At 74.4% G+C, this 86,227-nt stretch carries 76 protein-coding genes and 1 pseudogene (1 of these 77 cut by a window edge); 37 read left to right on the top strand and 40 right to left on the bottom strand.

What is annotated here, in order from left to right; all coding sequences use genetic code 11:
* Both ACWEPF_RS05050 and ACWEPF_RS05045 read right to left on the bottom strand, forming a co-directional pair.
* The coding region (locus ACWEPF_RS05050; RefSeq protein ID WP_452171469.1) for a GDSL-type esterase/lipase family protein at nt 1–1,162 on the bottom strand (1,162 nt) is incomplete at its 3' end.
* Between the two features lie 165 nt (nt 1,163–1,327).
* Nucleotides 1,328–2,770: an MFS transporter gene (locus ACWEPF_RS05045; RefSeq protein WP_452171468.1), complete on the bottom strand. Its 1,443-nt coding sequence runs from the start codon at nt 2,768–2,770 to the stop codon at nt 1,328–1,330.
* Nucleotides 2,771–2,903: 133 nt separating this feature from the next.
* Between ACWEPF_RS05045 and ACWEPF_RS05040 the strand changes: the two genes are divergently transcribed.
* The gene (locus ACWEPF_RS05040) at nt 2,904–3,353 is read left to right on the top strand and encodes a MarR family winged helix-turn-helix transcriptional regulator (RefSeq protein WP_345286647.1); all 450 of its coding nucleotides are present in this window, start codon (nt 2,904–2,906) and stop codon (nt 3,351–3,353) included.
* A 54-nt stretch (nt 3,354–3,407) separates the two neighbouring features.
* Here the strand turns inward: ACWEPF_RS05040 and ACWEPF_RS05035 are convergent, their stop codons facing one another.
* The gene (locus ACWEPF_RS05035) at nt 3,408–4,967 is read right to left on the bottom strand and encodes a S8 family peptidase (RefSeq protein WP_452171467.1); all 1,560 of its coding nucleotides are present in this window, start codon (nt 4,965–4,967) and stop codon (nt 3,408–3,410) included.
* Between the two features lie 293 nt (nt 4,968–5,260).
* Between ACWEPF_RS05035 and ACWEPF_RS05030 the strand changes: the two genes are divergently transcribed.
* Nucleotides 5,261–5,821, top strand: a complete 561-nt coding sequence (locus ACWEPF_RS05030; protein WP_345286649.1) for a dihydrofolate reductase family protein — start codon at nt 5,261–5,263, stop codon at nt 5,819–5,821.
* Between the two features lie 34 nt (nt 5,822–5,855).
* On the opposite strand, the gene ACWEPF_RS05025 is transcribed toward ACWEPF_RS05030, so the two are convergent.
* The 4 genes from ACWEPF_RS05025 to ACWEPF_RS05010 all read right to left on the bottom strand — a co-directional run bounded on the left by ACWEPF_RS05025 (nt 5,856) and on the right by ACWEPF_RS05010 (nt 11,493).
* Nucleotides 5,856–7,049, bottom strand: coding sequence for an FAD-dependent monooxygenase (locus tag ACWEPF_RS05025; protein ID WP_452171466.1), 1,194 nt, complete (start codon nt 7,047–7,049; stop codon nt 5,856–5,858).
* Nucleotides 7,050–7,239: 190 nt separating this feature from the next.
* Nucleotides 7,240–7,830, bottom strand: a complete 591-nt coding sequence (locus ACWEPF_RS05020) for a PadR family transcriptional regulator (RefSeq protein WP_452171465.1) — start codon at nt 7,828–7,830, stop codon at nt 7,240–7,242.
* Nucleotides 7,831–7,891: 61 nt separating this feature from the next.
* Nucleotides 7,892–10,702, bottom strand: coding sequence for an AAA family ATPase (locus ACWEPF_RS05015; protein ID WP_452171464.1), 2,811 nt, complete (start codon nt 10,700–10,702; stop codon nt 7,892–7,894).
* A gap of 146 nt (nt 10,703–10,848) precedes the next feature.
* Nucleotides 10,849–11,493: a GntR family transcriptional regulator gene (locus tag ACWEPF_RS05010; protein ID WP_345286661.1), complete on the bottom strand. Its 645-nt coding sequence runs from the start codon at nt 11,491–11,493 to the stop codon at nt 10,849–10,851.
* Between the two features lie 107 nt (nt 11,494–11,600).
* On the opposite strand from ACWEPF_RS05010, the gene ACWEPF_RS05005 reads away from it, so the two are divergent.
* The 9 genes from ACWEPF_RS05005 to ACWEPF_RS04965 are packed head-to-tail and all read left to right on the top strand — an operon-like array spanning nt 11,601 to nt 23,070.
* Complete coding sequence (locus ACWEPF_RS05005; protein WP_452171463.1) at nt 11,601–13,559, top strand: beta-galactosidase; 1,959 nt, start codon at nt 11,601–11,603, stop codon at nt 13,557–13,559.
* A 20-nt stretch (nt 13,560–13,579) separates the two neighbouring features.
* On the top strand, nt 13,580–14,941 hold the full coding sequence (gene gcvPA / locus ACWEPF_RS05000; RefSeq protein ID WP_452171462.1) for an aminomethyl-transferring glycine dehydrogenase subunit GcvPA: 1,362 nt from the start codon (nt 13,580–13,582) through the stop codon (nt 14,939–14,941).
* Entirely contained in the window at nt 14,938–16,494 is a 1,557-nt protein-coding gene (gene gcvPB / locus ACWEPF_RS04995; protein ID WP_452171461.1) for an aminomethyl-transferring glycine dehydrogenase subunit GcvPB, read from the top strand. The genes gcvPA and gcvPB overlap by 4 nt, the downstream gene beginning before the upstream one ends.
* Nucleotides 16,491–17,588 carry an ATP-NAD kinase family protein gene (locus ACWEPF_RS04990; protein WP_452171460.1) on the top strand — a complete coding sequence of 366 codons (1,098 nt, stop codon included), beginning with the start codon at nt 16,491–16,493 and terminating at the stop codon, nt 17,586–17,588. The genes gcvPB and ACWEPF_RS04990 overlap by 4 nt, the downstream gene beginning before the upstream one ends.
* The gene (locus tag ACWEPF_RS04985; RefSeq protein WP_345286671.1) at nt 17,585–18,334 is read left to right on the top strand and encodes an SDR family NAD(P)-dependent oxidoreductase; all 750 of its coding nucleotides are present in this window, start codon (nt 17,585–17,587) and stop codon (nt 18,332–18,334) included. The genes ACWEPF_RS04990 and ACWEPF_RS04985 overlap by 4 nt, the downstream gene beginning before the upstream one ends.
* Before the next feature lie 54 nt (nt 18,335–18,388).
* Entirely contained in the window at nt 18,389–19,699 is a 1,311-nt protein-coding gene (locus ACWEPF_RS04980) for an ABC transporter substrate-binding protein (protein WP_452171459.1), read from the top strand.
* Complete coding sequence (locus ACWEPF_RS04975; RefSeq protein ID WP_452171458.1) at nt 19,696–20,646, top strand: carbohydrate ABC transporter permease; 951 nt, start codon at nt 19,696–19,698, stop codon at nt 20,644–20,646. Before ACWEPF_RS04980 ends, ACWEPF_RS04975 begins: the two co-directional genes overlap by 4 nt.
* 7 nt (nt 20,647–20,653) lie before the next feature.
* Nucleotides 20,654–21,487 (top strand): carbohydrate ABC transporter permease, encoded by an 834-nt coding sequence (locus ACWEPF_RS04970; RefSeq protein WP_345286679.1) that lies wholly within the window; start codon nt 20,654–20,656, stop codon nt 21,485–21,487.
* A 2-nt stretch (nt 21,488–21,489) separates the two neighbouring features.
* Nucleotides 21,490–23,070, top strand: coding sequence for an amylo-alpha-1,6-glucosidase (locus tag ACWEPF_RS04965; RefSeq protein ID WP_452171457.1), 1,581 nt, complete (start codon nt 21,490–21,492; stop codon nt 23,068–23,070).
* Here the strand turns inward: ACWEPF_RS04965 and ACWEPF_RS04960 are convergent.
* The 3 genes from ACWEPF_RS04960 to ACWEPF_RS04950 all read right to left on the bottom strand — a co-directional run bounded on the left by ACWEPF_RS04960 (nt 23,060) and on the right by ACWEPF_RS04950 (nt 25,912).
* Entirely contained in the window at nt 23,060–23,491 is a 432-nt protein-coding gene (locus ACWEPF_RS04960; protein ID WP_452171456.1) for a hypothetical protein, read from the bottom strand. The two genes, ACWEPF_RS04965 and ACWEPF_RS04960, sit on opposite strands and share 11 nt — an antisense overlap.
* A 178-nt stretch (nt 23,492–23,669) precedes the next feature.
* The gene (locus tag ACWEPF_RS04955; protein WP_452171455.1) at nt 23,670–25,349 is read right to left on the bottom strand and encodes a DUF885 domain-containing protein; all 1,680 of its coding nucleotides are present in this window, start codon (nt 25,347–25,349) and stop codon (nt 23,670–23,672) included.
* A 44-nt stretch (nt 25,350–25,393) separates the two neighbouring features.
* Nucleotides 25,394–25,912: a DinB family protein gene (locus tag ACWEPF_RS04950; protein ID WP_452171454.1), complete on the bottom strand. Its 519-nt coding sequence runs from the start codon at nt 25,910–25,912 to the stop codon at nt 25,394–25,396.
* A gap of 171 nt (nt 25,913–26,083) precedes the next feature.
* On the opposite strand from ACWEPF_RS04950, the gene ACWEPF_RS04945 reads away from it, so the two are divergent.
* The 3 genes from ACWEPF_RS04945 to ACWEPF_RS04935 all read left to right on the top strand — a co-directional run bounded on the left by ACWEPF_RS04945 (nt 26,084) and on the right by ACWEPF_RS04935 (nt 29,571).
* A complete protein-coding gene (locus tag ACWEPF_RS04945; protein ID WP_452171453.1) occupies nt 26,084–27,862 on the top strand; it encodes a hypothetical protein in 1,779 nt (592 codons plus the stop codon).
* A 38-nt stretch (nt 27,863–27,900) separates the two neighbouring features.
* On the top strand, nt 27,901–28,788 hold the full coding sequence (locus ACWEPF_RS04940) for a hypothetical protein (RefSeq protein ID WP_452171452.1): 888 nt from the start codon (nt 27,901–27,903) through the stop codon (nt 28,786–28,788).
* Nucleotides 28,789–28,896: 108 nt separating this feature from the next.
* A complete protein-coding gene (locus ACWEPF_RS04935; protein WP_452171451.1) occupies nt 28,897–29,571 on the top strand; it encodes a hypothetical protein in 675 nt (224 codons plus the stop codon).
* Between the two features lie 45 nt (nt 29,572–29,616).
* Here ACWEPF_RS04935 and ACWEPF_RS04930 read toward each other — a convergent pair whose 3' ends face one another.
* The 4 genes from ACWEPF_RS04930 to ACWEPF_RS04915 form a co-directional block, all read right to left on the bottom strand.
* Nucleotides 29,617–32,844 carry an error-prone DNA polymerase gene (locus tag ACWEPF_RS04930; RefSeq protein ID WP_452171450.1) on the bottom strand — a complete coding sequence of 1,076 codons (3,228 nt, stop codon included), beginning with the start codon at nt 32,842–32,844 and terminating at the stop codon, nt 29,617–29,619.
* A gap of 90 nt (nt 32,845–32,934) precedes the next feature.
* Nucleotides 32,935–34,509 (bottom strand): DNA polymerase Y family protein, encoded by a 1,575-nt coding sequence (locus ACWEPF_RS04925; protein WP_452171449.1) that lies wholly within the window; start codon nt 34,507–34,509, stop codon nt 32,935–32,937.
* Between the two features lies 1 nt (nt 34,510).
* On the bottom strand, nt 34,511–35,251 hold the full coding sequence (locus ACWEPF_RS04920) for a hypothetical protein (protein WP_452171448.1): 741 nt from the start codon (nt 35,249–35,251) through the stop codon (nt 34,511–34,513).
* A gap of 157 nt (nt 35,252–35,408) precedes the next feature.
* Entirely contained in the window at nt 35,409–36,032 is a 624-nt protein-coding gene (locus ACWEPF_RS04915; protein WP_452171447.1) for a LysE/ArgO family amino acid transporter, read from the bottom strand.
* A gap of 69 nt (nt 36,033–36,101) precedes the next feature.
* Between ACWEPF_RS04915 and ACWEPF_RS04910 the strand changes: the two genes are divergently transcribed.
* Nucleotides 36,102–36,998 carry a LysR family transcriptional regulator ArgP gene (locus ACWEPF_RS04910; protein WP_452171446.1) on the top strand — a complete coding sequence of 299 codons (897 nt, stop codon included), beginning with the start codon at nt 36,102–36,104 and terminating at the stop codon, nt 36,996–36,998.
* 33 nt (nt 36,999–37,031) lie between these two features.
* Here the strand turns inward: ACWEPF_RS04910 and ACWEPF_RS04905 are convergent, their stop codons facing one another.
* Entirely contained in the window at nt 37,032–37,958 is a 927-nt protein-coding gene (locus ACWEPF_RS04905) for an AraC family transcriptional regulator (protein ID WP_452171445.1), read from the bottom strand.
* Nucleotides 37,959–38,083: 125 nt separating this feature from the next.
* Here ACWEPF_RS04905 and ACWEPF_RS04900 point away from each other — a divergent pair, with 125 nt between their 5' ends.
* On the top strand, nt 38,084–38,584 hold the full coding sequence (locus ACWEPF_RS04900; protein ID WP_452171444.1) for an anthrone oxygenase family protein: 501 nt from the start codon (nt 38,084–38,086) through the stop codon (nt 38,582–38,584).
* Nucleotides 38,585–38,630: 46 nt separating this feature from the next.
* Here ACWEPF_RS04900 and ACWEPF_RS04895 read toward each other — a convergent pair whose 3' ends face one another.
* The 5 genes from ACWEPF_RS04895 to ACWEPF_RS04875 all read right to left on the bottom strand — a co-directional run bounded on the left by ACWEPF_RS04895 (nt 38,631) and on the right by ACWEPF_RS04875 (nt 42,835).
* Nucleotides 38,631–39,047: an SSI family serine proteinase inhibitor gene (locus ACWEPF_RS04895; protein ID WP_452171443.1), complete on the bottom strand. Its 417-nt coding sequence runs from the start codon at nt 39,045–39,047 to the stop codon at nt 38,631–38,633.
* Between the two features lie 154 nt (nt 39,048–39,201).
* The gene (locus ACWEPF_RS04890; RefSeq protein WP_452171442.1) at nt 39,202–39,645 is read right to left on the bottom strand and encodes a hypothetical protein; all 444 of its coding nucleotides are present in this window, start codon (nt 39,643–39,645) and stop codon (nt 39,202–39,204) included.
* Between the two features lie 64 nt (nt 39,646–39,709).
* On the bottom strand, nt 39,710–40,507 hold the full coding sequence (locus tag ACWEPF_RS04885) for a TIGR03084 family metal-binding protein (RefSeq protein ID WP_452171441.1): 798 nt from the start codon (nt 40,505–40,507) through the stop codon (nt 39,710–39,712).
* A 236-nt stretch (nt 40,508–40,743) separates the two neighbouring features.
* Entirely contained in the window at nt 40,744–42,294 is a 1,551-nt protein-coding gene (locus ACWEPF_RS04880; protein WP_452171440.1) for an AMP-binding protein, read from the bottom strand.
* 112 nt (nt 42,295–42,406) lie between these two features.
* The gene (locus tag ACWEPF_RS04875) at nt 42,407–42,835 is read right to left on the bottom strand and encodes an ester cyclase (RefSeq protein WP_345289023.1); all 429 of its coding nucleotides are present in this window, start codon (nt 42,833–42,835) and stop codon (nt 42,407–42,409) included.
* 185 nt (nt 42,836–43,020) lie between these two features.
* Between ACWEPF_RS04875 and ACWEPF_RS04870 the strand changes: the two genes are divergently transcribed.
* The 3 genes from ACWEPF_RS04870 to ACWEPF_RS04860 all read left to right on the top strand — a co-directional run bounded on the left by ACWEPF_RS04870 (nt 43,021) and on the right by ACWEPF_RS04860 (nt 46,179).
* The gene (locus ACWEPF_RS04870; protein WP_452171439.1) at nt 43,021–44,454 is read left to right on the top strand and encodes an FAD-binding oxidoreductase; all 1,434 of its coding nucleotides are present in this window, start codon (nt 43,021–43,023) and stop codon (nt 44,452–44,454) included.
* An 11-nt stretch (nt 44,455–44,465) separates the two neighbouring features.
* The gene (locus tag ACWEPF_RS04865) at nt 44,466–45,626 is read left to right on the top strand and encodes an ADP-ribosylglycohydrolase family protein (protein ID WP_452171438.1); all 1,161 of its coding nucleotides are present in this window, start codon (nt 44,466–44,468) and stop codon (nt 45,624–45,626) included.
* A 163-nt stretch (nt 45,627–45,789) separates the two neighbouring features.
* Nucleotides 45,790–46,179, top strand: coding sequence for a hypothetical protein (locus tag ACWEPF_RS04860; protein WP_452171437.1), 390 nt, complete (start codon nt 45,790–45,792; stop codon nt 46,177–46,179).
* 90 nt (nt 46,180–46,269) lie between these two features.
* Here the strand turns inward: ACWEPF_RS04860 and ACWEPF_RS04855 are convergent, their stop codons facing one another.
* Nucleotides 46,270–46,770 (bottom strand): VOC family protein, encoded by a 501-nt coding sequence (locus tag ACWEPF_RS04855; RefSeq protein ID WP_452171436.1) that lies wholly within the window; start codon nt 46,768–46,770, stop codon nt 46,270–46,272.
* Nucleotides 46,771–46,867: 97 nt separating this feature from the next.
* On the opposite strand from ACWEPF_RS04855, the gene ACWEPF_RS04850 reads away from it, so the two are divergent.
* Together ACWEPF_RS04850 and ACWEPF_RS04845 are read left to right on the top strand one after the other, a co-directional pair.
* Nucleotides 46,868–47,332 (top strand): MarR family winged helix-turn-helix transcriptional regulator, encoded by a 465-nt coding sequence (locus tag ACWEPF_RS04850; RefSeq protein WP_345289018.1) that lies wholly within the window; start codon nt 46,868–46,870, stop codon nt 47,330–47,332.
* A gap of 51 nt (nt 47,333–47,383) precedes the next feature.
* Entirely contained in the window at nt 47,384–48,085 is a 702-nt protein-coding gene (locus tag ACWEPF_RS04845; protein ID WP_449797682.1) for a hypothetical protein, read from the top strand.
* Between the two features lie 203 nt (nt 48,086–48,288).
* On the opposite strand, the gene ACWEPF_RS04840 is transcribed toward ACWEPF_RS04845, so the two are convergent.
* Nucleotides 48,289–49,377 (bottom strand): WD40/YVTN/BNR-like repeat-containing protein, encoded by a 1,089-nt coding sequence (locus ACWEPF_RS04840; protein WP_452171435.1) that lies wholly within the window; start codon nt 49,375–49,377, stop codon nt 48,289–48,291.
* Nucleotides 49,378–49,515: 138 nt separating this feature from the next.
* Here ACWEPF_RS04840 and ACWEPF_RS04835 point away from each other — a divergent pair, with 138 nt between their 5' ends.
* Nucleotides 49,516–50,277: a pirin family protein gene (locus ACWEPF_RS04835; protein ID WP_452171434.1), complete on the top strand. Its 762-nt coding sequence runs from the start codon at nt 49,516–49,518 to the stop codon at nt 50,275–50,277.
* 18 nt (nt 50,278–50,295) lie between these two features.
* Here the strand turns inward: ACWEPF_RS04835 and ACWEPF_RS04830 are convergent, their stop codons facing one another.
* Nucleotides 50,296–51,975, bottom strand: a complete 1,680-nt coding sequence (locus ACWEPF_RS04830; RefSeq protein WP_452171433.1) for a flavin monoamine oxidase family protein — start codon at nt 51,973–51,975, stop codon at nt 50,296–50,298.
* A gap of 137 nt (nt 51,976–52,112) precedes the next feature.
* The gene (locus ACWEPF_RS04825; RefSeq protein ID WP_452171432.1) at nt 52,113–53,549 is read right to left on the bottom strand and encodes a dihydrolipoyl dehydrogenase family protein; all 1,437 of its coding nucleotides are present in this window, start codon (nt 53,547–53,549) and stop codon (nt 52,113–52,115) included.
* A gap of 142 nt (nt 53,550–53,691) precedes the next feature.
* On the opposite strand from ACWEPF_RS04825, the gene ACWEPF_RS04820 reads away from it, so the two are divergent.
* From ACWEPF_RS04820 to ACWEPF_RS04810, 3 genes are all read left to right on the top strand, one after another.
* Nucleotides 53,692–54,990: a M48 family metallopeptidase gene (locus ACWEPF_RS04820; protein WP_452171431.1), complete on the top strand. Its 1,299-nt coding sequence runs from the start codon at nt 53,692–53,694 to the stop codon at nt 54,988–54,990.
* A gap of 106 nt (nt 54,991–55,096) precedes the next feature.
* Nucleotides 55,097–56,887 (top strand): ABC transporter transmembrane domain-containing protein, encoded by a 1,791-nt coding sequence (locus ACWEPF_RS04815; RefSeq protein ID WP_452171430.1) that lies wholly within the window; start codon nt 55,097–55,099, stop codon nt 56,885–56,887.
* Nucleotides 56,884–58,626 carry an ABC transporter ATP-binding protein gene (locus ACWEPF_RS04810; protein WP_452171429.1) on the top strand — a complete coding sequence of 581 codons (1,743 nt, stop codon included), beginning with the start codon at nt 56,884–56,886 and terminating at the stop codon, nt 58,624–58,626. The genes ACWEPF_RS04815 and ACWEPF_RS04810 overlap by 4 nt, the downstream gene beginning before the upstream one ends.
* A gap of 60 nt (nt 58,627–58,686) precedes the next feature.
* Here ACWEPF_RS04810 and ACWEPF_RS04805 read toward each other — a convergent pair whose 3' ends face one another.
* From ACWEPF_RS04805 to ACWEPF_RS04795, 3 genes are read right to left on the bottom strand one after another with little or no spacing between them, the layout of a single operon-like run.
* Nucleotides 58,687–59,763: a hypothetical protein gene (locus ACWEPF_RS04805; RefSeq protein WP_452171428.1), complete on the bottom strand. Its 1,077-nt coding sequence runs from the start codon at nt 59,761–59,763 to the stop codon at nt 58,687–58,689.
* Nucleotides 59,760–60,686 carry an ATP-binding cassette domain-containing protein gene (locus ACWEPF_RS04800; RefSeq protein WP_452171427.1) on the bottom strand — a complete coding sequence of 309 codons (927 nt, stop codon included), beginning with the start codon at nt 60,684–60,686 and terminating at the stop codon, nt 59,760–59,762. The genes ACWEPF_RS04805 and ACWEPF_RS04800 overlap by 4 nt, the downstream gene beginning before the upstream one ends.
* Nucleotides 60,687–60,742: 56 nt before the next feature.
* Nucleotides 60,743–61,159, bottom strand: a complete 417-nt coding sequence (locus ACWEPF_RS04795) for a GntR family transcriptional regulator (RefSeq protein WP_452171426.1) — start codon at nt 61,157–61,159, stop codon at nt 60,743–60,745.
* 135 nt (nt 61,160–61,294) lie between these two features.
* Here ACWEPF_RS04795 and ACWEPF_RS04790 point away from each other — a divergent pair, with 135 nt between their 5' ends.
* Entirely contained in the window at nt 61,295–62,743 is a 1,449-nt protein-coding gene (locus ACWEPF_RS04790; RefSeq protein WP_452171425.1) for a DUF2079 domain-containing protein, read from the top strand.
* Here the strand turns inward: ACWEPF_RS04790 and ACWEPF_RS04785 are convergent.
* Nucleotides 62,721–64,217 (bottom strand): APC family permease, encoded by a 1,497-nt coding sequence (locus tag ACWEPF_RS04785; RefSeq protein WP_452171424.1) that lies wholly within the window; start codon nt 64,215–64,217, stop codon nt 62,721–62,723. The two genes, ACWEPF_RS04790 and ACWEPF_RS04785, sit on opposite strands and share 23 nt — an antisense overlap.
* 130 nt (nt 64,218–64,347) lie before the next feature.
* Here ACWEPF_RS04785 and ACWEPF_RS04780 point away from each other — a divergent pair, with 130 nt between their 5' ends.
* Nucleotides 64,348–64,965 carry a TetR/AcrR family transcriptional regulator C-terminal domain-containing protein gene (locus ACWEPF_RS04780; RefSeq protein WP_345289005.1) on the top strand — a complete coding sequence of 206 codons (618 nt, stop codon included), beginning with the start codon at nt 64,348–64,350 and terminating at the stop codon, nt 64,963–64,965.
* Between the two features lie 160 nt (nt 64,966–65,125).
* On the opposite strand, the pseudogene ACWEPF_RS04775 reads toward ACWEPF_RS04780, so the two are convergent.
* The 3 genes and pseudogenes from ACWEPF_RS04775 to ACWEPF_RS04765 all read right to left on the bottom strand — a co-directional run.
* Nucleotides 65,126–65,518, bottom strand: a pseudogene (locus tag ACWEPF_RS04775) (thioredoxin family protein); the annotation flags it as partial.
* A gap of 71 nt (nt 65,519–65,589) precedes the next feature.
* Nucleotides 65,590–66,243 (bottom strand): hypothetical protein, encoded by a 654-nt coding sequence (locus ACWEPF_RS04770; protein WP_452171423.1) that lies wholly within the window; start codon nt 66,241–66,243, stop codon nt 65,590–65,592.
* Between the two features lie 21 nt (nt 66,244–66,264).
* On the bottom strand, nt 66,265–66,885 hold the full coding sequence (locus tag ACWEPF_RS04765) for a hypothetical protein (protein WP_452171422.1): 621 nt from the start codon (nt 66,883–66,885) through the stop codon (nt 66,265–66,267).
* A 356-nt stretch (nt 66,886–67,241) separates the two neighbouring features.
* Between ACWEPF_RS04765 and ACWEPF_RS04760 the strand changes: the two genes are divergently transcribed.
* Genes ACWEPF_RS04760 through ACWEPF_RS04750 form a run of 3 tightly spaced genes read left to right on the top strand, consistent with a single transcriptional unit; the run spans nt 67,242 to nt 71,781 of the window.
* Entirely contained in the window at nt 67,242–68,699 is a 1,458-nt protein-coding gene (locus tag ACWEPF_RS04760) for a DUF4331 domain-containing protein (RefSeq protein WP_452171421.1), read from the top strand.
* Nucleotides 68,696–69,979, top strand: a complete 1,284-nt coding sequence (locus ACWEPF_RS04755; protein WP_452171420.1) for a tetratricopeptide repeat protein — start codon at nt 68,696–68,698, stop codon at nt 69,977–69,979. Before ACWEPF_RS04760 ends, ACWEPF_RS04755 begins: the two co-directional genes overlap by 4 nt.
* A complete protein-coding gene (locus ACWEPF_RS04750) occupies nt 69,976–71,781 on the top strand; it encodes a nickel transporter (RefSeq protein WP_452171419.1) in 1,806 nt (601 codons plus the stop codon). Before ACWEPF_RS04755 ends, ACWEPF_RS04750 begins: the two co-directional genes overlap by 4 nt.
* Before the next feature lie 15 nt (nt 71,782–71,796).
* Here the strand turns inward: ACWEPF_RS04750 and ACWEPF_RS04745 are convergent, their stop codons facing one another.
* From ACWEPF_RS04745 to ACWEPF_RS04735, 3 genes are all read right to left on the bottom strand, one after another.
* Nucleotides 71,797–72,885 carry a DUF1990 family protein gene (locus ACWEPF_RS04745; RefSeq protein WP_452171418.1) on the bottom strand — a complete coding sequence of 363 codons (1,089 nt, stop codon included), beginning with the start codon at nt 72,883–72,885 and terminating at the stop codon, nt 71,797–71,799.
* Nucleotides 72,882–73,706 (bottom strand): YndJ family protein, encoded by an 825-nt coding sequence (locus ACWEPF_RS04740; RefSeq protein ID WP_452171417.1) that lies wholly within the window; start codon nt 73,704–73,706, stop codon nt 72,882–72,884. The genes ACWEPF_RS04745 and ACWEPF_RS04740 overlap by 4 nt, the downstream gene beginning before the upstream one ends.
* 164 nt (nt 73,707–73,870) lie before the next feature.
* On the bottom strand, nt 73,871–75,082 hold the full coding sequence (locus ACWEPF_RS04735) for an NAD(P)/FAD-dependent oxidoreductase (protein WP_345288996.1): 1,212 nt from the start codon (nt 75,080–75,082) through the stop codon (nt 73,871–73,873).
* Nucleotides 75,083–75,229: 147 nt separating this feature from the next.
* On the opposite strand from ACWEPF_RS04735, the gene ACWEPF_RS04730 reads away from it, so the two are divergent.
* A complete protein-coding gene (locus ACWEPF_RS04730; RefSeq protein ID WP_345288995.1) occupies nt 75,230–76,000 on the top strand; it encodes a VOC family protein in 771 nt (256 codons plus the stop codon).
* Between the two features lie 45 nt (nt 76,001–76,045).
* Nucleotides 76,046–77,395: a Fic family protein gene (locus ACWEPF_RS04725; RefSeq protein WP_452171416.1), complete on the top strand. Its 1,350-nt coding sequence runs from the start codon at nt 76,046–76,048 to the stop codon at nt 77,393–77,395.
* 22 nt (nt 77,396–77,417) lie between these two features.
* Here ACWEPF_RS04725 and ACWEPF_RS04720 read toward each other — a convergent pair whose 3' ends face one another.
* On the bottom strand, nt 77,418–78,185 hold the full coding sequence (locus ACWEPF_RS04720; RefSeq protein ID WP_452171415.1) for an alpha/beta fold hydrolase: 768 nt from the start codon (nt 78,183–78,185) through the stop codon (nt 77,418–77,420).
* 109 nt (nt 78,186–78,294) lie between these two features.
* Between ACWEPF_RS04720 and ACWEPF_RS04715 the strand changes: the two genes are divergently transcribed.
* On the top strand, nt 78,295–78,834 hold the full coding sequence (locus tag ACWEPF_RS04715; protein WP_452171414.1) for a PadR family transcriptional regulator: 540 nt from the start codon (nt 78,295–78,297) through the stop codon (nt 78,832–78,834).
* On the opposite strand, the gene ACWEPF_RS04710 is transcribed toward ACWEPF_RS04715, so the two are convergent.
* From ACWEPF_RS04710 to ACWEPF_RS04700, 3 genes are all read right to left on the bottom strand, one after another.
* Nucleotides 78,831–79,289 carry a TIGR03618 family F420-dependent PPOX class oxidoreductase gene (locus ACWEPF_RS04710; RefSeq protein WP_452171413.1) on the bottom strand — a complete coding sequence of 153 codons (459 nt, stop codon included), beginning with the start codon at nt 79,287–79,289 and terminating at the stop codon, nt 78,831–78,833. The genes ACWEPF_RS04715 and ACWEPF_RS04710 overlap by 4 nt on opposite strands.
* Nucleotides 79,290–79,344: 55 nt before the next feature.
* Complete coding sequence (locus ACWEPF_RS04705; RefSeq protein WP_452171412.1) at nt 79,345–80,160, bottom strand: hypothetical protein; 816 nt, start codon at nt 80,158–80,160, stop codon at nt 79,345–79,347.
* A 73-nt stretch (nt 80,161–80,233) separates the two neighbouring features.
* Entirely contained in the window at nt 80,234–80,857 is a 624-nt protein-coding gene (locus ACWEPF_RS04700; RefSeq protein ID WP_452171411.1) for a TetR/AcrR family transcriptional regulator, read from the bottom strand.
* A gap of 129 nt (nt 80,858–80,986) precedes the next feature.
* On the opposite strand from ACWEPF_RS04700, the gene ACWEPF_RS04695 reads away from it, so the two are divergent.
* Genes ACWEPF_RS04695 through ACWEPF_RS04685 form a run of 3 tightly spaced genes read left to right on the top strand, consistent with a single transcriptional unit; the run spans nt 80,987 to nt 83,474 of the window.
* Complete coding sequence (locus ACWEPF_RS04695) at nt 80,987–81,742, top strand: SDR family oxidoreductase (protein ID WP_452171410.1); 756 nt, start codon at nt 80,987–80,989, stop codon at nt 81,740–81,742.
* Entirely contained in the window at nt 81,739–82,503 is a 765-nt protein-coding gene (locus tag ACWEPF_RS04690) for an SDR family oxidoreductase (protein WP_452171409.1), read from the top strand. Before ACWEPF_RS04695 ends, ACWEPF_RS04690 begins: the two co-directional genes overlap by 4 nt.
* A gap of 5 nt (nt 82,504–82,508) precedes the next feature.
* A complete protein-coding gene (locus ACWEPF_RS04685) occupies nt 82,509–83,474 on the top strand; it encodes an NADPH:quinone oxidoreductase family protein (RefSeq protein WP_452171518.1) in 966 nt (321 codons plus the stop codon).
* Nucleotides 83,475–83,494: 20 nt separating this feature from the next.
* On the opposite strand, the gene ACWEPF_RS04680 is transcribed toward ACWEPF_RS04685, so the two are convergent.
* Nucleotides 83,495–83,995, bottom strand: coding sequence for a hypothetical protein (locus ACWEPF_RS04680; RefSeq protein WP_452171408.1), 501 nt, complete (start codon nt 83,993–83,995; stop codon nt 83,495–83,497).
* 137 nt (nt 83,996–84,132) lie between these two features.
* Here ACWEPF_RS04680 and ACWEPF_RS04675 point away from each other — a divergent pair, with 137 nt between their 5' ends.
* The gene (locus ACWEPF_RS04675) at nt 84,133–85,422 is read left to right on the top strand and encodes a phytase (RefSeq protein ID WP_452171407.1); all 1,290 of its coding nucleotides are present in this window, start codon (nt 84,133–84,135) and stop codon (nt 85,420–85,422) included.
* Between the two features lie 7 nt (nt 85,423–85,429).
* On the opposite strand, the gene ACWEPF_RS04670 is transcribed toward ACWEPF_RS04675, so the two are convergent.
* Nucleotides 85,430–86,227, bottom strand: the 3' portion of a protein-coding gene (locus ACWEPF_RS04670) for an acyl-CoA dehydrogenase family protein (protein ID WP_452171406.1). 273 nt of this gene lie beyond the right edge of the window; only the last 798 of its 1,071 coding nucleotides appear in the window; the start codon falls outside the window, past its right edge; its stop codon occupies nt 85,430–85,432.

The following is an 86,227-nucleotide window of genomic DNA, read 5'->3' as shown; positions in this document are numbered from 1 at the left end:
CGGCGAGGCGGACGCGGGTGCGGTCGGTGGTGGTGCCGGTGGCGATCTGGCCGAGGTTCTGCCAGCCGCCGTGGCCGTCGCCGCCTCGGTTGAGGTGGGCGGTGACGGCGCCGTTGTCGGTGAGGGTGAGGTAGTCGGTGCGGCCGTCGCCGTCGAGGTCGGCGAGGCGGACGCGGGTGCGGTCGGTGGTGGTGCCGGTGGCGATCTGGCCGAGGTTCTGCCAGCCGCCGTGGCCGTCGCCGCCTCGGTTGAGGAGTGCCCGGACCGCGCCGCCGTCGGCGATCACCAGGCGGTCGGCCCGGCCGTCGCCGTCGAAGTCGGCCCAGCGGTCCCGGCCCGCGCCGCCCGATTCGGTGCCCGCGCGGTGCGGTGCGGGGCGGACCGCCAGCCCGTCGGCGACCGCCTGGTCGAGCGCCCGGGCGTAGGCCTCGGCGAGCCTGGCGTAGCCGCGGTCGTTCGGGTGCAGGCCGTCGGGCAGTTCGGTGGCGGGGACGAGGGACGGCGGGGTGACGTAGCGGACCTTGGCGCCGCTCCGCTGCTTGGATGAAATGGCCTCCTGCATACGGGAGTTGAAGCTCTGTGCCGCGCTCTCGACCCCGTGGGTGGTGGGGATCAGGCCCAGGGTCAGGACGGTGGCGCCCGGCCGGGCGGCGGTGATCCGGTCGATCAGCGCGGAGAGGCGGTCCGGGGCGTGGGCGCGTTCGCCGCGCAGGAGGTCGTTGACGCCGAGGTGCAGCAGCACCACGTCGGGCTGGGCGGCGGCCAGCCAGCCGTCGACCCCCGGGGCGATCTGGTCGATCAGGGAGCCGCTGTGCCCCTCGTGGTCCGGGTCGGGCACCGCGCCGTACGCGCCGGAGCCGACGAAGTCGGTGCTGTAGCGCGGCCGTTCGGCCGGTGCCCGGTCGCCCGGTGCCTGGTCGGCCGGTGCCCGTTCGGAGAGCGTCCGGTACAGCGGGAGCCGGTAGCCCGCTCCGGTGGAGCTGCCGTCGCCGGCGGTGATCGAATCGCCCAGCGGCATCACCCGCAGGACCATCGGGGCGGGGGCGAGCCCCCGGGCGGAGGCGGCGTGGACGGGGCGGGCGGTGAGCCAGGCCCCGGCCGTGCAGAGCGCGGTGGTCAGGGTCAGGGTGACGGCGAGGTCGAGGGCGGGGGTGAGCTTCACGGCGGGTCCTTCCGCCGGGCGGTCGGGGGTCGGCCCGGGGAACGGATGATGGCAAGGGCCCGGCGGGTGCGGCGGGGCGGCTCGGGGTGGGGTGCCCGGCCGCCACCCGGTCGGGTGACGGACCGTCAGCCGCCCTCGGCCGTCCGGCCGAGCCCCTGCGGTGGGTCAGACCCGGGCCGGGGCGGGGTCGGGCGCGGCGGCGGCCCGGACGGGGCGGGCGGCCGGGATGGCGGTGGCCACCGCGGCGGCTGCCAGGGCGACACCCGAACCGATCAGCAGGGCGATCCGGAAGCCGTGCTCGGACGGCAGGGCACGGCCGTGGAAGTCGGTGGTCAGCTGGGCCAGCACCACGCCCATGACGGCGGCGGAGACGGAGCTGCCGATGGAGCGCATCAGGGTGTTGAAGCTGTTCGCCGAGGCGGTCTCCTGGGGCGGGACGGCGCCCATGATGAGCGCGGGCATCGCGCCGTACGCGAGGCCGACGCCGGTGTTGCAGACCAGGGAGGCCAGCAGCAGGCCCCAGGTGGAGCCGAGCAGCAGCTGCGCCGAGCCGTAGCCGAGGGCGATCACCAGGCTGCCGACGGCCAGCGTGACCTTGGGGCCCTTGGCCGCGGAGAGCTTGGCGCCGAGCGGGGCCAGCACCATCATGGCCAGCCCGGCCGGGGCCATCCACAGGCCCATCGCCATCATCGACTGGCCCAGCCCGTAGCCGGTGGCCTCGGGCAGCTGGAGCAGTTGGGGCACCACCAGGGACTGGGCGTACATGGCGAAGCCGACCAGGACGGAGGCCGCGTTGGTGATCAGTACCTGGGGGCGGGCGGTCACCCGCAGGTCGACCAGCGGGTCGGCGGTGCGCAGCTCCCGGACGCCCCAGAGCAGCAGCAGGGCGAGTGCGGTGCCGAACAGGCCGAGGGTGGTGGCGCTGCCCCAGCCCCAGTCCGAGCCCTTGGAGACGGCGAGCAGCAGCGAGACCAGGCCGGCGCCGAGGCCCAGCGCGCCGGGGAGGTCGAAGCGTCCGGCGGGGGAGCTGACGGAGCGTCCGGCCGGGACGGTGCGGGCGACCAGCACGGCCACCAGCGCACTGAGTCCGGCGGCCACCCAGAACAGCACCCGCCAGCTGGCGTGCTCCGCGACGGCGGCCGAGAACGGCAGGCCGAGCGCGCCGCCGACGCCCATCGAGGCGCTCATCACGGCGATCGCCGAGCCGAGCCGCTCGGGCGGCAGCAGGTCCCGCAGCAGGCTGATGCCGAGGGGGACGATGCCCATGCCGACGCCCTGGAGGCCGCGCCCGACGATCATCGGGAGCACCGAGGAGGAGAGTGCGCAGACCACCGAACCGGCGATCAGCGGCACGGTGGAGACCAGCAGCATCCGGCGCTTGCCGTACATGTCGCCGAGCCGCCCGGCGACGGGGGTGGCGACGGCGGCCGAGAGCAGGGTGGCGGTGATCACCCAGGAGGCGTTCGAGGCGCTGGTGGAGAGCAGCGCGGGCAGGTCGCCGATCAGCGGGACCACCAGGGTCTGCATGACGGCGGCGACGATGCCGGCGAGGGCGAGCACGCCGGTGACGGCTCGGGGGTGGGTGTTCGCGGGCGGGCTGTCCGGCACGGGGTCTCCTCGGGGCGGTGGCAGGTGCCTGTGCACCGTACATCTGATGTGCATGATGCACAACGCATGTATGGTGCACAGTGCCGTGGTATACCTGCTGGTGGGAGAGGTGCCGCAGGGAAGGAAGCGCGCGATGGAGAGGCCCACCCAGCAGGTCGAGTTCGAGACCATGCTGCTCGGCCGGCACAGCCACCTGAGCCCGCGCGGCAAGCGCGAGGGCGGGCTGGACCGCAGCGCCTACATCCTGCTCAGCCGCCTGGGGGTGGAGGGCCCGATGACGATCGGTCAGCTCAGCGAGGCCTTCGGGCTCGACGTCTCGACCCTCAACCGGCAGACGGCGGCGATGACCCGGGCCGGGCTGGTCGAGCGGATCCCCGACGAGGGCGGCGGCATCGCCCGCAAGTTCCGCGTCACGGCCGAGGGCGGGCGGGCGCTGGAGCGGGAGCGGGCGGAGATCGTCGCCGGGCTGGAGACGGTGCTCGACGACTGGAGCGAGGAGGACGTGGCCGCCTTCGCGGGCTACCTCCAGCGGTTCAACGGCTCGATCGAGCGGATCTCGGGACGGCCCTGGCCCCGGCCGTGAAACGCCGAGGGGGCCGGACACCGTGGTGGTGTCCGGCCCCCTGCTGGTGGTCCGTCAGAACTGCAGGGACCAGGCGTTGACGTAGCCGGTGTCGTTCACCGCGTTGTCGGTGACCCGGAGCTTCCAGGTGCCGTTGGCCACCTCGGAGGAGGCGTTGACGGTGTAGGTGGCCTGGACGTTGTCCGCGCTGTCGTTGGCGTTGTAGTCCTTCAGCAGGTAGGCGCTGCCGTCCGGGGCGATCAGCTGGACGCGCAGGTCACCGCGGAAGGTGTGCCGGATGTCCACCGCGACGGAGAGGGCGGACGGGGCGTTGCCGGTGACGCCGGTGACGGAGACCGGGGACTCCACGGTGGTGTTGTCGCCGATCGCGTAGTCGGCGGTGTTCTCGAACTTCTTGCCGGTGGGCGGGGTGGTGGTGCCGCCGCCGACCTTGAGCAGGCGGTTCGGCGAGCCGCTGCCCGCGTTGGTCACCTTGCCGGTGGTGGCGTCGGCGACCAGCTGGTCACGGACCTGCTGCGGCGTCCAGGACGGGTTGGCCGAGAGCAGCAGGGCCGCGGCGCCCGCGGTGTGCGGGGAGGCCATCGAGGTGCCGTTCATGCTGGTGCTCGCGGTGTCGCCGCTGTTGGAGGCGGAGACGATGGCCGAGCCCGGCGCGAAGAGGTCCAGGCAGGTGCCGTAGTTGGAGTACGAGGCCCGGGCGTCCGAGGAGTCGGTGGCGCCGACGGTGATCGCCGCGCCGAGGGAGGCGGGCGAGGAGGTGCAGGCGTCCTTGGAGCTGTTCCCGGCGGCGACGGCGTAGGTGACGCCCGAGGCGATCGACTTGGCCACCGCGTCGTTCAGGGTCTGGTCGGTGTCGCCGCCGATGCTCATGTTCGCGACGGCGGGCTTGGCGGCGTTGGCGGTCACCCAGTCCACGCCCTTGATGACGGTCGACCAGGGCGCCGAGCCGTTGCAGTCCAGCACCCGGACGGAGACCAGCTTCACGCCCTTGGCCACGCCGTAGGTCGAGCCGCCGACGGTGCCCGCGACGTGGGTGCCGTGGCCCTGGCAGTCCGAGGCGTTGGAGTCGTTGTCCACGAAGTCGTAGCCGCTGACGGCCCGTCCGCCGAAGTCCTGGTGGGTCAGCCGGACACCGGTGTCGATCACGTACGCGGTCACGTTGGAGGCGGTGTTGGGGTAGGTGTAGGACTTGTCGAGCGGGAGGGCCGTCTGGTCGATCCGGTCCAGGCCCCAGGACGGCGGGTTGGACTGGGTGCCGGTGACGTGCGCCAGGCCGTCCGCCTCGACGCGGCGCACGCCCGGCTCGGCGGCCAGCCGGCGGGCCGCCTCGGGCGAGAGGCGCACCGCGAAGCCGTTCAGCGCGGCGGTGTAGACCTGGCTGAGGCTGCCGCCGTGACGTCCCGCCAACTGCTGGGCCTTGGAGGCGACTTCGGTGCTGCGGACGCCGTCGGCGAAGGTGACGATGTACGAGCCCTCGATCACGCCGGCGCGGTCGGTACCGACCACGGTGCCCTCGGCGGGGCCGGCGGCGACGGCCGGAGCGGCGGCCAGGGCGGGGAGGCCGAGGGTGGCGAGCAGCAGGGCAGCGGCCGTGGCCGTGCTTCGGAGCTTCATGTGGGGGTCTCCTGGAGCGGGGTGTGAGGGGGACGGTGGGCGGCGGCGCCCGCACCGGGTACGTCGGGCGCCGCCCCCACCGGGCCGTGGCCGCACCGGATGTGTGGGGAGGGTGCGGGCCGCTCGGCCGTTGGGCAAGAGCATCGGTCCGCGCCGGGCACGGCAGCCAGGGGCGGGCGCACCCAGAGAAGGGCTCCCCGGCACCCAGAAAACCGGGGGCGGTGCGAGTGGCGGGTGAGGCTGTGTGGGTGGCCGGCCTTACTGTCGAAGTCCGTTGTGGAGGAGGGCTTCTGATGCGCAAGGTGACCTACTCGATGGGCGTCTCGCTGGACGGCTACGTCATCGGGCCGGACGGCACGTTCGACTGGGGGGACCCGGACGAGGAGGTGTTCCGCTTCTGCATCGAGGAGGTGCGGGGCGTGGACGTGCACCTGATGGGGCGTCGGCTCTACGAGACGATGCTCTACTGGGAGGACCCGGCGAACGTGACCGACCCGGCGGAGCGGGACTGGGTGGACGTGTGGTGCCCGCTGCCCAAGGTGGTCTTCTCCCGCACCCTCACCGAGGTCCGCGGCACCGCCACCCGGCTCGCGGGCGGCGGCCTCGCCGAGGAGATCGCCCGCCTGCGCGCCGAGCCCGGCGACGGGGACATCGCCATCGGCGGAGCGACGCTCGCGGCCGAGGCCGCCGCCCTGGACCTGATCGACGAGTACCGCGCCCGGGTCATCCCCGTCCTGGTCGGCGGCGGCGTCCCGTTCTTCCCGCAGGCGGAGCGGCACGTCGACCTGGACCTGGTGGAGACCCGGACCTTCGCGTCGAAGGTGGTCTACATGGCCTACCGCGTCGTGCGGTGACACCCGGCGCCGTTGCCGGCGCCGGGTGTCGGTGTCAGGCGGCAGGGCCGAACGGGCGGTCCCAGTCGATCTGGTGGCGGAGCGTCGGGCCGAAGGTGCGTTCGGGGTTCATGGCGACCCTCATGAGGAGGCGCATCAGGATCGGCATGGCGGCGGCCGTCAGGCGGCCGGGGGCCTTGACGTGGTTGACCCGCATGGCTTGGGCGGCGATCTTCTCGACCCGGGGGCGGCGGGTGGCGGTGTAGGCGGGCAGGGCCCGGTCGAGGGGGAGGTCCCGGAGGGCCCGGGCCAGTTCGACCGCGCTCTCGATCGCCAGCGAGGCGCCCTGGCCGGAGCTGTTGGACGGGGCGTGGACGGCGTCACCGACCAGGACCATCCGGCCGCGGTGCCAGTGCGGGACGGGCGGCATGATCCAGACCGATCCGTTGGCGTGCAGTTGGTCCGGTTCGAGTGCGTCGAGGAAGGCGCCGCCGGGGACGTCCTGTCCGTAGGTGTCGCGCAGGATCCGCAGCCACTGCTCGGCCGGGACCTCGCGGGCCTCGCTCAGGCGCATCGGGGCGGCGTGCGGCAGGTTGAAGCCGACGCGGGTGCGGCCGTCGGCCTCGCGCCAGTAGAGGTAGTACGCGTGCCGGCCGAAGGTGAAGTGGGTGAGGCCGGCCGGCCCGGGGGCGGGGTGCTCGACCGAGGCCTCGAAGCCGAGCACGCCGGTGAAGCGGGGGCCGGGCGCGGCCGGGTCGATCAGCGTGCGCACCGTGGAGTGGACGCCGTCGGCGCCGATCAGCAGGTCCGCCCGGGCGCTGCTGCCGTCCGCGAAGTGTGCGGTGACTCCGGCACCGTCCTGCTCGGCGGCGGCCAGGCGCTTGCCGTGCTCGACGCGGATGCCCTGTGCGGCGGCGGCCGTGGACAGGATGCGGTGCAGGTCGTTCCGGTGGACCTGGAGTGGCGGGGCGACGCCGTCCAGCTGCGGGATGTCGATCTTCTTGTGCCCGAAGGCCATCGCGGTGCCGACGATCGGCAGGCCGACCGCCCTCACCTCCTCGGCGAGGCCGAGGAGTTCGAGTGCGGCCTGGCCGTTGGGGGCCAGGGCCAGGGTGCCGCCGACGCCCTCGGTGGGGGTCGGGTAGGCCTCGTACACGGTCGCGTCGATGCCGGCCTTGCGCAGCGCCATCGCCGTCACCGGGCCGGCGATGCCGCCGCCGATGACCAGCGCGCTCCGTACCTTGCTCATGTCTGCCTTCTCTCCAAGCGGACGGCGCCCTCGGCGGTCGTGCGCGCCGGGGCGTGGTGTACCGCCCTGGTGGAGAGTCCGGCTAGTGTTGCCGTTGCCGTCTCGCGGCCGGTCTCTCCCACCCAGGTGGGCGGTCTCGGGATACGACGGGCTCGGCGCGGTGCTGCAACACCGCGCCGGGCCCACTTGCTCATCCGGTCTCCCAGGCCCTCCACTCGGCCAGGCCGGGGAACGAACCGGACGTCAACTCCTGGAGCAGTGCGCGGACCCACGCCTGCTCGGCCTCGCGCATGGCGATCTCGTACTCGTCCTCGACCAGGAACAGCCGCGGCACGAAGGCGGAGTGCTCGGCCAGGGCCGCGCGCAGCGCCTCGGTGCCCCGCTCCAGCGCCGTCAGGCGCTCCCGGAGCAGGTCCACCGCCTGGTCGGGGCCCAGCACCGCGAAGACCGACAGGCCGGCCTTGAAGCGCCGGGGCTCCGGCTCCGGGGTGGAGATCAACTCCCGTACCCAGTCGACCAGTTCATCGCGTCCGGCGCCGGTGATCCGGTAGACCGTCCGCTCGGGCAGGGCGCCCTCCCGGCCGGACGCCGCGGCCTCGATGAAGCCGTGCCGGGCGAGGTTGTTCACCACGGTGTAGAGGGAGCCGATCTTGATGTCCATGTCGGCCTCCTTCTCCCGCGAGCGCAGCACCGTGGCCACCTCGTAGGGGTGCATCGGCCGTTCGAGCAGCGTCGAGAGCACCGCCAGCCCCAGGAGGTTGGAAACCTTGCGCCGCTTCACCACAGCTCCATAGTCGTCTACGAGTACTCGTCTACGACTATAGGGTGCGGAAGGGCCCGCGTCACCCCTCGGCGGTGAGCGCCGGGGCCAGCGCGGCGCGGGAGGGGACCGAGAGCTTGCGCATGGCGTTGGCGACGTGGTGTTCGACGGTGCGGTGGGAGAGGACGAGGCGTTCGGCGATCTCGGCGTTGCGCAGGCCGGTGGCGGCGAGTTCGGCGATCTCGCGCTCACGGGGGGAGAGGGTGTCGCCGTAGGGTCGGCGGCCGCCGCGGGTCGGCGGGGTGATGCCGTGGTCGCGGAGCAGGGTGCGGATGAGGGTGGTGTCCCAGGTGGCGCCGAGGGCGGTGAAGCGGTCGAGGGCGGCGAGCAGGTCGGGGGCGGCGTCCTGACCGGTGGTCAGCGAGCGGCGGCCGCGGGCGAGGCGGGCGCGGGCCTGCTCGTAGGGGCGGTCGGCGGCGGCCCAGGCGTGCTCGGCCTCGGTCCAGGGGTCGGTGCCGGGCTCGGCGCCGGGCTCGGGCTCGGTGCCGTGGTCGGTGCCCGGCTCGGGGGAGGCGGGGAGCAGTGCGCGGCAGGTGGCGAGGGCGGCCCGGGCGCCGGGGGCGTCGCGGTCGGCGAGTCCGGCGGTGAACTCGGCGGTCAGGGCACGGGCGGCCGGGAGGTCGCCGAGGGCGGCGAGGGACTGGACGGCGGCGGGGACGAGCTCCGAGGCCCAGACCCAGGCCTCGATCCGGCGCAGCGCGTCGAGGGCGGGGCGGGTGTGCGCCCAGGCACGGGAGGGTCGGCCGGCGGCCAGTTCGAGGCGGGCCAGGGCTCCGGCGGAGGCGGCGGTGACCATGCCGGTGTCCTGACGGACGGTGTGCTGGGCCTGGGTCAGGTACTGCCGGGCGGTGCCGGTGCGGCCGGCGGCCAAGGCGTGCAGGCCGCGCAGCAGGGTGGCCTCGGCGGCCAGGTCGGGGAGGTCGGCGTAGTCCGCGGCCGCGGCGGCGGCCCGGGCGTCGAGGTCTTCCCAGCGGCCGCCGGTCCAGTCGAGGAGGAGCCGGGCGGTGTGGGCGAGACCGCGGTAGTAGGGGCTGTCGGCGCCCTCGGCGAGCAGCTCGTCGACCCGGGCCAGGAAGCGGGCGGCGGCGTGCGGATGGCCGAGAACCACGCAGGCGTGCGCCAGGTTGGCGTTGGCCCGGGTGAGGTGGAGGCGGGCGGCGGGGGAGGCCGCTTCGGCGGGCAGCTCCTGGACGGCGGTCCAGGCCGCCGGATCGGCGATGAACATCAGGGTGCTGACCCGGTTGGCCTGGACCGCGATCCGGGTGTCGGCGTCGCCGATGGCGGTGGCCAACTCCTGGGAGCGGTCGAGCCATTGGAGGTGGCGGCGGAACGGCCAGCCGCTCACCGAGGGGATCGCCAGCGCCGACATCGCCCGGGCGGCCAGCTCGGGCCGCCCGGTCAGGTCGGGGATCGCCTCGGCGATCTCCTCCCGCCCGGCGACCCCGGCCCCGGCCTGGTTGCGCAGCAGCATGCCGGTGTTGAGCCGCAGTTCGCCCCGGAGGGCGGTGGGCGCGGGCTGCTCGGCCAGCACCTCGTGCAGGAACGGGACCGTCCCCGGGCCCGGGCGCCCGGTGAGGGCGGCCCGGCTGAGCTTGAGGGCCAGCCGGGCCCGCCGCCCGCCGGTGGCGGCGCGGGCCGCCGCGTCGAGCAGTTCGACGGCCTCCGCTCCGCGCCCGGCCCTGGCGGCCTCGTCGGCCGCGGCTTCGGCGTACTGGGGCCACTGCGGGGAGGCGGCCAGCCGGTGGTGGCGGGCGAGTTCGGCCAGCGGGGCGCGGTCGGGGCCGGTGCGGAGCCGGCGGGCGGCGCGCAGGTGGAGCCGGCGGCGGTGCTCCGGGGCGGTGAGTTCGGCGGCGGCGGTCCGGGCCAGTGGGTGGGCGGGGGCGACGGTGCCGTCGGGGTGGTCGGCCAGCAGTCCGGCCTCGGTGGCGAGCGGCAGGGCGGCAGCGGACTCGGCGGGGGTGAGCCCGGCGACGGCGGCCAGCGTGGGGGCGGTGACGGGGGAGTCGAGGACGGCCGCCGCCCGTACCAACTGCTGCGCGGTAGGTGTCAGTTCGGAGAAGCGGCCGAGCAGCTCGCGGCGGGCGGCCGGGGGGAGCGAGTCGGGCAGTGCGGCTGGTGGACCGGCCAGCAGGGCGGTGGCCAGGCCGGGAAGTCCGGCGGTCCGGCGCAGCACCTCGGCGAGCGGGGCGCCGGAGTGGCCCGGCAGCAGGGCGAGTTGGGCGGGGGTGAGCGGCTCGACGGGCAGTTCGGTGACCGGGCAGCGGGCGTCGGCGAGGATGCCGGCCAGGATCAGTTCGGCGGCGGGGGAGCGGCGGCTGGTCAGCACCAGACGGGTGGTGGCGGGCGGGCGGGCCGCCAGGTGGCGGAGCAGACGGACCGTCAGGGGGTCGGCGGCGTGCAGGTCCTCGATCACCAGGACGGGTCGGAGCTCGGCCAGCAGGGCGGTCAACCCCCGGAACACCAGGTGGAGTTCGGCGGAGGGCGGGGGAGGGGGAAGCTGTCCGGAGAGCTCCGGCAGCAGGCCGTGCAGTGCCCCGGTCACCGGCGGCAGGGCGGCTCCGAGCAGCAGCTCGGCGGCGGGGGCGAGCGCGTCCACCACCGCCCCGAGCGGGAAGCCCCGACCGCCCCCGCCGCACCGGCCGGTCAGCACCGGCCGCCCGCCGGGCAGCGGCCGCCGGGCCAGCTCGCCCACCACCGCGCTCCGCCCGGCCCCGGCCGGTCCGGTCAGCACCACGATCCCGGGTGGATCGGCCAGCGCGGCGGTCAGCTCGGCGAACAGCTCCTCCCGTCCGACGAGTGGCGTGGGGGTCTCGACGGACTTGCCTGGGCGCACGGCATCCTCCCTGGTCCGGACCGCACCGGCACGGGCGCCCACCCTAGTGCGGCACCGTCTCCCCCAGGCGGCTCGGAGGAAAGTTCCGTGGCCCGCCGGAGTTTTCTGGGTGGCCGCGGCGCGGGGGCGGTGGGGCGGGGCGGCGGTCAGTCCTCGGGGATGTGGGCGAGCATGCGCTCCATGCCGTTGACCCAGTTGGCGCGCAGGGCGGTGGTGGCGGCGGGGAGGTCGCCGTCGAGGAGGCGGCGGGCGATCTCGCAGTGCTCCTCGGACTGGCGGGCGACGGGCTGGTCCTCGGGGATGACGAGGTTCTCGTAGCGGCGCATGCCGGCCTTGACGCGGGAGAGCAGGTCGAGCAGGCGGCCGTTGGGGCAGCCGCCGAGGAGCAGGCCGTGCCACTCGTCGTCGAGGCGGTCGACCACGGCGTGCTCGGCCATCGCGTCGGGGAAGCCCTGGGCGAGCTCCAGCAGGCGCGGGGCGGTCGCGGCGAGGTAGTCGGGGGCGGAGGACTCCAGTGCCAGGGACTCCAACGCGGCGACGATGGCGACCAGTTCGCGGAACTCGCGGCGGCTGACCGGGGCGAAGCGGAAGCCGCGGCCCTGGTTGCTCTCCAGTACGCCCTCACCGGCGAGGGTGATCAGGGCCTCCCGCAGCGGGGTCCGGCTCACCCCCAACTCGGCTGCCAGGACGGCCTCGTTGACGTCGGTGCCGGCGGCGAACTCACCACGGGTCAGCCGCTCCATCAGTTCGTCGCGGATCTGCTCGCGCAGCGGACGGCGTTCGATCGCCATCGTGCCTCCTGTCGGTCGGATCTCAGCATAGCCCTTGACCGAATGCAGAGTACTGAACTAAGTATTCTGAATACAAAATTCGGATGGCCGGAGGGGGAGTCGGATCCATGGGCCTGACGCGTGTCCCGGGGCTGCTCTACGGGGGCGACTACAACCCCGAGCAGTGGCCCGAGGAGGTCTGGGAGGAGGACGTCCGGCTGATGGCCGAGGCGGGGGTGAACGTGGCCACCGTCGCCGTCTTCTCCTGGTCGCGCCTCGAACCGGCGCCTGGCGTCTACGAGTTCGGCTGGCTGGACCGGGTGCTCGACCTGCTGCACGAGCACGGCGTCGCGGCCGACCTGGCCACCGCGACCGCCACCCCGCCGCCCTGGCTGGTCCGGCTCCATCCCGAGGTGCGGCCGCAGGACGCGGCCGGCACCCGCTTGGAGTTCGGGTCCCGGCAGGGGTACTGCCCCTCCTCGCCGGTCTTCCGGGCGGCCGCCGTCCGGCTGGCCCGGGCGGTGGCGGAGCGGTACGCGGACCACCCCGCGCTGGTGATGTGGCACGTCGGGAACGAGTACGCCGACCACACCGCCGAGTGCTTCTGCGAGGAGTCCGCCCGTGACTTCCGGAGCTGGCTGCGCGCCCGGTACACCACCCTGGACGGGCTCAACGCAGCCTGGGGTACGTCCTGTTGGGGACAGCACTACACCGACTGGGGTCAGCTGGAGCCGCCTCGCAAGGCGCCGGGCCCGGTCAACCCGGCCCAGCTGCTGGACTGGCGGCGGTTCTCCAGCGACGCGCTGCTGGCCTGCTTCGAGGCCGAGCGCGCGGTGCTCAAGGAGGTCACCCCGGACGTCCCGGTGACCACCAACTTCATGAGCGTGCTGCGCGACCTGGACTACTGGAAGTGGGCGGCGGCCGAGGACGTGGTCACCGACGACGCCTACCCGGACCCGGCCGACCCGAGGGCGCACGTCAAGGTCGCGCTCAGCTACGACCTGATGCGCTCGCTCAAGCGGCAGCCCTGGCTGCTGCTGGAGTCGGCGCCCGGCGCGGTGAGTTGGCGCGAGGTCAACGTGCCGAAGGCGCCGGGCGTGATGCGGCTGCACAGCCTGCAGGCGCTGGCGCACGGTTCGGACGGGGTGATGTTCTTCCAGTGGCGCCAGGCCAGGTACGGCCCGGAGAAGTTCCACTCGGCGATGCTGCCGCACGGCGGCACCGGTACCCGGCAGTGGCGGGAGACGGTGGCGCTCGGCGCGGACGTGCGGCGCCTCGCCGGGGTGGCCGGCACGGAGACCCGGGCCGAGGTCGCGCTGGTGCTGGACTGGGACAGCTGGTGGGGCCTGGAGGCCCCGGAGTCGCTGCCGTCGAACCGGCTGAAGCTGCATCAGCTGCTGCTGGCCTGGTACGCGCCGCTGCACGCCCGGGGCATCGCGGTGGACCTCACCCCGCCGGGGCGGGACCTGAACGGCTACCGGGTGGTCATCGCGCCCAACCTCTACCTCTGCACGGAGGAGCAGGCCGCCAACCTGGCGTCGTTCCGGGGCCAGTTGGTGATCGGCCCGTTCAGCGGCGTGGTGGACGCGGACGACCAGGTGCACCCGGGCGGGGCGCCCGGGCCGCTGCGGGAGCTGCTCGCGGTGCGGGTGGAGGAGTTCTGGCCGCTGCCGGACGGTGAGGTCCAGCGCGTCGAGACCGCCGACGGCCGAGGGCTCACCGCCTCGACCTGGACCGAGTGGCTGGAGACCGAGGGCGCCGAGGTGCTCGCCCACTACCGGGGCGGCCCGCTGGACGGCCGCCCGGCCGTCACCCGGAACGGCACCGCCACCTACCTGAGCTGCCTGCCGGAGGACCCGGCGCCCTTCCTCGACGCGGTGCTGGCCGCCGCCGGGGTCACCGGCACCGAGTTGCCCGAGGGCGTCGAACTCTGCCGCCGCGACGGCCACCTGTTCCTGCTCAACCACGGGGCCGAGCCGGCCACCGTGAGCCTGCCCACCGACGGCGTCGACCTGCTGACCGGGCGTCAGCTGAGCGGAACCGTCGTCATCGCGGCGCACGACGCCGTGGTGCTCAAGCACTCTTGAGGAGCGAGATGAGCCACCCCATGAGCCATCCCATGAGTCACCCCTACATACCCAACGCCGGGCCCGAGGCCCGGGCGGCGATGCTCGCCGAGATCGGCGCCGCCGACGTGGCCGAGTTCTACGGCGACATCCCCGCCGAGCTGCGGCTCGCCCGCCCGCTGGATCTGCCCGAGCCCTTCGCCGACGAGCAGGGCCTGGCGCGGCACGTCCGCGGCCTGCTGGCCCGCAACGCCGACACCACCGAGCTGCTGAGCTTCCTCGGCCACGGCTGCTACCCGCACCACGTCCCCGCGGTCTGCGACGAGGTGAACGGCCGCGGCGAGTTCCTCACCGCCTACGCGGGCGAGCCCTACGAGGACCACGGCCGCTTCCAGGCCCTCTTCGAGTACGTCTCGCTGATGGCCGAGCTGCTGGAGATGGACGTGGTCAACGTCCCCACCTACGACGGCTACCAGGCCGCCGGGACGGCGCTGCGGATGGCCGCGCGCTACACCGGGCGGCGCCGGGTGCTGGTCAGCGGTGCGGTGGCCGCCGACAAGCTGGCCAAGATCCGCGACTACCTGGCGCCCGACCTTGACGTGGTGCTCGCCCCGGTCGCCGACTCCGGCGAGCTCGGGGAGCTCACCCTCGACGAGAGCTTCGCGGCGCTCTACCTGGAGACCCCGAACGTCTACGGCGTGGTGGAGACCAAGGGCCGTCAACTCGCCGAGCAGGCCCACGCGGTGGGTGCGCTGCTGGTGGTCGGCACCGACCCGGTCTCGCTCGGTGTGCTGGCCCCGCCCGCGAGCTACGGGGCCGACCTGGTCTGCGGGGACATCCAGTCGCTGGGCATGCACCAGCAGTACGGCGGCGGCCAGGCCGGCTTCATCGCCAGCGGGGACGAGCAGCGGCTGGTGGCCGAGTACCCGTCCCGCCTGTTCGGCATCGCGCCGACGGCGGTGGAGGGCGAGTACGGCTTCGGCGACGTCTTCTACGACCGCACCTCCTTCGCGCTGCGCGAGGAGGGCAAGGAGTGGGTCGGCACCGCCGCCGCGCTCTGGGGCATCACCGCCGGGGTCTACCTGGCGCTGATGGGCCCGCAGGGGATGCGCGAGCTGGGCGAGACGGTGCTGGCCCGCACCCGGTACGCGATGACCGCGCTGGCCGGTGCCGGGGCCGTGGTGCGGCACCAGGAGGCCATCCACTTCCGGGAGTTCGCGATCGAGGTGCCGGACGCCGACGCGCTGCTGGCCGCGCTGCTGGAGCGGGGCGTCCTCGGCGGTGTCCGGCTCGGGCCGCGCGAGCTGCTGGTCTGCGTCACCGAGCGGCACGCCATCGCCGACATCGACATCCTCGCGGCGGCCGTCAAGGACGCCCTGGCCACCTCCGGAGGTACCCGGTGAGCTCGCACGGAGAGTCCTTCGCCTCCCTCCCGGTGGCGCCCAAGCCCGCACTGCGCCGCTTCCACCAGGCGCGCTGGGACGAGGAGATCGTCTTCGAGCTGTCCCGGCCCGGCCGGCGCGGCATCGGTGTGCCCGCACCCGGTGCGCCGCTGGTCGAACTCCCGGACGGCGTACGGCGCGAGACCCCGCCCGCGCTGCCGGAGCTCTCGCAGAACCAGGTGGTCCGGCACTGGTTCCGGCTCTCCCAGGAGACCCTGGGCGCCGACTTCAACATCGACGTGGGCCAGGGCACCTGCACCATGAAGTACAGCCCGAAGGTGAACGACACCTTCGTACGGGACCCGAAGGTGGCCGAACTGCACCCGCTCCAGCCGGAGTCCACGGTGCAGGGCGTGCTGGAGGTGTACTGGCGGCTGGAGCAGATCCTCAAGGAGGTCTCGGGCATGGCCCGGGTCTCGCTGCAGCCCGGGGCCGGATCGGCGGCGATCTACGCCAACATCGCGATGATCCGCGCCTACCACGCCTCCCGGGGCGAGGCGGGGCAGCGGGACCAGGTGATCACCACCATGTTCTCGCACCCCTCGAACGCGGCCTGCGCCAAGGTGGCCGGGTACGAGGTGATCACCCTGATGCCGGACGCCGACGGCTACCCGGACATCGAGTCGCTGCGCGCAGCCGTCGGCCCGCGCACCGCCGCGCTGCTGATCACCAACCCCGAGGACACCGGGATCTTCAACCCGAAGATCCGCGAGTTCGTCGAACTCGTGCACGCGGCAGGGGGGTTGGCCTGTTACGACCAGGCCAACGCCAACGGCATCCTGGGCATCACCCGGGCCCGGGAGGCCGGCTTCGACCTCTGCCACTTCAACCTGCACAAGACCTTCTCCACCCCGCACGCCTGCGGCGGCCCGGCGGCCGGTGCCTGCGGGGTGTCCGAGGCGCTGGTGCCCTTCCTCCCGGGACCGGTCGTCGACCGGGTCGGCGAGGAGTACCGGCTCACCACCCCGGAGAGCAGCGTCGGCAAGATCCGGCCCTTCCTCGGCGTGACGCCCAACGTGGTGCGGGCCTACGCCTGGGTGATGGCGCTGGGCGCCGAGGGCCTGCGCGAGGTGGCCGAGACCGCGGTGCTCAACAACAACTACCTTCTGCACAAGGTGAAGCAGATCCCCGGCGCCTCCGTCCCGTGGCCCGAGCGGCGCCGGGTCGAGCAGGTCCGCTACTCCTGGCAGGCGCTGGCGGAGGAGACCGGCGTGCACTCCGAGGAGATCGGCATCCGGGCCGCCGACTTCGGGCTGCACTACTGGACCAGCCACCACCCCTACGTGGTGCCCGAGCCGTTCACCCTGGAGCCCACCGAGTCGTACTCCCGGGAGGACCTGGACGAGTACGCCGCCGTGCTCGCCCACGTGGCCGAAGAGGCGCGCACCGACCCGGAGTTCGTCAAGGGGGCGCCCTACCGGCAGACCGTGCACCGGATCGACGGCAGCTGCCTGGACGACCCGGAGCAGTGGGCCCCGACCTGGCGCGCCTACCGGCGGAAGCACCGGCGGTGATCGTCGGCCTGGTGGTCAACCCGGTGGCCGGGCTCGGCGGCGCGGTCGCGCTCAAGGGCAGCGACGGCGCCGGGGTGCAGGCCAGGGCGCTGGCGCTGGGGGCGGTGCCCCGGGCCGGGGAGCGGGCGGCGGCCGCGCTGCGGGCGCTGCACGCGAGGCGGCCGGGCGTGCTGGTCCGCACGGCGGCCGGCGCGATGGGGGAGGAGAGTGCCCGGGCTGCCGGGGTTCCGTACGAAGTGGCGTTCGAGGTAGGCGAGTTGACCGGCGCGGCGGACACCCGAGCGGCGGTGGCCGCCCTGGCCGGGGCGGACCTGCTGCTCTTCGCGGGCGGGGACGGCACCGCCCGGGACGTGCTGGACGCCGGGCCCGTCGGGGCGGTGCTCGGCGTCCCGGCCGGGGTGAAGGTGTACTCCGGCTGCTTCGCCGTCAGCCCGTTCGCCGCCGGGGTAACGGCGGCCGGGTACGACGGGCGCACGCTGGAGGCCGAGGTGGTCGACCTGGACGAGGAGGCCCACCGGGCCGGCCGGGTCGGGGCCCGGCTGTACGGGACGCTCCGGGTGCCCGCCGCCCGGGCCAGGCTCAGCGGGCGCAAGACCGGCTCCTCCGCCGCGCCGCCCGGTTCGGTGGAGTCGGTGGCCCGGGCGGCGGTGGAGACGATGGCGCCGGGGGTCTCGTACGCCCTCGGGCCGGGCGCCACCACCCTGGAGGTGGGGCGTCAACTGGGCCTGGAGCTCACGCCCCTGGGCGTGGACCTGGTCCGGGACGGGGAGTTGCTCGCCCCGGACGTCACCGAGCAGACCTTGCTCACCCATGCCATGTCACAGGTCACGTACGCGGTGCTCTCCGTCATCGGGGGGCAGGGCTTCGTGATCGGGCGGGGCAACCAGCAGTTCAGCCCGCGGGTGCTGGAGCGGCTGGCCGGGATCACCGTGCTCGCCACCCAGCAGAAGCTCGCCGCGCTCGGCGGCCGCCCGCTGCTCGTCGACAGCGGGGACCCGCTGGCCGACGCCGCGCTCAGCGGCCCGGCCCGGGTGGTCACCGGACACCGCGAATCCGTGGTGTACCGCATCCAGTCAGCAAGTGAGGACCTATGAACACCCTGCAGAACAAGGTCGCGATCGTCACCGGTGGGGCCTCCGGGATCGGGCGGGCCACCGCCAAGCTGTTCGCCGCCGAGGGCGCCGCCGTGGTGATCGCCGACCTGGCGGACGCCACCGCGGTGGTCCGCGAGATCGAGGCGGCCGGCGGCCGGGCCACCGCGGTGCGGGCCGACGTCTCCTCGGAGACCGACTGCCGACGGGTCGTCACCATCGCGGTGGAGACCTACGGCGGGCTGCACGTGCTCTTCAACAACGCCGGGATCACCCGCCGCCAGACCGCGCTGGAGATCGGCGTGGACGACTGGGACCTGGTGATGGCGGTCAACGTCCGCTCGGTCTACCTGATGTGCCGCTTCGCCATCCCGGCCATGACCGAGGGCGGCTCCATCGTCAACACCGGCTCGGGCTGGGGCATGAAGGGCGGCGCCCAGGCGCTGGTCTACTGCGCCTCCAAGGCCGCCGTGGTCAACATGACGCGCGCTCTGGCGATCGACCACGCGGCGGCGGGCATCCGGGTCAACTCGGTCAACCCCGGCGACACCGAGACCCCGATGCTGCGCGAGGAGGCCCGCCAGCTCCAGGAGGAGTGGGCGGTGTTCGAGAAGGACGCGCACGACCGCCCGATGGGCCGGGCCGGGACGCCCGAGGAGATCGCCAACGCGGTGCTCTTCCTGGCCAGTGACGCCAGCAGCTACATGACCGGCTCCGCCCTCCTGGTGGACGGCGGCGGCCTCGCCTGAACCTCGCTCCACCCACCCTCAACACCCCCCCCACGATCGGGAGCACCGATGTCCGTGTTCAGCAGAAGAACCGCACTGCTCGCCATCGCCGTCACCACCGCGCTCACCGTGTCCGCGTGCAGCGGCTCCGGCGGCTCGGGCGCCCTGGGATCCTCCGACTCCAAGGACGGCAAGGTCACCATCCGCTGGTCCACCTGGGGTTCGGCCGAGGACCTGGACGTCTTCAAGGCCTTCACCGACGACTTCACCAAGAAGCACCCGAACATCACCCTCAAGTTCGAGCCGGTCGCCTCCTACGAGGACTACAACCCCAAGCTGCTCACCCAGCTCACCTCCAAGACCGCCCCCGACGTCTTCTACGTCGGCGACGACTTCATCGGCAAGCTGGTCGCGGACGGCGTACTCGCCCCGCTGGACCAGCAGTTGGCCGGGCCGGACAGCAGGAGCAAGCCGTCTGACTTCTTCGAGGGCATCTACGGCGGGGCGAAGAAGGGCGGCGTCACCTACGGCGTGCCCAACGACACCAACCCCGAGGTGCTCTGGTACGACAAGAAGGCGCTGGCCGAGGCCGGCATCACCGAGGACCCGGCGGCGCTCAGCCAGGCCGGGAAGTGGACCATGGCCACCTACCTCGACATGAACGCCAAGCTCAAGGCGGCGGACAAGTACGGCTCGATCTTCTGGAACTGGTACGGCTCCACCTACAGCCTGGTGAACGGGTTCGGCGGCAAGGTCTGGGACGGCGGGAAGTTCGTCGCGCCGAGCGACCCGAAGGCCCGTCAGGCCTTCAAGGTGCTGGCCGACGGGTACAAGGACAAGACCTTCGCCTCGGCCGACCTGCTGCCGGAGGGCAACGGCCCGGGCACCCAGTTCGTCAAGCACAAGGCCGGCTTCTACGCGGGCGGGCGCTGGGTGGCCGAGAGCGTCAAGAAGGGCGGCGACCTGGCCAACTACGACATCGTGCCGTTCCCCTCGGTGGACGGGAAGCCGATCCCGAGCGCGGTGGCGGCCTCCTACCTGGCCGTGAACAAGGACAGCGCGCACCCGAAGGAGGCGTTCACCTTCCTCACCGAGTTCGTCTCCAAGGAGGGACAGGCGCTGCGGCTCAAGGGCGGCACCGCCGTCCCCTCGGTCAAGGGCGCGGACGAGCTGGTGACGGAGGGGAACTACCCCGCCCACGTGAAGACCTTCCTGGACGCCCGGGACAACGGCTTCGCCAACTACCCCGAGGAGGTGGCCGTTCCGGGTCTGACCAAGGCCATCAACGACCAGCTGATGAAGGTCTGGGAGGGCAAGGTGGGCCTGGACCAGGGGCTCACCGAGCTGCAGACCCTGGTCGACGGCATGAAGGGCAAGCAAGGGTGAGTGCCGTCGCCGAGGCACCCGCACGGGACCGGTCCCGCCGCGCCGACGCCGGCAGCGGCCGCGAGCCGCTCTGGCGGCGGCGGGACCGCCGGTGGGCCCTGCTCTTCCTGGGGCCCCAACTCCTGGGCCTGCTGGTCTTCCTGGTCGGTCCGCTGGGCTTCGCCGTGGTGCTCTCCTTCCTGGACTGGAACGGGCTGGGCGACGCGAGCTGGGTCGGCTTCGACAACTACGGTGCTCTGCTCACCGATCCGTACTTCGGCAAGGCGGTCTGGAACACCGTCAAGATCGGCCTGATCACCGTGCCGGGCGGGTTGGTGCTGGCGCTGCTGCTGGCGCTCGCCCTGCACGGGGTGCGCGGCCGGACGGTCTACCGGGTGGTCTACTTCCTTCCGGTGGTGACCAGTTCGGTCGCCGTCTCGGTGCTGTGGCAGATCATCCTGGGCAGCGGCACCGACGGCATCCTGAACGGCACCGCGCACCAGCTGCTCGGGGTCACCCTGCCGAACTGGTTGGAGGACCCGGTCTGGGTGGTCCCCGCCATCGCGGTGGTGACGGTCTGGTCCTCGCTGGGGCTGAACGTGGTGATCTTCCTGGCCGGGCTCGCCACCATCCCCGCCAACCTGCTGGAGGCGGCCCGGATCGACGGCGCAGGCCCCTGGCAGACCCTGCGCTCCGTCACCCTGCCGCTGCTCTCGCCGACCGTCTTCTTCACGGTCGTGGTCTCGGTGATCAGCTCCTTCCAGGCCTTCGACCTGGTCTACGTGCTGGTGAACCCGGACCACAACGAGGGCGCCCAGACCATCGTCTACAAGGTCTACCAACAGGGCTTCCGGGAGTTCCACTTCGGGCTCTCCAGCGCGGCGGCGCTGCTCCTGCTGGTGCTGACGCTGCTGGTGACGGCCCTCCAGTTCAAGGCGCAGAAGCGCTTCGTCCACTACGAGTCGTGAGGCCGCGATGACGACCCTCCGCTTCCGCAAGCAGGTGCTGCTGCACGTGGGCCTCACCCTCGGCGGCCTGCTGATGATCTTCCCGTTCGTCTGGATGCTGCTCACCTCCTTCAAGGGGGTGCAGCAGATGATCAACGAGCCGCTGGCCTGGCTGCCCGACCCGTGGCGGCCGGAGAACTACGCCGACGTGCTGCGGGCCGTCCCGCTCGGCCAGGCCTACTGGAACAGCATGTACATCGCGGCCGTGACCGTGGTGGCCACCCTGCTCACCGGCGCCATGGCGGCCTACGCCTTCGCCCGGATCCCGTTCCGCGGCTCGGGCCCGGTCTTCGGGCTCTTCCTGGCCACCCAGATGGTGCCCTCCCAGGTCATCGTGGTGCCGCTCTACATCATGCTGGCCAAGCTCCAGCTCATCGACTCCCACCTGGCGTTGATCCTGCCGGCGATCGCCAACCCGTTCGCGGTGTTCCTGCTGCGGCAGTTCATCCGGGCCGTCCCGGTCGAGCTGGAGGACGCCGCCCGGATCGACGGGGCGGGCCGGTGGACCATCTTCTGGCGGATCATCCTGCCCAACATCCGGCCGGGGCTCTGGACGCTGGGCATCATCGTCTTCCTGGGCAGCTGGAACAGCTACTTCTTCCCGCTGATCTTCCTCAACAGCCCCGAACTCTTCACCGTCCCGCTGCTGTTGGACTCCTTCAACTCCGCCAAGGGCGGCCTGGACTACGGGCTGACCGCCGCGCTGTCGGCGATGACGGTGCTGCCGATGCTGATCGCCTTCCTGATCGGTCAGCGCAAGATCCTCAACAGCATGGCCGAGTCCGGCCTCGGGGGGCGCTGAGCGTGTACGTGGAACTGGACCTGGTGGAGCGGCCGTTCACCGAACGGGGCTCGCGGCTGCTGGTGCTCGCGGGGGAGGACGGGCTGAGGGTGGCCCGGGCCGAGTACGAGGCGCCGCTGGCCGTGGAGCTGTCCCGGCTGGTGGTCCGGGACGCCGGGGGGCGGGCGCTGCCCGTGGTCTCGGCGGACCCGGTGGCGGTGCGGTTCGAGGGCGGGGCGGAGCTGCTGTTCGCCGATCCGTCCACCCTGGTGCTCGCCGGGCAGGGCGGGTCGGCCTCCTGGCGGCTGCCCGGGGGGACGGCGCGCTCGGTCGAACTGACCGGGTGCCACGTCCTGGTGGGCCCGGAGGGGGAGTGGGCGGCCGACCGGGTCCGGGTGGCGGCCGGGCGGCGCTGGGCGGACTGGTTCGCGCTGATGCCCGAGGTGCCGGAGGAGTTGGCGGAGCGGACCCGGATGGCCTGGTGGACGCTGGCCGTCAACCTGCTCCCGATCGGCGGCCGGGAGGGGCTGGTCCCCTCCAAGTACGGCTACCTGGGCGTGTGGAACTGGGACGCGCTCTTCCACGCCGTCGCCCTCCGGCACGCCTCGCCGGCGCTGGCCCGGGACCAGATCCTGCTGCTCCTCGACCATCAGTTGCCGGATGGTCAACTGCCCGACGTGGTGCACGACTTCGGCGTCCTGGCGGAGACCACGGACCTGCCCCGGTCCGACCTGGCCCGGTTGGGCGAGCACGTCGGCCGGGCCAACGGAACGGGGATGCCGGCCGGCCCGGTGCCGGTGACCAAGCCCCCGCTCACCGCCTGGGCGGTCTGGAAGGTCCACCGGGCCGACCCGGACCGGGAGTTCCTCGCCGAGGTCTACCCCAAGCTGGTCCGCGCCCACGAGTGGTGGTTCACCGCCTCGGACCCGGACGGTGACGGCCTGCCCGAGTACCTCCACCCGTACTCCTCCGGCCTCGACGACAGCCCCGTCTGGGACTACGGCCCGCGCGCCGAGCCCCCGGACCTCAACTCCTACCTGATCCACCAGGCCGACCGGCTGGCCGACATCGCCGAGGCGATCGGCCTGGCCGGGGAGGCCGCCCGCTGGCGCGAACGGGCCTCCGCGCACCTGGAGTCGATGCTCGCCAGGCGCTGGGACGGCAGCGGCTTCCGCACCCTGTCCGACGGGGCGCCGGTACGGGTGCGCACCGCGCTCGACCTGATGCCGCTCTTCACCGGGCGGCTCCCGGGGGCGGTGGCGGCGCAGCTGGAACGGACCCTGCGCTCGCCCTCCTACTGGGGCCGGTACCCCGTGCCCACCGTGGCCTTCGACGACCCGGCCTTCGACCCCGACGCGATGTGGCGCGGACCGGTCTGGCTGAACGTCAACTACCTGCTGGCGGAGGGGCTGGAGCGCTCCGGCTTCGCCGGGACGGCGGCGGAGCTGCGCCACCGCACCCTGGCCATGGTCCGGGACGCGGGCGGCCTCTACGAGTACTGGAACCCGCTGACCGGCGCCCGCGCCCCCCGCGCCACCAGCGGCTTCGGCTGGTCGGCGGCACTGTTCGTGGACCTCGCGGCGGGCGGGTCGGTCAGACCGTGACCGCCACGAGGGGGAGGGTGAGCACCACCGTGCGGCCGGCGCCGGTGTTCTCGACGGCGAAGCGCAGGCCGGGGGTCTCGCGCAGGGCCGCCCAGCCGGCGTCCCGGAGGTGGCCCTGGGCGAAGGCCCAGTACATCGCCTCGTCCGGGACGGCCGGGCCGCCGTCGGCGATCCGGACCTCGGTCTCGCCCGCTCCGGTCCGGTAGGCGGTGACGGAGGCCTTCGCCCACGGCGGGTTGCGGCGCAGCGCCTGCTCGACGAGGACGGTGAGGAGACGGTCCAGCTCCGGCTGGGCCACGGCGACCTCCGGCAGACCGGCGGGCAGCCGGACCGTCGCGGCACCGGCCGGGGTTCCGGCCAGAGCCACGCGCACGGCCTCGGGCAGGCTCGCGGTGACCGGGGGCAGGTCCGGTTCGGTCATGATGTCTCCTGACGGTCTCTTCGGTGCATTTCGTCATACTTTCGCACCCGGCCTGGTGGACCACGTCACCCCCTGGTCCTGGTCCGGCCCGCCGTCCGACGGGGGCCGGGTCGGACGGCGGGGCGGTCCGGTGCTGGGCGGTTCTGGCCGGGTCGGGCCGGTGCTGGCCGGTTCGGGTCTAGAGGGTGCCGAGCTGCTGCGCGAGGTCGTCCAGGCCGAGCGAGCCCTGGGAGAGCACCGCGGTGTGCCAGGCCTTGAGGTCGAAGGCCGCGCCCTGCCGGCGGCGGGCCTCCTCCCGGCCCCGGAGCCAGACCCGCTCGCCGAGCTTGTAGCCGATGGCCTGGCCGGGCCAGCCGAGGTAGCGGACGATCTCGCTGTCCCGCTTCCCGGCCGGGGTGCCGCTGTGCGCGGCCATGAACGCGGTCGCCAGCTCCGGCGTCCACCGCTCGCCGGGGTGGAAGCCCGAGTCGGCGGGGATCGTGAGGCCCAGGTGCATGCCGATGTCGATGATCACCCGGATGGTGCGCAGCATCTGCTCGTCCAGGAATCCGAGCCGGTGCGCCGGGTCCTCGAAGAAGCCGAGCTCGTCCATCAGCCGCTCCGCGTACAGCGCCCAGCCCTCGATGTTGGCGCTCACCCGCCCGTAGGTGGTCTGGTAGCGGCTCAGCTCGCCGGCCAGCTCGGTCCACCGGGCGAGTTGGAGGTGGTGGCCCGGGACGCCCTCGTGGTACCAGGTGGTGACGAGGTGCCAGGTCGGGAAGACCGTCCGGCCCAGGGTGGGCAGGTAGGTCCGGCCCGGGCGGCTGAAGTCCAGGCTGGGTGCGGAGTAGAACGGGGCGGCGGCGCTGCCGGCCGGGGCCAGGTGGGACTCCACCCGGCGCAGCGGTCCGGTGATGTCGAAGTGGGTCCCGTCCAGCGCCGTGACCGCCTCCTCCATCACCTGCTGCAGCCACTCCCGGATCGCCTCCTCGCCCTCGACCGCGTGGCCGTGCCGGTGCAGGTGGTCCACCGCCTCCAGGACCCCGGCGCCCGGCAGCACCCGCGCGGCCTCGGCCCGCATCTCGGCGGCCGTCCGGTGGAACTCCGCCCAGGCCCAGGCGTACGCCTCGTCCAGGTCGAGGTCCGCGCCCGCGTGGTGACGGACCGCCAGGCGGTAGCGCTCCCGGCCGACGGCGTCCGGCGTGCCCAGGGTGGCCGGCGCGTAGGTGTCGCGCAGCCAGTCGCGGAACCCGGCGACGGCTGCGGTGGCCGCGCGGGCCGCCTCCGTCAGCTCCTCGCCCAGCCGCTCCGGCGCCGGTGCGACGAAGTCGGCGAACCAGCCGTCGGAGCCGGTGGCCTCCCCGGTCCAGGCGGTGAGCTGCTCGACCACCGAGGCGGCCTGCCGGGGTGCGGCGAGCAGGCCCCGGGAGATCCCCTCGCCGAGGGTGGCGCGGTAGCCGTCGAGCGCGCCGGGCAGCGTGCGCAGCCGGCCGGCCACCACGGCCCAGTCCTCCTCGGTGGCGGTGGGCATGAAGGTGAAGACGTCGCGCACCTGGTGGACGTGGGCGCCGATGTTGCGGAGCTGACGGTAGTTCTCGCCGGCTTCGTGCAGCGCCAGTTCGGCGGAGAGGCGGTCCCGGAGGAGGCCCGCGCAGTTGCGGTCCGCAGGAGTGGAGGGGGCGGGGGCCGCGGCCAGGGCGGCCAGGGTGCGCCGGGCGCTGTCGGCCCGTTCCTCGAAGCCCTCCGGGGAGAGGTCCGGCTGCCGGTCGTCCCCGGGGTGGAGCCCCAACCAGGCGGCCACCAGCGGATCCTGGGTGGCCACCCGGTCGAGGTGGCGGTCGGCGATGGCGCGGGCGGTGGTGATCGTTTCGTCTGCCATGCCGCCATCCTCGCCCAACTCTCCGTGGCCGTCCGGCCGTTCCGCTACTCCCCGGTGCGGCCGTCGGTCAGCTCGCGGACGACGTCCAGGTGGCCGGCGTGGCGGGCGTACTCCTGGAGGACGTGGAAGAGGATCCAGCCCAGGGTGGGCAGCGGCGTCCCGTCGTCCGGGAAGCGGCCGCCCGGGGTGGCGTGGGTGGCCAGCGGGGTGCCCGTGACCACCTTGCGGGTGTGCTCCCCGCCTGCGTGCAGGGCGGCGAGCAGCCCCTGGACGGTCTCCTCCGGGCCGACCTGCCACCGGTCGTCCGGGCCGCGGTCGCCCCAGGGGGCGGCGAGCCGCTCGCCCTGGAAGGCCCAGCGGATCCAGCGCTGCTCCATGTGCGCCAGGTGCTTGAGCAGTTCCAGCGCGCTCCAGCCGGAGGGGAGCAGGGAGGCGCGCAGCTCCGCCTCCGGCAGGCCGGCGAACTTGGCGTCGACGGCGGACCGGTAGTAGTCCAGGTAGCCGAGCAACAGCTCGGTGGGGTCGGAGAGTTGGGTGTCCGGCTCGGGCAGGTGATCGCTCATGGGCCGAGTCTGCCACCCCGGCCGGCCGGAAGGGGTGGCGGTCGGCCAGAGGAGGTGCGGTTCGGGCCAGGCCTTCGGGTTCGCCAGGTCGGTGTGGGCCGCGAACTCCTACTGTCAGTAGGGCCGTTGGCATCCGCACCGTGTGCACATCCGAGGTAGGGAGTCCCCGCCGTGCCGTCTCTCCTGCACTACGAGATCCTCACCGACCCGACGTCCCTCCAGGCGTCCTCCGACGGAAGGCCGTCCGTGGGGACGGTGTACGTGGTCGTCTCCAACACCCACCAGGAGGACGTGGAGTGGCGGTACGTCGACCTGGCGATCCCGGTGGGCTCCGGCCCCGAGGACCTGACGGACGACCGCGCGGCGATCCGGCCGAGCGCCACCCCGAGCTGGAGCACGCCCTGGGACACGGAGGACCCGGCCTTCGCCTGGGACGAGGACGCCCGGGCCTTCCGCGCCCAGCACCCCACCAGGCCCGGCAGCAAGCAGCTCTTCCCCGGGCAGCAGTCGCTCGTCCTGAAGCTGGAGAACGTCCCCGTCACGGCGGGCGGCGGGCTGGTCCGGCTGACGCTCAGCGAGCGGACCGGCGGCGGGGACGGGTCGGCGGCCATGCCGACGGACGTCTTCGTCACCACGCTGGCGCTGGTCAAGCAGGCGCCGCGCACCCCGCGCAACTTCCGTCCCCGGCTGGCCCTCCTGCCGGAGGGCGCCCAGGTCGAGCTGGAGTGGGACGGGCCGAGCAACCTCGACTACTGGATCCGCTTCCCGGACGGGAAGACGGTGCCGGTCGCCCTCGGGGCGGCGGCCGGCCAGCCGGTCGTCGACCAGCCCTACCTCTGGCCCACCCCGGGAGCCGCGCCCGTCCCGGTGCCCAAGCGCGGCAGCACGTACACGCTGATCGCCGGGACCAGCCTCAACGGCCAGCCGCAGCACGGGTACTTCCTCACCACCACGGTCCACGCGCTGGTCCCCGAGTTCGAGAGCGGCACGCGCACCCCGTGGATCGAGGGCGGCAAGGACCGGGGCCGGACCGTCTTCACGGCGGACGGCATCCGGGTCGACGACCGCTCAGGCGGCAGGGGGACGGTGTCGGCCGGGACGGTCGAGGCGCGGGACGTGCGCACCGGGACGGTCAAGGGGCTCACGACCGAATCGGGGTGGATCCGCTTCCCGGACTCCGGGATCGAGGTCCTGCACGGCCCGGGCGAGGACCGGGGCGTGGTCACCGCCGAGCAGATCTCGGTGTACGGCGTCGACACCCGGTGGGTCGGTGACCGCACGGCCGGGCACGGCTGGGTCGACTTCCCGGGCGCCGGGATCAACGTCCACCGCGACGGTGGCCAGGAGTCGGGCGTCCTCAGCGGGGACCGGGTCGAGGTGAACGGGGTCGACACCAAGTGGGTCGGCGACCGTACGGCCGGGCACGGCTGGGTCGACTTCCCGGGCGCCGGGATCAACGTCCGCAAGGACGGCGGCCAGGAGTGGGGCGTGGTCGCCGCCGACAAGGCCGACCTCAACGGGGTCAACACCAAATGGGTGCAGGGCCGCGACAAGGCGGACGGCTGGATCGAGTTCCCCCGCTCCGGGATCAACGTCCGGCGGGACGGCGGGCAGGACTGGGGCACGGTCTCGGCGGGCGTGGCCGACCTCAACGAGCTGAAGACCGACGGCGCCGCGGTGAAGGGCCTGCTCACCGTCGGCGGCGGCATGAAGCTCAGCCACGAGGGCGAGCGGCTGTTCACCACCCTCCCCGACCGGATCCTCTTCCACGGCATCAACGAGTTCAAGCAGTGGGTCACCTTCGAACGCGGCATCGGCGCCAGCTCGGGCAAGGGCGGCCTCTCGCTCACCAAGGAGTACGGCGTCCTGATCCGCGGCTGCGACGTCCAACTCCAGCAGGGCCGGCTCTCCATCTCCACCGGCGAACCGCCCCAGGTCCGCTTCCTCTGACGCTTCCGCTGACGGTGGGCCGTGGCACGATCGCCGGCATGACAGAGGTGGACTGGTCCGTGCTGTTTCACGCCAGGGGCTCTGCCCGGGACACGCCGAAGCGGCTAGCGGCTCTCTCCGGCGACGATCCGTGTGCGTTCGTCGAGGGATACACGGAGTTGTGGGCCACGCTCCGCAGGGAGGGCGGGGCGTGGCCCGCGACCGCGCCGACCGCTCTGCTGGTCGCCGACCTGCTGGACGACCCCCGCCTCGGGCCTGACGATCCGTCCCTGCGGGACGCGATGCTGGTGCACCTCTACGGGGTCGGTGTCGCTGCCGACCTGGGTGGGCGGGAGGGGGAGACGCGTGCCCGGATCGCCGGGCGCGAGGCGGAGTTGGCGGCCTGGACGGCTGGTTACCTGGCGGCCGACGAGGCCGACCGGCATCGGATGTGGCGGGACGAGAGCGGCACGGGCGTGGGTGATCTGGTGCTGGAACAGGCGGCACTCGCGTGTCACGATCTGGCCCCTGTACTGCTACGACGGGTGCTGCCGTACCTGTCCTCGGAGCGCTGGAAGCGGCGGGTCCTTGCCGCCGCGGCCGTCGGATCGTTGGCGCTCCACCCCTCGGTCTCCGGGCAACGCGTCCGGCTCGTGGAGGAGTTGGCGGTGATGGCTCGGTCCGCCGACGATCCGTACGCGCGGGGGGTCATCCTCGTAGCGGTCGGTCAGCTCGGGGGCGACACCCGACCGTGGCTGGCGGATCCGCATCTCGGGGTCCGGTTCTGTGCCGCGGTGGCGCCGGGGCTCGCTGGCGAGGCGGAGGCGGAGCGGGTGCTCGCGGTGTCGTCGCAGGAGTTCGTCCGGTCCTTCGGGCAGGTGGCGCCCCCGACCCAGTTCCTGTGCAAGCCGTACGGGGACCTGCTCGCTGCTGGGCCCTTCCGGTGAGGTGGCGTCGGCCGGGGTGCGCGGGCTGCGGCTTTCGCCGTTCGGAGGTCGGTGGCAGGCCGGACAAGCCATAGTGGTGGCAGGGGAGTTGACGGAGGGGGAGTTCTCATGGTGGATCAGGCGTACGTGCAGGCCGGGGACGTGACCGAACCGGCGATCGCGACGCTGCGGGGCCGGCTCTCGCAGGCGATCGACGACACGGTGGCGGCCACGGCCCTCGACCGTGCCAAGGTGTGGCTGCAGATGCCGGTCGACTCCACGTTCTTCAACGGGATGCTGGACAGCCTCTGCGGCGAGCGCGCCAAGGACCTGGGCGAGCGCCTGAGCCCGGGCGTCGGGGGGCTGTACAACCCCGCCGACCTGGCGGTGGCGCCGGACATCGCGGCGAAGTGGGAGGCGATCGGCGGCATCCTGCACGCCGACCGCGCGGTGACCCTCAAGGGTCCGACCTGGCACGTGGGCGGGGCCAAGAGCGGGTTCCTCACCAAGGACCGCTCCGGGTTCCACGTGATCGTGCTGCTGGCCACCGGGCAGGAGCCGGGCGGCCGCCGCTTCGTCCTGGCGCTCGACCCGGACGTCAGCGCCACGGTGGAGACCCAGAAGGCCTGGATCCCCTGGGCCGTCGGCGGCACCGTCGGGAGGGTGTCGGTGTACTCGGACGCGAAGTGCACCCAGGTCCTCAAGGCCATGGTCCTCGGCGGCTCGCCGGACGGCTTCGGCCCGTTGGTCCGCAAGTACTACGTCAACCCGGCGGAGGCCTTCCCCCCGGTCAAGCACGCCTGACCGCGGCCGGTCGGCCGGCCGGCCGCAGCGGGCCCCGGCCCTCGTTCAGCGGAAGTCGCGGCTGCGGAGGCCGGTGACGGAGAGGACGAGGGGGGTGAGGCGGGTGGCGACGAGGTTGATCGCGCCGTCGCGGCGTTCGGCGGTGCCGTGGACGAGGAGGCCGGCGCAGCCGAGGGCGACCCGGCGTTGCTGTTCCCAGACGTGGGGTTGGACGACGACGTTGACCAGGCCGGTCTCGTCCTCGAGGGAGACGAAGAGGACTCCGCCGGCGGTGGGTGGGCGTTGGCGGTGGGTGACCAGGCCGCCGACGCTCACCAGGGTGCCGTGGGCGGCGTCCTCCTTGAAGGCGGTGGCGGTGAGGGCGCCGCAGCGGTCCAGGTGGGGGCGGGCGTGCTGGACGGGGTGGGTGGTGGCGGAGGCGCCGGTGGCCCAGAGGTCGGCGATGGTCTCCTCGATCGCGGTCATCTCCGGGACCCCGGACGGGGCGGTGAGGGCGGGGGTGGTGCCGGGGAGCATGTCGTCGGTGGTGCGGGCCAGCAGCCCGGCGGACCAGAGGGCCTGACGGCGGGTCGCCCCGAGGCCGGCGAAGGCGCCGGCGGTGGCGAGGGCTTCGAGGGCGGGGGTGGGCAGGGCGGTGCGGCGGGCGAAGTCCTCCAGGCCGGTGTAGGGCTGCCCGGCGGTGATGGCGGCGGCCTGCTCCTCGCCGAGGCCCCGGACGGAGGCGAGGCCGAGCCGGATGGCGGGGCGTTCGGAGCCGGGGACGGGTTCCAGGGTGGGGCCGGGGTGGGAGTGGTTGACGTCGGCGGGCAGCACGGTGACGCCGTGCCGGCGGGCGTCGGCGATCAGGCTGAGCGGGGAGTAGAAGCCCATCGGTTGGTTGGCCAGCAGGGCGCAGGTGAAGGCCTCGGGGAACTTGAGCTTGAGCCAGGCGCTGGCGTAGACGAGCAGGGCGAAGGACGCGGCGTGGGACTCGGGGAAGCCGTAGCCGGAGAAGGCGTCGATCTTGGTGTACACGTCCTCGGCCACCTCGCGCGGGATGTCGTTCGCGGCCATCCCGGTGAGCAGACGCTCGCGGAGTTCGGCGACCCGTTGGTGGGAGCGTTTGGAGCCCATCGCCTGGCGCAGCAGGTCGGCCTCGGCGGGGGTGAACCCGGCGCAGTCGATGGCCAGTTGCATCATCTGCTCCTGGAACAGCGGGACGCCCAGGGTCTTGGTGAGGGCCCGCTCCATCAGGGGGTGCGGGATGGTGGCGGGCTCGTGGCCGTTGCGGCGGCGGATGTAGGGGTGGACTGAGCCGCCCTGGATCGGGCCCGGGCGGATCAGGGCGACCTGGACGACCAGGTCGTAGAACTTCGACGGGCGCATCCTCGGCAGCGCGCCGGCCTGGGCGCGGGACTCGACCTGGAAGACGCCGACGGTGTCGGCACGGGTGAGCATCTCGTAGACGGCCTCGTCGTCCGGCGGGATGGTGGACAGGTCGTAGCGCAGGCCGTGGTGACGCTCGATCAGGTCGCAGGTGTCGTGCAGGGCGGAGAGCATGCCGAGGCCGAGCAGGTCGATCTTCACCAGCCCGGCCTCCGCGCAGCCGTCCTTGTCCCACTGGAGCACGGAGCGGCCGGGCATGGTGGCCCACTCGGTGGGGCAGGTCTCGGCGATCGGGGCGTGGGTGAGCACCATGCCGCCGGAGTGGATGCCGAGGTGGCGGGGCAGGCCGCGCAGCCCGGCGGCCAACTCCCGGACGTCGTCCGGCACTCCGGAGTCGGCCGGGGGCATCTCGTACCAGCCGGTCGCACCGGCGAAGCGGTCGAGGTCGCCGGTGGCGTAGCCGAGGGCGCGGGCGGCGTCGCGGACGGCCAGGCGGGGCTGGTAGCTGATCACGTTGGCGACCTGGGCGGCGTGGTCGCGGCCGTAGGTGTCGTAGACGTACTGGATGACCTCCTCGCGGCGGCGGTGCTCGATGTCCAGGTCGATGTCGGGCGGACCGTCCCGCTCGGGGGAGAGGAAGCGCTCGAAGAGCAGGCCGTAGTGGATCGGGTCCACGCTGGTGATCCCCAGGGCGTAGCAGACGGCGGAGTTGGCGGCCGAGCCCCGGCCCTGGCACCAGATGTCGGCCCGGTGGGCGAAGGCCACGATGTCGTGGACGATCAGGAAGTACCCGGCGAGCTCCAACTCCTCGATCACGTCCAGCTCGTGGGCGACCTGCCGGTGGGCCTCGGCGTTGTCGGGGGCGAAGCGGCGGGCGGCGGCTTCGAGGGTGAGGCGGCGCAGCCAGCTGATCTCGGTCCGGCCGTCCGGGACGGGGAAGCCGGGCATCTGCGGCTGGAGGTCCTTGAAGTCGAAGGCGAGTTCGCGGGCGAGCTCCACGGTGGCCCGCTGGATGCCGGGCCAGGGGGCCAGGCGGTGGGCCATCTCGGCGGGGGAGCGCAGGTGGGCGGTGCCGGCCGCCGCCAGGTAGGCCTCGGCCTCGGCCAGCGAGCGGCCCTGGCGCAGGGCGGCCAGGGCCTGGGCGAGCCGGCCCTGGGAGGGGGAGGCGTGGTGGGCGGCGGTGGTGGCCACCAGGGTCAGGCCGGTGCGGGCGGCGAGTTCGGCGAGGGCGTCGTTGCGTTCGTCGTCGCCGGGCAGGTGGTGGTCGGTCAGCTCGACGAAGACGTTCGCGGGGCCGAACCGCTCGGCGAGGAGGCGGAGTTCGCGTTCGGCGGCGTCCGTGCCCTCGGTCTCCAGGGCGCGGCGGACGGCGCCCTTGCGGCAGCCGGTCAGCACCGCCCAGTGGCCCTCGTGCGCCTCCGTCAGGTGCGTGCGGTCGTACCGGGGGCGGCGTTTGGCGCCGCCGGCCAGGTGGGCGTCGCCGATCACCTTGGCGAGGCGGCGGTAGCCCTCCACGCCCCGGGCCAGGACCAGCAGGTGCTCGCCGTCCTGGTCGGCGACGCCGGTCGGGGGGAGCGCGGCGTCCAGGGTCAGCTCGGCACCGAAGACGGTGGCGAGGCCGGTGCGGCGGGCCTCGACGGCGAAGGCGGGCGCGGCGTAGAGGCCGTCGTGGTCGGTGACCGCGAGCGCCTCGATGCCCAACCTGGCGGCCTCGTCGACCAGTTCGGCCGGGTCGCTGGCGCCGTCGAGGAAGCTGTAGGTGGTGTGGACGTGCAGCTCGGCCCAGCCCGCGTCGGCGGGGGCGGTCGTGGTCGTCGCGGCCGGCTCGGGCGGTCGCACCGGTTCGGTGCCGGTGCCGGTCCCGGGGAAGGGGACGACCGTGCGGTCCTGGGGGAGAGAGCCCCGCATGGCGCGCTCCAGGTCGCGCCAGGGAGTCCTCGGGTGGTTGGTGAAGCCCATGAGCTGTGTCCGGTCGTACGGGGGAGAGGTGATCGGGGGTCAGGCGTCGTAGTCGCCTTCGAGGCGCCAGCGGCCGCCGGTGACGGCGAGCAGTAAGGCCCGTCCGTCGGCGAGGGTGACCTGCATCCGGGCGGTGCGCCGGGCCTCGTCCGGCGTCCACCAGCGCTCCTGCTCCGGCCACGGCCCCGCCCAGCCGGTCACCTCCACCGCGCCGGTGCGCAGCACCAGGCGGGCCGGGGCACTGCGGGCCTCGGCCCGGGCGGTCACCTCGACCTCCCGCCCCTCGGCGTCCAGCAGCCGGATCGGCACCGGGGCGGGCGGCACCTCGGTCGGCGAGGGTGCGGGCAGCCGGCCCGGCCAGGGGCCGTCCGCGCGGCGCTCCTGGTGGGCGTCGCCCCAGGGGGTGCGCACCACCCGGTCGGCGGGGGCGCGGCCGCCGCTCAGCTCGACGGTGACCGGTGCGGTGTGGCCGAGGATCGCCTGCACCCGGGCCACCGCCCGCTCGATCCGCTCGGTGGCCTCCTGGTCCCCGTCGGCCAGCGACAGCTGACGGCCCGGATCGCGCACCAGGCCGTCCGGGACCAGCCGCAGCGCCACCACTCCGCCGGACGCCTCGGCGAACACCTGCCGCTGCTGCCACGCCTGCAACTGCCACCGGACCCGCTCGGCCACCGCACCGACGGACAGCAGGCCCTCGTGCCGCCAGGCCCGGGACGCACCCGTCCCGTCGGCGCACTCGACCTCGATCTCGACCCGCCCGCAGGCCAGCCCCGCACCGGCCAGCCCGGAGTGCAGGCGCTCGGCCAGCGACCGGGCCGCGAACACCAAGGGCTCCACCACCGTGAACGGCTGCTCGAAGCGCTGCTCCACCGTCAGCTCCACCCCGGGCGGGCGGGCCACCACCGGCCGGGCCTCCAGGCCCCGGGCCAGCCGGTGCGCGGCCAGGCCGGCGCGGCCGAAGCGGTCCGCGACGCCACCGGCCGACAGGGCGGCGAACTGACCGATCGTCAGGATGCCGAGCCGCCCCAGCAGATCGGCCAGCTTCGGCTCGGCCAGCTCCGAGGCCGGGATCCCCGCCAGGAAGCGGGCGCTCTCCCCGTCCGGCACGACCCGTCCGGCCCGGGCCGCCAGCTGCGCCGCGAACAGGCCGTCGGCGATCCCGATCCGGCATTCGTGGCCGACCGCCTCGACCGCGTCGACCACCTTCTCCGCCAGGGTCTCCTCGCCGCCGTGGTACCGGGCCGCACCGGCGGCCGGCAGCGCCAGCAGCCCGGGGCGGACCACCTCCAGCCGGGCGGCCAGCACGGCCACCGCGTCCGCCACCGGCTCGAACAGCGCGGCCTCCGCGTCGGCCCGCCGCTCGTGCACCGCCAGGCCGGCCACCAACGACCGGGCGGAGCGCACCTTCTGACCCTGTCGCACACCGCCGCGCCGGGCGGCGGCGGAGGCGGCCAGCACCCGGCCGCGCTCGGTCACGACGACCAGCAGGTCCGGCCCCGGCTCCGCACCGAGGACGGCGACGACCGGCCAGTCCGGCACCCAGACGGCCAACACCCGTGGGGGAGCGGCCTCGTGGAGGGGGGGCGGTGCCTCCGCTGCGGTCTTCCGGGGCATCTCAGACCACCGCCAGCGGGCCGTGCGGCGAGCCGTGCGCCGTGCCGGGGGGTGTGCCGGGCGTGCGGTGGTGGGCGGTGGACTGGTGGGCGGCGCCGGGGTGGGCGGTACCGGAGTCGCCGGGGCGGACGGTCCGGATCGAGCCCTCGCGGTCCGGCAGCCAGAGGTGGTGCTGCCGTTCGCGCGCCGCGGCCCCGCGGCCACCGGCCTCCACCACCAGGCGGCGGGCCCGCAGACGGCCGCGGCCCTGGCCGACGCCCTCCCAGGAGCGGGCGGCCACCCGCAGCCGGACCCGGGCACCCGGCCACTCGCCGGACACCACCAGCGCGCAGCCACCGCGCCTGGCCACCGTGGTCAGCTGCTCCGCGACCCGGGGCTGCACCCGGCCGGACGGGCGCAGCAGCAGCACGCCGACGCCGTCGGCCAGCGCCGTCGCGACCCGGGCCCACTGGTCGCCGGCCTCTCCGACCACCACCAGGCGCGACAGGTCGACGCCGAGCTCGGCCGCCGCGAGCAGGCCGAGGCCCTCGATGCCGACCGCCGCGCACCAGGTGCCAGCGGTCGAGGCGGCGGCCGCCAGTGCCAGCAGCAGCGCGGTGCCGCCGCCGGTCACCGAGACCACCGCGCCGGGGCGCAGGCCGCGCTCCGGCAGCAGGCCCTCGAGCGCGGGCAGCACCGGGACCAGCTGGCCCGGACGGGACAGCTGGAGCCGGGGTGCCAGAGCGGCCAGGGATGCCTCCACAGCACCCACTGTCGAACAAACGAACGAAAAAGGGAAGCCGGGGTTCGACTTTCCCCGAATCGGTCACCCGTTCGATATAGTGCTATCACTGCAGGTCATGGAGGTGGCCTGATCGCCGTGGCCTGATCGCCGTGGTCGATCGCCGTGGTTGATCGGCCTACGCCCCGGCGACCAGCATCCCGCCCATCGCCAGCATGGTCGCCGCGACCAGCCCGTCCAGTACCCGCCAGGCCTTCGGCCGGGACAGGGCGCCGCTCAGCAGGCGGGCACCGAAGCCCAGGCCGGCGAACCAGCACAGGCTGGCCAGCGCCGCGCCCGTGCCGAAGGCCCAGCGCAGGTCGCCCCGGTCGGAGGCGAGCGAACCCAGCAGGAGGACGGTGTCGAGGTACACGTGCGGGTTCAGCCAGGTCAGTGCCAGGCAGGTCAGGACCGCGCGCCGGACGGACCTCGCGTCCGGCCCCCCGCCGGTGAGAGCGGCCGTCGGATCGGGGTGCAGTACCCGCCGGGCGGCCAGGAGGCCGTAGCAGAGCAGGAACGCCCCGCCCACCAGGCCCACCGCGCTCAGTGCTGCGGGCCAGGCCGCGACCACCGTGCCCACCCCCGTCACGCCGAGCGCGATCAGCACCGCGTCCGAGACGGCGCAGATGGCGACCACCGCGAGGACGGCCTGTCGACGGGCGCCTTGGCGCAGGACGAAGGCGTTCTGGGCTCCGATGGCCACGATGAGGGAGAGCCCGGTGCCGAAGCCGGCGGCTGCGGCGGTGACGGTGCTGGCGTTCATGGCTTCGACCGTATGGATCACGTAAGGATGAGTACAGCTAAAGATTCTTAGGTAACCTCAGCCGTGCTTATGAACGAGCTTCCCCTGGACCAGGTCCGGACCCTGCTCGCGGTGGTCGACGAGGGCACCTTCGACGCTGCGGCCGCCGTCCTGCACGTGACCCCCTCCGCCGTCAGCCAGCGCGTCAAGGCCCTGGAGCAGCGCACCGGGCGGGTCCTGCTCCTGCGCACCAAGCCGGTGCGGCTCACCGAGTCCGGCGAGGTGCTGGTCCGCTTCGCCCGCCAGGTGGCCCGCCTGGAGCGGGACGCCCGGGCCGACCTAGGGCTGGCGGCCGAGCAGGGGCCGGCCCGGGTGCCGATCGCGGTCAACGCCGACTCCCTCGCGACCTGGTTCCTGCCCGCGCTGACCCGGGTGCCGCAGGACCCGCCGATCTGCTTCGAGCTCCACCGGGAGGACGAGTCCCACACCACCGCCCTGCTGCGGGAGGGCCAGGTGATGGCCGCCGTCACCTCCTCGCCCGACCCGGTGGCCGGCTGCACCGTGCGGCGACTCGGGCTGGCCCGCTACCTGGCCGTTGCCGCACCGGAGTTCACGGCCCGTCACCTCACCGGGGACCTGGCCGAGGACCTGTGCGAAGCCCCGACCGTGGTCTTCGACCGGCGCGACGAGCTCCAGGACGAGTTCGTCCGCTCCCTCACCGGGGGCCGGTCGGGCGCCGGGCGGACCCGCCACCTGGTGCCGGCCTCGGACGGGTTCCGGGACGCGGTGGCCGCCGGCTTCGGCTGGGGCCTCGTGCCCGAGCCGCAGGCCTTGCCGCTGCTGCGGGCCGGGCGGCTGGTGGAGCTGGCACCCGCCCGGCCCATGGACGTTCCCCTGTACTGGCAGCAGTGGAAGCTGGATTCGCCCGCCCTGTCCACGGTCGCCGAGGTCGTCGTGAGGGCCGCTGCCGAGGCCCTGTTGGCCTGATCCACCTGCCGGCGGCAGGCCGGGCAGCAGGAGTCAGGCCGTGCGGTGTTCGGTGGGGCTGATGCCGTGGACGCGCTTGAAGGCGGTGCTCAGGGCGAAGGGGGTGGAGTAGCCGACCTGGTGGGCGACGGCGGCGAGGGTGGTGGCGGGGTCGTGGAGGAGGTCGGCGGCCAGGGCGAGGCGGCGGGTGGTGAGGTAGGCCATCGGGGGTTCGCCGACCAGGTCGGTGAAGCGTCGGGCCAGGGCGGCGCGGGAGACGCCGACGGTGGTGGCCAGCTCGGCGACCGTCCAGGGGCGGGCCAGGTCGGAGTGGAGCAGGCGGAGGGCCCGGCCGACCACGGGGTCGGTGTGGGCGCGGTACCAGGGCGGGGCGTCCGAGTCGGGGCGGTCGAACCAGGTGCGCAGGGTGGTGATCAGCAGGAGGTCCAGCAGCCGGTCCAGGACGGCGTCCTGCCCGGGGCGGTCCAGGCCGATCTCCTCGCCGAGCAGGGCGGTCAGGGGTGAGTCCAGGGGGAGGGAGAGCAGCGGCGGGAGGGCGTCGAGCAGGCTGCGGCTGACCTCGCCGCGCAGCTGGTACGTGCCGCAGATCAGGACGGTGGGCCCGTCCGGGGCGTCGCCCCAGGTGCGGACGCCCTGGTCGAGCTCGGCGCAGAGCGGCTCGCCGTCGAGGGTGGTGGAGGTCTGGTCGGGGTGGATCACCACGGTGGGCGCGGTGTCGGGGGAGTCGGCGACGGTGTACGGGGCCGGGCCGCGCGTCACCGCCACGTCGCCGGGGGCGAGTCGGACGGGGGCACCGCTCCCCGGGTCGGGGACCACCCAGGCGGTGCCGGTGACCGGGATCAGCAGGGTGAGCGGGGCCCGGTCCTCGATCCGGATCGACCAGGGCGGGGTGAACACGGAGCGGAGGAGGAAGGCGCCCCGGGCCCGGGGGCCGGCGAGCAGACCGGCGAGTGCGTCCATGGGCGCCGAGTGTAGACGCGTGCGTATGGACGGGAGCCGGACGACCATGGTGCCGGAGGGGTGGAGGCGGTTGACTGGTCATCAGAAGGACACGGTGGAACGCGAGATGTAGGGGGAAACGAAAGATGGCTTGGTTCAGAACCGCGGTGCTGCTGGCGGCTACGGTGACGATGGGGCTGAGTGCGGGGCTGTTCTTCTCCTACACAGTCTCGGTCATGCCGGGGCTGGCGAAGGCGGACGACCGGACCTTCGTGGAGACCATGCAGCGGATCAACGTGGCCATTCTGAACGGGTGGTTCATGACGGTCTTCATGGGGGCGTTGGTGCTGGCGCTGGCGGCGGTGGCGCTGCACCTGGGGGCCGGCCACCGGGGTCCGCTGCCCTGGCTGGTGGCGGCGGCGGTGCTGTACACCGTGCTGGTGGTGGTCACGGGCACGGTCAACGTGCCGCTCAACGACCAGCTGGCGGCGGCCGGTTCGCTCGACCACATCCCGGACCTGGCCGCGGTGCGGGAGAAGTTCGAGACGACCTGGGTGACGTGGAACACCGTGCGGACGGTGGTGGGCACGGCCGGGTTCGGCTGCCTGGTGACCGCGCTGGTACTGGGCGGGCGCAGCGCGGGCTGAGTCTGCGGGGGCGGGGGCGGGGGCAGGGGAGAGCGCGGGGGAGGGGTCAGAAGACGGGGGAGGTCGCGGCGCGCAGCTGGCAACGGTTGCCGAAGGTCCGCGACCACTTGACCGGGGACCCCTCCCAGACGCCTTCGGCGGTGGCGGCGACGGGGGAGTAGAGGGCGGTGCAGAGCGTGCCGACGGCTCCGCGCAGCCGGTCTGGATCGCCGCCCGCCGCGGCCAGTGCCGTACAGGCGGCGTCGGGGGCGGGGTGGGTGCCGCTGGGGCCGGCGGAGCAGTCCAGCGTGGTGCGGTCCTCGGGGGTGGAGGAGACGGTGTCGCCCTCACTGACCGTCAGGACCAGGGTGGAGTTGGCTGGTTGCGGGGCGAGGGGGCGGGCCTCGGCGGGGATGACGGCCGGTGCGGAGCAGCAGGCGGCGGCCAGGGCGAGGGCGACGGGGAGCAGGCGGGGAGGGGTCATGGCGACCAGCCTGGCCACGGGCCCCCGGGCGCGCCAAACCACTGTCCCCCACAGGGGTGAGGTCCGACTCGTTCGGGCGACCGGGGGTGCGGCGTGGGCCTGGCGCGTTCGGTTGACCCGGGGACCGCGGGCGGGGCTGCTGGGTGACGGGTAGTCAGCCGGCCCGGGCCGGCGGGTCGGTGATGGCGGTGATCCGCAGGTCGGGGAGGTGGACGGTGAAGACGACCTCGCGGGAGCCGCCCTCGTACCAGGTCTCGGTGAGGGAGACCGTGCGGGATCCGGGCCGGCCGGCCGTCGGCGGGGCCTCGTGCAGGGACCAGCTGCGCGGGATGTTCCGCTCCCGGAAGACCGGGTCGGCTCCGCCGTGGGTGGCGGACCAGGTCTCCAACTCCGCGTTCAGCGGCGGGGAGAGCGTCCTGGCGCGGATCTCGTCCGGGTACTCCTCGATCTCGCCGAGGGCGGCGAGGCGGTACTCGGCGAAGAAGGAGTCCACCTCGCCGAGCGGCGTCCGGGGCGCGGACGCCGCCGTGGCGGGCGGGGTGGCGGCGAGCGGGAGGAGGAGGGCGGTGGCGGCGGCGAGTGCGAAGTATTTCCTCATGGCAAAGACTTCATCATGAATTGGTAAAACATGAAATCGCTCGCCGGAGTGAATTGACGGCCGGTCAGTTCTGCTGCGGTGCGGGCCGACCGGCCCCCGGGGTCCCGGCGAAGGCCTGGGCGATCGGCAGCCAGGCCTCGGCCACCGGCCCCGCCACCCGCAGGGCGAGTTCGTCGCGGTGGCGTCGTTGGGTGACCAGCAGGCAGAAGTCCAGGGCCGGCCCGCGCACCGAGTCGGCGGCCTCGGCCGGGCCCCACGTCCACGGTTCGCCGGAGGGTGCGGTCAGCTCCACCCGGACCGGTGCCTCCGGGGCGGGCAGGCCGTGCAGGAGGAACGCGAAGCCCATGGTCCGCACCCCGAGGTGGGCCACGTGCCGCAGCCGGGCGGTCGGTTCCCGGACCACGCCGAGGGCGTCGGCCACGTCCTGGCCGTGCGCCCAGGTCTCCATCAGCCGGGCGGTGGCCATCGTGGGTGCCTTCATCGGCGGTCCGAACCACGGGAGTTGACGCCCCGAGGCGGCGGCCTCCGCGAGCGCCGCGGCCAGCTCGGCCCGGCCGGCCCGCCAGCGGGCCAGCAGCTCGGCGGGCTCCTCGCCGACGCCCTCGGCCGCCCCGGCCTCCACCGGGTCGTCGCCGGTGGCCAGCAGGTCGGTGAAGCGGGCCTGGAACTCCTCGGCCCCTTCCCGGCAGGCCAGCAGCGACCACCGGTCGGTCCAGGCGAGGTGGGAGATCTGGTGCGCGACGGTCCACCCCTCGGCGGGGGTCGGGGTCGCGAAACCGGCGGCGTCCAGCGGGGCGACGAGGGCGTCCAGCGACTCGGTCTCGTCACGCAGGTCGTCCAACAGGGCGGTGGCATCGGCCACGGGATGGCTCCTCAACGACGGTCGGGGACGGAGGGGTTGGGCATGGCGGGGAGGGGGGATCGGCACGGCGGGTGAGGCGTACGGCGCGAGGCGCACGAGGTGAGGCGTACGGGGTGGGGACGGAGGGGGTGGGGACGCAGGGGTTGGTGGGGCGGCGGCGCCGAGCCGTGCGCCCCGGCCGAGCCGGGAGGTGTCGGGAGCCGGGGCGTCGGCGGTGGGACGTCCGCCGCCGGGGGTCAGTTGACCTGGCGGTCGCGGCCCTCCCAGTAGGGCTCGCGGAGCTTGAACTTCTGCAGCTTGCCGGTCGTGGTCCGGGCCAGTTCGGAGCGGAACTCCACCGAGGTCGGCGCCTTGTAGCCGGCCAGGCGCTCCTTGCAGTGGGCGATCAGTTCGGCGGACAGCTCCTCGTCCGGGGTGGCGGCGGACACGCCGTCCCGGCGGACCACCAGTGCCTTGACGGTCTCGCCCCACTTGGCGTCCGGCACGCCGATCACCGCGACCTCGGCCACCACCGGGTGGGCGTAGAGGCAGTCCTCCACCTCGATCGAGGAGACGTTCTCGCCGCCCGTGATGATGACGTCCTTCTTCCGGTCGGAGACGGTCAGGTACCCGTCCGTCAGGGTGCCGCCGTCGCCGCTGTGGAACCAGCCGTCCCGGATCGCCTCCGCCGTCTCGGCGGGCTGGTTCCAGTAGCCGGTCATCACGGTGTTGGAGCGGATCAGCACCTCGCCCTCCTCGTCCACCCGCAGCTCGGTGCCGATCGAGGCCGACCCCTGCCGCACCAGCCGTTCGGCCCGCTCCAGCGGCGGGAGCCCGTCCCACTCGGCCCGGCCGCGGTTGACGGTGGCGATCGGGGAGGTCTCGGTCAGGCCGTAGATCTGCATGAACTCCCAGCCGAGCTCCTCCTCCACCCTCTGCACCACGGAGGTGGGCGGCGGCGCCCCGGCGACGATCATCCGCACCCGGTCCCGGCCGGGCACCGGCCCGTCCCACTCGGCGGCGGCCGCCAGCACCGAGGCCACCACGGCGGGGGCGCCGCAGAGGAAGGTGACGCCGTGCCGGTCGATCCGGCGCAGGATCTCGGCGCCGTCCACCTTGCGCAGCACGACGTGCTGCGCGCCGAGGCCGGTGAGGGCGAACGGCATGCCCCAGCCGTTGGCGTGGAACATCGGCAGGGTGTGCAGGTAGACGTCGCGGTCACTGGCGCCGAAGTGCAGGCCCATCAGCACCGCGTTCAGCCAGAGGTTGCGGTGGGTGAGCTGAACGCCCTTGGGGCGGGCGGTGGTTCCGCTGGTGAAGTTGATCGTCGCGGTGTCCGACTCGGCGATCTCGTACCGCACCGGCTCGCGGTCGAAGTCGTACAGCTGGGCGTCGCTCTCCGCGCCCAGCACGAAGCGGTGCTTCACCGGGACGCCGGCCAGCGCCTCGTCCAGCTCGGGGTCGACCAACAGGGCACTGGCGCCGCTGTGTTCGACGATGTACGCGACCTCCTCGGCCCGCAGCCGGAAGTTCACCGGGACCAGGATGCGGCCGTGGCCGCTCACCCCGTAGAGCGAGGTCATCAACCGGGCGGAGTTGTGGGAGACGATCGCCACCCGCTCGCCCGGCCCGATGCCCAGCCGGTCCAGCCCGGCCGCCTGGGCGCGGGCCAGCTCGGCCACCCGTCGGTACGTCAGGTCGCCCCAGGACTCGGCGGGTTGGAGGGGTTCGTCGACGATCCCGATCCGGTCGCCGTAGACCGTCTCGGCCCGCCGGAGGAAGTCCATCACGGTGAGTGGAGTCTGCATGGGGCACACTCTGCCGCGCGGGCCGCCGCACCGACAGGGGGCGTACCCCTTCCGGCCCACCGGCACCAGGGGGCCGCCCCGTCACTCCTGCCCGTACCGGGGGACGGACCCGTCACTCCTCGGGCACCAGCCCCAGCTGGCTCATGAACTCGAACTGGTCGAAGTAGAGCCGGTACTCGACGATCCGGCCGTCCCGCACGGTGGCCAGGTCGCAGCCGCGGATCCTGATCTCCCGCTGGGTGGGCGGCAGTTTCGAGCCGTCGGGCATCGTCAGCGGCCCGGTGTTCCGGCCGGTGTAGTAGCCCTCGTCGATCGCGGTGTCACCGGCCTCGTACGTGGCGGTCGCTTCGAAGTAGGCCTCGGGGACCGACTCCGTCATGTCCCCGAAGTAGTCCACCAGGGCCTTGCGCCCCCGCAGTTCGGGCTGGTCCGGGGTCGACGCGACCACGTCCTCGGCGAGGCACTCGCCGAGCGCCTCCAGGTCGGGCGTACCGGTCACCGCAGCGGTCAGGCGGTCCATGAGCTCGCGAGCCTCGCCCATGGCGACCACCTCCTCGGTCAAGAGGGGAAGTGCCTCCCATTCTCCTCCCGGGACGGCCCCGGGTCGCGCCCCCGGGACGGCCCCGGCCGGCACCCCCGGGACGGCCGCCCCCGCTCCCGGGACGGCCCGGAGGGCCGGTGCCAGACTGGGAGGGCGGGGGCCGGACGGCGGCGAGGGAAGAGCCGATGGACACCAGCACGCAGGTGGACGTCAGGGAGCTGCGGCGCGGGTTCCGCGGCCGGCTGGTGCGGCCCGGGGATCCGGAGTACGAGGAGGGCCGCCGGATCTGGAACGGCTCGATCGACCGCCGCCCGGCCCTGATCGCCTACTGCGCCGACCCGGCGGACGTGGCCGCCGCGGTCCGCTGGGCCGCTGCCCGGCACGCCGACGGCGACGGCCTGCCGGTGGCGGTCCGCAGTGGCGGGCACAGCTTCTCCGGCCAGTCGCTCTGCGAGGGCGGCATCGTGATCGACCTCTCCGGGCTGCGCCGGATCACCGTGGACGAGCAGGCCGGTACCGTCCGCGCCCAGGCCGGGGCGCTGCTCGGCGAGCTGGACGCGGCCACCCAGCGGGTGGGGATGGCCGTCCCGTCCGGGATCGTCACCCACACCGGCCTGGCCGGGCTCACCCTCGGCGGCGGGATCGGCTGGCTGATGCGCAAGTACGGCCTGACGGTCGATCAGCTGCTCGGCGCCGAGCTGGTCACCGCCGGCGGCGAGCGGGTCCGGGCCGACGCCCGGGAGAACCCGGAGCTGTACTGGGGGCTGCGCGGGGGCGGAGGCAACTTCGGGGTGGTCACCGAGTTCGAGTACCGGATGCACCCGGTCGGGCCGACCGTGCTGGCCGGGCCGCTGTTCTGGCCGGTGGCCGACTCGGCGCGGCTGCTGCGCTTCTACCGGGAGTGGATCGAGGAGGCCCCGGACGAGCTGACCACCGCCGTGGTGCACCGCACCGCGCCGCCGCTGCCCGGCGTGCCGGCCGAGCTGGTCGGGCGGTTGGCCGTGGTGGTGATGTGCTGCTGGGCCGGTGACCCGGAGCGGGGCGAGAAGGTGCTGGGCCCGCTGCGCCGCTTCGGCCCGCCGGCCGCCGACCTGTGCCGCCCCAAGCCCTACCTGGAGCACCAGGCCTCGCTGGACCCGTCCTTCCCGGCCGGGCGCTGGTACTACTTCAAGTCCTGCGACGTGGCCCGGCTCTCCGACGAGGTGATCGAGGTGACGGCCGAGCACGCGGCACGGATCGCCTCCCCGCTCACCAGCTTCCCGATCTTCCAACTCGGCGGCGCCATCGCCCGGGTGGGCGAGGACGAGACTGCCTTCAGCGGCCGCGGCGCCGGGCACACCTTCAACATCAACGCCACCTGCGCCGGCCCCGAGGGCTTCGAGGAGGAGCGGGCGTGGTCCCGCGGCCTGTGGCGGGCGCTCGCCCCGCACCACACCGGCGTGTACGTCAACTTCCTGATGGAGGAGGGCGAGCAGCGCGTCCGGCAGGCCTACGGCGAGGCGAAGTACCGGCGGCTGCGGGAGCTCAAGCGCGCCTGGGACCCGGGTAACCTGTTCCGGCTCAACCAGAACATCAGACCGGATCCGCCGGACACACCAGACCCGGACACACCAGACTGAGGAGCCATCAGGTGCCGCACGCCTCCTGGGCCGAACTGACCGCGTACCGTTCCCGGCTGCGGGGCTGCCTGCTCGGCGGAGCGATCGGCGACGCGCTGGGCAACCCGGTGGAGTTCCGCTCGCTGGCGGAGATCCGGGCCTCGTACGGACCGGCCGGGATCACCGGCCCGGTGGCCGACCACGAGGGCGTGGTCGGGCGGATCACCGACGACACCCAGATGACGCTCTTCAGCGCCGAGGGCCGGTTGAACGGCTACCGCCGGGCCCGGGACCGCGGCATCACCGGCGCCGAGGGCGAACTGGTGCTGGACGCCTACCTGCGCTGGCTGGACACCCAGCAGCTCCCGGCCCCGCCCCCGGCCGAGGGGCTGCGGCACCGGAGCGGCGAACTGCGGCTGGAACCCTGGCTCTACGCCCGCCGCGCCCCCGGAAACGCCTGCCTCTCCGGCCTGCGCAGCCCGCAGGCCCCGCACCCGTACGCGAAGCTCACCGGCACGCCCGGTCCGGTCAACCCGGACTCCAAGGGGTGCGGCACCGTGATGCGCTCGGCGCCGTTCGGCTTCACCCTGCAGGGCGCCGAGCACTCCTTCCAACTGGCCGCCGACTGTGCCCAGATCACCCACGGGCACCGCACCGGCTACTACGCGGCCGGGGCCTTCGCGGCGATCATCAGCCACCTGGTGGACGGGGAGTCGCCGCTGGGCGCGGTGCTGCGGACCCTGGAGCTGCTGCGGCGCCACCCCGGGCACGAGGAGACCTCCACCGCGCTGCGGCGGGCGGTCGACCTGGCGGAGGAGGGCGAGGCGAGCGCGGAGCAGCTGGAACGGCTCGGCCAGGGCTGGGTGGCGGAGGAGGCGCTGGCCATCGGCGTCTACGCGGTGCTGGCCCGGACCCGCCCGCAGACCTACAGCTACGGCCACGGCCCCACCGTCTGCGACCCCTCCCCGGCCCGCACCCCGATCGAGGCCGCCCTCCTGCTCTCCGTCAACCACTCCGGCGACAGCGACTCCACCGGCTCCATCGCCGGCAACCTGCTCGGCGCCCACCACGGCGACGTCCGCCTGCCCCTCCACTGGCTGAAGCGGATCGAGGGCCGCGCGGTGATCGCCCAACTGGCCGACGACTTCGCCGCCGAGGTGCGTCCGGGCGAGGACCGCCCTTGGGAGCACTGAGCCCCGGCGCCGTGACGGCGGGCGGGTGGGGGAGCTCCGGCGCACTCGTGGGGGTGGAAGCGGAGGTGATCGCTCCGCCGGGCGGGTGACGGGGGCTCATGGGGCGGGCGGGGGGTGCCGATTCAGGTGGAGTCCCGTACCGACCTCGGAGGACTTCATCATCATGCGTACGACTCTTGCCAAGATCACCGCTGCCGCCGCCCTCTGCGGCTGTGCCCTCGTCATGGGCGCGGGCGTGGCCTCGGCCCACGACCACTGCCGCCACTCGCACGGTTCGCTGGCCGTCGGCGGCAACGCCGTGACCGTGGGCGACGGCGCCGCGATGGCGGTCGGCGGTGACGTCGACGCCGCCGGTGACGCGGGCGCGGTCGGCGGCGACGCCATGGGCGGCGGCGAGGCCGGTGCGGTGGGCGGCGACGCCAAGGGCGGCGAGTTCGCCGGCGCCGTGGGCGGCGACGCCTGGGCGGAGGGCCCGGCCGCCGCGATCGGCGGCGACGCCGAGTCGCTCTGCGAGGACGCGTTCGCGGTCGGCGGCGACGCGATGGGCTACTGAGCCCGGGCGCGTAGGGCCTGAGCACGGGGCAGGGGCCCGGCCGGTGATCCGGCCGGGCCCCTGCCGCGCGTCACGGGCGCGGACGGTCCGTCAGGTGGCGGAGCCGGCCGCCGCGCCGGTCTTCAGGTCGGCGCCCCAGCGGGCCAGCTCGGCCTGCAGGTCGAGCGAGCGCATGCCGGCCCCGTCCTCGGCGGAGGGCCACTCCTCGCGCGGCACCCGCCACATCACCTCGAACTCGATGCCGTCCGGGTCCTTGGCGTAGAAGGACTTGGAGACCCCGTGGTCGGTGGCGCCGACGATCGAGCCGGTGGCGCTCAGCTTGGTGGCGATCTCCGCGAGCTCGCCGAGGGTGCCGACCTCCCAGGCCAGGTGGTACAGGCCGACGCTGCCCCGGCCGGGGGAGGGGGCCTGCTCACCGACGGCGAAGAGGCCGAGGTCGTGGTCGTTGAGGGTGTCCTCGGCGCTCAGGAAGGCGGCGCGGCCGGGGATCTCGACGTCGACCTTGAAGCCGAAGGCGTTGGTGTAGAAGGCGACCGAACGGGCCACGTCGCGGACGTAGAGGACGGCGTGGTTCAGGCGACGGACTGGCATGGCTGGCTCCTGCTCCGAGAATCTGGTTCAAATTTGAACCTGACATACGTCACGGTACACCTTGGTTCGAATTTGAACAACCGGTAGAATCGGCGGCATGGACGAGCCCAGATGGTTGGACGACGAGGAACAGGTGGCTTGGCGGGCGTTCGTGGTCGCCAGCAACCTGATCGAGCGCCGCCTGGAGCAGCAGCTCAAGGAGAGCGCGGGCCTGTCCCACACCCAGTACGAGATCCTCAGCCAGCTCTCCGAGGCCCCCGGCCGCTCGCTCCGGATGACCGACCTGGCCGACCGCCTGGTCACCTCCAAGAGCGGCCTCACCTACCAGATCACCCAGCTGGAGAAGGCCGGCCTGGTCGGCCGCCGCTCCTGCTCCAGCGACGTGCGCGGCGTCTTCGCCGAGCTCACCGAGTACGGCTGGCAGGTCCTGCGCGAGGTCGCCCCCGGCCACGTCGCCACCGTCCGCGAGGTGCTGATCGACGTCCTCACCCGGGAGCAGCTGGCCGTGCTGGCCGAGGGCCTGGGCACCGTCAGCGGACGCCTGCGCTCGGCCGATCGCTGACCCCCTGTCATACTCCCTCCGGCACGGGACGTCTCCGGGGGGAGTGGCACGGTGTTGATGTGGTGGGTGCGCGGGCTCGGGCTGGCGGTGTACGCGCTGGTGCTCGCGGGGGCGGTCCTGGCGGTCGGGACGCCGGAGGGTCCGCCGGCGGCCGTCGGGGTGGCCCCGGCGGTGCTGGTGCTGCTCTGGCTGCGGCTGGCGGTGCTCCGGCGGTGGCGGGCCGAGAGCCGCGGCGACGCCCCGGCCCGGCGGCCGGTCCGGCTGACCAAGGGGCCCTCGTTCGACGAACTGACGGCCCGCCACCTGTCCCGGGCCCGGCGGCCGGTCCGGCTGCACCCGGACGGGCCCGAGCTGGTGGACTTCGACCGCCCGGCCTGGGTCTGGCTGCGCTCGGTGGCGGTCTGGCTGCTGCTGGTGCCCGTCGGGGCGGCGCTGGCCGGGACGGACGCCACGGCGGTGGTCCGGTCGGACCAGGGGTGGACGCTGACGGACCGTGACCTGACCGCGGCCGGTGCCGGGCTCTTCCTGGTGCTCGCCGCGCTGCTGCCCGCGGCCCTGCCGGGCGGCGCGGACGGCCTGCACCGGGTCGCCTGGTCGACCGGGGCGCAGACGGTGCACACGCTGGTGGTCACGGTGGCGGTGCTGCTCGTCGCGGTGGGCGGAGCCGCCTCGGCGGTGGTGGTCTGCGCCGGGCTGCTCCTGCTCCACCTCGGGCTGGACGTCCGTGCCGCGCTGGTCCGTTCGGCGCGCTGATCCTCGCGGCGCGGGGCCCGGCGGTGCCGGCTGGTGGTTGCGGATGCCGGATGCCGGGTGGCAGGGCGTGCCTCGTTTCTCGACGGGGATGCGGCACCGGTCCGCCCGGGTCGTTCCGGTGCCGGTCCAGGTGGTCGTCCGTTCGGGCCGGAGGGTCCGCGCAGAGGCGAGCCTGACGGGCCGTCACCCTCGCGGGCGCGAGCTCAGGGCAGCGTGACGGCGCGTACGCAGAGGACGTCCGGGAGGTGCTGGGCCAGCAGGCTCCAGCTCTCGCCCTCGTCGGCCGAGCCGTAGACCTCGCCGTTGCGGTTGCCGAAGTAGACGCCGGCGGGGGAGGCGTCGTCGGTGCACAGCGCGTCGCGCAGGACCACGCCGTAGTGGTCCTCGCCGGGGAGGCCGGTGGCGAGCGGGTGCCAGGTGGCGCCGGCGTCGGTGGTGCGGAAGACGCGGCAGCGGCGGTCCACCGGGAGGCGGGCGTAGTCGGCGTCGAGCGGGAAGAGGTAGGCGGTGCCGCCGTGGTGGGGGTGGGCGGCCAGGCCGAAGCCGAAGGTGGCGGGGAGGTCGGTGCCGATGTCCTGCCAGTGGCCGCCGGCGTCGTCGCTGCGGTAGACCCCGCCGTGGTTCTGCAGGTAGAGGCGGTCCGGGTCGGCCGGGTCGACGGCGACCTTGTGCACGCACTGGCCGAACTCGGGGTACTCGTCCGGCAGGAAGGTGGCCCGGATGCCGGTGTTGGAGGGCTGCCAGCTCTTGCCGCCGTCGGTGGTGCGGTAGACGCCGCCGGTGGAGACCGCGACGGTGACCGCGTCCGGGCTCCGACGGTCCGTCAGGATCGTGTGCAGCCCCTGGCCGCCGAAGCCGGCCGCCCACTCGGCGCGCTGCGGGTGGGCCCAGAGGTTCTCGTCCAGGGCGAAGCTCTCGCCGCCGTCGGTGGAGCGGAACAGCGCGGCCGGCTGGGTGCCCGCGTACACCACGCCGGGCGCCTCCGGGCCGGCCGGGTGGAGCTGCCAGACCCGCTCCAGCGAGGTGCCGGTGTGCTCGGGGAAGCGGACGGCGGGGGTGGTGGGCTCCTGCCAGGTGGCGCCGAGGTCGTCGGACCACCAGACGGACGGGCCCCAGTGGCTGCTGTCGGCGCCGGCCAGGATGCGCGGGCGCTCCGGGCGGCGGTCCACGGCCACCGAGTAGATCGCGTTCATGGGGAAGTGCGGGCCGGTGAAGTCCCACGTGCGGCGGTCGCGGCTGCGGCCCAGGAAGAGGCCCTTCTGCGTTCCGACGGCCAGCAGTGACTCGGTCATGGCGTACCACCTGGGGGAGAGGTCCTTGGCGGCGCCAGTCTGCTCCGGGCGGGGGGCGGCCGCACGTCAGCGCGCCGGGAATCGGGGAGGGTGGTCGGTGGTTTATGATTCAACAAGTACCTGAGAGGAGCAGTACCGATGGCCACCACGACCGACGTCCGCCGCGCGGCCGACCGCTTCCACACCGAGGCGGGCTGGCTCGACTCCCGCCACTCCTTCTCCTTCTCCCGGCACTGGGACCCGGCCAACACCCACTTCGGCCTGCTGCTGGTCTCCAACGACGACGTGGTGGCCCCCGGCACCGGCTTCGACACCCACCCGCACCGGGACATGGAGATCGTCACCTGGGTGCTGGACGGCGGCCTGGTGCACCAGGACTCCGAGGGGCACAACGGCGTCATCTACCCGGGCCTGGCCCAGCGGATGAGCGCGGGCGCCGGGATCCTGCACAGCGAGAAGAACGACTCCTGGACGCTCACCGGGCAGCCCGAGCACCAGGACCCGGTCCGCTTCGTCCAGATGTGGGTCATCCCGGACACCGCCGGGATCGCCCCCGGCTACGAGCAGCTGGACATCAACGACCAGTTGACGCAGGGCGGTTGGACCGTCCTCGCGTCCGGGATGGGCAAGCACGCCGGGCAGCGCGCGATCGGCATCCGGCAGAAGCACGCCGCGCTGCACGTGGCCCGGCTGCGCCCGGCGGAGACCGTGGACACGGCGACCGCGCCGTTCGTCCACCTCTTCGTCGCCAAGGGCGAGGTCGCCCTGGAGGGCACCGGCCTGCTGCAGGAGGGCGACGCCGCCCGGATCGGCGCCGCCGAGGGGCAGCGGATCACCGCCGGGGCGGCGGGCGCCGAGGTGCTGATGTGGGAGATGGACGCGGCGGTCAGCTTCTCCTGACGGGGGCCCGGGGGAGGGTCAGAGCCCGCCGGTGGTGAGGGCCCGGGAGTCCGGCACGCGCCGTGCCGGCACCCGGGCCGCCCGCCGTTCGCCGGTGAGCAGCTCGAAGGCCCACTCGGCCGACATCAGCGCGCCCTCCTGCCAGCCGGGCAGCGCGGAGACCTGGTCGCCGATCACCAGGAGCGCGTCCTCGCCCTGGGGGTACATCAGGGTGGTGTAGAGGTGCTTGTGCTCCGGGTCGGCCGGGCGCCAGTCGGCCCAGGCGCCGAGCTGGTGCGGGACCTTGTGCCAGGCGACGGAGAGGGCCAGCTCGCCGGGCACCACGGTGGGCGAGGCGAACTCGTCGTGCAGCCGGGCGGCGGCCGAGCGGGCACTGGCGATCCGCTCCTCGTGGGAGCGGTCGCCGAAGGTCTCGGCCGTTCCGTAGGAGTTGTAGGCCCCGGTCAGGGTGCCCTTCCCGGTGGCGGAGAAGTAGTCGTTGGACGGGTACCAGATCTGGCGGACCTCGTGGTCGATCCAGCTGATGCCGCCGTAGATCTGGTAGCGCTCGGACTCCCAGAACCGTCGGTTGGCCTGCCAGCCGACCTTGCAGGCGGGGGCGAACGGGGTGTCCCGCACGGCGGTGCGGAAGTCCTCGGTGACGCCGGTCAGGGTGACCTGCCGGTGGAGCACCGGCAGCGGGACGTTGCTCAGGCAGTGGTCGAAGCGCTGCTGCCGCTCCGTGCCGCCCTCGGACCAGCCGACCACCGCCCCGGCGCCGTCCAGCCGGACGCTGCGCACCGGACAGTCGAGCTTGAGCACGCCGGCCGGCAGGGCGGCGGCTGCCGCCCGCCAGATCGAGTCCATGCCGCCGACCGGCTGGAACGAGGTGGTGTGCCAGTGCAGCTCGCTGTCCTGGTAGAAGCCGTGCTCCCAGAAGCCGCTGTCGAGCAGGTCGGCCAGCGCGAGCGGGTCGACGGGCTCCTCCTGCTGAGGGACGGAGGGCCGGGCGGCCAGGCCGGAGCGGGTGGAGCCGTGGTAGCGGCGGTCGTCCGGGTCGAGGGCGCCGAACTCCACCAGCAGCTCGGCGAACCGCTCCCGCTGAGCGGGCGTCAGCCCGTCGGTGCTCTGGCTGCCTCCCTCCAGTGCCCGGTGCAGGTGCTCGGCGACGTAGCCCCGGGTGTCGTTGGCGATCCGGCGGTTGGGCTTCGGGGCGCCCTGCCAGGTGGCGCCGGTCTGGAAGAGGTTGGCCGTGCTGGTGTGGACGTACGGCTCCAGCGCGACCCCGAGGGTGCGGCAGAACTCCAGGACCCGCTGGTGGTGGTAGGGGATCCGGCCCGCGCCGAGGTTGAGGTAGAGGCCCTCGTCGAAGCCGCAGGTCAGGGTGCGGGTGGAGCCGTCGGCCCAGGACTCGGTGATCCGGTCCCCCGGGCGGGCGGTGAGGGTGCGGCCGCCGACCCGGCCGGTGGCCTCCAGCACCGTCACCCGGTACCCGGCCGCGGTGAACCGCAGCGCCGCGGCCAGCCCGGCCGGGCCCGCGCCGAGCACCGCCACGGTCTTCCCCTCGCCGGCCCGGGGTGCGGCCGTGCGCGGGGGAGTGGCGGCGGTGGCCGGGGCGGCTCCGGTCATCACCTGCGTCAGGGTGGCGGTGGCGGCGACCGCCCCGGCCAGGCCCAGGAAGGCGCGGCGGTCGGGGGCGGCGTGGTCCGGCTGGTCCATGGGTGCTCCTCGGGGACTGACGGCTCGGCAGGAGTCGTACCGCCCATGGGTAGCATGCGGAGCAGTCGGCATCAGTGGGTGTGCGAAGGAATTGCCGCCGGGGGAGTGATAGGTCGTCAAATGGACTGGTAGGAAGGTCAGTCCGCGCTGTCGCGGAGCGCCTCCAGCAGCCGCAGCCAGACCTCGCTGACCGTCGGGTACGCCGGGACGGCGTGCCAGAGCCGGGCCACCGGCACCTCGCCGACCACCGCGACGGTGGCCGAGTGCAGCAGCTCCGCCACCCCGGGACCGACGAAGGTCGCGCCGACCAGCACGCCGCGGTCCAGGTCCACCACCAGCCGCGCCCTCCCCCGGTAGTCGTCCACGTAGAGCGAGGCGCCCGCGACGTGGCCCAGCTCGTGGTCGACCGCCCGGACCCGCAGCCCGGCCCGCTCCGCCTCGGCCAGGCTCAGGCCGACCGCCGCCGCCTCCGGCTCGGTGAAGACCACCTGCGGCGCCCCGGCGGTGTCCGCGCTGGCCGCGTGCGCGCCCCAGCGGGCGGTGTCCAGCGGCTCGCCGGCCGCCCGGGCGGCGATGGCCGCGCCGGTGATCCGGGCCTGGTACTTGCCCTGGTGGGTCAGCAGCGCCCGGTGGTTGACGTCCCCGGCCGCGTACAGCCAGCCGCCCGGGACGCCCTCGACCAGGCAGGTGTCGTCCACCGGCAGCCAGCGGCCCGGCTCCAGGCCGACGCTGGCCAGCCCGAGGTCGTCGGTGCGCGGCACCCGGCCGGTGGCGTACAGCACCTCGTCCGCCGCCACCGAGGAGCCGTCGGCCAGCGAGAGCGTCACCTCCCCGCCCTGCCGGGCCAGGCGCACCACCTCGGCACCGAGCCGGACGTCCACCCCGGCGGCCCGCAGGCCGTCCGCCACCAGCTCACCGGCGAACGGCTCCATCCGGTCCAGCAGCGTCCCGCCGCGCACCAGCAGGGTGACCCGGGAGCCGAGCGCCCGCCAGGCGGTGGCCATCTCCACCGCGACCACCCCGCCGCCGACCACCGCCAGCCGGCCCGGCACCTTGGCCGAGCTGGTCGCGTCCCGGCTGGTCCACGGATGGGCCTCGGCCAGCCCCGGCACCGGCGGCAGCGCGGCCCGCGAGCCGGTGCACACCGCCACCGCGTGACGGGCCGTCAGCACCCGTACCCCCTCCGGCGTCTCCACCTCCACCCGCCGCTCCCCGGCCAGCCGGCCGTGGCCCCGGACCAGGTCGATCCCGGTGTCGCGCAGCCAGGTCACCTGGCTGTCGTCGTGCCAGTGCCAGGTGAACTCGTCCCGCCGGGCCAGCACCGCCGCCGCGTCCAGCTCCCCGGTCACCGCCTCCCGCGCACCCGGCAGTGCCCGGGCGTGGGCCAGCGCGTGGGCCGGGCGCAGCAGCGCCTTGCTCGGCATGCAGGCCCAGTAGGAGCACTCGCCGCCGATCAGCTGACTCTCCACCAGCACCGTGCTCAGCCCCGCCGCCCTGGTCCGGTCGGCCAGGTTCTCCCCGGTCGGACCGCCCCCGAGGACCACCACGTCGTACTGCTCCGCCTCGCCGCTCATCCCTGCCCCGCTCTCTCCGTCGTCCCTCCGTACGGGCCCATCCTGCGGGGGGCCGGGCGGCCGGGCCAGCGCCGACGCCGGTGTGTCGCCGAGCGGGAAACCAGGGGCGGGCGCGGTGGGGGCTCTGGCATCATCTCCGTCCGTGCCGATAGCCACCACGTGCCCGAACTGCACGACCGAGCTCCCCGCCGACGACCGCTTCCCGGTCTGGTGCCACGCCTGCGAGTGGAACCTGGTGCCGCCCCGGCCGAAGCCCGACGGCTCGGCGAAGGAGCGCCGCAAGGCCGCCCGGAACCGGGCCCGGGAGGAGCGCCGCGAGCAGGTGGCGCGGCGGCGGGCGGAACGGCTGTACCACGCGCTGGAGCGCGGTGACGGCCCGGGCGCCGACCGCAACTGGCTGATCGCCGCGGCTCTGGCGGGGGTGGTGCACCTGGTGACGGTCGCCGTGGTCCTCGGCTCGCTCTGGCTGGTGGTGACCGGGACCCTGCCGATGCGGCTGGTGGGCTGCCTGGGCCTGCTGATCGGATTCCTGCTGCGCCCGAGGTTCGGCCGGATCAGGACGGACGACTCCTTCCTCACCCGCGCCCAGGCCCCGCAGCTGTACGCCCTGGCCGACCGGGTCGCCACGGCCGTCGGCGGCCGGCCGGTGGACCGCATCAGGGTCACCGGCAGCTTCAACGCCTCCTTCGGCCGGTTCGGCCTGCGCCGCCGCGGCGTGCTGGAGATCGGACTGCCGCTCTGGGCGGTGCTGTCCGCGCCGGAGCGGGTCGCCCTGCTCGGCCACGAGCTCGGCCACGACGTGAACGGGGACCACCGGCGCGGACTCTGGCTGCACTCGGCGGTGGCGGCCGTGCGCGAGTGGCACCTGCTGACCCTGGACGACGAGACGCCCTCGGAGGACGGCCTGGTCAACCTGGTCCAGGCCCTGCTGCTGGTGCCGAGGCTGCTGCTGCAGGTCCTGACGGAGCGTCTGCTGTTCCTGCTGGACCGGCTGACCAGCCGCTCCGGCCAGGGCGCCGAGTACCGGGCGGACCTGCTGGCCGCCACCGTCGCCTCGCCCGCCGCGGCCCGCGGGATGCTCGCCGCGCTGCTGCTGGAACCGACCGCCGAGGCCGCGGTGGTCCGCATCCGCAGCCGGTCGCGCCTGCGGACCTCCCGGCCCGGCCGGGACGGCGGCGAGGCGGTGGCCGAGCTCTGGACCGAGCTGGCCGGCCTGGCGGGCGGACTCACCCCGCGCGAGCGGGAGCGCCGACTGCGGCTGGGCGCCCACGAGTTCGCCGCGGTGGACTCGACCCACCCGCCGACCCACCTGCGGATCGCCCTGCTGGACCGCCCGGTCGAGCCGCGGCCGGTGGCCTTCGGCCGGATCGAGCAGGAGAAGGTGGAGGCCGAGCTCGCCCCGGCCCGCGGCCGGGTGGGCGAGCGGCTGCTGGACGGCTGAGCGGCGCGTCCGGTCCGGACTGTCCCGTCCCGCCGCAGGTCAGGCGTTGTGCTTTCGGTACGAAATTCGCGGGCCCGGCGGCCGGGTGGCTGGCTAGGGTGCCGTGGTGACGGTCAAGAGAACTGGTCCGGGGGAACCGGACGTGCGGGGTGCCGGGCGGTACCTCTGGTGGCTGGCGGCCAGCCAGCCGGGGCGGGTCGCGCTCGGCGCGGTGCTGAGCGCGGTGTGGCTGGGCGCGCTGACGATGATGCCCTACATCCTCTCCCGGGCCGTGGACGACGGCCTCAAGGCCGACGACTACCCGGCCCTGGCCGGGTGGGCGGTGGCCTTCCTGGTCATCGGCGCGGTGAACGCGGTGATCGGGGCGTACCGCCACCGCACCATGACCAAGGTCCGGATGGACGCCACCTTCCGCACCACCCGCGTGGTGGTCCGTCAGGCCGTCCGGCTCGGCGGCGAGCTGCCCCGGCAGACCGCCACCGGCGAGGTGGTGACCATCGGCGTCTCCGACGTGCAGCGGATGAGCCAGACCCTCACCTTCAGCGGACCGGGCTTCGGAGCCGTGGTGGCCTACCTGCTGGTCGCGGGCCAGCTGCTGCGGATCTCGCCGGTGCTCGCCGCGCTGGTGCTGCTGGGCGTCCCGGCGCTGGCCGGGCTGATCGGTCCGATGCTCGCCCGGGTCCAGCGGGCCGAGGCCGGGTACCGGGAGCAGCAGGGCGAGGTGGCGGCCCGGTTCGAGGACCTGAGCGACGGCCTGCGGGTGCTCAACGGGCTCGGCGGCAAGGAGGAGTTCGCCGCCCGGTACGCCCGGGAGTCGCGCAAGCTGATGGCCGACGGCTTCAAGGTCGGCCGGGTGGCCAGCTGGATCGAGGCGCTCGGCAGCGGACTGCCGCTGCTCTTCCTCGGCGCGGTGACCTGGGTCGCCGCCCGGATGGCGGCCCAGGGCTCCATCACGATCGGCGAGCTGGTCGCCGTCTACGGCTACACGGCGGCCCTCACGGTGCCGGTCTACTTCCTGATCGAGGGCGGCCGCGACCTCACCCGCGGTCTGGTCGCGGCCGAGCGGACGGTCGGCTTCCTCCGGCTGGAGCCCCGCCCGGCCGGCCCGGCCGCCGCGGCCACCCCGGCCCCCGCCGGCCCCGCCCCGCTCCGGGACGAGCTCTCCGGCGTCGAACTCGCCCCCGGCGGGCTCACGGTGCTCGCCGCCCGGCGGCCCGCCGAGGCGCTGGAGGTGGCGGACCGGCTGGCGCTGTTCGCCGACCCCGGTGCGGAGGGCGGCCGGTGGGACGGCCGCCCGCTGGAGGAGTACGCGCTGCGCGAGGTGCGCGGCCGGATCGTGCTGGCGGAGAACGAGGCGACGCTGTTCGCCGGGCCGCTGCGCGAGGTGCTCGGCGGGCGGCGGGAGCGGGCCGACCAGGAGCTGCTCGCCGCCCTGGAGGCGGCCTCGGCGCTGGACGTGCTGCGCGGGCTGCCCGGCGGCCTGGCCGCCCCGATCCGGACGGAGGGCCGCAACCTCTCCGGCGGCCAGCGTCAACGGCTGCGCCTGGCACGGGCGTTGCTCGCCGATCCGGAGGTGCTGATCGCGGTCGAGCCCAGCTCCGCCGTGGACACCCACACCGAGGCGGCGATGGCGGCCGGCCTGCGGGCCTTCCGGGCCGGGCGGACCACGCTGGTGGTCTCCACCTCGCCGCTGCTGCTCGACCTCGCCGACACCGTGCTGTACCTGGCCGACGGCCGGGTCGCCGCCGCCGGCACCCACCGCGAACTGCTGCGCCGGGCCCCGGAGTACCGGGCCCTGGTCTCCCGCGACGAGGAGGAGCCGCCCGCGGGCACCCGCGTCCCGCTGCCGACGGCCCGTACGTCCTCGCCCACCACCACCGAGGAGGCCGCCCGATGAGCACCGAACGAGCCCTTCCCGTCGCCACGCCCCGGGAGACCCGCCGGGCCGCCGCCGCGCTGCTGCGCGAGGACGGCCGGGCGCTCGGCGGCGTGACCGCGCTGAACGGCCTGGCCGCCCTGGTCGGCCTGGCCGGGCCCTGGCTGCTCGGCCGGATCGTCGACGCGGTGGTGAAGGGCCACGGCGCCGCCGCCGTGGACCGGCTGGCACTGGCCGTGGTGGTCTGCGGCGTGGTGCAGCTCCTGCTGACCCGTCAGGCGGTGCACCAGGGCTACCGGGTGGCCGAGCGGGCCGCCGCGCGGCTGCGCGAGCGCCTGGTCGAGCGGGTGCTGGCGCTGCCGCCGACCGTGGTGGAGCGGGTCGGCACCGGCGATCTGACGACCCGTGGCACCACCGACGTGGCCACCGTCGGCACCACCCTCAAGGACAGCGTCCCGGAGATGGCGGTGGGGGTCTTCCAGGGGCTGTTCATCCTGGTCGCGATCTTCCTGGTCGACCCGCTGCTCGGGGCGTGCAGCGTGCTCGCCCTCTCCGGCCTGTGGTTCGTCGCCCGCTGGTACCTGGCCCGGGCCCGGGACGCCTACCTGGCCGAGGGCGCGGCCAACTCGGAGGTCGCCGAGGTGCTCGGCACCACCGCCGCCGGGGCCCGGACGGTCGAGGCGCTCGGCCTCCAGGAGCGCCGCACCGCCGCGATGGAGACCGCGATCGAGGTCTCCAGGACGGCCCGGCTGCGCACCCTGCTGCTGCGCAGCTTCCTCTTCCCGCTGGTCGACACCTCCTACGTGGCGCCGGTGACGGTGGTGCTGCTGGTCGGCGGCGCGCTGCACGCCAACGGTTCGGTGGAGCTCAGCGCGGTGGTGACCTGCACGCTCTACCTGCGGCGGCTGGTCGACCCGCTGGACACCGTGATGCTCCGGCTGGAGCAGCTGCAGAGCAGTGCCGCCTCCTTCGCCCGGGTGGAGGGCGTCGGCGCGGTGCCGGCCGAGGACACGGGGACGGCCGGCACGGCCCGCCCGGCCGACCAGCGGATCGAGGTGAGCGGGGTCCGCTACGCCTACGAGGGCGGCCAGGACGTGCTGCACGGGGTCGACCTGACGGTCCGTCCGGGGGAGCGGCTGGCGGTGGTCGGCCCCTCCGGCTCGGGCAAGACCACGCTGAGCCGGCTGCTGGCCGGGATGGACCGGCCGAGCGGCGGCTCGGTGCTGGTCGGCGGCGTGCCGGTGGCCGACCTGGACCCGGAGCTGCTGCGCCGGGAGGTGGTGCTGGTCACCCAGGAGCACCACGTCTTCCTCGGCACGCTGCGGGACAACCTGCGGATCGCCGCGCCCGCCGCCGAGGACGGCGAGCTGGCCGAGGCGCTGGCGGCGGTCGGCTGGACACACGGGCTGCCGGACGGCCTGGACACCGAGCTCGGCCCGACGGGTCACCGGCTCGACGGTGCCCAGGCCCAGCAGTTGGCGCTGGCCCGGGTGGTGCTGGCGGATCCGCACACCGTGATCCTGGACGAGGCCACCGCCCTGCTCGACCCGACGGCGGCCCGGGCCACCGAGCGGGCGCTGGCCGCGGTGCTCAAGGGCCGCACCGTGATCGCAGTGGCGCACCGGCTGCACACCGCGCACGACGCGGACCGGGTGGCCGTGATGGCGGACGGGCGGCTGACCGAGCTGGGCAGCCACGAGGAGCTGGTCGCCCGCGACGGGGCGTACGCGGCGCTCTGGCGCTCCTGGCAGCAGAAGTGAGACGACGTCAGGGGGCCGGGGCACGGACGTGCCCCGGCCCCCTGACGTTCCGCGCCGCGCTCAGTGCATCCGGCGAACCCGGAGGAAGCAGAGGCCGAGCAGCAGTGCGGTGACGGCCAGGCAGATCCCGGTCTGGGTCCAGAGCATCGGCCACTCGTGGGCCGGCGGGTGGAACAGCACGAAGGCCCGGTCGACGGTGGCCACGTGGGGCTCGCAGCCGGAGTCCTGGCAGAGCAGGCTGCCGTCCGGCAGGGCGTAGGGCGGCCAGTTTCCCTGGCCGGCGATGGTGATCCCGTCCGAGGTGCGGTAGCCGGTCGCCAGGATCTCGGAGTTCAGCGGGGACTCGGCGGGGAAGCCGTACCCGGTGACCAGCTCCCTGATGTCGGCGTTCTGCGGCATCAGCGCGAGCCGCACCGGAGCCTCCACCTCGACGGCGGGGGTGAACACGTCGCGCAGGTCGTCCACGGCCAGCCGCAGGCCGGCGGTGAGCACGGCGGTGACCGCCATCGCCGCCACCACCCGGCGCACCAGCAGGCCGGCCGTGACGCCGACCGCCAGCCCGACCAGGCAGAAGGCGATCGTGGACGGGCCCTCGGTGGAGCGGGCCATCCAGCCGAACCAGTGGTAGTACCCGGGCACCCCGAAGCGGCCCTCGATCACCGTCCTCCACCAGCTGGCGGCACCCGCCAGCACGGCCGATCCGACCAGTGTCAGGGCGAACGGGGCGGCCAGCCGCCCGGCCAGCCAGCGGGTGCGGGAGACCGACTGGGTCCAGGCCAGTCGGTGGGTGCCGGACTCGAACTCGCGGGCCAGCAGCGGCGCCCCGGCGAACAGCCCGAGGGCGAACGGGAGCAGGAACAGCACCCAGCCGGTGCCGGAGACGGCCGGCGGCCACCACTCCGGGATGGCGCGCCGCAGGTCGGAGACGTCCGAGCACTCCGGCGGGTAGTAGACGTCGTTGCAGTTCCGGAGCCCGTTGGAGTCGATCCAGACGCTGATCCGCCGGCCGAACAGGAGTACCCAGGTGGTGAAGGCGAGCAGGATGCCGCCGGCGGCCAGCAGGGTGGTCCGCTCCTGACGCAGGCTCAGCCAGGCGGTGCCGCGCAGCGAGGGACGGGGGAGGGCGGCGGTGCTCAACGGACCGTCACCTCCTCGCGGACGGTCGGCGCGGCGGTGCCGGGGGCGCGCAGGTGGGCCAGCAGGAGTTCCTCCAGGGTGGGCTCGCCCAGGTCCCAGTCCGGGTCGACCGGGCCGGTGGGGCGGATCATCGCGGTGGCCTGACGGCCCGTCCGGCGGAGTTCGACGAGGTGGTGGGGGGCGAGGGCGGGCGGGGTGCCCTCGCCCTCGTGGGCGCCGACCACCTTGCGGTGGGCGGCGAGCAGCTCGTCCACCTCCCCGGCCAGCCGGACGCTGCCGTCGCGCAGCAGCAGCACGTGGTCGCAGACCCCGTCCAGTTCGGCCAGCACGTGCGAGGAGATCAGCACGGTGGTGCCGTGCTCGACGGCCTGGGCCAGCAGCAGGCCGGTCAGCTCGTGCCGGGCCACCGGGTCGACGTCGGCCAGGGGTTCGTCCAGCAGCAGCAGGTCGGGCCGCTTGCCGAGGGCCAGGGCCAGGGCGACCCGGGTGCGCTGGCCGCCGGAGAGCGAGCCGACCCGGGTGTTGGGTGCCAAGTTGCCCTGCTCCAGCACGAGTTCGGCGGTCTTCTGGTCCCAGGAGGGGTTGAGCTCGCGCCCCATCCGGAGGGTGTCGGCGACGGACAGTCGGGGGTAGAGCGGCTTGTCCTGGGCCAGCAGGGCGAACCGGCGGCGGCCCTCCGCCGTGCCCGGTGCGTGGCCGAAGACCTCGACGGTGCCGGTGGTGGGGGCGAGCAGTCCGGCGGCCAGCGCCATCAGGGTGGACTTGCCGGCGCCGTTCGGGCCGACCAGGGCGCTGATCCGGCCGGTCGGGAGGGTCAGCTCGCAGTCCTGCAGGGCCCAGCCGCGGCGGTATCTCAGCCCGAGTCCGCTTGTCCTCAACGCCGGTATGTCCTGCGGGAGTTGGACTTCGGTGGGGTGGTTCACCCGGGCTCCTCGGCCGTGCTGGCGCGTGCGCTGGTGGTCGGTGGGGATCTGTTCGGTCAGCTGCCGGCCGGCGCGGCGGGGCCGGGATCGGGGCCGGCGAAGCCGGTGTTCAGTGCGGTGGTGACGACGGCCTCGACGTCCTCCCGGTCCAGCCCGGCCTCCCGGGCCCGGCGCACCCAGTCGGCCAGCTCCTCGTGCAGCGCGGAGGCGGCGACCGTCTCGGGCTTGGCCAGCGAGCGCCGGACGAAGGTGCCGACCCCTCGCCGGCTGTCGACCAGACCCTCCCGCTCCAGCTCGCGGTAGGCCTTGAGCACGGTGTTGGGGTTGATCGCCGTCGCCTCCACCACCTCGCGGGCGGTGGGGAGTTGGTCACCGGGGCGGAGCACGCCCAGTCTCAGGGCGCGCTTGGTCTGCTCCACGATCTGGAGATACGGGGAGAGACCGCTGTGCCGGTCGATGAGGTACTCGACCACGTGCTGACCTTCATTCCACTAGTTATCTAGGGAAATCCTGCCCAGTCGTGGGGGCAGGCGTCAAGTGCCGCTCTTGACAGGCCTGGACGCGCCGTGATCACCATTCCACTAGTTAACTAGTGGAATGGTGATCAGATGAACCTCGCCCTGCTGGAGCGCCGGTCCGGCCGGACCGCGCACCCGAAGCCCGAGGCGCGGCGCCGTACGGCGCCCGGCCCGAACGCGGTGGCGCTCGCCGTCACCTGCCTGTTCGCCGTGGTGTACGCGCTGCTCTCGATCACCCGGCACCGCCGGATGCTCAGCTCGGCCTTCGACCTGGGGATCTTCGAGCAGGCGGTGAGCGCCTACGCCCAGGGCCGGGCGCCGGTGGTCGAGCTCAAGGGCCCCGGCTACAACCTGCTGGGCGACCACTTCCACCCGGTACTGGCCACGCTGGCGCCCGCCTACCGGCTGGCCCCCGGCCCGATCACCCTGCTGCTGGCCCAGGCGGTGCTGATGGCGCTGGCCTGCCTGCCGCTCACCCGCTGGGCGTGCCGGGCGGCCGGCCGCCGGGCCGGCCTGCTGATCGGTCTGGCCTTCGGGAGTTCGTGGGGCATGGTCTCGGCGGTGGCCTTCGACTTCCACGAAATCGCCTTCGCCGTACCGCTGTTGGCCTTCACGGTCGAGGCGCTGGCGGCCCGGCGGTGGCGGGCCGCGGTGCTCTGGGCGCTGCCGCTGGTGCTGGTCAAGGAGGACCTCGGGCTGACCGTCGGCGCGGTCGGGGGCTACCTGCTGTGGCGCGGGGACCGCCGCGCCGTGCGCCGGGGCGGTCTGGCCCTGCTGGTGCTCGGCCCGGCGGCCACCGTGCTGGAGACGCTGGTGCTGCTGCCGATGGCCAACACGAACGGCGTCTTCGACTACTGGAACCAGGTGCCCGGAGCCGAGGGCTCGACCGGCCTCTCGCCGTTCCTGCTGTTCTGGCCGCCGGTGAAGTGGCTGCTGCTCTTCATGCTGGCCGCCCCGGTCGCCTTCGTCGCGGTGCGCTCGCCGCTGGTGCTGCTGGCCGTGCCCACCCTGGGCTGGCGGCTGCTGGGGGCCAACGAGCACTACTGGGAACCCTCGTACCACTACAGCGCGGTGCTGATGCCGGTGCTGTTCGGCGCCTTGGTCCACCGCCTCGGGCAGGCCGGCGGGTGGCGGCGGGGTCGGGCGCGGCGGTTGGTGCTGGGCTGGGTGGCCGCGTTCGCCGTGGTCGGGGCGGTGGTCTACCCGCTGCGCGACCTGGTCCTGCCCGGTGGCTGGACGCCGAACGCGCACGTCCGGACCGCGCACCGGCTGCTGGCCCAGGTGCCGGACGGCGCGACGGTGGCGGCCGGCAACCGGTTGAGCCCGCTGCTGGTCTCCCGGGCCACCGTCAGTCTGGCCTGCCAGGGCGGCCCGGAGGCGGCCGACCCGCCCCGATGGGTCGTGATCGACCGCACCGACCCGACGGTGAAGAGCCCCTGCCCGGAGGCCCGCACCCTGGAGCGGCTGGCGGCGTACCGGGCCGCCGGTTACCTGACGGTGGCCGAGGAGGACGGCGTCATCGTGCTGCGGAGGCCGTGAGCTCGCCCTCGGCGGCGGTGAGTTGAGTGCTCATCAGGCGCTGCGGCCGGCGCACCAGCAGGTAGCCGACCCCGGCCAGGGTGACCAGGCCGACGCCGAGCAGGGCGGCCCAGACCTGGTACCAGGGGGCGCCGGCCGGGGCCAGCACCGTGCGGGGCCAGCAGATGTTGACCACCTCGAAGCCGGTCCACAGCACCGCCAGCAGGTTGACCGGGGTGCCCCAGCGGCCGAGCGAGAAGGCCCCGGCCGGGCGCCAGGTGCCGCGCAGGCGGGCGGTGAGGGCGGTCAGGCAGAGCAGGAAGAACGGCAGGAAGGTGGCTGCGGTGCCGAAGGTGATCAGGCTGCCGATCGCGGTGGACTCCAGGCCGAGCGGCAGCGCGGCGGCGCTCACCAGGGTGGCCGCGACCAGGCCGCCGATCGGGGCCTGGTGGCGGTTCACCGTGCGGATCCGCCGGGAGAACGGGAAGACCCCGTCCCGGGCCAGCGAGTACAGGCCGCGAGCGGCTCCGCCCTGGGAGGCCATCAGACAGGCGGCGAAGCTGACCAGCACCACCAGCACGAAGGGCTTGGCGGCCCAGCCGCCGAAGCCGGTGACCACGGCGGTGGTGACCGGGTCGAGGTCCTCGCCCCGCACCACCCGGGCCGGGTCGGGGTGGGCGAGCGCCACCGAGACGGCGTTCAGGATCACCACGGCGCCCACGCTCAGCAGGGCCCAGCGCATCGCGCGCGGCACCTGGCGGGCCGCGTCCTTGGTCTCCTCGGCGGTGGAGACGCAGGCGTCGAAGCCGATGAAGGCCCAGCCGCCGACCGCCACCACGGCCAGCAGGCCGGCGAGGCCGCCGGTGCCGGTGGTCACCGAGGCGCCGAGGTCGTCGGTCAGCAGGGCGAAGCCGTGCTCGCGGAAGAACAGCAGCAGGGCCAGCCCGACCAGCACCGAGGCCACCGTCTCGGCCGCGATCCCGGCGCTGACGAACCAGCGCAGCAGGTTGATCCCGTAGGCGTTGACCAGCAGGCAGGCCACGGTGAACGCGGCGGCGGTGAGCACGAGTTGGGGAGGGGTGGGCACCGCGTCGAAGAGCGCGAAGAACCAGGGCGCGGCCAGGTAGGCCACGGTGGTGTTGGCGAACATCACCGCGAACTGCCAGAGCCAGCCGCTCAGCCAGGCGAAGCCGGGCGAGGCCAGCCGGCGGGCCCACTGGTAGGCCCCGCCGGCCAGCGGCCACTGCGAGGCCAGCTCGGAGTAGACGCCCACCACCAGCAGCTGCCCGACCAGGCAGACCGGCAGGGCCCACACCCAGGCCCCGCCGCGCAGGCTCATGCCCACCTGGGCCACCGCGTACAGGCCCACCACCGGGGAGACCACGGCGAAGCCCATCGCCACGTTGCCCAGCATGCCCAGACTGCGGCGCAGCTCCTGGCGGTAGCCGAGCGCGGCCAGCCTCTCGCTGTCCGTACCGGGGATGTCATCGGTCATCGGGAACCGCCTCGCCCTCGTAAAACTAACTTTGTTAGTCCGTGACCGTAGCCGCCCGCCGCGAGGGAGGGAAGGGGTGAGACCAGGCTGTAACGTGGCCGGTCGGACGAGGTGGAAGGGCGGGGCGGGCGTGGGCCGACCGAACAGGGCGCTGCTGAGCCGGGAGGCCATCGCGGCCGCCGCGCTGGCGGTGGTGGACGAGGGCGGGGCGGACGGCCTCACCATGCGGGCGCTGGCCGAGCGGCTCGGCGTCAAGGCGGCCTCGCTCTACAACCACGTCGCCGGGAAGGACGAACTGGTCGACGGACTGGCCGAGTTGGTCAACGCCGAGATCGACCTCGGGCCGCTCGCCGGGCCGGACTGGAAGGCCGGGGTGGCCGAGTACGCCCGCGGTTACCGGGCGGCCTTCCTGCGCCATCCGCACACCATCGCCCTGCTGGCCCGGCGTAGGGTCGGCGCCGAGCGCCAACTCCTCGGCTACGAGAGCCTGCTGTCCTGCCTGGGCCGGGCCGGCTTCGAGCCCGCCGACGCCGCCGAGGCGGCCGCCGCACTGGACTACCTGGTGCTCGGCTCCGCACTGGAGACCTTCACGGCCGGCTTCGCCCGCCCGGTGGAGGACTACCGGCCCGGCTACCCGTCACTGGCCGAGGCGCTCACCGCCTCGGCGGCCCGGGGGAGCGGACTGGACGACCGGGGCTTCGAACTGGCACTGCGGCTGCTGCTGGACGGCCTGGCCGCCCGGCTCTGAGGCGCCGCTCAGGGCCCCGGGCCCGGGTGCGGCCGAGGGTGTGGGCCCCGGACACGACGGTGGGCGGGCCCGGTCTCGTCCCCGGGCCCGCCCATGCTCCCGCCCACCGGTCACGACCGGTGCGCCCTCCGGCCCCGCGGGCGGGGCCGGAAGCCTGGTGTCAGGCCTGCGCGGCGGCCTGCTCGGCCGCGATCTTGGCGCGGACCTCGTCCATGTCCAGCTCGCGGGCCTTGCCGATCAGCTCCTCGAAGGCCTGCTCGGGCAGGGCGCCGGCCTGGGAGAAGATCATCACGCCTTCGCGGATGATCGCCAGGGTCGGGATCGACCGGATCTCGAACGCGGCCGCGAGCTCCTGCTGCGCCTCGGTGTCCACCTTGGCGAAGACCAGGTCGGAGTGGCGCTCGGCGGCCTTCTCGAAGACCGGCGCGAAGCGCAGGCAGGGGCCGCACCAGCCCGCCCAGAAGTCGATGAAGACGAAGGCCTTCCCGTCCGGGCCCTGTACCACCTCGTCGAAGTTCTCGGTGGTCAGTTCGACGGTGCTCATGTTCTGCTCCTGCCTCTCTCGTGGTCGCGTCCCGCACCGCCCTCAACAGGCCCTCGCCCCGGGCTATTCCGCCGCTCGGTCTACCTGGTCGGCACGTAGTCGAAGCGCGGGGTCAGCACGCCGAACAGCGAGTCCGGCTCCGGTCCGCTGCCGAAGTACGTCGCGGCCAGCCCGGCGGCGTCCTTGGAGAAGTGGAACGGCACCTGCTCCAGCTTGAAGCCGGTCAGGGTCGGCCGCCCGCCCGCGATGACCTCGGCCGGGGTGGTGTAGGCGACCATCACCTCCTCCAGCACCGGCCTGCCGTCCACCAGCACCCCGGCCGAGTAGCCCGGCTGCGGCATCACCCGGATCCAGGTCGGGAGCAGCGCGACCACGTGGCCGCTGCTCTCCTGGGTGAGGGTGATCCCGCCCGGGTAGAAGATCCGGCCCTTCTCGTCCAGGTGGTCCCCGGCGGTGGAGCCGATCGGCATGTCGAAGCCGAAGCCGTCCGGGTCGAGCACGAAGGGCGCGATGGCGCCCAGCCTGACCCCGGCGCCGGTCAGCCACGCCTTGGTGGCCTCGCTCGCCCGGAGGTGGGCGCTGCCCCAGGGCGAGATGTACGGGCCGACGGCCCGCAGCTGCGGGGGTTGGCTCCCGGCGTCCTGGTGCACGGGCACCGACGCGCGCGCGGCGGCCGGGACGAGCGGAAGGGCCAGGGCCAGGGCGGCGGTGGCGAGTTTTCGGAAGAGGTTCACTGTCCGGGATCCGATCGGGTGTCAGGGCAGGTAGCGGAAGGTGCCGGAGAGGGTGCCGAAGGCGTCGCCGGCCTCGAAGGAGGTGCCGAGCGCCTCGTTCAGCGTCCCGGCGCCGACCTCGGTGAGGGTCAGCGGCACCCGGGCGGTACGGATCCCGCCCGGGGCCAGGCCCCAGCCCGGGCCGAAGGCGTCCCGCAGGGTGTAGGAACAGAACAGCTGCTCGGTCTCGGACTTGACGCCGTTCACCTCCAGGTAGGAGGAGAGGCCCCGGGTCGGCGCGAACCGCAGGTAGAACTCGTCCATGGTCCAACTGCCCCCGGACCGAGGGGAGCTGAGGGTCACCCCGCCCGGGTAGTAGACCCGGCCGAACTCCTCCAGGTCGATGTAGTCGCCGGAGGTCCAGCCGATGTCGCTCCTGATGCCGCTGTCCCCGGGCAGCGCGCGCACCGGGGCGATCGGGGTGATCACCACCTCCTGCTCGGCCAGGGCGGCCTTGAACCCCGGCGCCCACTCGACCTGGGCCTCGCCCCAGGGCGAGACGTACGGGCCGGACGGCATCCCGGCGGCCTGAGCGGCTCCGGGGGTGACGGTCCAGAGCATCAGGACGGCGAAGAGCACGGAGAGGAGTTGACGTACTTTCATATCGGATCCCCAGTCACGGGACGGCCCAACTCGCTTGCGGCGGTGGGCGGATGGCAGCGCACGGCGGCACGGGACCGCACGGCTGATCGGCTCCGGACGCTACCCCGGCCAGTCCGGTCCGTCCGCATGCGGATGACTCTCCCGGGTGCGGTCCGGTCCGGAAATTGATCCGGCCGGGGGAATCGCGTGACTCTTTCGGGGGGCGACGGCTGCGTGAAGATCCACGGGGCGCCTAGGTTGGCCGTGGCCGCCGGACGGGACCCGTCCACGGTCGCCCTTCACGCGCCCAACGGCGGCTGAAGCCAGGCTGGTTGGGCTCGCCCCCGTTTCCCGTACCCGGACCCCTGGGAGCCACTGTGCCCGGACCTGACGGTCCCCGCCCCGGTCGGCGGACCTTCCTCGGCGCCGCCGCCGCCACGTTGACCGCGGCCGCGCTCGGCGGGCCGCTGCTCGGCCGCAGCCTGGCGGGCGGGCACGTCGACGCGCCCGCCGTGATGGCCGACCCGCAGGCCAACGTCACCGACGTGTTCGCCTTCACCAGCCCGGACGACCACTCGACGGTCACCATCGCCGTCGACGTCCAGCCGGCCCAGCTGCCCGGGTCGCCCCTGCTCAACTACCCCTTCGCCACCCGGGCCCGGTACGAGGTGCACGTGGACCGGACCGGCGACGGCCGCCCGGACCTGACCTACCGGTGGACCTTCCGGAACGAGGACCGCCGGCTCTTCGGCAGCGGGCCGATCGCGCTCTCCCCGGTGCGCTCGCTCACCGACTCCTCGCTGCTCTTCCGCCAGCGCTACACGCTGGAACGGATCCGCCCCGGCCGCCCCGCCGAGCTGCTCCTCTCCGACGCGATCGCGGCGCCCACCCACACCGGCCTGGCGCTGATGCCCGACTACCGGGCACTGCGTACCGAGGCCACCCGCGCACTGCCGGGCGGCGGCCGCACGCTGGCCGGCCAGATCGCCGAGCCGTTCGTCGCGGACACCCGGGTCTTCGGACTGTTCGTGCTGGGCACGGTGGGGCCGGTCCCCGGCGCCCTGCCCGCCGCCGGGCCGCTCTCCGCGCTCAACGTCGGCTCCCTGATCCTCCAGCTGCCCAAGCGCGAACTCGCCCTGAACGGCGACCCGGCGCGCAATCCGGTGATCGGCGTCTGGGCCACCGTCTCCCGGGAGGGGGCCGACCTCTCCCGCGACCTGCGCACCCAGGCCGCGAGCTACCGGCAGATCGGCCGGCTCGGCATGCCGCACGTCTGCTTCGCCCTCTGGGGCAGCGCCGCCTTCAACGCCGCTCCCGGCGGGCCGGAGGACCGCTTCAACGCCCGTCCGGCCGAACTCGACCACCAGGACGCCGAGTTCGTCGCCGCCACGCTCGACCCGGCACCGCCCCGGCGGATCGAGGCGGCCCAGGGCTTCGCCGCCCCGGCCACCCCGCGCGAGGACATCAGGGCGCTCTTCCTCAGCGGCATCGGCGCGGCCAACGGCTCCCGCTTCGGCTTCGACCTCAACACCCACGCCCTGAACGCCGACGCCGACCCGGCCGCGATCACCCACGCCGAGGAGCTCCGGCTCAACCTCACCACTCCGGTGAGCGCCGAACCGCACCCCTACGGCGTGCTCGCCGGTGACCGCCAGGGCTACCCCAACGGCCGCCGGTTCAACGACGTCATCGACGTCCCGCTGCTGCGGATGCTGGAGGGCGAGCCCTCCGAGCGCTCCGCCGCCCACCTGCTGCCGCCGCCGAGCTTCGACGTCCAGCCCGCACCGGCCTCGGACGTCTTCCCGTACGTCAACCTCCCGCACGCGGGCCCGTGACGGGCCGTCAGTGGCTGGGCGGCGGGCTGCTCGTCCTGGCCTGCGCGGCGGGGCTGGTGGCGCTCTCGCCCGAGCGCGCGGTCCGGCCGATCGGTGTGGTCGGCCCGGTGGCGGTGCCCGTACCGCCGCCGCCCGACCGGCTGGCCGCCGCCCGGGAGGACGCCAGGCGGCGGCCCGGGGACGCGGCGGCCTGGGCCGAGGTCGGGCTCGCCGCCGTGGAGCAGGCCCGGACCTCCCTGGACGCCGGCGGGCTCGACCTGGCCGAACGGGCCCTGGCCCGATCGCTGGAGCTGAAGCCGGAGGCCAACTACGCCGCCGTGGTCGGCTCCGGCGCGCTCGCCAACGCCCGGCACGAGTTCGGGGCCGCCCGGGAGCACGGGCTGCGGGCCACCGCGATGGCACCCGAGCGGGCGGCCGCGTACGCGGTGCTGGCCGACGCGGAGCTCGAACTCGGCGACTACCCGGCCGCCACCGCCGCCACCCAGCGCCTGCTGGACCTGGCCCCGACCGCCGCCGCCCTGGTCCGGGCCGCCCAGGACCTGCAGGCGCACGGCCGCCGGGCCGAGGCGCAGCTCGCGCTGGAACGGGCCCTGGAGGCGGCCGGGCCGGCCGGGGAACGAGCCTTCTGCGCCCGCCGGCTGGGTGATCTCGCCTGGGAGGACGGGCGGTTGACGGAGGCGGACGGCCGCTACCGGGAGGCCCTGGCCGCCCGCACCGACGACGCGGCCGCCGCCTTCGGCCTGGCCAGGACCGCTGCCGCCCAGGGGCGGACGGAGGAGGCGGCGCGGCGGCTGGCCGAACTGACCGCGCGGACACCGCTCCCGCAGTTCCTGCTGGAGCAGGCCGAACTCGCCCTCGCCACCGGCCACCGGGCCGACGCCGAAGGCCCGTTGGCCGCCCTCGCGGCGGAGGCCCGGCTGGCGGTCGGTCCGGCGGACCTGCACCTTGCGCGCTACCTGGCCGACCACGGTGACGCCGGCGAGGCCGTGCGGCAGCTCACCGAGGAGTGGGAACGGCGCCGCAGCGCCCCCGTCGCGGCCGAGCTGGCCTGGGCGCTGCACCGGACCGGGGACGACCGCGGTGCCCTCCAACACGCCCGGTCCGCAGCCGAGTCGGGGGACGAGCCGGTGCTCGCCGCCTACCACCGGGGCGTGATCGAACTCGCCCTCGGGCTGCCGGAGGGCAAGGAGACCCTGCGCACCGCGCTGGAGCGCAACCCGCGGTTCTCCGCCTACCACGCGGACCTGGCCCGCCGCCTGCTCACCGAGGGGGAGCGATGAACGGAGTCAACGGCCTTGCGGGGCACGGTACTCGGGATCGCCGCAGCCGGGCGGCCGGGCTGATCCTGACGGTGCTGCTGCCCGGGGTGGTGCTCCCGGGAACCGCGGTGGCGCACCCGCTGGGCAACTTCAGCGTCAACCGCTACGACGGCCTGCGGCTGCGGCCCGACCGGATCCAGGACAGCTTGGTGCTCGACACCGCCGAGATCCCCACCGCCCAGGACCGGACCGCCGCCGACCGGGACCACGACGGTGCGGTGGACGCGTCCGAGGCGGCTGACCGCGCCGGGCAGCGGTGCGCCGAACTCGCGGGCGCCGTCCGGGCGGACGTCGGCGGACGCGAGGCGTCCTGGCGGGTGGAGGCGAGCGGCCTGGAGTACCGGCCGGGCGCCGCCGGTCTGCCCACCGCGAGGCTGAGCTGCGAACTCTCGGCGGCCGCCGACCTCAGCCGCCCCGTCCGGGTGAGCTTCCGCTCCGGGGCGGACGGCGCCGGCCCGGGCTGGAAGGAGATCACCGCGGTCGGCGAGGGGGTCGAGCTGCGCGAGGGCAGCGTGCCCCGGCGGAGCGCCACCGACGGCCTGCGCAGCTACCCGGCGGACTCCGTCGAGCGGCCGCTGTCGGTGGTTGCCGTCGAGCTCGCGGCCGACGGTGCGTCAGCCGCACTGCCGCCGCCGGCGCCGCCGGCGATCGGCGGGTCGGCGGGCGACGGGACGTCAGGGGATCCGGCCGACGGTGCGTCAGCGGCGCCACCCGCGGACGGGTCGGCGCCCGCGCCCGACGGGGCTCCGGCCGGGCGGCGGTCCGTCCCGGGGGCCCACCGCTCCGCCGAACGGCGGGCCGTCCCGGCCGGGGCCGTCGGCCTGCCACCGCTGGACGGGGTGGAGCGGCACCTCGCCGCCCTCACCACCACCCGCGACCTGACCGTCCCCGTCGGTCTGGCGGCCACCGCCCTCGCCCTGCTGCTGGGCGCCGGGCACGCCGCCCTCCCCGGCCACGCCAAACTCGCGGTCGCCGCCTGCCTGGCCCGCACCTCGGGGCGGGCCCGGCGCAGCGGCCTGCGCTCCGCCCTGGCGGTGGGCGCGACGGTGACGGCCACCCACACGGCGGGGGTGCTGGTGGTCGGCCTGCTGCTGACCGCGTCGACCACCCTGGTGGGGGAGCGTCTGCTGAGTGGCCTCGGACTGGCCGGCGGTGCCCTGGTGACCCTCATCGGTGCCGCCCTGCTGGTCTCGGCCGTCCGCGCGCTGCCCGCCGTCCGCACCCTCAGCCGCGGCCGCTCCGCCCTCGTGGCGGAGAAGGCCGCGGACACCGGCCGCGACAGCGGGGCGGAGGACGGCCACGGGCACGAGCACGGGCGCGCACCGGACCACCGCGACCACGACGGGCACGGGCACGGGCATGAGCACGGGCACCGGCATGAGCACGGCCACGGGCACGGGCACGGGCATGAGCACGGCCACGGCCACCGGATCGGGAGGCTCCGCCTCCCCTCGTTGATCGGTGTCGGCCTGGCGGGCGGGCTGGTGCCCAGCCCCTCCGCCCTGGTGATCCTGCTCGGAGCGGTGGCGCTCGGCCGCACCTCCTTCGGCGTGCTGCTGGTGCTCGGGTACGGCCTCGGCATGGCGATCGCGCTGGCCGCCGCCGGACTGCTCCTCTCGGGCGGCTCGACCCGGGTCGCCTCGTTCACCGCCCGGTACGTACCGGCGCTCGGCCGGTACGCCCGCCTCGGCGGCCTGCTCACCGCCCTGGTGGTGCTGGCCGTCGGCCTCGGCCTGGTGCTGCGCGGCGCCTCCGGTCTGTAGGAGCCCGACGCCGCGTCAGGCGGCCGGGTCCACGCTGCGCCGGACGGCCCGGGTGTAGCGGCGGGCGGCCAGCTGCTGGAGCAGCGGCACCAGCGGTCCGCCGAGACGGGTGTACCAGCGGCCGGGGCGGCTGAAGGCGGTGACGGTCATCCGGACCGCGCCGTCCGGGCCGAGCTCGACCACGAAGGACTCCTCGCCGGCCTCCGGATGGCCCGTCAGGGTGCCGTAGGCGAAGCCGATCCGGTCGGGTCCGTCGACCGACCAGAGCACCTCGGCGGGAGCGGTCACGGCGAGCGGCCCGAGCCCGATCCGGCAGACCACCCGCACCCCGGCCTCGGCCGGCGGCGTCCCGGGGGCCACGCCGATCCCCGCGCCCCGGTGCATCCGCCAGCTGGTGACGGTCTCCCCGGCGGCCTCCAGCACGTCCCGGCCGTACCCGATCACCTCCCGGTGGCGCAGGTGCCGGTATCCGGCGGGCAGCCGGTCGGAGGCGGCGAGGGCGCCGACGTCGGGGTAGTTGAAGGCCGGCCGGCGGGTGGCGGCGGTCGCGGCCCGCCGCACCACCCGGCCGCAGCCCCGCACGTACAGGCCCTGGAGCAGTCCGAGCAGCGGTCCGCCGAGGCGGGTGTACCAGCGGTCGGGGCGGCTGAAGGCGGTGACGGTGAGCCGGACGGCCCCGTCCTCGCCCATCTCGACCACGAAGGACTCCTCCCCGCTGGCCGGATGGCCCGTCAGGGTGCCGTAGGCGAAGCCGATGCGGTCGGGTTCGCGGACCGACCAGACCACCTCGGCGGGGGCCGAGACGGTGAGCGGCCCGAACCCGAGGCCGAGCGAGGCCCGCACGCCCGGGTCGGTCCGCTCGGCCTCGGCGTGGACCTTGGTGCCCATCCCGCGGTGCATCCGCCAGCTGGTCACCGTCTCCCCGGCGGCCTCCAGCGCCTCCCGGCCGTACCCGATCAGGACGCGGTGGCGCAGGTGGCGGTAGCCGGCCGGGAGGCGGTCGGGCGTCCGGGTGGCGCCGACCTCGGGGTAGCTGAAGGCGGTGGTGCGGCGGTGGTCCGTGCGGTGCTGGTCCGTGCCGTGCTGGTCCGTGCGGTGGTTCATCGCGCGAGCTCCTCGAGTCTGCGCCAGGCCAGCAGCGAGCAGAGCGCGAAGCCGAGCGCGTTGCCGAGGCCGTGGGTGGCGGCCATCCAGGTCAGGGTGGGGTGGATCAGTCCGGTGGCCTCGCCGAGCGCCCACCAGAGGGCGAGCAGCATGGTGACCACCAGGACGGCGGCGGAGCCGAGCAGCAGCCGGGCGGTGAGCCGGTCGGGGGCGCGTCGGCTGACGTCCCGCCAGGTGAGCAGGCCGGTCAGCCACATGCCGACGGTCAGCACCACGGCGCCGACCAGCTCGGCCCAGTCCCCGACGAAGTAGCCGCCGAGCACCAGCAGGGTGCCGAGCGGCACGCTCAGCGCCGCGGCCGCCGCAGGGCCGGGGCGGTCGGTGACGGTCCGTCCGACCAGCCCGGCCACCAGGGCGGCGGTGAAGCCGGCGAAGTGGAAGTGCGGCACGGTGAGCGCCAGGATGTCCAGGTCGAAGCCGAAGAGCTCGGTGCCGGAGCGCTCGGCGACCAGCGCGAGGCCGGCCACCGAGGGTGCGGCGAGGGCGGTGAGCGCGGCGAGCTCGGCCGGGGCCAGGGACCGGCGGCGGGCCAGCCGGGCGGGCGCCAGCAGGGCCAGCGCCACGGTGGCGGCGGCGTAGACCGAGGCCAGGGCGGTGGCGGTGGTGCCGCGCGGGAGCCAGAGCGCGAGTGCACCGGGCAGGGCGGCGAAGGGCCAGAGCCGGGCCAGGGCGGCACTGCCGGGGCCGCCGAGCAGGCCGAGGCCCAGGGGTACGACGGCCAGCATGCCGAGCATGACGATGAGGTTGACCAGGGCGGTCACGGCAGCTGCCCCCTCTCGTTGAACGTGTTCAAAGCTGCTGCGCGGATGACTCTACGGCAACTCTGAACATGTTCAACAGCCACCCCCTCCCGGAACGAGGGGGTGGCTGCGGGGCCTGGCCGGGGCCCGGTCGGGGCCGGCCCGGGGCCGGGGTCGTGCCGGGGTCAGCGGCCGATCCGGTCCAGCGGGACGGCCGGATCGGCGAGCTGGTCCGGGTCCACCGTGCGGCCTGAGCGGACCAGGTCGCGGATCGGGTCGGTGACGTCCCAGACGTTGACGTTCATCCCGGCGAGCACCCGCCCGCCGGAGAGCCAGAAGGCGATGAACTCGCGCGAGCGCCGCTCGCCCCGGAAGACCACCCGGTCGAAGCCGCCCGGCTCCACGTAGCCGGTGTACTCCATGCCCAGGTCGTACTGGTCGGTGAAGAAGTACGGCACCCGGTCGTGCACCGCCTCCTGCCCGAGCATCGCCCGGGCGGCCACCCTCGGCTGGTGCAGCGCGTTGGCCCAGTGCTCGACCCGGACCGGCCGGTCGAAGAGCGGGTGGTAGGCGTTGGCCACGTCCCCCGCCGCGAACACGTCCGGCGCCGAGGTGGTCAGCTGCTGGTCGGTGCGGATCCCGTTGTCCACGTGCAGCCCCGCGGCCTCGGCCAGCCCGGTGTTCGGGACGATGCCGATGCCGACCACCACCGCGTCGGCCGGGACCAGTTCGCCGCCCTCCAGCCGCACGCCCTCGTCGGTCACCTCCGTCACCCGGACGCCGAAGCGCAGGTCCACCCCGTGCTCCCGGTGCAGGTCGGCGAAGACCTCGGCGGCCTCCCGGCCCAGTACCCGCAGCAGCGGCAGCTCGGCGGCCTCCAGCACCGTCACTTCCGCCCCCGCCTCCCGGGCGGCCGAGGCGGTCTCCAGGCCGATCCAGCCCGCGCCGATCACCACGATCCGGGCCTTCGGACGGATCGCCGCCTTGATCCGCTCGCTGTCCCCGACGGTGCGCAGGTAGTGCACCTGCCCGCCCTCGGCGCCGGGCACGGTCAGCCGTCGCGGCGAGGAGCCGGTGGTGAGCAGCAGCCGGGTGTACGGGACCAGTCCGCCGTCGTCCAGGCTGACGGTCCGTTGGCCCGGGTCGATCGCGGTCGCGGTCACCCCGAGCCGCAGGTCCACCCCCTGCTCGGCGTACCACTCCGCCGGATGGACGTAGATCTTCTCCCGGGCGGTCTTGCCCATCAGGTAGCCCTTGGAGAGCGGCGGCCGCTCGTACGGCCGCTCCTCCTCGCTGCCGATCAACGTCACCGGGCCGTCGTAGCCCTCCGCCCGCAGGGTCTCGACCGCCTTCGCCCCGGCCAGACCCGCCCCCACCACGACGTAGCCCATCCGCATCGCCTGCTCCTCTCCTCGGCTGCGCCACACCCCGCCATCACACCCCGGAGGACTGCCCGCCGCGCGTCGAACCACACGTCCCGTCCGGCGCTGTCGCCCCCCTCCCCCTAGGCTGTGGAGCGCCACGACCGGAAGGAAGGGCTCCGCATGAGCGAGCAGACCACCACCGTGCGCTGCGTCCCGGCCGCCCCCTGCTGGGTCAGCCTGATGGCGCGTGACCTGACGGTGGCCCAGGAGTTCTACGGGCCGCTGCTCGGCTGGTCCTTCGAGGACGGGCGGCACGGCTTCGGCCCGTACGTCCGGGCGGTGGTGGACGGTGTGGAGGTGGCCGGGCTCGGCACCACCGAGGGGGAGTGGCAGCCGCCCGTCGCCTGGACCACCTACTTCGGCACCGAGAGCGCGGACGAGACCGCCGGCCGGATCCGCGAGCGCGGCGGCACCGTCGCGGTCGGCCCGCTCCCCTTCGACGCCGGGCGGATGGCCCTCGCCTCCGACCTGACCGGTGCCGCCTTCGGTCTCTGGGAGGGCGACCTCGGCTGCACCACCTGGGTCCGCTCGCCCGGTGCCCCGGTCTGGATCGAACTGCGCACCGGCGACCCGTTCCAGGCCGCCCTGTTCTACGGCGAGGTCTTCCGCTGGGACGAGCGCGACCCCGCGCGCCTGGAGGTCCGCTACGAGCACGAGCGCGTCGTGCTGCGCGCCGACGGCCGCAGCGTCGCCGCCCTGCGCCGCGGCGAACTGACCGGCTCGCACTGGGAGGTCTACTTCTCCGTCGCCGACACCGACGCCGCCACCACCCGCGCCACCGCCCTCGGCGGCAGCGTGGTCGACGCCCCCGCCGACAGCCCCTACGGCCGCACCGCCCGGCTGCGCGACAGCGAGGGCGGCCTGTTCTCCGTCATCACCCCGGCGGCCTGAGGAAATCCGCTTGAGCCGGGGCGCGGTCCGGGCGAGGCTGGGCCGGTGATCTTCGAACTCTCCCCGTACCGGCTGACCTGGGACGAGGTCGACCCCGCCCGCCGGCCCTTCGACCGCGCGACCGCGGCCGAGGCGGTGCGCGGGCTCGGCCCGGCCGGACAGGTGCCGTGGATGCCGGACGCCCCGGGTGGGCCCGAGCACCGGGCACTGGTCCGCGAGCGCGGGGACTCCTGGGGTGACGCGATGTCACACGCGCTCGCCCGGCACTACGGCGACTGGGCGCTGGGCTGGCGCTGGGCCCGGGCCGAGGGGGACGTCGACGGCGGACCGGTCGGGAGCTGGTGCTGTCCGCCGCACTCGATCGGCACCCCGGAGCAGACCCTCGCGAAGGTCACGGAGGCTCTGTGCGAGTGGCGGGACTGGCTGGAGGACCTGGCGGCGCAGTTCGACGCGTACCCACTGGAGCTCGCCGAGGTGGAGGACCGGCGGGACCTCTGGGAGGACGCCTCCCGGCGACTGATCGCGCGCGTCGCGGACCGCACCGGGGCGGGCAGCGCGTGGTACGGCCACTGCCAGGTGGTGCTCGGCTGGTTCCTCGCCCGTTGGGGCGTGGCCTCCGGAACGGCGGTGCGACTGGTGAACGAGGCCGTCGGCGGCCGCTTCCACAGCTGGACCGCCCCGGAGCCCGAGGAGGCGGCCGAGGTCGCGGAGCGGCTGGCGGGCGCGCTCACGCCCGGTCTCGCCCGGCGGACCCCCGAGCCCGGGCGGGACCACCTCCGGGACTGGCTGACGGTCCGTGAGGAGGTGCCCTGGCACGAGGTCGGAGACCTGGGCCCCGGCCCCGTGGTGCCGTCGCGGGACGGTGCGGCGGAGGAGGTCCGCGCCTTCGACCTGGCGATCGACCGGGCGCGCGGGGAGGGGATGCTGGCCGCCCTGGAGCAGGTCAGGGCCGACGCCGCGCGCGGGGCGGTGCTCGACTTCGAGCTGCTGAGCGGGTGGCAGCGGCACGTGCTGGGCGTCGAGCGGCCGCCGCCGTTCCGCACCCTTGCGGCCTTCGCCAAGGACGGCCGCGAGCGGTACGGCATCGGACCGGACACCCGCGCGCGGCTGGACGCCTGCCTGGCCGGGAGCGCCGCCGGCGGGTTGCCGTTGGCCACCCGGGCCGCGCGGGCCTACCTGGACGTCGCCTACTTCCACCCGTTCGACGACGGCAACGCCCGGGCGGGCTTCCTGGCCCTGCTCTTCGTCCTCGCCCGGGAGGGGTCCGGCATCGACGCCGTCGGCGCGCTCCGCCGGGTCTCCTACCGGGCGGACTCGCCGCAGGACGCGGTGGAGTGCGCCCGGAGCGTGGCGAACGCCCTCTACTGGACCCGGGAGGCCGCGGCCGGCAGCTGACCGGCGGCCACCCGACCCCGCGTCAACTCCCGTTCAGGGCTTCGGAGACGGCGAGGGCGAAGCCCTCGGGGTTGTCGAACATGATGGTGTGGCCGCAGTCCGGGACGGCCCGGACGGTGGTGCCGGTGGCGGTCAGTTCCGCCGCGCCGGCCGGGGCGCCGTCGGCCTCGGGGTGGAGGTAGGTGCGGGGGACGGTCAGGGCGGCGAGCTGTTCGCGCAGGGGCGGGGTGGTGCCCCGGGCGCGGTGGACGGCGGTGCGGTGCAGGGCGACGGGGCCGGCCAGGCGCATGGTGGCCCACCAGGTGGGGCCGACCCGTTCGGCGGTCCGGTGCCACCCTTCGGCGAGGAACTTCTCCTCGGTGTACTCGGTGATGCCGGTGGACCCGGGAGCGGGCACGGTCGGTGCCGGGTCCAGGACCGAGTCGACCAGCACCAGCTTCGAGACCAGGCGGGGGTGACGGGCCGCCAGCAGGACGGCGACCGCCCCGCCCAGGCTGTGCGCGATCACCTCGGCACCCTCCACCCCGGCGGCGGTGAGGGCGGTGGCCACCGCGTCGGCGTGCGACTCCAGGGTGTACGGGAAGTCGGCCGGCCGGTCGCTGATGCCGAAGCCGAGCAGGTCCAGCAGCAGGGAACGACGGCCCGTCAGCAGCGGGTGGGCGGCGGCCGCGGCGGAGTAGACGGGCGAGCTGGCGCCCAGGCCGTGCAGGTAGAGCCGGGCCGGCTCGGCGCCGGGCAGCTCGATCCAGCGGATCAGGTCGCCGTTCGGGGTCACGGGGGCTTGGCGCATGGCGGGGCTCCTGACGCGGGTGCGGTGAGCGGACGGCCCAGACCATACATCGATTCCGAGGTATCACGGAAGCGATATAGCCGGGCGCTCGGCATGGCAGCATGGGCGCATGCTGAAGCTCGCCATCCTCGGGTTCCTGTGCGACCGGCCGCTGCACGGCTACGAGCTGCGCCGCCACCTGGCCGCGCTCACCGGGCACGTCCGGCCGATCAGCGACGGCACCCTCTATCCGGCGATCAAGCGCCTGGAGACCGACGGCCTGCTGCGCCGCGAGACCGAACCGGGTGCGGCGGCCGCGCCCCGGCACACCCTCCACCTCACCCCGGCCGGGCAGCGCGCACTGCGCGAACTACTGAGCGAGCCGGAGGAGTTGGACATCAGCGACGAGAACCGCTGGTTCACCGTGCTGGCCTTCCTGCGCCACCTGGAGAGCCCGGCCGAGCAGGCGGCGGTGCTCCGCCGCCGGCTCGCCTTCCTCGGCGAGCCGGCCAGCTTCTTCTATGACGGCGCCCGCCCCCTCCGGGCGGAGGAGCTCACCGACCCGTTCCGGGCCGGCCTGCTGCGGATCGCCCGCGCCACCACCGAGGCCGAACTCGCCTGGCTGGAAGCGACGTTGAAGGACCTGGAGGCAGTGGACGGCGGGGCCTAGACGTCCAGCGCGGTGCCGTAGAGACGGTTCACCTTCAGGCGGATGACCAGGCGGCGCTCGGCGACCAGCTCGGCCAGGAAGGCCTCCTCGTCCTCCGGGCCGGGGCGGGCGGCCGCCGGGATCATGGCGAGCAGCTCGCGGCCGACCGCGTCGCCCGGTGTGACGGTGACCTCGGAGACCTCGGCCTCGCCCTCGGCCACCGCGAAGGACCAGACGTCGCCGCCCGTCACGTGCACGGCGGCCCGGGGGTTCGAGCGCAGGTGGGCGACCTTGACCCGGTCGGCGGTGGTGGAGAAGCGGACGATCCGGGCCTGCGGGTCCCAGCTGTAGACCATGGTGGTCAGGTGCGGGTGGCCGCTGCGCTTCACGGTGGAGAGGGTGCCGAACTGCTGCCGGGAGAGCAGCTCGGAGAGGGCGTCGTCGGACAGGGTGCGGGGCTTCGGCTTCTCGGTCATGCCGTGGCCAACCGAGCTGACGGTCCGACAATTTCCTCCGGTCGAAGAAAGATCGTCAGGCGTCCGCGCGGTGGGAGCCGGCCGGGCGGAAGAGGCGGTGCATGGCCTCGGGGAGCTGGTCGGCGGCGGTGACCGGGCGGTGGAACTCGAAGCGGGCGTCGAGGATGCGGGCACCGTCGATCATCCGGACCCGGAGGCCGAAGCGGTCCAGGGCGACCGGGCGGACGTCGAGGCCGACCGGGTGCTCGGTCCAGCCGGCCGGACCGGCGGGGTGGTCGAGGGCCAGCGCGCCGAGCCGGGCGAGGTGGTCGGGGTGGGCGGCGGCCAGGTGCTGGAGCATGGCGGCCTCGTCGGCGGCGAGCGGGTCCGGTGCGGCCGCGCCGAGCCCGTCGAGCGGGACGCAGCACTCCGATCCCCAGAGGTCCTCGACCGAGAGGTGGTCGGGGGCGAGCCGGAGCAGGGCGTACCGGACTCCGGTGGGGCGCTGCGGGAAGAGGCCGTCGAGCACCTCGGGCGCGGCGGCGGTCAGCACGTCCAGGTGCCCGTGCGCGGTGGCGCGGCCGCGGATGCGGTGCGGCATCGCGACCGGTGCCACGTCCACCGCCTCGACCACGGCCGGGAGTTCGTCGCCCCGGGCGACCGAGGCGATCCGGCAGAGCGGGGAGTCCTGTTCGACCAGGAGGGCGAGCGAGCCGTCCGCCAGCACCGCGCAGCGGGCGGCGGGCGGGATGCCGGGGCGCTGGGCCAGGTCCATGCCGGGCACGTCGACGATCACCGAGGAGGCGAACTCCAGCAGGGTGCGGGCGCGTTCGGCCGGGGTGGGCGCGGTGGCGGGGCTTCCGGAGCTGGGCAGGGCAGGGCTGGCGGGCATCCGTCCTCCTGAGTAGGTAAGGCGAGCCTAACCTAAGTCGGGGGAGGGTGGAAGGAGCGGCTCCGGCGGGACGTCAGATCGCGGCCCCGAGCATCCGCAGCACCAGCACCCCGTACCGGCGGCCCAGCTCCTCCGGGGTCTCGCTGCTCCGCTCGGTGTACCAGCGCGAGACGTCGATGCCGAGCGAGGTCACCGCGCGGGCCGCCGTCCGCACGTCCGGCACCTGGAAGGAACCTTCCGCCACCCCTTCCTCGATGATCCGCCGCACCGTCTCCTCGATCCGCCGCCGCAGTGCGGCGACCACCTCGAACTCCTCCTCCGGCAGCGCGTTCAGTTCGTGGTTGACGATCCGTCCGACCGTGTGGCCCCGGGCGTGCCAGCGAGTGAAGTCCTCGACCAGCTGCCGCATCTGCTCCACCGGGCCGCTGCCCTCGGCGGCCGCCCGCTCGACCAGGTCCAGGGTGGCCTGGTGGCCGGTGCGGCTGATCTCGGAGAGCAGTGCCGACTTGGAGGGGTAGTGGATGTAGAGGGCCGCCGGGCTCATCCCGGCGGCGGTGGCGATGTCCCGGGTGGTGGTGGCGTGGTAGCCGCGCCGGGCGAAGGACTCGACCGCCGCGAGCAGCAGCCGGCGGGCGGCCTCGGTCCGCTCGCCCGTGCTGCCGGTGGGCCAGAGTTCGGCGGTCGCGTGGTCGTTCATGGTGGCCATCCTCGCAGACGGGTGCGGTCCGCCCCGGGGTCGGAGTGGTTGACAGTGTGACCCGTCGCCAACATGCTAAGCAAGCGCTTAGTCACTCCTGCGCGTCGCACCAGTGGAGAGGAATCGGCCATGGCGCCGTCGTTCAAGGACCGGGTGGCCGTGGTCACCGGAGCCAGCCGGGGCATCGGCCTCGGCATCGCCCGCGAGCTGGTCGAGCGCGGGGCCCGGGTCTGCATCACCGCCCGCAACCCCGAGCCGCTGGCCGAGGCGGTCCGTGAGCTGGGCGGCCCCGACCACGCGATCGCCGTGGCCGGCAAGTCCGACGACCCGGCCCACCAGGCCGAGGTGGTGGCCCGCACGACGCAGCAGTTCGGCCGCCTCGACCACCTGGTCAACAACACCGGCATCAACCCGGTGTTCGGCTCCCTGCTGGACGTCGACCAGGCCGCCGCCGCCAAGATCCTCGGCGTCAACGTGCTCGCCCCGCTGGCCTGGATCCGCCTCGCCCGCGACGCCTGGATGGGCGAGCACGGCGGCTCGGTGGTCAACGTGGCCTCCATCGCCGGCATCCGCGCCTCGCTCGGCATCGGCATGTACGGGGTCTCGAAGGCCGCCCTGATGCGCGTCACCACCGAGCTCGGCGCCGAACTCGGCCCGTCGATCCGGGTCAACGCCGTCGCGCCCGCCGTGGTCAAGACCCGCTTCGCCGAGGCCCTGTACGAGGGCCGCGAGGAGCAGGTGGCCGCGGCCTACCCGATGAAGCGACTCGGCGTCCCGCAGGACGTGGCCGGCGCGGTCGCCTTCCTGCTCTCCGAGGACGCCGCCTGGATCACCGGCCAGACCCTGGTGGTGGACGGCGGCATCACCCTGGGCGGCGGCCTGTGACCCGCAGGCTGGGCGTGGTGGTCACCGGCGCCGGGCACGGCATCGGGGCCGCCATGGCCGAGGCCTTCGCGGCGGCGGGCGGGGCCCGCGTGGTGGTCAACGACCTCGACGCGGAGGCCGCTTCGGCCGTCGCCGAGCGGATCGGGGGCGTCGCGGTGCCGGGCGACGCGACGCGCCCCGAGGAGCTGATCGCGGCCGCCCGCAAGGAGCTCGGCCACATCGACGTGTACTGCGCCAACGCGGGCGTCGCCCCGGTGGGCGGCGCCGACGCCGGGCCCGCCGCCTGGGAGAGCGCCTGGCAGGTCAACGTGCTGGCGCACGTCCGGGCCGCCGAACTCCTGCTCCCCGACTGGCTGGAGCGCGGCGCGGGCCGTTTCGTCGCCACCGTCTCCGCGGCCGGGCTGCTCACCAGCCTCGGCTCCGCCCCGTACTCCGTCAGCAAGCACGGCGCGCTGGCCTTCGCCGAGTGGCTCTCCGCCACCTACCGCCACCGGGGCGTGCGGGTGCACGCGGTCTGCCCGCAGGGCGTGCGGACCAGGATGCTGGAGGAGACCGGACGGGCCGGTCAACTGCTGCTGGAGGACGAGGCGTTGGAGCCCTCCGAGGTCGCCGAGGAGGTGATGCGGGGGATCGCCGAGGAGCGGTTCCTGATCCTTCCGCACCCCGAGGTGGCCCGGTACTACCTGGCCAGGGCCGGGGACACCGACCGCTGGCTGGGCACGATGAACCGGATGCAGCAACGGCTGGAGGACGAGGCGTGAGCACGATGCGGGCGTGGCAGGTCGGGGAGCTGGGCGAGCCGGGGGCGGTGATGCGGCCGGCCGAGGTGCCCCGACCCGAGGCGGGGGACGGGCAGTTGCTGGTCCGGGTGCGGGCCGCCGCGGTCAACTTCCCGGACGCGCTGATGGTCCGGGGCCACTACCAGGTGCGGCCGCCGCTGCCGTTCACCCCGGGGGTGGAGCTGTGCGGCGAGGTGGTCGGAGGCGCGCGGACCGGGGAGCGGGTGATCGGCACCCCGCTGCTGCCCGCCGGGGCCTTCGCCGAGTACGCCCTGATGGACGCCCGGAGCGCCTTTGCGGCCCCGCCGGCGCTGGACGACGCGGAGGCCGCCGCGCTCCACATCGCCTACCAGACGGCCTGGTTCGCGCTGCACCGGCGGGCCGGGCTGCGGGCCGGCGAGACGCTGCTGGTGCACGCCGCGGCCGGAGGCGTCGGCAGCGCCGCCGTCCAGCTCGGCAAGGCGGCGGGCGCCACCGTGATCGCGGTCGTCGGCGGAGCCGAGAAGGCAGCCGTGGCAAGGGAGTTGGACGCCGACCTGGTGATCGACCGGCGCGCCGAGGACTTCACCGCCGCGGTCAAGGCGGCCACCGGCGGCCGGGGCGCGGACGTGGTCTTCGACCCGGTCGGCGGCGACGCCTACACCGGCTCCACCCGCTGCATCGCCTTCGAGGGCCGCATCGTCGTCATCGGCTTCGCCAGCGGCACCATCCCCACCGCCGCCCTCAACCACGCCCTGGTCAAGAACTACTCGGTGCTCGGCCTCCACTGGGGCCTCTACGCCACCCACGACCCCGCCGCCGTCCACGCGGCCCACACCGAACTCACCGCCCTGGCCGCCAAGTCCGTCATCCGCCCCCTGGTCAGCGAACGCCTGCCGCTCGACGCGGCGGCCGACGCCGTCCAACGCGTCGCCGACGGCACCACCACCGGCCGGATCGCGATCCTGCCGTAGGCCGCCGGGAGCGGACGGCCTCAGTCCTCGTGACCGTCCTTGGACTCGCCCATGATCTGGGCGCCTGCGAAGACCGCACCCAAGGCGATGACGGTGACGGCGCCGGTGGTCACCAGACGGATCGTCCGCTCCAGGAACTGCTTGTTCTCGCTGTCCTTCTCGTACTCCTGCTGCACGCCCTGCTGGAGACGGTCGTAGATGGCCTGCCGGTCCTCCGGGCCGAGGTCGTCCCGCTTGAGCTCCTCCGCGAGGATGTCCCTGAACTGCTCGGACGCCTCGTGGAGGCGCTCCTGGTTGTTCTCGTTGGCCGCGACCGTGGTCCGGTGCGCCTTCTTCAGGGCATCCACCGAATTCACGGCGAGGTCCTTGAACGCGGGGAACTGTTCGAGGAGCTTGAGGCGCACCTCGTTGCTCGTGTCGGGCACCATGGCCGCGAACTTGAGCACCTTCTCCTTGGAGAGGTTCCGCCAGGACGAGATGCCGAGCGCCCGCTTGGTCTCGGCTTCCTTCTCGTCGTGCATGCCTTGGCTCCGTCCGCCGTACCGATGCGATCCCCGGATCCTAGTGGCGTTCCCGGCGCCGGGTGGCCGCAAGAGTTCATCCGGGCTTCGGTCGGTGGTGGCCCATCGTGCGCCGAAGTGGTTCAGGGTGCTGGCCCATGACCACTCGTCAGGCCGTGCGGGCCGCCTCCCTCGTGCTCGGTACCCTCCTCGCCGTCTCCGTTCCGTTCCCCGCCGGGGCCGCCTCGCGGCTGCCGGAGGTGCACCCGAGGGCGGAGACGGCTCCGTTGTTCGACGACAAGGCGGGTGGGAAGGCCAACGCCGACGACCCGGCGATCTGGCGCAACGACGCCGATCCGGGGCGGAGCCTGGTGATCGCCACGGCGAAGCAGGGCGGGCTGCGGGTCTACGACCTGGAGGCGCGGCAGGTGCAGGCGCTGGCGGCGCCGGCCGGGCCGGGGGAGGAGGACGCGCCGGGGCGGTTCAACAACGTGGACCTGCTGAAGGGCGTCCGGATCGGCGGCGCCAAGGCCGACCTGGCCGTGGTGACGGACCGGGGCAACGACCGGTTGCGGGTCTACCGGATCGACCCGGCCCGGCCCGGCGGCCCGCTCACGGACGTGACCGACCCCGGGGTGAGCCCGGTGTTCTCGGCGGACCAGGCGGAGATCAACGAGCAGGCCACCGCGTACGGCCTGGCCACCTGGACGGACCGCCGCACCGGCCGCAGCTACGCGATCGCCAGCCAGCGGCACCGCACCCGCCTCGCCCTGCTGGAGCTCACCGCCACCCCGGCCGGCACGGTGACCTACCGTCAGGTCCGCACCGTCGACCTCCCCGCCTCCTTCCGCCTCCCCGACGGCGGTACCTGGGCCCCGTGCGCCGAGCCCGGCGAACTCCCGCAGGTGGAGGGCATGGTGGTCGATCCGGAGAGCGGCACCCTGTACGCGGGGCAGGAGGACGTCGGGATCTGGCGCATCCCCGCCGACCTCTCCGGGCGGCCGGAACTGATGGACCGGGTCCGCGAGTACGGCGTGCCCGCCACCTACGACCCGGAGACCGAGGAGTGCGTCCCGGGTGCCGACCCGGGCTACGGCGGCAAGCACCTGACCGCCGACGTGGAGGGCCTGACCATCCTCGACCGGGGCCACGGCAGGGGCTACCTCCTCGCCTCCAGCCAGGGCGACGACACCTTCGTCGCCTACGACCGCGAGCGCGACGAGCACAACGAGTTCGAGGGAGCCTTCCGGATCACCGCCGCCTCCGCCACCCTCGACGGCTCCGAGGTCTGCGACGGCGCGGCCGTGCTCAACGCCCCGCTCGGCCGCCGCTACCCGCACGGCCTGATGGTCGTCCAGGACGGCCAGGAGACCCCGGGCGACGGCGACCGCGAGGCCACCGGCTTCAAGTACGTCGACCTGCGCGACGTGCTGCGCGCGATCGACTGACGCACGGCTACGGTGCGGTGAGGCCGACCAGGTCCGCCAAGGTGCCCCGGTGGAACCCCGGGGTCCCGAGGGCGAGTTGGTCGGCCTTGGCGCGCTTGAGGTAGAGGTGGGCCGGGTGCTCCCAGGTCATCCCGATGCCGCCGTGCAGCTGCACGCACTCCTCGGCGGCCCGGACGGCCAGCGCCCCGCAGTGCGACTGGGCGAGGGCCACCGCCACCGCCGTGTCCGGGCTGCCGGTGGCCAGGGCGTCCGCCGCGTACCGGGCGGCGGCCCGGCCCTGGACGATCTCCAGCCAGAGGTCGGCGAGGCGGTGCTTGAGCGCCTGGAAGGAGCCGACCGGCCGGCCGAACTGGTGACGCTCCTTCAGGTAGGCCACGGTGGTGGCCAGGCACCACTCGGCGATGCCGAGCTGCTCGGACGCCAGCAGGCCGGCCCCGGTCAGCAGGGCTGCGGCGGCCGGCTCCTGGCCGTCCGCCACCCTCCGGGCCGCCGCTCCGCTCAGCTCCACGTCGGCCAGTGGCCGGGTGAGGTCGAGCGAGGTCCGGGGGAGCACGGTGGCCTCGGCGCGGTCCACGGCCCAGAGCGCGCCGCCGGCCGGCACCAGCAGGACGTCGGCGGCCAGGGCGTCCGCCACCGAGGTGATCCGGCCCGAGAGCCGCTCCCCGGCGCCGAGTTGCGGCAGCGGGGCCCCGGGTGGGGTGGAGAACGGGACCGCGAGGGCGGCGGTCCGCTCCCCGGAGGCCAGCTGCGGCAGCAGCTCCCGGTCGGCGGCCGCCAGCAGAGCCGTCACCGCCAGCACCGAGCT

The sequence above is a fragment of the Kitasatospora sp. NPDC004289 genome (assembly GCF_053602875.1).
This window is presented reverse-complemented; position numbering and strand designations above follow the sequence as displayed.

Bases quoted from the DNA above. Each gene is read 5' to 3' on its own strand.
- ACWEPF_RS04940 (WP_452171452.1), top strand. From the start codon at position 27,901: ATGACAGAGGTGGACTGGTCCGTGCTGTTTCACGCCAGGGGCTCTGCC.
- ACWEPF_RS04850 (WP_345289018.1), top strand. From the start codon at position 46,868: ATGGACGAGCCCAGATGGTTGGACGACGAGGAACAGGTGGCTTGGCGG.
- ACWEPF_RS04750 (WP_452171419.1), top strand. From the start codon at position 69,976: ATGAACGGAGTCAACGGCCTTGCGGGGCACGGTACTCGGGATCGCCGC.
- ACWEPF_RS05030 (WP_345286649.1), top strand. From the start codon at position 5,261: ATGCGCAAGGTGACCTACTCGATGGGCGTCTCGCTGGACGGCTACGTC.
- ACWEPF_RS04955 (WP_452171455.1), bottom strand. From the start codon at position 25,349: ATGGCAGACGAAACGATCACCACCGCCCGCGCCATCGCCGACCGCCAC.
- gcvPA (WP_452171462.1), top strand. From the start codon at position 13,580: ATGAGCCATCCCATGAGTCACCCCTACATACCCAACGCCGGGCCCGAG.
- ACWEPF_RS05035 (WP_452171467.1), bottom strand. From the start codon at position 4,967: ATGAAGCTCCGAAGCACGGCCACGGCCGCTGCCCTGCTGCTCGCCACC.
- ACWEPF_RS04680 (WP_452171408.1), bottom strand. From the start codon at position 83,995: ATGCACGACGAGAAGGAAGCCGAGACCAAGCGGGCGCTCGGCATCTCG.
- ACWEPF_RS04695 (WP_452171410.1), top strand. From the start codon at position 80,987: ATGGCGCCGTCGTTCAAGGACCGGGTGGCCGTGGTCACCGGAGCCAGC.
- ACWEPF_RS04825 (WP_452171432.1), bottom strand. From the start codon at position 53,549: ATGAGCGGCGAGGCGGAGCAGTACGACGTGGTGGTCCTCGGGGGCGGT.
- ACWEPF_RS04870 (WP_452171439.1), top strand. From the start codon at position 43,021: ATGGACACCAGCACGCAGGTGGACGTCAGGGAGCTGCGGCGCGGGTTC.
- ACWEPF_RS04745 (WP_452171418.1), bottom strand. From the start codon at position 72,885: ATGAACCACCGCACGGACCAGCACGGCACGGACCAGCACCGCACGGAC.
- ACWEPF_RS04835 (WP_452171434.1), top strand. From the start codon at position 49,516: ATGGCCACCACGACCGACGTCCGCCGCGCGGCCGACCGCTTCCACACC.
- ACWEPF_RS04930 (WP_452171450.1), bottom strand. From the start codon at position 32,844: ATGCGGGGCTCTCTCCCCCAGGACCGCACGGTCGTCCCCTTCCCCGGG.
- ACWEPF_RS04790 (WP_452171425.1), top strand. From the start codon at position 61,295: ATGAACCTCGCCCTGCTGGAGCGCCGGTCCGGCCGGACCGCGCACCCG.
- ACWEPF_RS04875 (WP_345289023.1), bottom strand. From the start codon at position 42,835: ATGGGCGAGGCTCGCGAGCTCATGGACCGCCTGACCGCTGCGGTGACC.
- ACWEPF_RS04900 (WP_452171444.1), top strand. From the start codon at position 38,084: ATGGCTTGGTTCAGAACCGCGGTGCTGCTGGCGGCTACGGTGACGATG.
- ACWEPF_RS04985 (WP_345286671.1), top strand. From the start codon at position 17,585: ATGAACACCCTGCAGAACAAGGTCGCGATCGTCACCGGTGGGGCCTCC.
- ACWEPF_RS04710 (WP_452171413.1), bottom strand. From the start codon at position 79,289: ATGACCGAGAAGCCGAAGCCCCGCACCCTGTCCGACGACGCCCTCTCC.
- ACWEPF_RS04830 (WP_452171433.1), bottom strand. From the start codon at position 51,975: ATGGACCAGCCGGACCACGCCGCCCCCGACCGCCGCGCCTTCCTGGGC.
- ACWEPF_RS05005 (WP_452171463.1), top strand. From the start codon at position 11,601: ATGGGCCTGACGCGTGTCCCGGGGCTGCTCTACGGGGGCGACTACAAC.
- ACWEPF_RS04925 (WP_452171449.1), bottom strand. From the start codon at position 34,509: ATGCCCCGGAAGACCGCAGCGGAGGCACCGCCCCCCCTCCACGAGGCC.
- ACWEPF_RS04675 (WP_452171407.1), top strand. From the start codon at position 84,133: ATGACCACTCGTCAGGCCGTGCGGGCCGCCTCCCTCGTGCTCGGTACC.
- ACWEPF_RS04880 (WP_452171440.1), bottom strand. From the start codon at position 42,294: ATGCAGACTCCACTCACCGTGATGGACTTCCTCCGGCGGGCCGAGACG.
- ACWEPF_RS04970 (WP_345286679.1), top strand. From the start codon at position 20,654: ATGACGACCCTCCGCTTCCGCAAGCAGGTGCTGCTGCACGTGGGCCTC.
- ACWEPF_RS04915 (WP_452171447.1), bottom strand. From the start codon at position 36,032: ATGAACGCCAGCACCGTCACCGCCGCAGCCGCCGGCTTCGGCACCGGG.
- ACWEPF_RS05025 (WP_452171466.1), bottom strand. From the start codon at position 7,049: ATGAGCAAGGTACGGAGCGCGCTGGTCATCGGCGGCGGCATCGCCGGC.
- ACWEPF_RS04700 (WP_452171411.1), bottom strand. From the start codon at position 80,857: ATGAACGACCACGCGACCGCCGAACTCTGGCCCACCGGCAGCACGGGC.
- ACWEPF_RS04735 (WP_345288996.1), bottom strand. From the start codon at position 75,082: ATGCGGATGGGCTACGTCGTGGTGGGGGCGGGTCTGGCCGGGGCGAAG.
- ACWEPF_RS04715 (WP_452171414.1), top strand. From the start codon at position 78,295: ATGCTGAAGCTCGCCATCCTCGGGTTCCTGTGCGACCGGCCGCTGCAC.
- ACWEPF_RS04765 (WP_452171422.1), bottom strand. From the start codon at position 66,885: ATGAAAGTACGTCAACTCCTCTCCGTGCTCTTCGCCGTCCTGATGCTC.
- ACWEPF_RS04910 (WP_452171446.1), top strand. From the start codon at position 36,102: ATGAACGAGCTTCCCCTGGACCAGGTCCGGACCCTGCTCGCGGTGGTC.
- ACWEPF_RS04785 (WP_452171424.1), bottom strand. From the start codon at position 64,217: ATGACCGATGACATCCCCGGTACGGACAGCGAGAGGCTGGCCGCGCTC.
- ACWEPF_RS04685 (WP_452171518.1), top strand. From the start codon at position 82,509: ATGCGGGCGTGGCAGGTCGGGGAGCTGGGCGAGCCGGGGGCGGTGATG.
- ACWEPF_RS05040 (WP_345286647.1), top strand. From the start codon at position 2,904: ATGGAGAGGCCCACCCAGCAGGTCGAGTTCGAGACCATGCTGCTCGGC.
- ACWEPF_RS04895 (WP_452171443.1), bottom strand. From the start codon at position 39,047: ATGACCCCTCCCCGCCTGCTCCCCGTCGCCCTCGCCCTGGCCGCCGCC.
- ACWEPF_RS04890 (WP_452171442.1), bottom strand. From the start codon at position 39,645: ATGAGGAAATACTTCGCACTCGCCGCCGCCACCGCCCTCCTCCTCCCG.
- ACWEPF_RS04810 (WP_452171429.1), top strand. From the start codon at position 56,884: ATGAGCACCGAACGAGCCCTTCCCGTCGCCACGCCCCGGGAGACCCGC.
- ACWEPF_RS04705 (WP_452171412.1), bottom strand. From the start codon at position 80,160: ATGCCCGCCAGCCCTGCCCTGCCCAGCTCCGGAAGCCCCGCCACCGCG.
- ACWEPF_RS05010 (WP_345286661.1), bottom strand. From the start codon at position 11,493: ATGGCGATCGAACGCCGTCCGCTGCGCGAGCAGATCCGCGACGAACTG.
- ACWEPF_RS04730 (WP_345288995.1), top strand. From the start codon at position 75,230: ATGAGCGAGCAGACCACCACCGTGCGCTGCGTCCCGGCCGCCCCCTGC.
- ACWEPF_RS04840 (WP_452171435.1), bottom strand. From the start codon at position 49,377: ATGACCGAGTCACTGCTGGCCGTCGGAACGCAGAAGGGCCTCTTCCTG.
- ACWEPF_RS04935 (WP_452171451.1), top strand. From the start codon at position 28,897: ATGGTGGATCAGGCGTACGTGCAGGCCGGGGACGTGACCGAACCGGCG.
- ACWEPF_RS04950 (WP_452171454.1), bottom strand. From the start codon at position 25,912: ATGAGCGATCACCTGCCCGAGCCGGACACCCAACTCTCCGACCCCACC.
- ACWEPF_RS04905 (WP_452171445.1), bottom strand. From the start codon at position 37,958: ATGGACGCACTCGCCGGTCTGCTCGCCGGCCCCCGGGCCCGGGGCGCC.
- ACWEPF_RS04720 (WP_452171415.1), bottom strand. From the start codon at position 78,185: ATGCGCCAAGCCCCCGTGACCCCGAACGGCGACCTGATCCGCTGGATC.
- ACWEPF_RS04960 (WP_452171456.1), bottom strand. From the start codon at position 23,491: ATGACCGAACCGGACCTGCCCCCGGTCACCGCGAGCCTGCCCGAGGCC.
- ACWEPF_RS04860 (WP_452171437.1), top strand. From the start codon at position 45,790: ATGCGTACGACTCTTGCCAAGATCACCGCTGCCGCCGCCCTCTGCGGC.
- ACWEPF_RS04855 (WP_452171436.1), bottom strand. From the start codon at position 46,770: ATGCCAGTCCGTCGCCTGAACCACGCCGTCCTCTACGTCCGCGACGTG.